Raw genomic sequence first — 115343 nt, 5'->3', positions numbered from 1 at the left:
GGCAAAGTTCTGCAAACCAGGCGGCAGTACCGCCGGAGCTTGATCACCGGCGCCAGCAGTCTTATCGGTCGAGCCCAGCAAGTCATCTAAACTGGGCGCAATCGAACTGCTCAACGGCACACCAGGTGAGCGAGGTGCCCCATTCTGTTTAGGAGTAGTTGCCTCGCCAGCTGAATCGCCAGTAGAGGCAGCCGCTGGTTGCGTATCTGACGGCTGTTCGGTGGGCAGCGCGTCGCTATCGGTACCACTAGCCGCTGGCTCTGCTACCTCCGAATTTCCCGCATCGGTGTTGGCCGCATTGGTGTTGGCCGCATCGGTGTTGGCCGCGGGAGTTATCGCCGGGACTCCATTGTCGAGCGCCCCTGGGGCTTGTGCGTCTGGTGACTGTGATTCTGGTGATTGTGTCTCTGCTGATTGGGGCACATTGTTGGTTGTGGGTTTACCGGGATCGATGACGGACGGTTTATTATCGGCCACCGTCTTGGTTGGCTTGCCAAACCAATTCAAGAAGGCGAACAGGATGCCCAGCGCTAGCAGGATGCTCAGCGAGCCGAGTCCCACGATCATCATGATTTGCTTGGACTTGCTGGCCGCCTCCAACCGTTTGCTGCGGACGTTATTGATACTGGCCGCGACTTCATCTGCATCAGGCGGTGCAGCTGGTTCCGGCATCCAAGCGCTGGGCGACAAGTTCTCGAACATGTTGTCGTCGACTGCAAAATCAGCAGCCAGTGGATCAGCAGCCAATGGAACATCTGGGCGATCTGCCTGGTCCGGTGGCGGTGGAGGCTGTGGAACAGGCCGATCAGGCGCATGGCTCTCGGGCAGCCCGGCAATGCGGAAAGCCGATTCGATGTCGGGACTGGCGCTGAGGGTGTCCGCGTCAGGTGGGGGCAGAGCTTCTCTGGTGACCGCCACCGAATCGGTTGGGTTGCCGGACTCAACCGTTATTTTTTGCGGGGCCGCGATGAGAATCATCGAGCCGCACTTGGGGCAGTTGGCAATCTGGCCAATCATGTTCGGGTTGCGAACGCGAATGCGGCTCTGACAACTCGTACACTGGACCGTAAAACTTTCCACAACTATCTCCGACCATCGCCTCACCCGTTCCATTGCAATCAAGCGGCTCCTTCCAGTTTACGCTCCCCAACTGGCTTGAGCGACGGGTTTTGCCAGAGAAACCAACCGAAAACAGGCCAACCGCGCAGCTTATGCACCGCTCCTTTGCCTATAACCCGCACTTCAACGGCCAGCGCCGCTCGGGGTCATGCCGCCAAAACTGCACCAGCTGAACACCTCTCTTTTGGCAAACGGCTTCGGCGGCATCGAGCGCTCCAGTAGAAGAAAGCGCACGGACCACTGGCTGCAAGCCTATGCCACACGCAGTTCCAGTGTCTATACTTTTGACCATTCCTTGCTTTTGGATATCACCTATGCCACATCAGTTCGTTTGGTCACCCCGTCAAGCTTGTTTCTTGTCTGCGGTCGCTCTGTTGGCGACCTCTTTTTTCACTGGGCCACTTCCCACTGGGACACGCAGTGCATTCGCTCAGGATGCCCAAAGTGACGAGTTCAAGATTCAAGGCGAATACGCGGGCAATGGTCTGGGGTTACAGGTCATCGCCGTGGGCGATGATGATTTTGAATTTGCTCTCTATGCGGGCGGCTTGCCGGGTGCTGGCTGGGATCGCTCGCCTCCGCAGCGGGCCGATGGCGATGGCCAAACTGTCCAACAACTGATCGATGCCCGCAAACTGAAACGTATCGCGCGGACCAGTCCGACGCTCGGCGCCAAACCACCGGCCAGCGCGACAGTGCTGTTTGATGGTTCCGCCGCATCGATGGACAACTGGCAACCTGGAGCCAAACGTAGCGACGATGGTTTATTGATGGCAGGCGCTACATCTCGTCCAACGTTTGGCGATTACTCGTTGCACATCGAGTTCCAAACTCCGTTCATGCCGCAGGCCAGGGGCCAAGGGCGAGGCAACAGTGGCGTTTATCATCAAGGACGTTATGAAACGCAAATCCTGGATTCGTTTGGTTTGGAAGGTAAGAACAACGAAGCCGGCGGGATTTACAGCGTGCGCGATCCCGATCTGAACATGTGCTTGCCACCGCTGAGCTGGCAAACGTATGACGTTGACTTCACCGCAGCCCGTTTTGATGGCGAGGGCAAGAAGATCGCCAACGCCATGTTGACCGTGCGGCTGAACGGAGTCGTCGTGCAAAGCGATGTAACGGTTCCAGGACCAACCACCGCCGCCCCGCTGGCCGAATCGAATCAGCCGGGACCCATTTACTTGCAAGATCATGGGAACCCCGTGCGCTTTCGCAATATCTGGATCCTGCCGCGCGATGCGCAGCGCGAAGCCCTTCGGCCGCACATTCCTGGCTTTGAACGTTTCTTTGCTCAAGGCGATGCGGGCAGCGATGTTAATGGTGGTCGACTGCTAATCGCCCAGCTGGGCTGTGCGGCTTGCCATACAACCCCAGATCCTGCGCTCCAGGCCAAGGCGGCTCCCATTCTCAGCAACGTGGGTGCGCGCATTCGACTCGATCACCTGGTTAGCTTCATCGGACAACCGCATGCAGCCAAACCCGGCACCACGATGCCCAACCTGCTGCATGCCATGAATGACCAACAGCAGGCCGATACCGTGTCGCAACTCGTTAGCTTCCTGGCTTCGACCGGCGAGCCGATCGATCGGCCCGGCGACTCAGCGGCACTGACGCGCGGCGAACAGTTGTATCAGTCCATCGGCTGCGTCGCCTGCCACAGCGGGCGACCACACGCGCCGTCGAGTGAATCAACCAGCGTGCCGCTACCTAATCTGCTCAGCAAGTATACGCTCGACAGCCTGACAAAATTCTTGGCCAATCCACACGCCGTTCGCACCAGTGGCCTGATGCCTAAACTGGCCAACAACCTGGTCGAAGCCCGCGATATCGCTTGTTATCTGCTGGGCGAATCGATCATTGTGCCCGGCGCGCACCAGTTCAATGCTGCGGTGTATCACGGCACGTGGGACAAGCTGCCCAACTTTGAATCTCTGGAACCGATCAAGCGCGGTACGACCACGGGGCTGGATCTAAGTTTGGCCGAGCGCAGCGATAACTTTGCGATGGTCTTCGAAGGCTTCTTGCAACTCGACGAAACGGCTGAGTACCGATTGTATCTAGGATCCGATGATGGCAGTCGCCTGCTGATCGATGGCGAAGAGATCATCCGTGTCGACGGCGTGCATCCATTCGAATTCAAACCCAAGAAACAGCAACTCACCGCCGGCATGCATCGCGTGCGTATCGAGTATTTCGAACTCGGAGGCGAAGAACGTTTGGAGGCGGAAATCGAAGGGCCGGGTCTCGGTCGCAGCCCGATCGCCTTGTTGGTCAGCGCTACTCAGGACGCGCAGCACAAACCGCTGGTCGCGAACAAATTTGCGCCGGCAGCTAGTCTAAGAACTGGCGGAAGTCAAATGTTCCAAAAACTAGGGTGCGCGGCTTGCCATACACTCAAAATTGATGGGCAAACTCTCGCGAGTACGCTCACTGCACCGCCCTTAAATTCGCTCAAATCCGATCGCGGTTGTTTGGCCGATCAACTCAGCGGCCAGGCGGTCCCAGACTTTGCACTCAGTCCCGCTCAGCGCCGCGCGATTCGAGCTGCCTTGGAAAAACCGGCGACGCCATTGAGTGAGGCTGATGAAGTTCATCAAACGCTAGCCAGCTTCAACTGTTACGCCTGCCACAGTCGCAATCAAGTTGGTGGTCCGGAACCCAGCCGCGATGCAGCCTTTGCTACAACTGTCAAGGAAATGGGCAACGAAGCTCGCATCCCTCCACCTCTGACCGGTGTAGGTGACAAACTGCGCGCACCGGTCATCGAGCGCATCATTGCCGAGGGCGCCAAGGACCGACCCTACATGCTGACGCGCATGCCAGCGTTCGCGCCCGCTACCGACCGGGCCATGTGGTCCGCGCTGCGTGGGCGTTTGGAAAAACTGGATGCGCATGCTCCACATCCCAATTCCATCGCCAGCGGTGAACAGGTCGAACCTGCCACGACTCATGAAGCCGCCTTGGTCGATGGACGCAAATTGGTGGGCAGTACTGGCCTGGCATGTATCAAGTGCCATACCTATGGCCAACGTGGCACGCCGGGTATTCAGGCCATCGATATGCTCACCATGTCCGAGCGCCTGCGCCCCGATTGGTTTCATCGCTATATGTTAGCGCCTGCCGAGTATCGACCTGGCACGCGCATGCCACTCAGCTTTCCTGAGGGCAAGTCTGTACTGACTGGTGTCCTCGATGGTGACGCGCAATCGCAAATCAAGGCGATGTGGTTGTACTTGAAAGAAGGCAGACAAGCCAAACCACCTTCGGGTCTGGAAGGCGAAGCGATCGTGTTGGTGCCTGAGCAACAACCGATTATCTATCGCAACTTTATCGAAGGCCTGGGCCCGCGCGGGATCGCTGTTGGTTATCCGCAACGAGTCAATCTGGCTTGGGATGCGGGGACCATGAACCTTGGCTTGATCTGGAAGAATGATTTCATCGATGCAGCCAAACACTGGGTGGGACGTGGACCCGGCAATCAAGGACCGGCCGGCGACTTTGTGATCAAGTTCGATGCCGCGGTGCCACTGGCTCAGTTGGATGGTCCCAATGAGCGCTGGCCCAGGTCACCCACACAAGCGCAATCCCAAAAGCTGGGCTATCGCTTCGGTGGTTATGACTTGGACGCCCACGGTCAGCCGACCTTTCACTATACGATTCACTCCGTGAATGTCTCTGATCAATATGAACCTGTAAACACCGATGAAGCGACTGGGCTGGATCGTCGGCTGAGTCTGCGAAGTGCTGGACCGTTACAGGGTTGGTACTATCGCGTAGCTCGCGGCCAGATCACCGGTTCGGGCGACAGCTATGTCCTCAACGATCAACTGAAACTGAGCGTTGACGGCGGCCGAGCATCCACAGTCGAAGTTGACGGCGCGCAGGAACTGCGCGTGGCGATTGAAGGCCAGGCAGCCGATGTAGTCGTGAAGATGCGCTGGTGATTCCCGATTGAAATCTAAAACTCAATTTCAAACTCAAACTCAAAACCCAAGTTCATATTCGAAATAACATGCTCACTCGTCTCTGCTTTGTCATATTCACGTTAGCGACCGGTGTCACTACAGCAGCGGATCCGTCTGAAGACGATTTCTATCGCCTCACCACGTTTGAAACTCCCGCCGGCAGCGTGTTGGAAGCTGGGGCTTTTAACATGATGAGCGACGGTCGTTTGGCAGTGGCCACGCGTCGCGGTGAGATCTGGATGATCGACAAACCTCTGGAGGGGCAAGTAACCGCTGATCGCTTTCAGCGTTTTGCACATGGTCTGCATGAACCCCTGGGATTGGTCGAGCGCGATGGTTGGCTGTACGTAACCCAACGCAGCGACGTTTCGCGGATTCGCGACACCAATGGCGATGGAGTCGCGGACAAATTCGAAGTCGTGGCCGATGGCTGGGGCATGAGCGGCGATTATCATGAATACGCCTTCGGTTCCAAGTTCGACAAAGATGGTCACATTTGGGTCGTGCTCTGTTTGACCGGTTCGTTCAGCAGCGAAGTGCCCTACCGCGGCTGGGCGATGCGCGTCACTGGCGATGGCGAGACCATTCCAACAACCTACGGGCTGCGCTCACCCGGCGGCATCGGCTTCAATGCCACGGGCGATATTTTCTACACGGACAATCAAGGACCCTGGAATGGTACTTGTGGCCTCAAGCAGCTCGTGCCTGGTAAATTCGTCGGTCATCCTGGCGGCAATCGCTGGGCAGAGAAAGCGGCCCCCTTTGCCGGCACTACCCCGGTTAATCCCAAGAACGATAGCCGCATGATGGCAGAAGCGGCAGTGAACAGCGATCTAATTCCAACAGCCGTTTTGTTTCCCTATAACAAGATGGGGCAGTCGGCCAGCGGCCTGGCCTGCGATACCACCGGCGGCAAGTTCGGTCCGTTTGAAAATCAATTGTTTGTCGGCGATCAAACGCATAGTACGATCATGCGCGTCGACCTGGAACAGGTGCAAGGACGTTATCAGGGCGCTTGCTTTCCCTTTCGCGCAGGTTTCGCGTCGGGCGTCGTAGGGGTGGAGATGGATGTCAGCGGTGCCCTGCTGGTCGGTGGCACCAACCGCGGTTGGGGCTCGCGGGGACCGAAGGACTTTGCCATCGAACGTTTGAACTGGACCGGTAAAGTGCCCTTTGAAATTCACACCATGCGGGCACGTCCCGATGGATTCACCCTGCGACTGACCAAGCCAGTCGACCCTGCTAGCGCGGCCAATCTGGACAGCTACACACTGGAAACCTTTACTTACGTCTATCGCGAACAATATGGCAGTCCAGAAGTGGACCAGACCAAGCCCACCCTAAAAGAGGCTCGGGTCAGTCCCGATGGGATGCAAGTTGACTTGATCGTCGAAGGCCTGCAAATCGGACACGTCCACGAGCTGCATGCCAAGGGCATTCGCGCGGCCAGCAATGAACCACTGCTGCATGATGCCGCGTATTACACGTTGAATTATATTCCTAACTAATGTCTCCTTTCGCTCCGCGAAAGGCCCATACTGTCTCCTAACGCATCACGAACGCAGATACTGGATAGCCAGCCTTTCGCGGAGCGAAAGCAGACACTCCCATAGGCATCAAACAATGAACAGCAAAAGCTATACACTTGCACCTCTCTATACACTTATCGTGTTGGTCTGCGTCTCGCATGTCCAGGCTCAAACACCCGCGACGCTCGGGGCTCCTTACGTTGTGGTCGATGGTTTAAGTCAGTTGCACTCGTTTCAAATCTTCAATGCTGAACCTGGACCGCTGCTGGACCAGGTGGATATAGCGGTTAAGCGTTTGAGCGGTCAATTGATTAAGGTCAATGTGGTAGCCGTCGACAATGTCTCCATCGAAGCTTTAACCAAAGAGATTCACGCGCGGTACGCAAGTTCTCTGCCCGTTATCACAGTCGCCGTGGGTAAACTCTCCGGCGGCGATGCGAAACTGGGCATCGATGTGATCATCGCGTTTAAGGCTTTGCCGAAAGAGGGTGTGCGTGTCGAAGATAACGAGTTTGGTCGCGTCCTGCATCCCAGCTCGCGACTCTACGTTTCGGGTCAAGCCGAACGTTCCGAGGCGGCCGCGTCAGCCGTGGCCAGTACGATGGTTCATTTGCGCGATACGCTGCTGTTCTTCGATCTCAGCTTGGATGATGTTGTGCAAATCCGCGCTTTCTTGACTCCTATTCGCGTTGAAAAGCGCGCTCGCGAGGACATCGAAAAAGTCATAGGCGATCGCAAGATTCCCATCATCTTCACCGAATGGAAATCGAGTTTTCCAGTTGAAATTGAACTCGTGGCTTCCTCGCCAGTCGTAGATCCGCAACCCATCGAGTACATCGCACCGTTGGGTATGTCCGCTTCGCCGGTTTACGCGCGCGTGACCAAGTTGAACGCGGCCAAGACGATCTATATTGGCGGACTCTACGGTACCAGTCCTGGAGAATTAAAACCGGATGTCGAAGTCAAAGAAGTCTTTGCCGGTCTGCAAGCCGCCTTGGATAAAACGGGCAGCGATATGGAGCACCTGGTCAAGGCCACCTACTTCTGCAGTTCCGAAGGCACCAGTACTCAGCTCAACGCCCTGCGCCCCAACTACTATAACCCTGTCCGACCGCCGGCTGCCTCCAAGGCAATCGTCCCCGGCGTTGGTATGCCTGGTCGCTTCTTCACCATGGACATGATCGCCGCCCCTAAACCGTAGGCGTTAGCCTCGGTTGCCTCACGTTTGACGATCGGCTTCCATCGTTTAACCCGTAGCCGCAGGCTAGGCGAACGAAGGAGTCGATGAGGCAGTGAGAGAACACTTCCTTAAGAACAAAGATCGTTAGGTAAACGCAGAGATTGGTTAGCAGGTGCACCTCGCCTGGCGGCTGCGGGTTAAACGATTGCTCAGGTAAACGCAGAGATTGGTTAGAGGGTGCACCTCGCCTGGCGGCTACGGGTTAAACGATCACGCTCCCCAGTGATTTCGACTATGATACGCAGAGTATCCCACCTGCAATATTTCTCGCTTAGGAGCCCTCGCCAATGCTCTCTCTTCGCACTCTGCTCCCCCTGCTCGGTTGTTGGTCATGGTTGTTAGTTGCACCATTGTCCGTTAGCGCGCAAGACAAGTCGCTCGATGCCAACCAGGTCGAACTGCAAAAGTCGTATCCGAAGCTAAGAGACTTGGACGAGCACTGCCCGTTTACTCCACCTACTTCGATGGATCAGTGGCAAGCCCGCAGCGCGGACGTCAAGCAACAATTGGCCGTGGCCCTTGGTGTGTGGCCCCTGCCCAAACTCGAGCCGATTCAACCCAAGGTGTATGGCAAGATCAAGCTCGATGGCTATACGATCGAGAAAGCCATCTTTGAAACGCTACCGGGTTTTTATGTCACTGGCAATCTCTATCGCCCCGATCCAATGCCCACAGGCCAAGTACCGGGTTTCCTTTGTCCGCATGGGCACTGGAACAACGCCCGCTTCTACGATGAATCGCCCGCCGAGATCGCCAAGGCACTGGCCACTGGCGCGGAACGTTTCGAGAACGCGGCTCGCAATCACTTGATGGCCAAGTGCGTCCAACTGGCGCGCATGGGCTGCGTGGTCTATCACTGGGATATGATCGGTTATTGCGATAGCGTACAGATCAACTTCGATCGCGCCCATCGCTTTGCGAACCAGCCCAAGGAAACCGAAGTGAATGCTGATGGCTGGCTCTTGTTCAGTCCACTGGCTGAATCGCATGCTCAATCGGTACCTGGACTGCAAACTCTAGCCGGGATGCGCGCAGTTGACTTTCTGCTCAGCTTGCCCGAGATCGATAGTTCGCGCATCGCGATCACCGGTGCCAGTGGTGGCGGAACGCAATCCTTCTTGACGGCCGCCTTGGATGATCGCATCTCTTTGGCCTTTCCCGCCGTGATGGTCAGCACCAGCATGCAAGGCGGTTGCACGTGCGAGAACTCCTGCTTGCTGCGCACCGGCACTAACAACTGCGAAATGGCCAGTCTGATCGCGCCGCGTCCACTGGGCATGACCACGGCCAACGACTGGACCAAGAACATGCCCACCGACGGTTTCCCGGAAATGCAGAAGCTCTACGAGCTTTATGGCGCGAAAGATAAAGTCGCTCTCTTTCCCGCCGCTCACTTCCCGCACAACTACAACCACGTTGCCCGCGTCGGCATGTATGGCTTTGTCAACAAGCATTTCAAACTAGGTATGCAGGAACCCGTGCTGGAACGCGATTTTCAGTGGAAGGGCAAAGAAGATCTGCGCGTTTGGGACGCAGAGCACCCTGAACCTGAAAGTGGTGAACTGTTCGAACGCAAACTCATGAAGCGATTTAGCGCGATGGTCGAAGATCACTACCAACAACTCGAAGCGGCCGGCAAAAAATCGGAACTGCGCAGTGTACTGACAGCCGGTTGGCGAGTATGCCTGGGGCTGACCGCCGCGCCGGTCGATGTGGTCAAAGCCGCCGGTAGTGATGCCAGCAAGGCGCTATCCTCCGCTAGCGATGGCAACTGGACCGTGCGCGAACTGGCTGGTGATAAACGCGACCAATCATCGCTGACGATTGCGGTTACCGATACCAAAGGTCAAGCGAAAGTTTACGGACTGGTCTTGGTTGGTCAGAAGTTGAACGATGCCGGAGAGTTAATCGAATTGAAGGCGCAGACGCTGGTGGGCAATCCACGTCTGGCCGCGGCCTATACGTATGGTTACAACCCAGCACTCATGGCCCGTCGCGCCCGACAATTGGGAGCGACGTTGCGATGGCTAGCAGAAAGCAATTCCGGAGCTAGCATTCAGGTCGAAGCGCGGGGCGACGATTCGGCCCTGGCGGCCGGTGGAGCTCTCATCGCCGAACAATTGAAAGTCGCTGGCCTGAAGCTGAAGCTCAAGCCCGACGGATTCCGCTTTGCCAAAGTCGATTCGATTCGCGATCCCAACTTCCTGCCCGGCTCGGCCCGCTATCGCGATCTGCCGGGCCTGGTCAGTTGTTTGTCCAGCCCCGCGGAAGTAATCGAGTAGCCACGCGCGTGAGGCTGGGATATCATGAAGCTGGTAGCGGAAGGCGTCAAGCCTTTCGAGCGAGGCTGCCGAAAGCCCTAACGAAAGCCTTGACGGCTTCCGCTACAACTTCAAAGATCGAAAGCCTTGACGGCTTCTGCTACTAAACGAGAAAGGCTCGGTAACCGATATGCTGACTCGACGCGATTGTTTGCGATCTATTGTAGCGGCGGGGGCTGCCACGGGTTTATCGACCGGCTGGGCTAGTCAACTGGGTGCCGCGATGCGTCAAGGCGGCCAGCAGCGACACTTGATTGTGTTGTGGATGCCGGGTGGCCCCTCGCAGATGGATACCTTTGATATGAAGCCCGGCCACGCCCACGGAGGTTCTTTCAAAGAGATTGAAACGGCGGTGCCGGGCATGCGTTTCAGCGAGCACTTGCCGCGTCTGGCCAAGCTGGCCAATCATTTGGCTCTGGTGCGATCGATGCAAACCAAAGAAGGCGACCACAGTCGCGGTACCTTTCTGGTACGCACCGGTCATCGCCCTGGCGCACCGGTCAAGGTTCCTTCACTGCCGGCTGCCCTCGCGCAAGAACTAACGGCCGCCAATCCCGAGGTTCCCGATTACGTTAGCATTCTTCCCAACTCGTTCATCAATCCGGCGGCCTTTAGCGCCGGTTTCTTGGGGGCTGGTCGCGAACCGCTGACAGTGGGTGGCTCCAGCAATTATGATCCGGCCAATCCACAAGTTGCACCTACCGGCGGCAGCAGCGACGAGCCGGCCGACCTGCGCGTCGATAACTTGTTACCACCTGATCAACTCAGCCAGGCTCGACTACAACGACGCAAAGCTTACTGGGAACTACTACAAACCAAATATGGCGCGGCTAGCCGGCCAGGTGCTGCTACCACGCACGACACAGTCTATCGCCGGGCAATGCAGTTGGCCGAAAGCCCGGTATCGAGTGCGTTTGATCTGTCGAAAGAAAAAGACGAAACCCGGCGTGGCTATGGCAACTCACCGTTCGGCCAAGGCTGTCTGATGGCCAGGCGGCTGATTGAACAAGGTGTACCGGTTGTCGAAGTCTCGCTCAGCGGGGCAAGTCCCTTGGGTTGGGATTCTCATCTCGACAACTTCAAGATCGTGCAAAGCTTGAGTGAGCAACTCGATCTGGGTTGGAGTCAACTGATGATCGAATTGGAAGAGCGTGGCTTGCTGGAATCAACCACTATCGCGTGGATGGGCGAGTTCGGTCGCACGCCGGAGATCAATGAGCGTGGTGGGCGCGATCACTTCCCTGATGCCTGGAGCACCGTCCTGGCCGGCGGTGGTGTTGCCGGTGGGGCCATCATTGGCAAGACCAGTCCCGATGGCAAAGAGGTCGTAGATCGTCCCGTGAGCGTGCCCGAATTACTGGCCACCATTACCAGTGCAGTCGGTATTGATCCTCATAAAGAAAACATATCCGACGAACGTCGTCCCATTAAGATTGCCGATGGCACCACGATCAAAGAACTAATCCGTGCATAGACCAGATCAAGGATGGAGTTTTGCAGCAGCCCGAGCAGCAAACGGACTGGCGCACGCGCGTGGCTCGTGCGTTGCATCGGATGCCGCTGGTGCCTGCCGCTGCGCTGGTAATGCTGGGCATCGGACTGGCGGATTGGTCAGGCATCCATAGCCTTTGGTTGACGCTGCTCCCTGCCAGCTTGCTAGCGCTGGCTGCGATGATCGCTTTAATGCGCCACGCACGCACTTCGGCGATGAGCCTGGCTGGGTTATCGTTGGTATGGATGGGTGCCACGTTGCATCTGTGGCAGCGACCACCTGAGAACGATGACTTGGGGCGCGTGGCGCAGCGCGATTATCAACCCTTGGTCTTTCGCGCCCAGATTTTGTCTGGTGCCATTTGGATGCCGAACAGTTTCTTTCGCGCGGGACAGGATGAAAACCAGCGCTGGAGCACACAGTGGAAAGTTCGGTGCACCGCAGTGCGCAATGCTGGTCAGTGGCAGCCAGTCTCCAGCTACTCCAGCCTCACGCTGCCGGGAAGAATTGAAAGCTACTTGCCCGGTGATCACGTCACCGTCTTTGGCAGCTTTGCCGCTGTCGGCCAACCGACCAACCCAGGTCAATCCGATCTCAGCGCGGCTCTCAAGCAAGAATATCAGTTCGTCTTTCTGCAAGCCGATTCGATCGATCAAGTTCAACTGGACAGTCGCTCATGGCGGCGGCCAGTCGCTCGGCTAACTGCCATAGCTGTGCGGACCATCGATCGCGCCATTCACCGTTATGTGCCACTGGGTCAAGGCCCGCTAGCGGCGGCCCTGGTCTTCGGTCAACGTCAACAAGTGGATTGGAATGCGCAGCAACAGTTACTTTCCACCGGCACCCTGCACATGCTGGCCATTAGCGGCATGCATATCGAGTTGGTGGCCGGTGCACTCTGGATATTGTGCTGGGTAGTTGGCCTCAGGCAGCGCCAATCGTTGCTGCTGGTCGCCATCTGCATCACGCTTTATGCCTTGATCGCAGGGGCCAATCCGCCGGTGCTACGCGCAGTCTTTGTAGTCCTGGCGGTTTGCGTAGCGAGGTGGCGTGGTCGCCGTGGTGGGTTGGCCAATCTACTGGCGTTTTCGGGACTGGCCGTGTTGGTCATGCGCAGTTCCTGGATCGGCAATGTTGGGGTGCAACTATCGTTTCTAGCGGTCGCTGTCATTGCGATCTTTGCCCGCGGCATCAATGGACGCGATGATCGCACGGATGCCTTGGCCGCAGTGATTGAGGAGAGTTGGACATGGCATGAACGTCTCTTGAGAAACATAGGCCGTTGGGTATGGCAAATGACCGTGCTCAGCTTTTGGGTGTGGTTGTTAACTGCGCCGCTGATCTGGATAAATTTTCATGTCGTATCGCTCGTGGCTATTCCGCTGAACATTCTCCTCTGGCCCTTGCTGGTGATTGGATTGTTGAGCGGATTAGTCTTGTCGATCTCGTGGTGGTTGCCACCCCTGGCGTGGCTAATGGGTCTGGCTTGCGGTGTGAGTCTGTGGCTGATTGGGTTGATCGTCTGGCTAGGCGACCTGTTACCCCTTGGCCATGTGTGGTTACCTCCACCATCGACGGGCTGGATCAGCATTTTTTATAGCCTGGCTGCGCTGGGAGTACTGACGATGGCGTATCGACCACGTCTGCGCCCGTGGCTGGGTGCCGTGTTGATGAGTTGGTTACTGATAGGCATGGCGCCCTGGATGTTCAGCAGTCGCGGACATGGCCCCGGTTGGCTGCGACACACCTCAACTGCGCTACAAGCTTACGTACCTGGTTGTCGCACGTTTGGTCAATGGCTGATCACGAAACCCGTGGACCAAGCGCAGGCTGATGAGCTACGGATAACTTTTATCGATGTCGGGCACGGCACGTGCGTCTTGATCGAGTTGCCCGGTGGTGAAGTTTGGTTGTATGACGCTGGGCATCTAGGTGGTGGCCAGCGCAGTCACCAAGAGATTGCGGAAGTATTGTGGAGTTTGCCAACGGCCCGTATTGATCGCTTGTTCATCTCGCATGCCGATGCAGATCATTACAATGCGATTCCTGGCTTGATCCAGCGCTTCAGTATTGGCGAGGTGCTTGCCTCGCCTCAATTCTGGCAACATTTGGAACCGGAGTTGGGAAACCTGCGACAGACTTTTACCCGTTGTGGGTTGACCATGACACGCCTGGTCGCTGGACAGCAGTTGAACTGCGAGCTCTCTGCCGCTCGCGCCGGTAAAGCTGTTCACGTAAGCGTGCTACATCCGCCTGGCAACTTTTTCGATTCACTAGACAACGCTAACAGTTTGACCCTGATGATTGAGTATGCCGGTAGGAGATGCTTGCTGCCTGGTGATATAGAGAAGCATGGCTTGCAAAGTCTCTTGAGTATGCCACCGCAAGCATGTGATTTGCTGATGGCACCGCATCATGGCAGCACGACACAAGATCCGCGAGCCGTATTTCAGTGGTGCAGGCCACTGTGGATTGTCATCAGTGGCGGACAGCGAGCCACACGACCCAAGGTTATCCAGCGCTATTCCATGGAAGATGCGCAAACACTGATTACGCATCGAGACGGAGCCATTCAGTGGCGCGTAGCCGGTGATGGCGCGATGAGCGTGTATCGCTGGGAAGGTGGCAGCTTTCGAACTACCACAATCGATTGAGTGCACTTCTGATCCACACCCTTGGCCGGCGCGCGATATTGCGTAGCAGTTGAGCCAATGGGTAGCTGGGTTCTCCAGGTGCCAGCAGCAAATCTTCGACACCGTGCGGCCAGTCTGATAAACGTGTGGCCAGGCGATCGATCCACTTGCGAGTGTGGGGCCAATCGCCCAAGTTGTCGTAAAGCTCCGCCGGCAGTTCGTTGACGCCTACGTGCGCCCCAATCAGGCCACCCACGGTCGCCGTCAGTGCGTCGTGGTGACCGCCGAGCAACAAGGCAGAGGTGACCGCGCGCTTGAAGCTGGTAGGAAAACGCAAGAAGCAGTAGATGGCCATCACGGTGGTCGGCAAGATGTGCTTGCTGATTCCATGGGACCAACCGAAGTGCTTAGCGACTTTGCGTGGGGTAGCGTTACGAGCCAAGAAGGGCTGTAACTGCTGCAGTGCCTCGCGCAGTTTTTCTTCTTTGCACGTTTTGATCAGCGTATCGAGGGCGGCTTCTTTGTTGACCTTGCCGCCGCTGGTTACCGCGGCGATTTGTCCAGCGGTGGCCAGGACCGAAGCGGCATCGCCCACTAGCGCATGACTATGCGTAATCGCCGCGCTATCGCGCGCCCAAACTTGATAACGATGTCCAGTGTTATGCAAAACCACGCCTAGCAACATACTGCGTGTGGTCGGCGAGTTTCCAACGCTCCACCGATTAGCACTCAGCCCCATCCAACTGAACCAGCACTTCAGGCCAGATAGAAATGTAGCCGGGCTCAAGCCTGGTGGAAAGCTCAGTACATACCAGCGCAAGCGACGTCGAAAGTACTTATGGTATTGATCCGACGTGCTGCGTGAATTCAGAATAGCTTGGCCCGCCATCAAGGCAAATTGCGTGTCATCACTATATAAGCCGCTACCGAGCAGCATGCGATAACGTAGCGGCTTGCCTTTAAGATGACGCAGTACAGCGCTGGGCGAAGGATATGCGTACGATTGAGAGAGCGCATCACCAATCGCCAAGCCCATCAACAGCCCGTGTATAGATTGATAACGTTGTTGAGATGTGAGCATTGCCGACAAGCTGCGAAACAATGGAATAATATCACTGAATCGCGCTCCCCCTCAGCCCGGCATTATGGGTCTTCTAAAACGAATTCCCCTCATGGCCCACTAACGGACTCGGCAGCGGAAAGTTATTACCCCACTATCCCCTGCCTCGAGCGGAAGGTCGGCCTCCCACCGCAATACCGTAGAACCTGCCTCATTCTCTGCAGTCGAGAATTTGACCGGATTCCCCTCTTTTTCGGGCGTCTTATTTGAAGCGAGACTCAACAGGCACTGTTGACTACCATCAATGTACTCCAGCCGTGTAACAAGACTATCGAGAATCACTAGATTTCCAATGGGCTTGTCCCCAACATTGTCAAAACGGATGGAGAAATGGATAATATCACCTGGGCTGGCCGCCGAGTGGGAAGCTGCCTTACAAATTCGCAAGGAACACTTGCCTGGCTCAATATCGTAAACCGTTATATCCTGTACTTCTTTGGCGTCCCGCGTCTGGGCAGCCATCACGCCATTCATAGCCACTGCAATACCTTCAGGGCTAACCCATGTACGTGCGTTCACCATATATTCGCCGAGAAGTGCAACTAGGTCTTCTCGACGTAGTGACGTTGTATGGTTTTGCAAACGATTCAATGCCATTTGATAACTGCTCAGATCATGAGCTGGCATGATCTTCTCAGCTGCGACGCCGCGAGTGCGTTCACGCAGACCATCGATCAGCTTGACCACGTCGCGATTTCGCGGACCCACTGGCGAAGTTACGTCACCGGCCGGTTCATGGGTTGATTTAATCGATGGGCCGAGTGGTTCGATCAGCGGCGTAGCTCCCACCGCGCGAGCGGCAATGGTGGGCGCCGTCATCTTTCGAATGGCCCCAAAACGTGGGGCATAGATCGGCACGCGATTGCTGGGCGAGATACACAGTTTGCCTTCGAGCGTCTCGTAGTGAGCCACGGTGTCTTGGCTATCAAGCCCGCGCACTTCCCACTCGTCGGTCAGTTCAACTTTGGGTTCGCGATCGCCACCGTCGTACAGATATTCTTGATCGTTCCAGTATTGAGGGACGGGTGGATACGCGGGCTCACAAGCACAGCCCTCCATGGCGCATGCGCCATCGCTGCCGTCACTGAAGCACTGCGTCGAATTCGGCGCGCAGCTTGGGTCGTAGTTCACGTCACCTGTCGACGGGTAGGTGGGCTCTTCGTGGTTGACTGGCATCACCGGCGAGCCGGGCATGGCTGGAGTGCGCACGGGTTTCGCAGTTCGGCCGACCGAGTTGCGGGCAACCGAGGTGGCTTGATGGGCCGACGGCTGGGTGCGAGCCACGGAACCGCTGGGTGAGCGAAGATTGGGTGAGCGAAGATTGCTCAACGGCGAGCTGGCACAGCCGCTCGCCGAAAGGAGCAAGCCAACCAGTAACCAGCGTTTGGTTTGTGAGCGGTGATGATGTTTCGTCAGTTTCGTGGCGAGTGCTGGTTTATTCATGGCTGGATCCCTGGGCTTGCGCGTCGGGCCGAGTTGGCTTGTGCGTTGGCTGATGCGATTAAATTTGGAAAGCACTGAGGTCGTGTTAGCGAACCAATTGAGCAGCAGGCACGCGAGGTTCCGCTGGGATAAATTCGCGACGCAGTTCTTTCGCAGGTTCGGCCGGTTCGATATCAGCCATCATGCCAGCATCGATCAGGCCTTGGCGCGTGGGGACTGGAGGCAGGGGCATCCATGGAGGCGAGTTGTATAAAAAGCCGCTCATGTCCGCTTGCAGATCAACTGGTACACGGGAACCGATGCGCAGGATAGCCACTGGCCTGCCCAGTTGGTCAGCTACTTTGAGTGCGTTGTCGTTGCCACCCACATCCGTGACGCGCTGGGCGCCGGGTTCTTGGACTTCTGGGGACGCGTTTTGTGAGTCTTCCAAGTAGATGACACGCGTAACCATACCTCCGTCCAGTGCCCGCCACAGGTCGTCTTTCTCCAGTACGACCGGGATCGGAAAGCGATGTTCGCGTCCGCGTGGCGCATAGAGTCGATCGATGACTTCGATGGTTGGATACAGTTCTTCTCCTGGCCGGAGTGGGATGTTGGTAACGCGCAGCCGATAGACCGCGCCGACTAACATGCCGACTTTGACCGGAGCAGACAAGGGTTCCAGAAATTGGCCACCTTGAGCCAGAGCCACTTCCAAGCTTTCGGGACCAGAGACTTCCAGTGGTTGATAGTAGCCACTTACTTGACCGCCGCGAATGAGTCGACCAGCGCTGACGGCGCCAGGCGGACTATCCGCGCTCTGCAAGTAATTCACTTGGGGCATTTGCCCGATGCGCTCAGCTTGGCCATGCGCTAATTTGTTGAAACCGATATGTGGTTCGCCAAATGTCATTAGGCTGGCAAATGCAAGCCATACGACCGAGCTAGTCCAGAGCAATCGCATGCGAACCTATCCTTCGAAGGAGGATTGAGAGAGCTTAAACGCTGGAAGGAAAAAACGGTCGGCCAGCTCTTGGTGGCTGAACCGACCGCTTCACTCTCGATCGTTGCCGAAGTCTTACTCCGGTGGGCAGTATTCAGCATCGCCACCGCCAACATTTTGGCTGCGACGATAGGCGGCAGGCATTCCGCTGGGATATCCAGGATGAATGTTCTGCTCGTGAATCCGTGCGCGACTGACCGGCTGTGGATAGCTTTGGCCAGGTGTTGAGCGGACGTGAATCTTAACCTTTTCAACTGGATCTGGAATGTTCATGTGAGTGTGATTGCGCATCACATGCTTCTGCAATCCGGCTGGAGTTCCCAGTGGAATGTGCGGTGGTCCAGGCAATCCGATAGGCGTGCCACTGTAGGTCATGCCGTATTCGGGAGCGGTGACACCAGCCACCATGCCAGGCAGTCCGGGAGGCATGCCACCAGGTCCGCAGCCCATCGGTCCACAACCCATCATCGGGCCCATGGCCATCGCAGCCGATGCATTGGCAGCACCGCTCATTTCGATGTCTTTGTTACCGATGCGCACGATCGCGAGAATCGAACCGCGACGGTCGGCTTCGACGATGGGATCTTCACCGGGATTGATGCGGTTGCTGACGACTTCTTCTACGCCGACCAGAGCATCACCTTGGAACTCAGGGTCCGGCAGGTAGATAACTTTGGTCACGAAGTTACCGGCCAGCACTTGTGGCAGGTCATCCGAGACGCTGAAGGTTACTGGAATTGCATTGTGTGCCAGGTATGCTGCTGTGCGTGGGCTGGCCCCGGCGATTTCGATTGTAGGATAGAGTTCTACGCCTACAAAGCGATCATCGCCTTGGATCTTAGTGAGCTTCAAGCGATAGATACCGCCTTGAGGAAACTCAACGCGACCTGGTACGCTCAGCGGTGCACTGGTAAAGGATCCATCACCGACCACATCGTAGAGCACTTCCATGCCTTCGGGTCGATTGAAGAGAATCTGTACCGTTGCCCCGGCACCAGGCATACCCATCATTGGGCCACCAGGACCACATGCTCCGCCACCCATGGCCATCTCGGCTGAGGCAGGCACAACTTGTGGAGCCAGAACACCAGGGCCGGGTCCGCCAACGCCTGGGCCTGGCTCGAGCAAACGCTGAGCTGGCGGCAGGTTATGCCGAACCGGCGTACAGCCGGCCACGTAGCTCATGGCTACAGCTGCCAGCGTCACCAAGAAAAATCGCATTTTCATGCTGTCACCCCCTAGGCTGAGCAACCGCGAGCCAACATCCGTGTGTGGCTCGTCGATTACTGTTGGTCAAAACGATCGTGAGTATCTGTGTAGGCCAGCTGTGAAGTTCAGCGGACCTCTGGTGCATAAGAAGTCGGCCAAACTCACCTGGACTCGCATGTCGGGTGCGGTCTACAATCCGCGCCGCAAGACGTCTGATGGCGCGCCCCGCTAACGGACTACTGCCACTATGGGTCTGTTTTCGGCGGGCTTTACCTGGATTCTTTGATAAATTCGGCACAACCGCATTAGGTAGAGAACTTTGCCCAATGCTCACCCCATTCGCTGTGCTAGCTAAACGTGCTCGAATCGCGATGACTTTTCTTCAAGATCCGCTTCAAAATCAACGGAATTCCTTGGTTATCGTCGTGCTTTTCGTTTGTGCGTTGCTAGCAACGCACCTTCAAGCCCAAGATCCGATTCCGCTGCCGCTTCGGCTTGATCAGGTTCTGCCTAATCGCCCGGCCAATTCATCGTTGCGGCATCTCAGTCAACAGGATCAAGCGGAAATCATTCTCAAGAATTCGCTGCTCAGCGGAGTGTGGGGGCCTTCGGCTCATTGCTTGATTCGCCATGAAATAGAAACGTTCAATCGCCAACTCCGCGGCACTGGCAAATACGCCCGCGGCAGTGTGGGGGAAATGAAGCTCGTACTAACTTTGGTGGCGGGAGATTTTCAGAATCGGTTGGAACAAATAAGCGATGGCCGCAGACTGCGGATGGTTCATCGCATGGATGGCAAAGAAGAAGGTTCGCATGTTGATTTAGTGCGAGTCAGCGAATACCTCGGACATTTTTCGATCGACAAGGACAAGCAAGATCCGTTGGTTGCCCTGCACTTGTCGATCGGCGGTCAAAACGAAAAACTGCGAGCGGTATGCCAGCAATACAAGTGGAACAGTGTTAAGGCTGGCAAGTATCAGCAACCGGGCCACGACGACGAAGTGGATGTCTGGTGGTTGGAGGGCCAGCGCCTGGCAGACTTGAGCCAGGCGTTTGTTCGCGGCACGGCCAAGATTGATGTGTTGCTAGCAGCGCCTGATGAAGTGCGTCTGATGCCCAACCGAGTCAAGCTAGCCATCGGCCGCAGCCAGCCCCTGCCCTATTGGCTCTATTCTGTCGAAGAGACGCGTTTGAGTTCGGATGAAAAACCGCGCGTGGAGATGGTCGTGCGGATCGACTACCACGACCCCACGCCTGCGGAAATGCCGGCCGGGATGTTCAATTCGGAGGACTTCGTCTCCAGTTCGGGGACAGACGTCGATGAGACCCCAAAATATCAGCCCATCCCGCGCAATCCCCCATAAACATCCCCTCTTGCTCAACCTGCCGCGTGCGCGTGCTCTGTCCCCGCCCTTGATCGGGGACACACACGCTGCCGCCCTTGATCGGGGACACACACGCTGCAACCGATGCTGACAAACAACAGAGCGTCAGCGGTTGGAGTGTCAATCTTCGGGGGGCTGGTGGTCTGTCCCTCTTCCCGAGCCGGCGAGCTGGCATTACTGCCCGCGGGGACAGAGCGCAATTGATGGTGGGAGGTGATCGCACGGTTTTGGGGTCAGACCAGAACGACCGTAGCTCGTGTGTCATTTTGATACCACGCAATCAATTTGACATACTTCTTTCCTGGCAGCCTTCTGGGAGAAAGAACTCTTTTATCAAGAAATAAGTTCAAGTTTCGTGACGCAGTGCGAGCTATTTCGTTCTGCAGTTGGATTTGGCACGCAAAATGATTCTCCGGTCTCTCAACAAATAGTTGAGCAGGGTTGACGTCACGTCGAGGCCAATGGCTGCTCCTATGGCAATCCTGTCCCAAGGGTGGGAAGATGAAAAACCTAGTTTTGTCAGCAGTGTTAGGGCTCGGTCTCGCTTTAGCCGGATTCGCTTTGCCACAAGCCAATGCTCAGTACGGTTACGGTCGCGGTCCTGCCAATTGCCATCCTGGCTATTCAGCCGGTTATCGCGGTGGTTATGTGCCTGTTCGACCCGCACCCGGTAGCTATGGTGCATTCTACGGAGGGTATTCGACTGGCTACCGCGGAGTGCCTCCAGTTGTGCTGGGCCAGATTCAAACGGGCTACCCAGCTTATCGCACCTTGCCCTACAGCAACAATTTCGGTGGCTTTTATAGCTCCGGATTCAACGGCATGGGCTACTCGAACTTCGGCACCGGCATGGGTTATGGCTATGGCCCCAGCATTTCGATTGGCATCGGTGGCTTTCGTCCCCGCTTCTAAGCTGTCCCTATCGTAACCGATATTGGACTACGCTCGCCCTTTCGAAAGCGCAGAATATAATCAACACTAGTGCTCGCTTGCTGGCACTTGCTACTAACCCGCCGCCCCACAACCATGGGTCGAGCGGGTTGGCTGCATTTAGCGACAGCGATCTTTTCCCTCAGCCATTCGTGCGCTTGCCAGAAATCGGTTTAAACAGCGTGACCACTTCGGAAGACGAACTGATTCGACAAGCGCTGGCCGGTCACAGCCACGCCTACGGTGAGTTGGTCCAGCGATATCAAGATCGCCTGTTCAGCGCCATGTTACATGTAGTCGGTTCGCATGACGAAGCCGAGGATGTGGTTCAAGATTCTTTTGTCCAAGCCTATGTCAAGCTCGATACCTTCCAAGGTAACAGCCGCTTCTTCACCTGGCTCTATCGAATCGCGTTCAACAACGCTCTCAGCCGACGACGTCGACGCCGAACCGATATGTCGATCGAGCAAAGCCGAGAAGTCTCAGGTGGCGAACCCGAGGATCGTCAAGAAGCGCCCGATGAACCTCTGCTGCGCAATGAACGCATCTCAATGGTCAAAGCTGCCATGCAGCGTTTGACCGAAGAACATCGCCACATCTTAGTCTTGCGCGAAATGCAAGACATGGCATATGAAGACATCGCCACCATTCTCAATATCAATATCGGAACCGTCCGCAGCCGCCTCTCTCGAGCTCGCAATCAACTGCACGACATCTTGAAGGAAATGATGGACTAAGGCACTGCAAAAGCACGTGGACGTGTCCACGTGCTGATTAGCATCCGTTACCGGGTTGGTGGATCGGCTTCACGGACAATCGCCCCATGTTTGGGATCGATCACGAGAATCGACAACCGGCTGGCAGTAGCCAGGTCACCAGTACTTAAGGTTGCATAGTCGAACTGGCCGCGCAGATCGGTGTAGCCATCTTTAAAGAATCGCACCGAACCGTCCTGATGGCGCGCGTAGACCTTCACATAGGCAGCCTCAACCGGCGCACGATCGGTCTGTCCACGTACTTGCACGCGACCATACGGTTCGACGACGGTAACTGCTAAAGTATTCGCAGTCAGGATCCCTACGCGCGAGATGCCTTTGGCAGTTACTTCCACCAGCACGTTACGATTGCGAACTTCTGCCGGCAGTTCAAGCTTGCGAGTCGCTCCCTGGCCGCCTGGCAATTTCAACGTTTCCGTCATGTTTGGTCGAATCGGTGGCAGCTTCTGGCCAGTCTGAGCCGCAAAGGGATTGCGACTGAACAACAGCTCAATGTCCATCAAATAGTAGTTGACTTGCAGCTCGTCTAGATTGCGATAGTTGACCTCAACTGCTCCATCGGCCACGCTCAAATCCAGGCTAGGTGCTTCAGCGGCTTGCCGATTCTGCTGAGCTTCGCGCCGATCGGTCAGCATACGATCGGCTCGCTCCAGGCCGCTATCGAGCGATGTAACCGAAGTCATCTCCTGTCCAGCCAGGAGTGCATCGCGCTGACGAATTTGATCTCCAATATCGCCGAACAAGTTGCGCCAACGTGGTACTGGATAAGTCGCGTAACGCCCGGCAACTTGCGAAGCATGTTCATAGTTGCCGCGGAAGAAGTCGAGATACGCGTCGAAGTAATCGTACTGCAAGCGCGTGGCCAGTTGGTCCGCTTCCACTTGTTCGAACCACTTCAAGGCTTCTTCAATGCGGTTCTGAATGAGCGTGTAGTAGCACAACTCCATGCGTTGGTCCTGGCTGATCTGGACCTGATGAGCCATCACATTGAGGAGCCGCGAGTATTGCGCGAATAACTTATCGTTCAGCACCAGGCGTTTGGAACCCAGCTGGTGAATACGCGCGACCACCAAAGGCTTGTACTCCAGATGCTCGTAGGTCATCTGCTCTTGTGGGTCGAGCGCAATCAAGCTCGAGACTAGCGCTGGACCAAGTTGATCGGTGAAGTCTCGACGATTCTGCAGGTACTGCGCAATATTGGCTGCGTCCCGGTGCACCAGCGCATAAGCCCACAACTCTGGATCAAACCGACCACTCTGGCTCAGCAGTGCCAGAACCTGAACATAAAACTCCTTGTCCTGCATGCGGAACGCGATGCGCGATAAATCCAGCCGCTGCAAGTTGGCTTTGGCCAGGTAGTTCAGCACAGCCTCGTTGGTACCCCAGTCGGCGATGTAACTCCAAGTCGATTCATCCACGCTCTCAGGTTCGGCCAGGACTTTCAACTTGTCTGATTCCGTGTGAACCAAGTGCTTGCCGTCGCTACTGACCTGGCTGCCGTAGTGATCGAACTGACCGGCGGCTGGGAAGTAAAACATGTATTGAACTTGAGCCGTACTGTAAGGATTGAGTTCAACAGGCGTCGACCGCGTCACGCGGCTGGCGGCCAGCGGTATGGCTCCGGCGGGCAATTGATTCAATACATGCACGCGTTTCTGCGTGCTAGTTGGATTGGTAACTACCACGCTGGCTCGGTACGGCACGTTGATGAGCAGCGGCTTAACTTGCAGAGGCCGATTGCTTTCTTCATCGGTATGCGGCTCGGCCAGATAGATGTCCTCGCCAACCAAAATCGAGGGGGCACCCTCTGCCGGCGCAGCCGGTTCGATGCTCTGCACATAAGCAACCGCAGGTTGCTTGCTAGTGATGACCAACAGATTATTCTCGACGTTCATCTCGCTCTGCTCGGATTGCCAAGGCAAATCGATCACAGCTAGCGCCAGGAGCGCTTCGTTGACGTTCGACACCGGCAGATCGAGACTCTGTGAGAGAAACTTATCGTCACCCGCGTGTTTGACAAACTCATGCCAGAAAGGTCCCGGCGGTACTAAGGCTGGGCTTTGGTTTTCCAAGCGAATGTGATGATACTGCGTCTCGGCCCACTCGCGAGTTTGATCGAGCGTCTGGAAGAATCGACCGCCACTTCGTCGCTTGAGCGATTTGCCCATCTCGGCCCCGCGCCCGCGGTTGTAGAAGTTTTCACTACGTCCAGCCTTGTCGCTCTCGGCTGATTTTTCCATAACCGCATCTTCTAGTGCATTCTGACCAAACCTACTCTCGGGCGCTCCGCCCATACCCATGGCACCGCCTGCGGCGCCTGGTGCCATGCCACCACCCATCATGCCGCCTTCGCCACCGCCAAAACCCATGGCCGCTGGCGCGTCGAAGTGCATATTCTGTTGCAATGATTCGGCCTCGGCCAACTGCAATCCAAGCATGATGGGTCCGCCATCTAATACTGACCCACGCAAGGCAGTTTCAAAACGCTGGCTGCGCATCACTGGATCGATGGGAAACGCGGCTACGAATTCATCCAGCCAGCGTTCTGTGCCTGGCTTGGCCTCTTCCAAACGTTGGGCCAACAGAATGCGCTCGAGTGTATTGAGGCGTTGCACGCGCCACAGTGCGCGATAGGCATCGATGGGCTTACCCAGCAACCACAAATCGACCAGTTGCTTGTCGAGCTTCTGCGCGACCAAGGGTGCAACCACCGCATCGAAGAACGCGCGATCTTTGCGGTAGAGAAAATAGTCCAGCTCGTGACAAGACATCTCGCTGTACTTGGCTCGCTTCTCGTCATCACTCATTTGATCCCAGCGAGTTAAAAAGCGGAACTTCTCCCACTCGGGGTTATTATTCAGTAGCGATGCATAGAGTTGGTACACATCGCTCAGCGTTGCATAGACTTGTACGCGACTGGTGCGTGCGTCGCCGATGGTCAGCTTTTCACCGGGCTTGAGTTCACGCACGGTTTGCGTTTCTGCGAGATGATTGTCGGCTGGAAACGCTGACTTTAGTCGCAAGTCGCGTTTCTTCAGTTCGCTATGCGGCAACACCACGTAACGTGCGTCCGTAGTGGTGGGATGTACGACTAAGACCGTAACACTCGTGAATCCGTCCAGCGGTGCGCGAGGCACGACAACTTCACCTTGTTCATTGACAGTCAAATTGGCAGCGACCAACGTCCCTTGTGCGAGAAAGTCGTAACTGACCGAACCGATCGCCGGGGCGATCATCCTGCTGGCTTCTGCGGGAGCAGGGGCTGCCGGGGCGGCAGACGGATCTGCCATGCGAGACATGGCATCGCCATCAGCCGCATCTTTCTTTTGATTATCAGTCAGCGATATTTCCCACGGATGTACCAGCAAACTGGGCTGCGCCAAAAGATTGCCGGGATAGTGCGTGGTTTGTTGACGCTGCAGGATGTAGCTGTACTCTTCATCCAGTTGTAGAGAGTCGATATAGAAACTAGTCGACCGACGACGTGGCTGCTGCATCAACGGCGGATAGGGCAAGCGAGCTTGAAGGGCTGGTGACAAATCGGGCCAGAGCGGATGCGCAATAATGTGCACGCGTGTATGTTTGTCCGCACCTTCAAGCTTGATGCGCAACTCCTTTTCGGCCACGTTGGTGCTCTTGACCACAACTGGTTGACGCTCCGAAGTTTCCAAACTGCGGGTGGAACCAATCAAGTAGTCGCCGGCATCCCCTAGGGCATCCACGACGGCAATTGAAACGACTTGCCCGCTACGATGATCGCGCAATTGATAGTTGCCAGCCGCCAGCGGTTGAACTTCCAGAGCGCCGTCGCTCAGCTGCAATGCATCTTTGAGGCTACGAAGAATTACTCCACGATTGATTTCAAGCAGACTCAAGGCATCGGCTTGAATATCCTGTTGGCCCAAAGGCAAAACCAATTTGTCTTTAGTTGATTGATGAACGATCGACGGCCAGGCATGGGTTGGCAGCTCTAATTGGAAAGCGCGAGGTTGAACGCCTTGGGCACTGGCATTGAGCGTGGTAACGCGCGGTAATTTGCCCAGATCAATCTCACCCTTGGCATCGGTAGCCAAGGTTAGATTCTCAGTCGAAGCCACATCCAACGTATTGATCGCTAGAGTTACAGGAAGCTTGGGCAGTGCCTCGCCATTGCGGCCCAACACCAACAGTCGATACCCTTGGTCGGTGGGCTGCAAGTAAATGCTACCGATCAACGTGGTGCGCAGATTTTCGTTGAGGGCCAACGTTTCACTAGCGGCAACTTCCTGCCGTTCGTCGCGACTATCGTTATAAACGCGTCCGCTCAAGCGAAAATCAATTGTGGCCAGACGTTGTGGGACCAAGAACTTATGCAGCAGTTCACCGCTATCGCTCAATTTCAGATTGCCAATAGTCTGTGTGGTTGGCAGACCGTCCAGGTCCACTGCGGTAATGGTCAGCTGGGGATTCTCTAGCAAGTCCAGGCTGACTGGCCGGCCGGTGCAAACCAATTGGGCGCGCATCAAGACGCTGGTGATCGTACCGGCTACTAGAGCCTGGCGATCCAAAATGAACTTGGCGCTGAGTGCATAACTTTCGTTCTGCAGCAGCAAGGTTTCCTGACTGGCGAAGTCGCCATCGACCAAAATGACGTTCTGCGTTTTTGTAGTCTCGACATACGGAATCAGAATGCGGCCTTCGGAATCGCTTTCGAAGGCGCGATCGCCGATCTCGGCGTGGGCCGACTTGACGAGTTGGCCGCGGTCGTCGAAGACCTGTAACTGATGCCCCAAATCCGTCAGCTTTTGAATACTGCTGAGCGTACCCTTCTGAATCAAGGCCCTCGAGCGTTGTCCACCGCCTAGCAAGTCGACGACCCACACGCCGCGACCTTCCAGCTCTGGCAGCGGAATCGTTTCACTGTGCCGCCGATCGGCCGGCTGCGAATACTCGATTTGTCGTTGACTGTTGGCGACCAGGCCATCCAGTTCCACGTCGGTTGAGATCGGCTGATTGTTTGAGCGGTAGTAGTTGCGCGGATTGACTTCGTAGATCTTGATCAACAGCTGTGAAACGTTCTTGATGTCGACCGATAGTTCGGCTTGATCGTCGGCTGCAAAGTGCGATTGATTGCGTGGCCCAAAGCGAACTTCGATGCGTTCGCGCAGCGCCTTCTGTTCAGCCGGGCTTAGTTTGGCATACCAGGTAGCCGCATCGCCATCTCCGTAAAGGATCTTAGTCTCCGCCAAGATACGCTCAAGGTAATCGCGATCGAGAAAGCGAGCAAAGTCGTCGAGCTTGCTTTCGGATTGAAAAAAGTGTTCCAGATAGCTACGTATGAGAGCCATGTCATTGCCTACCGGCGGTAGGATGACTTGTGGATTCATGGCATAGTTCAAGTCGGCCAAGGTTACTGGTCGATTGCGAAACTTCTCTACGGCGTAATAGGGTGCCTGACGAGGCAGAGCCAAGTACTCCAGGAACAGAGTGCGATCGTACTTACCTTCTTTCAGGTTTAGCCTGAGCAGATTGCCGATGACCATCGCTTTCAAACTGTTCTGCGATGGTGGCAGGGTGCGCACAAATTTGAGCATGCGTTCCAAGTACGCCCGTTGTTGCACTGCATCGTCCAGTGGCGTGTAGTCCGGTGGAGCCAGCCGAGCCAAATAAGTTCGCAAGAAGGGCTCATGCCCGTTGAGATTGGGTCGTGCTTTAAGCAGTTCGTCCAGTTGAATCAGGGTCAACATATTATGAACGGGTGCCCAACCGAAACCTGGCGAGTCCTGCAGTGCCAGTTCTTCGGCGATTCGCTTGACCAGTCCTGCGAAGTCGGCGCGATCGAGGCGTTGCAGCCAGGCTCGCAGTTGATCGGGTGCCATCTGCAGATCTACGAACTTGGGCAAGGTAGCGGTAGCGATTTGTCCGAAACTGCGATCGCGCTCGAGGGCCGCTGCGATGAGTTGATCTGGATCGAGCCGACCGGCTTCGATCGAACTGGACAGGGTTGCCGCTCGATCGCGACTTGGCGGAGCGTGATCCAGCTGGACACCCAACTTCTCGCGCAGAAAGACGATCGTAGCATCGGGATTCTGGTCATAGGCCAGAACCATTTGCCGAGCTTGCATACGGCTGACGCTAGCCGTTTCGCCGAACTTGGCTTTCCATTGATCCAAGACTGCTTGCGCCTGGGCTAACTGCTTTTCATTTTGAAAGTGCAGGCAGTGATAATAGTAGTAGTCTTCGGTTCCCGGGATCAGTTCCTTGAGTGCCGTTCTGCGATCGCTGGCGGTCGCAAATTTCTCAAGAAAGCCAACTTCCTGTTGCGCACGCATCTCAGCTCCTCCGCTGCTCAGTAAACTGAAACCGCCCAGAGCCAAGATTATCAGCTGCAACCGTCGCATAACGCACCACCTACCCAAAAGAGCTGAGTTTTGGATGAAAATTGTTAGGATCTGACCACTCAGTGGCTAGACGTGACCCAGCCTGAGCCAGTTCCCTAATCCCCAAGCATACTTCAGAATTAGAGTTCCGACTGCGGTGGCAGCGGCTTCCAGAGTGAGTCTTTCCGTTGTCAAATACCCGGCGTGATCCTAGATATAACTGAAGAAGAATAAATCGCATGCACGATTTCAAATCGATTCTACTCCTGCTTTGCCTGGCTAATGTTGGCTTTGCGCAGCCTAGTGGCAAATTGCCTTCGACTACGTGGCTCGAATCGAAAGATATCAACGAAAGCAGCGGACTGGCTCGATCGCGACTTACCGAGCGATTGCTCTGGACGCACAACGACTCAGGCGACAAACCGCGGCTATTTGCTTTTGATGCCGACGGTCGATTGCATGCGGAGGTCGAGGTCAAAAAGGCCGATGCGCTCGACTGGGAAGACATGTGCAGTTTTCAGCTCGGTGGCCAAGCCTGGTTGGCTGTGGCCGATGTGGGCGATAATGGGTTTGCTCGCAAGCATGTGGTCATCTACGGCTTGAAAGAGCCCAAGATCGATATGATTCCCGTCGGTGCGACGGGCAAAGATGCGAAACCTGCTAAAGAATCGACGAAGGTTGATTTTGAAGTTCACGTCGAGTATCCGGCTGGTGCCTTGAACTGTGAAGCGATTGCATTCGATCCATGGCGTCAGCAGTTCATTCTGGCTAGTAAAGAAGAGTTTCGTTCGCAGATTTTTGCGGTGGCGTTTAATCCTGAAGCCGGCAAGCAAGAGTCTCGAGCGGAGTGGTTGTTGACCGTTCACGCGATGTTGGTAACGGGCGCATCGATTTCGGATAATGGGCGGCTGCTGGCGCTAGGCACATATGGACCGACGTGCATCTTACGTCGCGACTCCGACCAACCGGCAGCTACTGCGAAGTGGCGCGCGGGTAAAGATGGTCAGCTGGAGTTATTGATGGCACCACCGCGCAAGCAAGGCGAAGCGATCTGCTTCGATAAGAGTGGCACTAAGTTTTTAATGACTAGCGAAGGTAACCCGATGCCGTTGATTGTTAGCGAAGCGGCGTTGAGTCCATGACCAATACGCGCTACTGGTTAACAGCTGGAGGATTCTGGTCCTTCTTGGCTTTCGGATTCATCGACAATCTCAAAGGTCCGCTACTGCCGGAGATCGTGCGGAGTGGATTCGATTATGCGCAAGCTGGCTCGTTAGTTCTGGCCAGCTACATCGGCTTTGTATTGGCCACTTTGACAACGGGAGTTATGGCCGATCGATGGAGCAATCGGTTGGTGGTGTGGTTGGCTGGCGTGTGTTTGGCTGTGGGTGGTGTTGGAATCTATAGCTCGAATGATTATGCGTGGTCGATTGCATGCTTGGGAGTGGCCGGGTATGGATTGGGCGCCGTTGAGCTAGGTGCCAATGCGCTGATGATTGAGTTGCACCGTGCGGCACCAGGACGTTATCTGAACTTGCTGTCGGTGTTTCATGGGTGTGGATCGTTGGTAGTACCGATTGTGGCTGCCAGCTTGATTACGCAGCACTGGGCGTGGCAGACGATCTATTCGATCAGCGGCATCTTCGCATTGCCGCTGCTGTTGGTATTTTGGCCCAGGCGATCAAGGCGGACCGGATTGGTGAATGGGGAATCTGCGGTTGAGGCTGGGAAGCGCGTCAGCGTATGGCAAGTTGGATTCACCCCGATCATGTTGGCCTACTACGTGCTAATTGCAGCGTATGTGGCAGTCGAGTTGAGTATTGGGACTTGGATGATGGAGCACTTGCAGGTCACGCATGGTTTTTCGATTGAGGTTAGCAGTCGCTATCTCTCGGCATTTTTCGCGTTGTTGATGTTGGGTAGGTTGGGCGGAGCCGCGATTGTAGATCGCTTCGATTACATGACCGTGGTGCTAGTGTGTTTGGCGCTAACGGGCGGATGTTTGGCGTTGGCCATTTACGGACCGCGATTAGCGGATGACCGGCGGCTCCTCTATTTGTTTCCGCTTTCTGGACTCTGCATGTCCGTGACCTTTCCCACGGTGACCGCCGCGGTATCGCAGTTGCATCGAGGCCAAGCCGCGACCGTGATGGGATTGTTGTTTGCGTGTGGCGGAGTTGGCGGTGCGCTTGGTCCCTGGTTAGTTGGGCTGAGCAGCCAACACATTGGCCTGACGCATGGCCTGGCGATTACGCTGGTCATAGACGTCATCGCCATCGTAGCTTGGCTAGTCGTCAAGGGGCTGAAAGCATAGCGGGCACTCTGCCCGCATGCCAGCAAATCACCCCGGGGTCTGTCCCCCACCAATCGCCCCGCATGGAACGCACCCGTGCTCTGTCCCCCGTCGCGCCCGGGGACAGAGCACGCGCATTGGTCCGCGTGGCAATGCCATCAAATCACCCCGGCTCTGTCCCCAATCGTAGAGCGGCTGTCCCAGCCGCTCAGAACCCGCTAACACAAGCCCGCCTCAAACCAGACGTCCGTCCGGATATACACCATGCTCACAAGTTTGCTAGCTAACAAACTAGGGCTGATTGAAGACGTCGCGGGCTCCACCTACGCTCTGTCCCCGTTCGCGCCCGGGGACAGACTGAGGTGGTACCGCTTTTCCGGACAGTCCAGTCTCTTAGAATGAGCAATCTAAGGAGACGGCATGAAGCCTCAAAAGAAGCTAAAGAATTCACGAAGAGTTTATCCGGAAGACCTGAAGCAAGAAGCTGTACAAATGCACCTTGATGGGCATTCAGCTTCGTCGATTTGTGAACGGCTTGGGATCCCCAGAAGGAACTTGCTGTACAAATGGAAGCAAGAATTGGTGACAGACGCAGGCCCAGTCGCTGACGCAATGGATGCCAAGCTAAAGCAGCTGCAAGCGGAGCTTCACCGCGTGGAGCGTGAGCGAGACATTTTAAAAAAAGCTTTGGGTATTTTAGGCCGGAACGAATAGCTGAGCTTTACGCAGTCGCTCAGGCCATTGAACAGACGGAAGTGGCACCGATCACCCAGATCTGTGAAGTGCTAGAGCTGACCCGTAGTGCGTACTACTCGTGGCTTAATTCTGACGACACACAGCGCGATGAGGAGGATCGTATTCTCTCGCCTAAGGTGCGCGAAGCTTTCAGGCATCATCGTCGTCGATATGGTAGCCGTCGAATTGCAACTGAGCTCACTGAGAAAGGCATGAAATGCGGTCGGCGCAAAGCCCGTCGGATAATGAAAATGCAGGGACTTCGTGCAATTCAACCCAAGTCATTTAAGCCTCGCAGTACTGAAAGTAAGCACCGCTTAGGATACAACCCAAATCTGCTTTTAAGTGAAAGCGCAAATGGCATCGGACAGGTGTGGGTAGGAGACATTACTTACATACCGTGTGCTGAATGTCACTACTGCTACTTAGCCGTTTTGATGGATGCATATTCGCGTCGAATTGTAGGTTGGCATCTAAGTGATGACATGACCGAGGAACTAGTGCTAACCGCACTGCGCAACGCGATCACCGCGAGACAGCCATCGCCTGGCTTGATCCATCATACCGACCGTGGTGGACAGTACGCAGGCAAAGAATATCGTCAAATCCTGAAACGAGCAGCCATGCGCCAAAGCATGTCTCGAGCAGATAACTGCTACGACAACGCAGCCATGGAATCTTGCTTTGGAACACTCAAGAGAGAGTTGGAGATAACCGAATACAGTACTACCAAGGAAGCATTCAAAGACATAGCTTCCTACATCGAATACTACAACGTCGAGAGAAGGCACTCTTCTCTTGGCTATCTCAGTCCAGTCCAGTTCGAATCAACCCAGTCCTGAAGCGCAAGAGACTGGACTGTCCAGAAAAGCGGTACCACCTCAGACACCGGATCATGCCCGTTCGGCGCGGGTGCCCGTTCGGCCCGGGGACATACAGGACATACACCGGATCATGGTGTCCCGTGTGAGCGCGGCGGTGCTCTGTCCCCACTCATGCTCGGCTTGCAAGCAAGCCGCCACTGGGGACATACACCATGCTCTTGCCTTTGCTAGCTCACAAACTAGGGCAGATTGAAGACGCGATTCTTGAGCCTCGAAAAATATTGCAGAATATTTTCGGGCAACCCAATCTTGAAAAACCCTGGTGTTTACAGGGTATGCACTCAGCCAGCGGGGCGGCGCGCCCTTGACGCATCACTATCTATATAGGGTGACGTTTCGTTGTTACCGGCTACCGGGCTACCGATGGCTACTGCTGTTTGCTAGCACAAGAAAAAGGAGTGCAAGATCATGGCTCGAAAACCTCGGAGAAGTTTGTTCAGTCCAGACGAAGTCGCCACCGTGCATATCTCCAATCGCTGTGTCCGCGGCCAGTACCTGATGGGACTGGACGAGACCACCGGCGAAGATCATTCCGAACGACGCGAGTGGTTTCAAACCTACATGCAGTTCTGTGCCGGGCACTTCGCCTTCGACGTGCTGGATCAAGCTATTATGGAAAATCACTTTCATGTTCTGGGCAGAGCCCGGCCCGATGTGGTCCTGTGCTGGAGCGATGCCGAGGTAGCTCGCCGCTGGCTGACCCTCTGCCCGCCCAGCTCTGGCAAACGCAAAGGCAAGAATAAAGACAGAGCTCCCCTGCCCACCGGACCTACCAAAGCTCAGATTCGAGCCCTGACCGGGCAGCCGGAGTTTATCGCCGAGCTGCGCAAACGCCTCAGCGACATCTCGTGGTTTATACGCAAGATCTGCCAACACGTGGCTCAGCGGGCCAACGCCCAAGCCAAAGCAGCCAATAAGCCCACTGGCAGCTTCTGGAACGGTCGCTTCCACGGCGTACGCCTGCTGGATGAAGAAGCCGTGTTGGCTTGCTCGATTTACATCAATCTCAATCCCATCCGCGCCGTCATGGCCTATACCTTCGAAGACAGCCAGTACACCTCGATCCAGCGGAGACTGCAAGATCTGTTGATGGTCATGCCAGCTGACGAGAACAAGGCCATACCTGAAGCCATCTCCGATCCTGGTACGGAGCCAGTATCCGGCTCAAGCGCAGCGCAGCCGCTGGCCAGCGACAGCCTGCTGGACGATCAACTGGGCAGCGATCACTTAGGCAGCGATCAAGTGGTTAGCGATACCAAGGTGCAGCCGCTGGAGGTGGCTGCCATCACTGGCAGGGAGGCCTCGCCGCCGCAGGACATCTTGGCGTCTAGCCTCTCCACCGATGCGGCCGCGCCCGACCGGCGGCGTTCGCTGCCTGAGACACTGGCCGATCAGATCCTTCGGTTTGGATCGGCGATGGCCTACGAGCCTGAGGAGGGTGAAGAGGAGTCGCCGGAGATGGCCGAGCTGCGCAAGTTGCCGCCTGTGCCCTGGCGGCCGGGCGGCTACCTGGCGCCGCTGGAGATCAACGAAGCACTGGATCCGATCGGACCACGGCTCAGTCGCAGTTGTCAGCGCTGTAGTGATCGTGGCTATTTGACGATGACCATTGGCAAGTACATCGAGTTGCTCGAATGGTGTGCGCGGCAGATTCGCCCTGGCAAACGCGGCGTGATGCCCAGCGACACCCCGCCGATCCTCGAGCGTTTGGGGATTCCCCCGGAGGTGTGGATGAAGCTGGTCACCAGCTTCAATGAGCTCTTCAGCACAGTGGCTGGCATGCCCGACAGCGTCGATGCGCATAGCACGTCGCGCAATGAGCGTTTCTACATGCCCAAAGCCACGCGTGAGATGTTGACCATCCAACCGCTCTCCCAGCAACCGACCGAACCAACTGCGCCGGAGCAAGCGGCAGACATGTCTAGTTCGTCGGCCTAGGGCCGACGGGCACACGACAAGCTCTGCTAGCTTAGCCGGACAGCTTCAAACCAGGCAATTTCGGCCATTCTAAAAACTCACCTACCGGGTGCGTCTCGCTACCGGTCTATCCCGGTCTCACCACAGCAGCCTCCCAGCACCGGCCAACGCCCTCAAAAATCGCCTCCCACACCCGCGCGCCACTCCCAAACAGCGTTTCCCCCGCGCTCCACCTGCGCGCATCCGAACTAAACCGCTCTCACCACCGCGCGCCCACCACCGCTTGAGCCTCAAAATGCCTGCGAATATGAACGGGGACAGACCCCGGGTATAGACCCCCGGGTATAAGAACAACTTTAATCGGGGGGTGCTCTGTCCCCGTTCATGTTGCGCGGGGGTGTCCCCGGTTGGGGTCGCAGGATCGTTAAAGTTGGCACGCGGTCGTCGGCTTGTGGGTAATTTGCCACTACCTTTGCCCGCCGAACTTTCTGCACTGGTGCCGTAATCTATGTAGATCTGGGGCAAATAAGATTTCACCCCAATAAATGAGTTGCCCGAAACTTTTTATTGAGGTCATTCGTGACTACATCCACCGTATCTATGGGGGCGGAGCAGCTAATTCCCATTAGCTTGGCGACGCTACCTCTAAAAACAGCGATCCAAGTCGACGTCTACCTGAGGCCGACTTCCGATCAGCCGGCGATCCTGTTCTGCGCCGCAGGCCAGACTGTTGACCGCCACAAACTTGAAAAAGCAAACGCTTGCGGCATTTCGCGATTGTTCATTCGCACTGACGATCGTGATCTCTACCAACAATCCCTGCGCGAACAATTGAACACGGTTCTGATCGACGAAGACCGACCGATCATCGAACGCGTGGCCATCATGAACGAAGTGATTCGTGATGTGCTAGCCGACGAGTTCGCCCATGGCTCTACCGATTCCATCGTCCAGACTTGCCAAAACTTGGGGACCGCATCGGCGCAACTGCTATCCGATCAACCTATCGTGCTCAATGCACTCTATCGCGTTTTGCATCACGACTACGGCACCTTCACGCACTCCGCCAATGTCTCAGCCTACGCTCAACTCCTGGCCAGAACACTAGGATTTGCTCAAGCTGACCTGAAACGCATCGCCGTGGGCGGCCTGCTGCACGACCTGGGAAAGCTCGATATCGACGATCGTATCCTCAACAAACCAGGCAAACTAGATGAAGCTGAACGCAAAATCATCGAGACCCATCCGACCCTAGGAATCAACCGGGTCGCCGATCGCAACGATCTGAGCGAAGGCGAGTTCATGATGATCTATCAGCATCACGAACGCTTCGATGGAACAGGTTATCCAGTCGGACTGGCCGGCGAAGATACACATCCCTGGGCTCAGATCTGTGCCGTGGTCGACGTATTCGAAGCCCTGACATCCAATCGACCCTATCGCCAAAAACTCTCGCACGCCACTGCCATGGCCGTCCTGGAAAAGAACGACTGCCGAGAATTCAACAAGGAGATGGTGTCGTGTTGGCGGCAACTCATGATGTTGGCATAGACTGCCCACTGGCTTCAGAAATCCCCGTGCTGGTCGAACTGCCAGCGCACATGGCAGACTTTCTGCTCGAAGAAGGGTATCTAGAACCTGTCTACGGCGAACAACGTAGCAACGCACGCTTGCGCGTCCGCTGCCAGGCTCTGCGCACCAGCGATTTCGTACCAGTGTTCGTTAAGAATCGCACTCAGCGCGCCAAAGTTCTCATGAAGGACATGTCACGCAGCGGTATCGGTATGCTCAGCCACGAGCAAATGTGGCCCAGCGAAACCATGTGGATCGAACTGATGCAGCGACAACTCTACGCCCGCGTAGTCCGCTGCCGCAAACTCGGCCCGAATTGCTTCGAAGTCGGTTGCATTGTCGAAAGTGTCAGCGGCGCAAATTGACGCTCCAATACCACAACTCTATTCGCTACATCCGGCGCAGCTTGTAAGCTCGATCGCCAAATCAGGCACCCAATGACACATTTGCCGTGGCGACCATGGCACATAACCTAGTGTTTGCCAGGTGATAAACGTACCCTGTTTGCCCACAGCCCCACTTTGAGCGTCACTGCCCCGTGAAAACTCAAGCCCCTGCGGCCGAGGATCTGCTGCCTATCAGCCTGGCCAGTCTGCCACTGTCCGGACCCGTCGGAGTCGACGTCTTCCTGCGCACACGCCCAGGCGATCCCGCTCTGCTGTTTTGCGCTGCGCATCAACCGATTACGCGAGCACACCACACAGAACTGTCGCGCACGGCAACACGCAAACTGTTCATCCAGCCGCGCGATCGTACCACCCTACACACTGCTCTGCGCCAACGTTTGCCCGACTTGATCCTCAATATCCAACTGCCAATCCTCGATCGACTAAGCCTGGTCCTGGATTTGACGCGCGAGGTTGTGCACGATGCGTTAGTGTCCAACGATACGCCCGCCATTGTTGAAAACGCCAAATACTTTGGCACTATGGTGGCCACAACACTCGGCCACGAACAAGTGGACTTCGAACCATTATGGGCCGCTCTGCAGCACGATGCCAGCCATTGCACTCACGCCACCAACGTATGCATGTTTGCCACGCTATTGGCCCGACAACTCGGTTGGTCAGGTCGTGACCTGGCCCGCATCGCCATCGGCGGTTTATTGCACGATCTCGGTAAACTCGAAATCGATACAGTTATTCTCAATAAGCCCGGTCGCTTGGACGATTCAGAACGCAGAATGGTTCGTCAGCACCCGGCGCTCGGCCTCCAGCGCCTGATCGAACGAACCGATCTTTGTGAAGGCGTCATGATGATGATCTATCAACATCATGAACGCGCTAACGGCTCGGGCTATCCCGTGGCCCTCCAAGAATGTGAGATCCACCCCTGGGGTCGCATTTGTGCTATCGCTGATGTTTATGAAGCCCTCACCAGCGAACGGCCCTATCGACCTGCCTTCAGCTCAGCTACTGCCCTGGCTGTGCTGGAACGTGCAAGCGGCACCGAATTCGATGCGGAGATGATCGCATGTTGGCTGCAAATAGTTCGCACATAACCCCTGTCCCAGTGGTTCCCGGCCGCTACAGCCTGGACGTAACCACCGACCCGGCAGCCGACGGCCTGCCACTGCTGGTCGAGTTGCCACCGCAACTCTCCAACTTCTTTATCGAGTCAGGTTACCTGGAAACCGTCTACGGTGAACAACGTTGCCAAAACCGTCTGCGCGTCCGCTGCGAAGCCACCCTCGTCAGCGATTTCATTCCGCCGTTCGCCAATCGACCAGCTCGCCGCGCTCGCGTTCTGATCAAAGACATGTCGCGCTCCGGCCTGGGCATCCTCAGCCACGAACAACTCTGGCCCGGTGAAGTCTTCCGCATCGAACTGCACGATCGCTGCTTGCGCGTCCGCGTCGTTCGCTGCCGCCGACTAGGCCACAAATGCTACGAAGTCGGCGGCCTGGTAGTCGGGATTGAGTAACACCGTCCCGAAGACTTTTCGGCTCGCACCCAACGTCTGTCCCCGATCTTGAGCGCGTAAGTGCGGGGACACGCCACTGGTCTTTTTGCTAGCGTGACCCATACGCGCGGGGACAGACCCGAGGCTCGCCAGGTGTCTGTCCCCCAGCCGATCCGCCCCGCTAACTCAAGTCTCTCACACCCGACGTCTGTCCCCGATCCTGAGCGCGGGGACACACCACTGGTCTTTTTGCTAGCGTCACCCATACGCGGGGACAGACCGGACAGACCACTCCGTCCCCATGAACGACGGGCACCGACGCCAGGTGTGAGGCAACTTGGGTTAGAGGGTGCTGAGCGGCTGGGGACAGCCGCTCTACTACATCTCGACTTTGTCGTAGAAGGGCACCACGCGGTCGCCGCGCGTGCGGACGTCTTCCAACAACACGCGATTGTCACCCTTGAACGTGTGGTTGACTTTGCGCGATGAGCCTTTGGCTTGGAGCGCAACCGTCTGACCAAAGGGGATCAAACCCGGACGCAGCCAGACCCAAGCTGATTTGGACGGGTACTTGTTCAGCAGGATCGATGTACCAGCAGGCTGAATCTTGACCTCGATCTTGTACTTACGATTCATGTCGAACTGAAAGGGCGACACAATCTTGTCGGCATCCAACTCCGGCATTTCAAACCAGTAAAAGAAATTGTCACCCGCCCGAGCAGCTTCGACATTGATTTCGCGCGGATTGGGCTCGCGACGATGATTGGTCATCTCCATCCAATCAATGATCCGCGGTGTCTCTTCCAAGAAGTGATCGCGCGGTCGACCTTTGTATTCAACCGCTAGCGCATCAAAGGTGGGCTTCTTCAGATAGTCATCGACCGTGCGACCAAGATTGTTATACAAGCTCGAGCGATCGAATTGACCCCAGACCGTATAAGTCGGCACATACAACGCATTGCCGCCATACATCAGGATATACTTCTCCGACGCAGGCGAGAGCAGCACGGCACCAGCCCACAAATCCGGGTGACTCAGCGCGATATCCCAGGCCGCAGCTCCACCATCGAAGTGCCCCGAGATAAAAACTCGATTGGTATCAATACTCAGCCGACGATACGCGTCGCGCAGCGAGCGCAACACGCGATTGTGCTCCAAGCTCGTGTAGTTGTACTCCAGCTGACCATCGGCGGCCCACTTCGGAGCAATCACGATGTAACCGTGCCGAGCGGCAATACCCACGCGCTCTTGACGGGTCGGATGAACCGCACCGCACCACCAATTAATTGCCATATCGCGAGGCGTGCCCAAACCGGGCAAAGCCACGATGCACGGGTAGCGACGATAGGGATTGTACTCCGGCGGCAATTGCACGCTGTACTCAACTCCTTCGCTATGTTCATTGGCAGGCAATTCAAGGCGATAGAGGCCGGGTGGATCGTTCTCCGCATGTGCCGGCAAATCGAGGACTGGCTTCATCGCACCGATGATACGACCCACCAACTCCGGCCGGCCAGCTTCTTCACGCGCCAAATTCTCCAGTATCTCTTCCCGCCGCGTAGCTGAAGCCGAGGTCAGATACTCACGCACCAAGGCCTCCACCTTAATCGCCGACTTCGCAACTTCGAAATTGTTAACGCCTGCCCCAGAGCCCATTAGCCAACCGCCGATTGCGAAAGCCAGCTTCTGATCGGCAGTGAGATTGTTTTGAGTGGAAAAACGCGCATAGTCGCTCAAGCGTCCCTGCGACTCGATACCCAGTTCTTTCTCGATCTGACTAATCACCGGCGCCACCAGCTCAGCATCCCCCGGCTGTAACTCCGCCAAGTTAGCCTTCATCGATTGCACTAGTTCGGCTAACTGCGCCACTGTGCTCTTGAGCAAGTCCAACTGATCCTGGACCTTCAACTGAGTCTCATTGATTTGTTGGCTGGCCAACTCTTCGGCAAAGCCTTTTAGCAGCCCGGCCACATACTCATGCTGGCCACTTCGTCGACGTACTTCGATCTCACGAAACATCTGATCGGCCAACGCCTGCTCAAGCGTCACCAGCAAACCACGCTGCTCGGTCAACTGATCAGGAAACTTCTGCAGCGCAGCCAGTAACTCTTCGCGGGCTTCGATGTAGCGTTCGGCTTGCAGATAAAAACGCACGATCCGCATACGCTCAATAGGACTATTCATGTCCAACTCGTGATGCAGGATCTCCTTCAGCTTGGCCGGAGGGATAGAACTCGTTGCGATCCGCTGATCCCAGGGACGCAGCTTGACACCAGGTTCCTTCAACGTCTGCACTCGAGCATACAACGGCGTAAGGTGCGTGATGCCTTGCAAAAGATCTTCGCGCCCCGTGGAGCCCATAAAACTATAGAACCGTCGGCCATGCCGGTTGAACTCTGTTACTCCCACGATGTTGCGTACGACGAACTCGGCCGCACCGGTTTGCACTTCATTGGCCAAAGGCAACACGATCTCTTCGGGTACCAAAGTCGATGGAACGGCCGATGCTACCCGAGCTTGATGGAAGTAGGTCACGCGCAAATCGTCATCGATCGACTTAATCGACAACGACGCAGTCTCGCTCTGCCCGCGTTGCATGTTGTTGGTACTAATCGTGGTGTGTTCGGCAATGATGCCCGGGCCAATACGCGTACCATCTTTGAGCGTTATGAGCGACTTCTGCGCTACCGCGATCGACGGCAACATCACCAGAGCTAGGAACAGAGTGCTTCCGACACAGGTGCGCAAGCGCATAGAGTGTTCCCTTGTGCTAAATCAAATTGCAAACCTCAGCGTTGAGAACTGAGATTTGAAACTTGAGACTATCGGCCGCCGAAGAATTTTCTGAGCGTCTCGCTGGCTGCATCCTTGGAAGTACCGGTGACCGGTTTGGCCTCGCGCGGCGGTAACTTCATGGGCTTCTTGGACGGTCGCTGTGGATCGGCCGGCTGTGCGGGTTGCTCAGGTTGATTGGTCGTAGTTTCATTATCAGCCTGAGCGTCCATCACGGTTGAGTCCGTCGACAAGTCTAGCTTGGCCGAATCTGCCAGGTTGAATTGTCGGGTCACCGGTTCATTACGATCGCGTTTGATTTGATCGGCTTCTTCCAACCAAGAACTCACGTCGACTTCTTCGTAGCGGCTGTCGCCAGTATTGTCGGCTGTGCGCATCGCCGCTTCTTTGACGTCTTTAACTTCCGGCTTCTTCTTGCTAGCAATGGCCGTTTGAATAACGACTTCAAACTCCAACTTGCCCACAGTGATTTTGTCACCATGCTTGAGCACTTTGGCTTTAGCAGGATCAAGTTTCTTCTCGTTGACGATCGTGCCGTTACGGCTCTTCAAATCAATCAGCAGTAGGCGCTCGTCCTTTTGCACCAAAGCACAGTGCCGACGGCTGATCGAATCGCTCTTGGGACGTAACTGACACTCGTCACTTCTACCGATAAGAAACTTTTCTTGGGTGACGGGAATGAGTTTACCTTCACTGCTGCCGGACAAGACCTTCAATTGAATATGCACGTCACGTCTCCACTGATGAGATCAACGTTGAATCAGAGCAATACGTTGATGTTCGGCCGCCACATTCGCCAGGCACTCCTCGCCTTAACGAAATGCGCGCTCTGATATGTACTCATCGATTTTAGCAAAAAATTTTTCTGAATGTGAAAAAACCGACATCTTCCCCGCCTAACTACGTAAAAATCCCGCCCCTTCTGGGCCCACAAGGTCGCTTCTCATCACGCAGAACCGCCGTTACTTAAGCTCTCGTTCGCCACGTTGAGCGAGCGTGACCCTAAAGTGCGTTGTGACTTACGACATTGCGAAACCTCGAATCCAGCGCCGACTCAATCCACCATAACACGGTCTGTCCTAAACTCTCCATATCGGTCTGAGAAGATGGCAATTTACCGCCATTCTCGTTGGGAAGGTCATACAAACCGGGCAACTCCGGAGCAAACTGACTGGTGGCCAGCAAGATACTGCCGTGTTGCATTACGCTCTTGCCCAATCGGCGTTGGGCACTACCAACTACTTTCCTCCCATCCACAACGATATCACCGCAACTGCGACGCAAGAAACATAGGAATGGTTCCTTTGCCTTAGTCGCTCGTGCTCCGCTTGAGCAACCCGCCAGCGCACTGGCCGAGCCCTCGATAGGCGAGGGTGCGCTATCGCAGGTGGGCTTGGCCCACTTGCTGGCCTGCCAACCCAGCTCTCGAAGGCCATCGACCAAGGCATCGTGAATCAGATCATACAGTTCGGTAGCCGCACCGATCTTGTTTCTGCCGACCGGCATCGCGACCGCATAGGTCCATTCGTGGTGATGAACAATCGCTCCACCACCACTGGCGCGCAAGACTGTAACAAGATCTCGACTAGGCAGATGCTGGCTGCGATCCTCATCCGCTTGAAAGTGACCCAAGGATAAGGTCGGTTCTGACCAGCGATACACACGTACGTAAGTTGAACCAGTTCGTTCGGCATCCTCGAGAAGCCGACGATCGATCGCCATATTTTCTTGACCAGTCCTGGCCTGATCTACGTAGGCGACGGAGTCCATCGAACGATTGGTTTCCTGGCTGCTGATACTTCGTCAGGGCGACTGATGGCGGTCGAATGCGGCGCTGCATGCACATGTTCAGCAGCTTCATGCATGATCGATTCGATCGCACTCACAAATGCATCCATGGTCTCTTTGCTTTCCGTTTCCGTGGGCTCGATCATCACGGCCTCTGGTACGGTTAGCGGAAAGTAGACAGTCGGTGCGTGAAAGCCGTAGTCGAGCAAACGCTTGGCCAGATCCATCGCCGATAATCCACGTAGCTTCTTCAGCGGCGCTGCCGAAGCAACGAACTCGTGCATGCATGGCCCGGCATGTGGCACTGGCAACAGTGGATGGATGCGACTGCGCAAGTAGTTGGCATTCAGCACAGCTTGCTCACTAGCGGCACGCAAGCCACTACCGCCCAGCGAACGAATGTAACAGTATGCTCGCACCAGCACGCCGACATTACCAAAGAAACTGCGTACGCGACCAATCGATAGCGGATGATTCGAATTGAGAATAAAGCGGTCGCCCGACTTCTCTACGCGAGGCACAGGCAAGAAGGGCTCCAGGAAATCTCGCACACAAATCGGACCAGCGCCTGGGCCACCACCACCGTGAGGACCACTGAAGGTCTTGTGCGGATTGTAGTGCATCATGTCAGCACCAAAATCACCCGGTCGAGCGATGCCTAAGATGGCATTCATGTTGGCGCCGTCCAAATAAATCAGACCGCCCGCCGTATGCACCATCTCTGCGATGGTTTTGATTTGCTTTTCGAACAAGCCCAGCGTACTGGGATTGGTAATCATGAACACGGCCGTGCGCTCATTGACCTTGGATTTCAAATCTTCCAAATCGACCGATCCATCGTCGCGCGATTTGACGGTGATGGTCTCCAGGCCAATGACTTTGGCGCTAGCCGGATTAGTACCGTGCGAACTATCGGGCACGAGCACCACCCTTCGGTTTTCACCTTTATGCTTGAAATAAGCCACGGCCGACATGAGCGCAGTCAGCTCGCCGTGCGCGCCGGCCGCCGGTTGCAATGAAACCGCTGGCAGACCAGAAATCTCGGCAAAGTACTTCTGCAATTCGAACAACAACTCCAGCATCCCTTGGATCGTGCTCTCGCCTTGCAGCGGATGCAAATCGGCGATCCCTGCCAGGCCCGCCAGTCGCTCGTTGCGCTTGGGGTTGTACTTCATCGTGCACGAACCAAGCGGATAGAAGTGCGTATCGACCGACATGTTCAGCGTCGATAGATTTGTAAAGTGACGCACCACATCGCCTTCAGCTACTTCGGGCAAGCGCGGCTTTTGCGAGCGAAGCGCTGTCTTGGGATACAGCTGAGCCATATCGCTAGTAGGCACATCGCTGGGTGGCAGCAAATGCGCGCGGCGGCCCGGCTTGGATAGTTCGAAGATCAGTTGAGTCGACTGGACATTACGCATGAGCTGGCTCCATTAGACTTGGCGTGTTGACCAGCACATCCACGAGCTTGTCAATCTCACAACGTGTTCGTTTCTCAGTAACAGCCACTAGCAAACAATCGCTGAGTTCTGGATACCAACGTCCCAGCGGCAATCCGGCTAGCAGTCCATGATGGCGTGCATGCTCGACCACCAGGTCCACTTCGTTGGCTCGATCGCGCAGCACAACTTCGCGCCAACTGCCGGGCGCAAAGGCGACTTCCCAGCGTTCGTTACCGGCCAGGGCATCGCGCAGATAAGCGGTCTTCCAAGCGCACTGCTCAGCCGTCTCACGCAAACCTTCTGGTCCGAGCAAACTCAGATAGATCGTGGCCCGCAAGGCCAGCAAACCTTGATTGGTGCAAATGTTACTGGTGGCCTTGTCGCGCCGAATGTGTTGCTCGCGCGTTTGCAGGGTCAGTACCCAACAGCGCGAGCCACTGCGATCGGTCGTTTGACCAGCGATGCGGCCCGGCATGCGTCTGACCAGCGATTCTCGACAAGCCATGATGCCCAGGTAAGGACCACCGTATTGCAATGGCACGCCCAGCGGTTGCCCTTCAGCCACGACGACATCCGCACCCCATGCGCCGGGAGTTTCGAAGATGCCCAGGCTGAGCATGTCGGCCACAGCCACAACGACCGCGCCCGCATCATGAACTTGTTGGGCAATCGGCGCCAGGTCTTCGACCACACCGAAGAAGTTCGGTTGACTAACCACCACACACGCAGTGTGCTCATCCAGCGCGGCTGACAGAGCGGCCTTGTCCCACGCGCCGCCTGGCGACGGGATCGTCACCAGCTGAGCATTGAGAAAGCTCAAATAGGTGGCCAGCGCCTGACGATACTCTGGATGCAAACTGTCGCACACAATCACCCGTCGTCGCGAATCGGAGATCGCCAACGACAGCAGCACGGCTTCTACGCAGGCGCTTGCGCCGTCATAGAGACTGGCATTGGAAACATCCATGCCGGTCAGTTCGCAGACCATGGTTTCATATTCAAACATCACCTGCAGGTTGCCTTGGCTGACCTCAGGTTGATAGGGCGTATAGGAAGTGAAGAACTCGCCACGACTGGCGATCGCGTCCACCGCAGCCGGCACGAAGTGATCGTATGCCCCGCCGCCCATGAAGCAGACCAATTGCCCGGTACCTTGATTGCGACCAGCCAGGCTGGTTATATGCCGCGTGAGTTCAATCTCCGACAGCGGTGCAGGAATCGCCAACGGTCGCGCCAGGCGACACTCTTTGGGAACTCCAGCAAATAAGTCTTCGATCGAAGCTGCGCCGATGGCCCGCAACATCTCTTGTTGATCTTCGGGCGTATTAAACAGATAAGCCATTACTCTGCACACTGCTTTTGGTATTGATCAAACGTTAATAAACCGTCGAGGCTGGCGTCACCGGCAAGTTTCACTTTAATGATCCAACCTTCGCCGTAGGGATCAGCTGACAACGTTTCCAGTCGATCGACCAGTTCGCTGTGAACTGCTACCACTTCACCCGAGACCGGGCTGTACAGGGGACTAACTGCCTTGACCGATTCAACTTCACCGAATTCTTGACCAGCCGTAACTTTTTGTCCGACTTTGGGCAGCGCCATGTAGACCAGGTCCGTCAACTGCTCCAGAGCGAAGGCTGTGATTCCGACTGTGCCGACTTTCGCATCGCCCTCACTCGTCAGACCGACCCATTCATGAGATGGGTTGTACTTCAGTTCTTCTGGTTTCATCGGATCTTCATTCCTTGGAGATACAGTTACGAGGTTAGTTGGATCGGGTGTAAAACGGGAGTTTGGTGATGCGGCCTGAAACGCGCGAACCGCGAATGTCGACATCCACGTTCGTGCCTGGCACGGCCATTGAGGGTGCCACATACGCCATGGCAATCGGCTTTTCAAAAGTCGGTGAGAACGTGCCGCTGGTCACCTGACCTACGCGCCGCGAATCGGTATCGAACAGCTCGGCGCCCTCGCGAGCCACGCGGCGTCCATCCAGCATCAGTCCCACGCGAGTTGCCAGCTGCGTACCTTCGCTCTTGCGCGCCAGTACTTCACTGCCGATGAACGTCCGGCCTTCCAGATTGACGGCAAAATCCAAACCAGCTTGAAATGGATCGAGCTCTTCGCTCAGCTCATGACCGTATAGTGGCATGCCCGCTTCTAGTCGGAGCGTATCGCGAGCGCCCAAACCCACCGCGGCCACTCCCAGGTCACGGCCGGCCAGCATCAGATTTTCCCAAACGCGATTGGCATCTTCGGCGCGGACGATCAATTCGTAACCATCTTCGCCCGTGTACCCAGTGCGCGACACGATACACGCTTTACCAAACTGCTCGGTCACCAGTGCCCGATAGTATTTCAAATCCAAAATGCGTTTAGGCAACAGCTTGGCCGCGATCTCTCTAGCGCGTGGACCTTGCACCGCGATCATAGCCGTATCGGGAGTGGCATCATGAAAAAGGACGTCTGGGAAATCGGCCACGTGCGGCTGAATCCACTTGAGAATCTTTTGGTGATTTCCGGCGTTGACCACCAACAAGAAATACTCTCGACCGCTGGGGCTTTCCAAACACGAGACCAGCACATCGTCCAGAATGCCGCCCTCTGCGTTGCACATCAAAGAGTAACGCACCATACCGATTTTCATATCGGTCACGCGGCGCGTGAGTAGATGATCCAACAATTGATCGGCTCGGGGACCTTCAAAACGCAGCCGGCCCATATGCGAGATATCGAACAGTCCAGCGGCCGTTCGAGTGGCGGTGTGCTCGGAGACGATCGAGGTATATTGAATTGGCATCTGGTACTGAGCAAATTCCGCCATGCGCGCACCGGCTTTTTGATGCCAGTCGAATAGCGGTGTTGTGCGCATGGGATCGTTCATACAGACCTGTACTAATGCTAACACCTCGCCACAACCGGTTCAGAAAGCCATCTACGTGCGATAGCCTGCCACTAAGGTGCAGTCAAGGGTTATTAACCCAGAGCCAAATTGCCAACGAGCAAATCGTCGCTAAAACGCAAGGTTTTTGCGACTCAGTTGATTGTAACTGGATTGAATTTTCTGGCAACGGCGCTTTTTGGGAGTACGGAAGCGTTAGCTTCCGCTTTGATAGTAGAGCGGCTGTCCCCAGCCGCTCAGCACCCTCTAACCCAAGCATCTGCAAAGTGCGGTACGGTTGGGTTTACTAAGCCGTAGGCGTTAGCCTCGGTTGCAGCGCGTTTGAGTAGAAACCGGGGCTAACGCCCTCGGCTTAGTTGTAGACTGTGGTGGCTAACGCCACAGCACTCCAAAGGGCTACTGCGGGTCGCTTTGTAGATTGGGGCGGCGACCGATTTCAACTTGTAGCTTGATGTTCTGGCCGTCGCGAATGACTTCGATCGGTACCATCGTACCCACGTCGGCTTGGGCCACCATGGCGGTTAAGACGCGATAGGTTGGCACTTCGCGGTCGTCGAACTTGACGATCAAGTCACCGGGCATGATCCCGGCTTGCTTGGCTGGTGAATCGTCGTTGGCCCACTTGTCGACTAAGGCTCCACGCGGCGTGTTACCGAATTCATCTTCGACACTCTTGAAGGACAAGCCTAACCAACCGCGCGGCACTTGTCCGCCTTTGATCAGCCCGTCAGCCACTCGACGCGCAACGTTGCTCGGTATGGCAAAGCTAATGCCGATATAGGTCTCGCCCACGATGGCGGTGTTGATGCCGATGATTTGGCCAGAGGAGTTGACCAGCGGTCCACCACTATTGCCGGGATTGACCGCCACGTCGCTCTGCATCAGATCGGAGTACATTGTCTCTCGATCGTCGCGGCTGTCCCAGCGACGAGTGCCTTTTAAGTCGATGCGATGTTTTCCACTCAAGATGCCAAAGGTCACTGTGCGTTCCAGGCCAAACGGACTGCCGACCGCCCACACCGGCGAGCCCACATCCATGCGGTTGCTGTCACCCCACTCAGCCGGCATCAGTCCATCGGCATCAACTTTGATGACCGCCAAATCGGTAAAGGGATCGCGGCCCAATTCTCGAGCCAACACGCGTCGACCATCGCTCAACGAGACTTCGATGCGGCCCGCGTCTTCAATCACATGATGATTGGTCAGAATGTGACCAGCTCGATCCAGAATGACACCACTACCCTGCCCCATCATCTCGATGCGTTCGTTGTTACCGAAGAGCCACTTCTTGGACGCGCTCCGTACTTCGAGCAAATTGATATGCACGACGCTTGGCCCAACACGTTGGCTGACTAGCTCGGAGGCTTCGCTGAGTGAGTTGAGCGAGACATTCTGCAGTTGTTGGCCGCTGAGTTCATATTCCGCCCGCAGCTGACCTCGATACCAAGAGTATCGCAAACTCTCGACCAAGGGCGGAACCGTGAAACGAATGGTGATGATCAAGATCAACACGACCAACAGACTTAGGAAAGTCGAATAGGCCAACTGCTGTGGGTGTGGCTCGTGCGCCGCTTCGTTCCGTAAGCTGCCTCTAGGTTTCAAGGCTTCAGGCATTAGCGATTCGGAAACCAAGGCTTCGGGCACCAGAGCAACCACGGGCTGAGGCGGCTCGTCCTCAGTCGGCAGATGGGCGGCATGCACTGGGGAGGCATGCAGAGTCGATGTGTAGACTTCGTCCTCAGCAATCAACTGGTCTTGATCGGTCGCCAGCGGCTCAGTCTCGAATTGCTCATCGTCGAGCTTTTCAACCTCAAATTGCTCGGGCTTGGTTTGCTCGGGCAGCACACCATCGCTGGGCAACGACTCGTCGTTGGGTTGCATGCTGCGCCTCGCAGTTGAAGGAATAGTCTTTTCGCAGGTCCCGGTTCCGAGAAGATTGCCTACATCTCTTTATTGTATCACTCCAACCGGGCAAAAAGCAAAATTTGGTAAGATATGCCTCGCCGAAATCTATGGACACAGGCTGGAAGCCTACACCCCGCTTCACGCTAGCAATTCCTCAAGCCCCGCAAAGTGCTTCATGTCCACGCAACTGGAACAACGCTTGTTTTCGCAGCTCGACCAACTCGTTTTGATCGATCCCCACACGCACATTAACCCGCATAAACCGGCCAGCGAAACGCTAGCCGATATCCTGGGTTACCACTACTACACGGAACTTGCCCACTCGGCAGGTATGCCGCGCCAGCACATTGAGCAGCCTGGAATATCGGCGAAGGAAAAGGTGGGCCGCCTGGTAGAAGGGCTGGGACACATCGACAACACGGCCCAGTTGGCTTGGCTGGTTGACTTGTCGCGCGACCTGTTCGGATTCGACGGCGACCGCATCGACACTTCCAATTGGGAGTCGCTGTACGAGCTGGCGCTTAGCAAAATGAGTCAGCCAGACTGGGAAGACCAGGTGTTGAAACTCAGCGGTCTGGAGGCGGTGTTCTTGACCAATGACTTTGATGACCCGCTAGCAGGCTTCGATACCACACGCTACATCCCGTGCTTGCGGACCGATGACCTGGTATTTCATTTTGCTAAAGCGACTGTGCGGGAGCGACTGACCAAGTGTACCGGCCTGGGGCTTGGCTCACTGAAAGAATTGCGGTCCGCCATTGCCAAGTTGTTCGAACACTTTACGGCCAATGGCGCGCGAGCCTGCGCGATCAGCCTGCCACCCTACTTCACGCCCTGCGAAATCTCCGACGGCAGTGCCAGCACGGCCCTGGCCAACATCCTGAGCATCGGCGAACAAGCCGCCATCGAACAACGTCAAACGTTAGGCTACTGGATCTTCTGGGAATTGGCTCGCAATTGTGCCCAGTTCCACTTGCCCTTCGACCTGATGATCGGCGTCAATCGCGCGGTCTATCCCGCCGGCGTGTATCAAGGTCAAGACCTTTACGATTCACGCGTCTCACTGATCCAGTATCGCGAGCTGCTAAACGCGTTTCCACAAGTGATCTTTCCAATCTCGGTGCTGGCCAGCGTTACCAATCAAGAACTGGTCAGCTATGCCTGGATCTTTCCTAACGTAGTAACCAATGGTCACTGGTGGTACAGCAACACACCCAGCTTCATCACCCGCGATCTGCATGGGCGCCTGGAAGCGATTCCGCGCAACAAACAGATCGGTTATTACAGCGACATGTACAAGCTGGAATTCGCCAAGCCGAAATTCAAAATGTTCAAGCGCTGTCTGGCCCGCGTCTTAGCCCACCACTTCGTCATCGACAACAACTGGAGTGAACAGCGAGCCATCGACCTCGGCCTGCAAATCCTCCGCGGCAATGTGGAAAACGTGTTCAACATGTCAGCGCCTACATCCTAAGGAGAATGTACAGCTTTTAACTATCGAAATATAAAGGCCTTAGGGTGGCACTGGCTATGCGCAGTATTGCCAGTGCTTGAAACGAAGTGGCGCGGTTGGCGAGCGTGCTTGAGCAGCCAATGTAAGCGGAGTTCCCGCTGTCAGACCCGACAAGCTGCGATTGGCATGCCGACGATGCTGTCCAACTGCACAATACGACTGTGCTCATCAACACCTGTAGTTGAGAAAAGACCTGGTGATGGGCGGACTAGATCGCATATCTCACGCAAAGGCGCGAAGGCGCAAAGATGCTTGCGTTAACTTCTTTGCGCCTTAGCGCCTTTGCGTGAGGCTGTCTTTTATCTTTGAAAGTCGGGGCATCGTTTCGGCCATTGGCAACAAGCATACATGTCCGCAGGAAATCGGTAGTCGCCAAAACTTAGTTGCGGCTTCGATTGCATACCGGCTATACTCCAAACTCATTTGCCGGGTGCCGAAAACAGCGGGAACCAGGCATTACACCGGAGCCGCCGGTCATCTCCAACTTACTAAACAATCAATCGCGGCGGCCGCGGTGATTGCGACCGTTGTGCTCGCACCTTTTGGGGAGACGTTACGGTGACCGGTTTGGCCGTTCGGGAATAAACCACCGGTGGGTGCTCACAAGTTCAGCAACCGAGGCTAACGCCTACGGCTTAGACAACCCATGACAAACGCCAAACCCGACAGGAGCGTATCGACTAACTCATGGGGAACAGCCAATCTGCCGGCCCATGGCTGAGCAAAATATTCCCAGCCACACACAACGTGCACTAACCAACTAGCGATGCCAACCACCATGGATGCAATAGCCGCGCGCGCCGGCAACTGTGGCCAGTAGATTCCCGCCACAAACGGTACGAACATACCGACTAGCGACATCGCATACGCATCTTCGACCAGTTCAAACGCCGAGCGACCACTGGTAGCCAGGGCTACAGATGCGGCGGTGATGGCGACCACCGCCGCGCGTTGCAATCGCAATGCCCGGCGCTGACGCAGCGGACTTGGGCCTTCACCTGGATCGCCTTGACCCAGCACCCAGGGTTCGAGCAGATTGTGAGCCAACACGGCTGCCGGGGCCATGATGGCACTAACCATCGTCGACAAGACGGCTGACACGATGGCCAGCAGGAACACGATCCCCAGCCCAGGCGAAAGCAAGCGACTGGCGATCATCGTCAGCACACCTTCGTCGGGCAACTTGGGTAGTAACAAGCCTGCAGCCAGTCCTGCCAAAATCGGCAACAGCCCCATCGCCAAGTAGCCTGCTGCAGCCAGGTAACACGCTGCGCAGGCAACGCGCGGGCTCTTGGCTGAAAAAACGCGTTGCATCAAGTCTTGCACTGGTACATTTCCCAGCGACGCAATCACCAGGATCGAGCAGGCCTTCAAGATGTCGGCTGAAAACGTAGGAGCATCGGCCAAGCGCCAGAACTGCGGCGGCGTATCGCTGGCCAGTCGTGACAGACCAACACCCACCATCCCCTGCCCCAGGGTCGCCAGGATCTCATAACCCAGCGCGACCAAACCCACGATGATCAAGACTAGTTGCAGCGTATCGGTTAGCGTTATGGACCACATGCCGCCCATCAGCGAATAGCCACTACCAATCACGGCGACGATCACGATCCACTGGCCAAGCGAACCGCCATACAGCTGTGAAAAAATTGTAGCCAAGGCTACAAACTGCGCCGCGATCCAACCGAAGTAACTCGGCACCAGGATAAGCGCGCACAGAATTTCAGCTGCCTGGCCGTAACGCAGCCGAAAGAAATCAGGAATCGTCAGCACATTCATGCGCCACATCGGCGAGGCGATAAACAATCCCGTAATCACCAGGCACAGCGAGATCCCGATTGGATCCAGCAGCGCGCCGCGCCAGCCTGCCTGGGCAACTTCGTCGGTCGTCGTCATCAGCGACTCGGCTCCAAACCAAGTCGCCACCATGGTGATCGTGGTCAAACTGAGTGGCAAACTCCGTCCGGCCAAGACGTAATCATCCACATCGGTAACGCGTCGACTGGCCAGGTATCCGATCAGATACATGACCAGCATGTAGGCTACGACAGCGCCAGTGAACATTGGGGCTACATATACATGTTGATGATATTCTCGAGCATCTCTTGGCGACCGCTTTGATTGGGCGCGGCTTCGCCTTTGCCGAGCATATAGGTCTCCAGTTCCGCCAGGCTCGATTTGCCCGATTCAACTTTCTTACCCATGTCGCTGTCCCACGAGCTGTAACGCTCTTTGACGAACTTGTCGAGCACGCCGTCGGCGCGAATCTCGGCAGCAATCTTCAGGCCGCGTGCAAAGGCGTCCATACCTCCGACGTGAGCATGAAATAGATCGATCGGCTCAAAGCTTTCGCGGCGCACCTTGGCATCGAAGTTCACTCCGCCGCTACCCAAGCCACCATGCTTGAGAATCATCAACATGCACTGCGCCGTCAGGTAGTAATCGGTGGGGAACTGATCGGTATCCCAACCCAACAGCAAGTCGCCCGTATTGGCATCGATCGAACCGAGCGCGCCTTGCTGGCCTGCGTAATCCAACTCATGCATCATCGTGTGACCAGCCAAGGTAGCATGGTTGGTTTCCAGATTGAGTTTGAAGTAAGGCAGCAGATCATAGGCCCGCAAGAAGTTCAAACAGGCCGCGGCATCGGAGTCGTATTGATGTTTGGTCGGTTCCTTAGGCTTAGGTTCGATCAAGAACTGCCCGGTGAATCCGATCTGCTTGGCGTAGTCGACCGCCATATGGAAGAAGCGGGCCAGGTGATCCAGCTCGCGTTTCATGTCCGTGTTATACAAGTTCTGATAACCTTCGCGGCCGCCCCAAAAAACGTAGTTCACTCCGCCCAGTTCTTTAGTGACTTCCAAACATTTCTTGACCTGGGCAGCGGCATACGCAAACACATCCAAATTGCAACTGGTTGCCGCTCCATGCATGAAGCGAGGATTGCTGAACAAGTTCGCGGTGCCCCACAGCAGTTTGATGCCCGTGCGATCTTGCTGCTCTTTGAGCGCCTTGGCAATGCGTTCAAAGTTGGCATGGCTTTCCTTCAGCGTCGCGCCTTCGGGAGCCACATCGCGGTCATGAAATGCATAAAACGGTGCGGTAATTTTTTCGCAGAACTCAAAGGCCACTTCGACACGCTTGAGCGCATTGTCGACGCTGTTGGAACCATCGTCCCATGGTCGAATGGCTGTTCCTGGACCAAACGGGTCGCCACCGGTCCCACGCATCGTATGCCAGTAAACGACGCTGAATCGCATATGATCGCGCATCGATTTACCTTCGATGACCTCGTCGGCGTTGTACCAACGAAATGCCAGAGGATTGCGCGATTTCGGACCTTCATATTCAATACGGCCGACTTCCGGGAAATAGCTCATGAGTTTTCGATCTTGAAAAGTTGTTGTCAGAGTTTGGGGTTGAAACTGCGTAGTATAGGGTGAGTGAAGTGTGAAGTGTGTAGGGTGAAGTTTGAAAATGAACTTTCAGAATTGAATTTTCAAGCTTGGGTCAACTCATCTTCCGTAAAACCTTCTCTCCCAGCGTCGGGCTGATACCCATCAGTGCGATCAGTATCCGAGCTTTCCAGGGACGCACAAGCTCCAGTTTGCGCTGCGCAGCAGCTTTCAAGATATCGCTAGCCAGCCGCTCGGGATCGAGACCTTTCAGTTTCGCGCCGCCGCCACTCTTGAGCGCTGCCGGTGGCAGGTCGCTGGCAGTTGACAGGTGGTCATAACGCGTGTCAGCGTCGGCGCGCTTGATGGGGCCAGGGCAAACCAACATCACATGAATGTTTTGTTCGGCCAACTCCAAACGCAACTGTTGCGTCAGCCCACGCAGGCCATGTTTGACGATCGAATAACCACCCAAGTATCGCGGCGCCAAATAGGAGGCCAGCGAACCAATATTGACGATCACGCTGGCCGATGGCATGTAAGGCACAATGGCTTGCGTCGCTCGCAAGGGGCCGTAGATGTTGGCTCGGAGCAGTTCCTCCAGGCGCTCGATAGTCAACTTGAGCATCAGTCCGCGATCGCTCAAACCAACTGCGTTGATCAGCAGATCCACGCGCCATCCCAAGGCATCCAACTTGTCAGCCACCAAAGCCGCACCGGTATCCAAGCTGATATCGGCGGCACAAGCTTCGATGCGCACATGCGGATTGAGTCCCCTTAGTTCTTCGACCATGCAATTCAAACGCTGGCTATCGCGAGCGATGACCAAAATCGCAGCTACATTGCTTTGCGCAAGTTTCTCCGCCAGTGATCGACCTAGACCGGCAGATCCGCCAACGATAACCGCATGTTTACCCGACCAATGTTCCAAGGTACTAACCAATCGTTACCAAAGCCTGATGGAGTGCGGCGGCCTCGGGCCCCGCTTTTGCTGTAATCACCAATCGTAACCCAAGCCGAAATCAATAGGGCTGACTGCAGCAGCTTCATCTCCTATCTGAGGGCTACTGCACTCCAAAGGAAGTGCTGCGGGTGTACACTATTTAACGCTCCAATTGTAACGCACCTATTTCATGAAAGCCGGCCATGTCTAAAGTACGACCTAGTCTAAGCGAAGCTCGAACCAAGATTGTGGCCACGATGGGTCCAGCCTGTGACGACGATGCGATACTGGTCGAGATGGTCAATCATGGCGTTGATATCTTTCGGATCAACGCGGCCCACGGTACGCGCCCCGATTTTGAAAAGAAAGTCGAAGCAATCAAACGCGTGCGTGAAATCACCGGTTTTCCGGTGGCTATCTTGTTGGACCTGGCTGGGCCAAAAATCCGTCTGGGTCAATTGTTACAAGACCCCTTGGAGGTCGAGCCCGGCCGCGAGTTGGTCTTTGTGCGTGGCGAAGAAGTATCGGCTCCCGAACAATTGTGCAGCAACTATGCACGCCTGCTGGATGAAATTTCCATTGGTGACAAGATCATGCTGGCCGATGGCACGATCACCTTGCAGGTCGTGGAACGAACCAGAGATACCGCTCGCTGCCAGGTGTTGACCGCCGGCACCATTCGCTCCCGGCAAGGCATCAACTTGCCTGGCGTGTCGCTGAGCGTCTCAGCAATGCGTCCGGAAGATGTGGAAAATGCGATTTGGGCCGCGCGCAATGAAATTGACTTTATCAGCCTTAGTTTTGTCCGCTCGGCGCAAGACGTGGCCTCGCTGAAAAACTTGCTCTCGAGCCTGGAAAGCCAGGCGATGGTGATCGCCAAGATCGAAAAACGCGAAGCCTTAGCCGACTTGGAAAGAATCGTAGAAGCGGCCGACGGCGTTATGGTGGCCCGCGGTGATTTGGGTGTGGAGATCGATGTGGCCGAAACGCCGGTCGCCCAGAAACGCATCATTGCGGTCTGTCGCGAGAAACTCAAGCCGGTCATCGTGGCCACGCAGATGCTCGAAAGCATGCATACCAATCGCCGGCCCACACGCGCCGAAGCATCCGACGTAGCCAATGCGATCCTCGATGGCGCCGACGCGTGTATGCTCAGCGGTGAAACGGCAATCGGTATGTACCCAGTGCTGGCCGTCGATACCATGAACCGCATCATGGTCCGCACCGAAGAGATGTACCGCGATAATCCGACCCATGGCCCTTCACGCGTGTTCGATCGCGTTCATCCGGTGACCTCGGCCGTCACCAACGCAGCGGCATGTATCGCCGATGATATTCAAGCCAAATTGGTCGTCGTGGTCTCGCGGACCGGCGGCACTGCCTGGGTTAAATCCAAACAGCGCAATTTCATTCCTTCGCTGGGCGTGAGTAATTCGATGGCTACGCTGCGCCGCATGGGAATCTTCTGGGGCATCATGCCCGCATTCGTGCAAGGACTCGACAATCCTCAAGAGCTGTTTGAAGAAGTCTGCCGCTGGGGCAAAGATCGCGGCCTACTGAACTCCGGCGACCGAGTCGTTTTCGTCACCGGCACCGGCGTCATGGACAACACCCACAACTTGCTGGTCATCCATCGCGTCTCCTAACGCCGAGACCGTTAGCACCGGTTCCTTGGAGTGCTACGGCGTTAGCCGTAGCTTTGATGTAATAAACCAACGGTACCGAAGCCTGCACGAACCAGGTACTTCAGACTTTCAGAGCGACTCAGGCTGCGGCAAGGGACTTCACTTACATCAAAGCGGTGCCAGATGGCACCGCACTCCAAGGTCGCAGCTTACGAGTCGTAACCGAGGTTCGGCGCTAACCAGCGTTCGGCTTCTAGTAGCGACATGCCTTTGCGCTGGGCGTAGGCTTGGACCTGGTCTTTGGTCACGCGATCGACTGCGAAGTAGCGCGATTCGGGATGCCCAAAGTAATAGCCGCTGACACTGGCCGCTGGCCACATCGCACACGATTCGGTCAGTTTGACGCCCGTGTTGGCTTCGGCATCCAAGATCTTGAACAGCGTGCGCTTCTCGGTGTGATCAGGGCAAGCCGAATAGCCAGGGGCTGGTCGAATGCCGCGGTACTTCTCTTCGATCAAATCGTCGTTGCTCAGTTGCTCTTCGATGCCGTAGCCCCAATCCATGCGAGCGCGCAAGTGCAGGCACTCCGCAAAGGCCTCGGCCAAACGATCGGCCAAGGCTTTGACCATGATCGAGTTGTAGTCATCGAGATTCTTGGCGAACTCGGCGGCATACTCGTCGGCACCATGTCCGGTCGTGACCACAAACCCGCCCAAGTAATCTTGGCGGCCGCTGTCCAGCGGCGCGACATAGTCGGCCAACGATCGAAACTCAGTTTGACTTTGACGTTCCCACTGCTGACGCAAGAAGTGCAAACGCGTCAACTCTGTGCTGCGCGTATCGTCGGTATACAGAATCACATCATCGCCCTGGCTGGCCGCGGGCCAAAAGCCATACACGGCATTTGCCTGAAGCTTGTTGGTGGCAATCATGTCCAGCAGCAACGCATGAGCGTTTTCGAACAGTTCTTTGGCTTGCTGGCCAACATGCGCATCGTCGAAAATCTTTGGATACTTGCCCTTCAATTCCCAAGCCATAAAGAAGGGAGACCAATCGATGTAACTGAGCAAATCGTTCAGCGGAAAGTTCTTCAATACTTGCACGCCCAGTTTTCTGGGCTTGTCGATACGCACCGTGCTCCAGTCGGTCTTGAACGGCTTGGCACAAGCATCGGCATAAGGCACCAGCTTGACTTGTCGGGCTTGATAACTCGAGAGCAGTTCGCTCTGCAGAACCTTGTTGGACTGGAGCAACTTGGGCTTGGACTCTGGATTGCACAGTTGTTCGACAACTCCGACGCTGCGCGAGGCATCGAGCACATGCACAACGCCCGGCGCATAGCTGGGTGCAATCTTAACGGCCGTGTGCTTGGCGCTGGTCGTGGCCCCACCGATCAGTAGCGGCAGGTTCATGCCTTGACGCTGCATCTCTTTGGCCACGTGCACCATTTCATCCAGGCTGGGTGTAATCAAGCCCGATAGACCGATGACGTCTACGCCATGCTTCTTGGCCTCCTCGAGGATCTTCTCGCACGAGACCATCACGCCCAAGTCAATGACTTCGAAGTTGTTGCAACCGAGCACCACACCCACGATGTTTTTGCCAATATCGTGCACATCACCCTTGACCGTAGCCATCAACACTTTGCCACGTGACTGTGAAGCAGCGGTGCCAGCCAGGCGCTTTTCTTCTTCCATAAACGGCGTCAGATAGTTGACCGCTTTTTTCATGACTCGCGCCGACTTGACGACTTGTGGCAAGAACATCTTGCCTACTCCGAACAAGTCACCCACGACTTGCATGCCGGCCATCATCGGACCTTCGATCACATCCAAGCAGCGCGTGCATTGCTGACGAGCCTCTTCGGTATCGATTTCGATAAACTTGTCGATGCCGTTTACTAGTGCGTGCTTGAGGCGTTCATTGACTGGTGCCTCGCGCCACGCCAGGTTCTCGGTGGCGGCTTTTTTGCCAGGACCTTTAACAGACTCGGCAAACACCAACATGCGGTCGGTGGCATCGGGACGACGATTCCACAATACATCTTCAACATGTTCCAGCAAGTCTTTGGGAATGTCTTCGTAGACCACCAGCTGCCCAGCGTTGACGATGCCCATATCCATGCCAGCGGCTACCGCTTTGTACAGGAACGCGCTGTGCATGGCTTCGCGAACCACGTCGTTGCCGCGGAACGAAAAACTAATATTGCTGACACCGCCCGAAACGTGGCAACCGGGACAAGTGCGTTTGATCTCGCGCGTGGCTTCGACGAAGTTGAGCGCGTAGTTATTGTGCTCTTCAATTCCAGTGCCAACGGTCAGAATGTTGGGGTCGAAGATAATGTCTTCGGGCGCAAAGCCAACTTTCTCGGTCAGCAGTTTGAAGGCTCGCTGACAAACACGTACTTTATGATCGCTCTCGACGGCCTGGCCGGTTTCATCAAAAGCCATCACGACCGCGGCAGCGCCGTAGCGACGAACCAGGCTGGCCTTGCGCAGAAAATCTTCTTCGCCTTCTTTCATACTGATCGAATTGACGATCGCTTTGCCTTGCACGTTTTGCAGACCGGCTTCGATCACTTCCCAGCGACTGCTGTCGATCATTACAGGCACGCTGGCTGCGACGGTATCCCCTGCCACTAAGCGCAAGAAACGCGTCATGGCTTCGGGGCCATCCAACAGCGCATCGTCCATGTTGATATCGATAATGACCGCGCCGTTTTCGACTTGTTGCCGCGCTACTTCGACGGCCGGTTCGAATTTTTCGTCGCGAATCAGTTTGGCGAAAGCCCGCGAACCGGTGACGTTGGTACGTTCACCGACCATCGTAAAGGGCACTTCCGGTCGCAAGGTCAAGGGCAATTGACCACTCAGTCGAGTCCAGTGAAAACTGTCATGACTTTGACGCGGTTTAATCCTGGCGATGCGATCGGCGATGGCGGCAATGTGGGCTGGTGTTGTCCCGCAACAGCCACCCACAATGTTCAACCATCCATTCTCCGCAAACTCAGCAATCATGGCCGCCATTTCCGTGGGACCAAGATCGTACTGTCCCATTTCGTTGGGCAAGCCGGCATTGGGATGGCAACTAATCGGTACCGAAGCGATCTTGGCGAGTTCTTCCAAGTGCGGCCGCATGATCTGCGGACCCAGCGCGCAGTTCATGCCGACGGTCAACATGGGAAAGTGATTGATCGCAGTCCAGAAGGCTTCCACACTTTGACCGGACACAAACGTGCGGCCACCATCGCTAAAGGTAGCGCTGACCATCACCGGCACGCGGCGGCCAGATTTTTCGAAGTAATCGGAAATTGCAAACAGACACGCTTTGAGGTTCAGGGTGTCGATGGCCGTTTCGGGCAAGAGCAGATCGACTCCAGCTTCGACCAGCTGTTGGACCTGGGTGCGATAGCTATCGACCATCTCCATATAATTGACGTCGCGATGAGCGGCATCTTCTACCTGGGTGCTAATCGCCGTCTGTTTAGCAGTTGGTCCAATCGAACCGGCCACGAAACGTGGCCGCTCTGGGGTACGCTCGTTGAATTCGTCGACTGCGCGGCGGGCGCAAGCTACGGCGGCAAAGTTGATTTCGCGAATGACATCGTCGCCTAAGTCATATTCAATTGCGCCGATTGGGCTGCTATTAAAAGAATTGGTCTCGACAATATCTGCCCCTGCCTGCAAATATGCCCGGTGAATATCCGTGATGGCCGCCGGCATGGTCAGACACAGAATATCGGAGAATCGCGATAGATCTTTGGCGTGCGCCAAAAATCGTTCGCCGCGAACTTGTGCGTCGGTCAGCGTCAGTTTTTGAATCATCGAACCCATGGCGCCGTCCAGCACCAGGATACGTTCTCTCATCAATTCGGGCAGCACCTCAGCAGATGTCTCGCGCTTCAACATGAAATCACTTTTTCCAAAGAACAGTCATACCCATCTGCGCACTCAGGCGCAGAGCCTTGCGTCGCCAGGCACAGACTGAAAGCCTATGCCATAAATAGCCACACAGGCTGGAAGCCTATGCCACCTATTCACAGGCTGGAAGCCTATGCCACATTTCCACACAGGCTGGAAGCCTATGCCACATAGCTAAAGGCTAGAAGCCAATGCCACTACTGGACCAATCATTTTAACCCGTTTCCCAAAAATGTCTCAGCCTCCCGCCAAACTACCTAGCAGGAAAAGTCTACCCAGGCGGCAAAAGACTCAAGCGCCTCAAGCTTTACTCCGATAATTCAAGAGAACCGAATGAGTATCTGGGCTGGGTGCTCCCCTGTTGGGAGGTTAGCGTCCCACAAGCCAGTTCGCCAAAGGAATTACGCCGATGTCAGGAATTAGTGCTCGCGAAAACACGCGCTCTGCCAAACGCTCGCGACCTTCGGATAGTCAACCTCGTATGGCTCCTCCAGTGCTTTTCCGCTTGCCGTCGGTTGGCACGCCGCTAGGCGAGATGTCCGATGGCACCTCGGCAATTAATGCTAGCACAATGAACGCTAGCGCCATGGCAATGGCCATGTCGCCCCCAGTAGCCTCAAATGCAACTGCTGCGATGCCCGCTCCCATGGCTCGACCAGCGGCACCATCAGTAGCAGCTTCGGGCGCTTCATCCGCGGAACAGCTGGCGGCCAATCGCGTCGCTGCGGCTGCGATTGCTGATGAAAAAGCGGCCGGACAACGACTCCTGAACGTCTTGATCGTGCTGCTACTGTTGGCAGCTCTAGTGATCATCACTTGGGTCAGCATCAAGGCTCCGCCGACTTCAAACGGGCTAGCAAACAACGATTCCACCGCAGCGGCATTGGAACAATTGGGCGACTTGAAAGTCCCCGAAGTTCAAACCGGGCAACTAACCTCTGCGAGCGATATTGCCAATAAAGCTTCGGAAAATTTATCAGCCGGTGATCTGACCAGCGGCTTGGTTCTGGGCCCCGATCAATCGCTGCAACCAGCTGTCAATCCTCAACCAGAGAGCTCAATCGCTGGTCTGGATTCCGACATTCCAGATCCTCCCGCGTTAGACACTCCCAAATCGCCCACGCCTTCCGCTCAAGTGCAACTGCGCCCACCGGTTCCCATGAACACCAGCAGCTTCGGCAATGGCAGCTCAAGTAATGGCAACTCAGCCACCGATTCGTTGGCTCAACAACTGGTTCCCAGTGATGATCGCGCTAGCGGCGAAACCAAACAACTGGAGCTGAACCTATCGGCACCAGGATCAACGCGGGCCGAAACAGTCAGCACACCCAAGAACAGCGCGATTCTATCCTCGGGTAGTCTCGAGCTGACCGATCCCAGCAGTTCAGCCGCCACACCAGCGGAATCCGCCACGGTTGATAAGCCACGTACGGCTACCAACAGCGGTGCTAGCCCATCGCTATGGGACGGCGCCCAAAATGCAAACTTGCAAAGCCAGCTGAGCAACAGCTCTACTAGCAACGACGCAGCCTCGACTCCTGCACGCACCACTGGGCTATTGATTTCTGATCCTTTGTCAGCCCAGGTTGCCGTGCCTCAATCTCAGCCCCATTCAACTGCCAATCCAACTGTTGATCACAGCGCTACCTCAGGTGCAGCACCAAGTACAGCAGCTTCGCATGAGCAAGCGGTCACGGTTGGTGGCGGTGCCAGCGGAAACTACAACCTGGCTTCGACGCGCACTACTTCAACGCCGGACTTTGACTCGGTCAGTACGATTCAGCAATACCAAAGTTACGCTCAGCAACAACGCCTCTCGGGCGCAAGCGCCAGCCAACAGGCACCGACCACGACCAGCCCTGAAACAGCGGTCGCTCCCAAGCAACCCAGCAACCAGTTTGCCATCGGTGCCGGCACGGCGATTCCAGGTACCAAGAGCACTCAGAATCCCTACGTCAAAGGCGCTCCGATCAACTCGTATATCGCCAATGGCCAAGTACCAAGTAGTGTCACGGGTCCATCGGCCGGTGCTTATGTACCTAGCCAAACGCCAGCTACTGCTCCTAGCGGTCAAGGTCAGATGCCAGGTCAGATGCCAGGCTACCCTGGACAAATGGTCAATGGTCCTGGCTTCGCACCGACCACATTGCCAGGCTATCAAATGCCTGCTCAGGGCGCAGTGCCCAACGCTGGATACTCTTTGCCACCTCGCGCTCCAGCAGTTCCGACCAATAACGGATTTGGTCAACCTGGCGCGGGCTATCCCAATACCAGCTATCCAACTCCAAATTACAACACTCCAAATTACAACGTGCCACCAACTGGTGCGGCCGTGCCGATGCCTGGTGGCATGAACCCGAATGCCTTTAACAATCTTCCTCCGGCTGGATACATGCCTCCGGGAGTTCAAGGCTCGGCCAGCTACCCGGTCAGCAATCCCAATCCTGGCCTGCAAGTACCGCCAAGCCTGATGGGACCGACGGGCTTTGCAACTCAACCATCCGGTGACTTTACGCCATCTCGGCCGGTAATGGGCACTGGCGGATCCAACGTTTCGTACCCCAATGGTATTTATTAACCCGATACCTACTTGCCAGTCGCGATTAGCAATCTCGCAAGGCAACCTCAGGTGTCAGGCCAACAAAGAAACCGAGAAATCGACCTTTAATCATCTCCGTAGCTTTAGTACAAGCAGATGTTTACAAAATCGAAACGGACCCTTTGATTGATAGGGTAACTTCGATGACGAGCCCTGGTGCTCCTCATCGACGCAGCGCAAGGAAGCAGACATGGCCAGCAATCTCAATAAAGCCTTCATGCGGGCTTATGCCAAGGATCGCCAAGCACAAGACGCCGCCAATGCACATGCGGCCACTCCTGCCGCAGCGCCCGTCGTTCCAACCCATCAGTCGGTTGCGACACCACCAGTTCCACAACCTGAGCTGGTCATCCAGCCTGTGGTCAAACCCGTAGTCAACCAGCCTACGGCTAACCACTCACCGGTCCCTACACCGGCCATGGACCGCTTGTCGCGACCCGCTACACAGCGTTCACCCTTGGTCGCTGCCAAAAGCGAACCACAAGTTGCCAGGCAACCTCAGCAACCATCGCCGGTTATGCAACCGACCGTTTTCGCTTCACGCCTCAATTCACAATCCACTCCGCAACCTCAACCAAGTCACGCAGGGCCAGCTAGCGGACTGCCCACCCAAGCACACGCCACGCCAGCCCCACCCAGTGCTCAAGCTCGATCGACACAATCCAGACCAGTACTAACTCAACCCTTGCAAGCGCCGGTGGTTCAGACTCGACCTGCGCAAACTCAGACTCCTCAGGCTCAGACTCCTCAGGCTCAGCCGATTCAGGCTAACTCCAGGCCCGCGACTCGACCGCCAGCCAATTCAGCAGCGGTGGAAGCCAGCGACGTGTGGCGGCGTATCGACTCGGCCCATACTCAACCCATGCGTCATCCGGGCAATGTCAATCCACGCGAATCGGTCACCGCTGACGCCAATCAGACGACGCGTCGCCTGCAAGCCGCAGCCGCAGCCCCTGCTCCGGTTGCCCCGCCGCGCCCACAGCCCGTCCTTCCACCAGTTCCTGCGGCGGAACCAGCGTTGCCGCTCGTTGGCGATCCTACTACAGCAGATGTTTCTCCAGCAGATGCAAAAACAGCGGATGCTCGTCGGCGCACGGTAGCTGACTTTCTCTACTCGGCTGGACAATATGCACCCGGACGCGTTCTGGCCAACGCCGATGCGCGCAATTCTTCAGTCGAAGCCACTCCCCCTCCTCGTTATGGTTCAGCACAACTGAGCGCTCATAGCGAAGTCAGTGAGCACCGCGACGAAACGCTCGCGCCGACCTCGCTGCCGGCCGCTGCTAGTCATTCGCAGACCATGATTGATACGGCGCTCGAAGAAGTCATGCCGGCTCACTCGCTGGCGCATCCCTTGCCAACGATGCCAGCCACTCAAGGGACAGTTAGCCGAGAGCCGCTCCCGCGGCGCATGGGTCAAATTCTCCGCGTCGATGTACCTCGCACACCACCGGCTGCGGCCGCGACGACTTCCAAAACTGTGGCTCCTCCCGTGGCTATGCCCGCGGAATCGGTAACCGAGTCGTTCGAGGAAGAAGAAACTTCATCACCCGCTGTTGCACACTACGCGGCTGAACCAGCCACACCAGTGGCGACGCGTACGACCAGCACTTATACAGCTCCCGCCTCGAGCCCAACTATGTTGGATGCGTCGACGGCCAAGTATGTCATTGAGCAGCGTCGTCTCGATCGCGCTCATAAACTCAACGAAGCTGAAGAAAAATTGCGCAGCAACGCCCACAAGATTTTCAATCCTGTCTGGGAAGTCGACAACCTGCAGTGGCCAGCTGTAGTAGATAAGTTGATGGAGCAGCGAGCCGACAGCATGGCGCATGTGGCCGCGCATCTGAAGTCAGCTTGCCAAGATGGCCTGAGCGTCTTGGGTGTCACCAGCGCTGGAGCATCCGAAGGTCGCACCACGGTCGCCTGTTGCCTGGCCAGGCTGGCGGCCATGCATGGTATCAACGTCGCGCTGGTCGATTTGGATCTGGATCGTCCGACGCTGTGCCTGCAAACGAATATGGAAATCGAACAAGACTGGCGCGATTGTTTGGGCGCAGACATCAAACTGGAGGAGGTCTCGGTGCATTCGCTGGAAGACCAGCTGACCATGTTACCGCTCAAGCCACGTGGCACTCGGCCTGGACTGCTGGCCAGCGATGGTCGACTGGCCGAGATGCTCAGCGAACTGGCCGACAGTTTTGAATTGGTGATCGTCGATTGTTCGCGCGCCAATTCCTCGGGCAATGTGATTACCGGACTGGCTCACACGCAGATCTTCGATGCAGCCATTGTGGTCGTCGATCGACGCGATACCAATCAAAGTCGCGTTGAAGATGCTGTACGCCTGGTTCAGCAGACCGGTATCGAATCGATTGGCATCGTCGATAACTTCTCCATATAACACGTTGGACCGTAACCCCTAAACTGGGCTGAGCATGTATACGCAGCACTGGAAGCTAAGTTGTCGTCCCTTCGAAAATCGTTGCGACGTCGCGTTCTACTATCCAGCCGAACTACATCAGGCAGCGGTGCTGAAGCTCCATTACACCATTGAAAATCGTCGAGCTGCCGCCCTGGTCTGCGGGCCAACCGGTGTGGGCAAAACATTTCTGATTCAATCGCTGCGGAAACAGTTGGGAACAGAGTTTCGTGAAGTGACCAACCTGGTATTTCCGGCGCTCGAACCGTCGCAGTGGTTGTGTTACTTCGTCGATGCTATCGATGCCGCCCGCAGCGGCAGCAGTTCGACCACCGCCGCTGCGCTGCTGCGTTTCGAGAAGTACTTGCTCGGTACGCTCGATTCGAAGAGCCATCCGACCGTCGTGATCGACGAGGCCCATTTGCTGGAGCAGTATCACCTGCTGGAGCCTTTGCGATTGCTACTGAACGTCGCTGCCGATCGCGCGCCAGGTGAATCCGCTTGGACACTCGTGTTGTCCGGACAGGATATGGCGATGGCACAAGTGGAACGATATCAATCTCTCGATGAACGCCTGGCTGTCAAATGCCTGGTTGGGCGTCTGAAGCCCGATGAAACACTCAGCTATATACAGCATCGCCTGCGCGTCGCTCAAGGTGATGCCTCCCAGATCTTCCATCCCACGGCACTGGAAGCCATCGAGTGTCTCTCCCAAGGTTTGCCCAGACGCATCAATCGATTGTGCGATTTGGCCTTGATGATCGGTTACGCCGAAGAGTTGCCGCGCATCACTTCGGAAGTTATCGATAGTGTGCATGCTGATCTAGCTGCCCCTCTGTAAATCTCAAGCATCGCAATCTCAAGCATCCAGTTCCTCGCTAGCCCGCATTAGTTCGCCCACCAGCTCTGGTGGCGAGAGTCGAATATCTGCGCGTCGCTCGGGTGCGATGAAGACGTGCACACGTTTGACATAGTTATCAAACTGGTCCGTAGCCAGCGCATGCACCACCGGCGATAGCGCCGATAGCGGTTGGTACTCTCCTTCGCTCAGCTTTACCGACAGCTTGAATTGCACTTCCAACTTCACCGGTGGGGCATCGATCAACAGATCGGTGGCCTGCAGTGGCTTGACGGTGTGCCGACTCAAACGCTCGGCTAGCTTTGTAGCACAGGCCACCAGGTCGGCATAAGACCGACGGGCCAGAGCGCGATGCGCCTCCGGGTTCTCCGTGAAATTGAACTCCATCAATCGTTTGTACAACTGGCGAGTCCTACCAAACAATCCCTCGGCCAATGGCTCAAGAGCCGTAGCCTGCACCGCTGCGCTTTGTAGGTGCTGCTGCATTTGCAGATCGCCCATGGCGAGCCAGGAGGCCGAATCGGTCTGTGTACCCAGTTCGAATACCAAGCGCTGCAACATGGCTGTCGCGCTGCGCACGGCATGATGCCAGTAGACTTCACTGAACATCACGTAACGCGAAAAGACCATCATCTCGGCGGCGGTCTTGCCTTTGATTGTTATGCCTATATCGCGCCCAGTAGGACCAATGCACAAACTGCTCAGCAAGCGGCGTTGATCGAAGTTGCGACCATATGGCACGCCCGCATGCAAGCTGTCGCGCTGCAAATAATCCAGCTTGTCAATATCGATCGGTCCACTCAGAATCCCGCGTACGAGTGCCAATCCTTGACCGAAGCTGGCATCGATGACGGGCGTCGTCTGCTCTGTTACAGCCGGGGGCGATGGGCAAAGCAGTTCCGCTACTTCACTAGGGTCGACCTCCCAGTCCCTGTGGATGATCTCGGCGATTGAACCACCTGTTATCAACTGCCGCGCGACCGCCTCATGCCGGACCACGCCCGGCAAACGCATGTCTTCGATTGGGTGGCAATATGGCCAATGCCCGATGTCATGCAGCAGCGCAGCCAACACGAGCAGTTTGGCTTGATGCTCGCTGACGCTATCGACAAACTGCGCATCGCCGGCCAGTTGTTCCAGGGCCACCAGAGCCAGGCGATAGACACCCAGGCTATGTTCAAAACGCGTATGCCGAGCGCCCGGATAGACGCGGGTTACCAAACCCAACTGGGCCACTTCGCCCAGTCGTTGAAAGGCAGCCGTATCGACCAAGCGCAGTACCCGGCGCGTGACCGGTACATCCATTTCCGGCGGTATCCGCACCAATCGGCCCGCTCGCCGCGAACTGGTTAATTCTTCAAGATCCAAATAGGACATAAATATCTCTAGCGCTAGCCCTCGAGGCTGTCGTCGCCCTCCAAAGTAATCTCGCTCCAAAATCGAAACTCTTGACGAGTTCCGCTACCTAGTTCCGCTACCCTTTGGTCCGCAGGCTAGAAGCTTATGCGTCCTTGCCGTAGAATCCAGTGTTTCGATTCTGAAGACTTGGCTGTGAAATTGTAGCTGTATGGTGCTGTTGGCTGCCGCGAGTATAAGCAAGACTTTCGGGGACAAAACGGTTCTGGACGCGGTTGACCTAGAAATTCGCCGCGGCGATCACCTGGCCCTGGTCGGCCCCAACGGCGCCGGCAAAACCACCCTGCTGCGGATTCTAACCGGCCAGCAACCGGCCGATGGCGGGCGAATTACAACGAGTGGTTCGACAACGGTTGGTTATTTGGAACAGCATCCAAGCTTTGCGGCCGAGGCCACGCTGTGGAGCGTCGCCGCGGAAGCAGTAGGCGATATCGTCGCCCTGGCTGGCGAAGCTGAAGAGGTGGCCGCCGAGCTTAGCCAGTGCCAGGATTCGCGCGCACATGAACGCTTGCTCGAGCGACTGGACTATCTGCAAGCTCGACTGCAACACAGCGATGCTTACTCGTGGGAGAACCGCGTCGAGCGCACGCTGCAAGGCCTGGGCTTTACCAAGGCCTGGTTCAACCGGCCTGCCAACTCACTCAGCGGTGGTCAGCAAAACCGACTCATGTTGGCCTATCTGCTGCTGCAAGAACCCGAGCTCATGATTCTGGACGAACCCAATAACCACTTGGATATCGAATCGACCGAGTGGCTCGAGACGACGCTCTCCAGTTGGCCGGGCGCGTTCCTGCTAGTCAGCCACGATCGCTTCTTTCTCGATCAAGTCACCAGCGAAGTGTGGGAACTGGTCGATGGCAAGATCGATCACTTTCGAGGCAACTACTCTGCCTATGTACGACAGAAAGCGGAACGCTTGGAGGTCCAGCGACGGACTTTTGAAAAGCAGCGTGAAGAGATCGAAAAGCTCGAAGACTTTATCCGCAAACATCACGCAGGCCAGAAGAGCACTCAAGCTGAAGATCGTCGCAAGAAGCTCGAACGCATCGAAGAGGTCGAACAGCCTCGCGAAATTCATACACCCAAGTTCCGCTTTCCCCCCGCCTCGCGCACAGGCGATATTGTGCTGCGTGCCAAGGATCTGAAAAAGGGTTACGACCGCGTGCTCTTTGATCGCTTGTCGTTTCAAATCGAGCGCGGTCAGCGTTTTGCGATTCTCGGTTCCAATGGTTCAGGCAAATCGACGCTGCTGAAATGTTTGCTGGGCGATGTCCAACCCGACAACGGAACCGTGTCGCTAGGCGCGCATGTGCGAGTAGGATACTTCGATCAGTTACTGAAACAACTCGATCTGGAGATGCAACCGCTTGAGGCGGTCCGCGTCCCCAATCGCGATTATGTCGATAAAGAGCGCCGCGATATTCTGGCCGCCTTCGGCCTCGCCGGTGAAGTAGTTACCAAGCCCCTGCGCATGCTCAGCGGTGGAGAGCGCAACCGCGTGATGCTGGCTCGCCTGAGCGCCTTGGAAGCCAACTTCTTAATCCTCGACGAACCAACCAACCATCTCGATCTGTGGTCGCGACAAGCGCTGGAAGCTGCCGTCCAAAGTTTCGATGGCACGGTCTTGCTGGTAACGCACGATCGTTACCTGGTGAACGCCATCGCCGATCATGTCCTGGTGTTGCGCGATGGCAAGGCCAGTCTGATCGATGGCAACTATGACAACTATCGACATTGGCTCAAACAAGGACTGGCCGTGGCCGATCGGGGCCAGGTCAGTGTCAGCGATGCAAAGGCCGCTGCGGCCAAGGCCGCCAGCACGGCACCTTCCAATAGCTACGCGGGAGCCAACACCAAAGTCAAACGCAAACGCAAGTTTCCCTATCGCAAGGTGGCGGAGCTGGAATCCGACATCATGCGCGTCGAAGGCGAGATCGAACAGTTGCAACTACGTATGCTCGATCCCCAAGTCTTGCGCGACGGCCGCCAGGTCAAAGAAGTCCAACAGCAACTGGTCGACCACGAAACAAAGCTGGCTACACTATATGAGCACTACGAAGAAGCCGTCGAACTGAACTAACCTTACACCTTACACCTTACTCCTTACTCCTTACACCTTACACCTCACCTATGGCATTCTGGAATCGCAAAAAAACTGAACCTGAGCCAGCTTCTCCGGTTGCCAAACCACCTGCAGCGCCAGAGAAAGCCAGCAGTGGCTGGTTGGCAGGTCTGAAGAAGACTGCCCAGTGGCTGAACACGGACATTCGCGATCTATGGAAGAGCGATGGCGAACTGGTCGATGACGACTTTCTGCAGAAGCTGTTTGCGATTCTGGTCAAGAGCGACATGGGCGGAGACATGGCTCGCACGATTCGCGATCGCGTCGGTCGCGATTATCGAGCTCGCAAAGTTCAGTTCGAAGAAATTTTAAGCGTGATCTCCGAAGAGATTCGTGGATCGCTGGAACAGACGGGCACCGCCATCAAGATGGCCGAGTCTGGGCCAACGGTTATTCTCGTCGTCGGCGTCAACGGCTCGGGCAAGACAACTTCGATCGCCAAGCTGGCACACCGTTTTCATGCGCAAGGCAAGCGAGTCTTGCTAGGAGCAGGTGATACGTTTCGCGCCGCGGCCGTCGAACAGTTGAAAGTCTGGTCAGAACGCATCGGCTGCGAAATTGTGACTGCCGCCTCGGGTGCAGATCCGGCGTCGGTGGTCTTTCAAGCGGTGGCCAAAGCTGTGGCTGAGCAATATGACGTGTGCATTCTCGATACGGCCGGACGTTTGCAGACTCAGGGCCACCTGATGCAGCAACTGGAAAAGATTCGCCGCGTGATCACCAAGCATATCGCCGACGCGCCGCATGAAGTGTTGCTGGTACTGGATGCCACGGCTGGCCAAAATGCCATCAGTCAAGCCAAAGGATTCTCGGAGGCGGCTGGGTGCACCGGCATTGTGTTATCGAAGCTGGATGGTTCGGCCAAAGGCGGTGTGATTGTCCCGATTCGCCAACAATTCAATCTGCCCGTAAAACTCGTCGGCTTGGGTGAAAAGCTGGGCGATATGGATGTATTCGATCCCGATCTGTTCACCAAAGGACTATTCGGACAAGAATGAATCGATCGCTGTTTGAGTTTGCTAAGTTGAGAGCACAGTTTCCTGCGCTCATGCGAAGTAACGATCCATCGTCGTCGGCTGCGGGACAGCAACCGGCAATTTATCTGGATGGGCCGGCGGGCAGCCAGGTACCGCAGAGTGTGATTGATGCCATCAGTGATTATTACTTGCATCACAATGCTAATCGGGCGGGCCAGTTTGCCACCAGCCACGAAACTGATCAACTGATGCAAGAGGCGCATCGCGCGGCAGCCGATTGGTTTGGGACTACCGATCCAAGCGAAACTGTCTTTGGTGCCAATATGACGACGCTCACCTTTCAGTTTTCGCGAGCTATCGCCCGTCAGTGGAAACCAGGTGATACGGTCGTCGTTACTCAACTGGATCACGATGCCAATGTTTCGCCGTGGCGCATGGCGGCCGAGGACCGCGGAGTGCAAGTGCGCAGCGTGGGCATTAACAGTGTGGATGCTACGCTCGATCTAGACGATTTCCAACGTTCACTCGAATTGCGTCCGAAACTAGTTGCCGTCACGGCTGCTTCCAATAGCGTGGGCACGCGGACACCGATCAAGCAATTGACTGCGATGGCCCATCGAGTTGGGGCTGAGGTTTATGTAGACGCCGTGCATTACGCGCCGCATGCGCTCATCGATGTCATCGACTGGGATGCCGACTTTGTCGTCTGCTCGGCTTACAAATTTTTTGGTCCGCACGTAGGACTACTGTGGGCTCGCAGTCAGCGATTGGCAGAACTCGAGGCTTACAAGGTCACACCTGCTCCTGACACCGCGCCCGGTAAGTGGATGACCGGCACGCAGAATCATGCGGCCATTTGCGGCGTGACTGCAGCCATCAACTATCTCAGTGATGTTGGTCGCTCGGTGGCGGTCCAGCCGGATCTTTCACGACGTCATGCGCTGATCGCTGGCATGTACGCTATCGAAGAGCATGAACGACAGCTATTCGTGCCTCTGATGCACGGTCTGTTGCAAATTCCACGCGTGAAGGTCTTTGGCATTACAGATGGCAACCGCTTTGATCATCGCGTGCCCACGGTGGCTTTTGCGATCGATGGTTGGCCATCGATCGAAGTAGCTCGGAGATTGGGTCAGCAAGGCATCTATTGTTGGCATGGGCACTACTATGCCATCGCTATTTGCGCAGCTCTCGGTCAGAGTCCACAAGGCATGGTGCGCCTGGGTTTGATGCACATCAATACAGCCGAAGAAGTGGAGAGAACCTTGGCCGTATTGCGATCTGTGATTTGATTCTTACAGCTGCAGAGCCAAGATGCTCTGCGTGATATCCGCATAGGGCGGCTCTTGCGGGATCAGACTTATACCTTGAGGCGGTGGCTGGACCATCGTGGCCATGCGTTGTTGGCGCCAGTGATTAAAGCAGCGTACCAACATGGCGTCCCACTGCTTACCACTTCCCTGCTGAATAATATCGAAGGCTTGCACTAGCGGCATGGCATGCCGATACGGTCTGGAACTGGTCATGGCATCGAAACTGTCGGCCACCGCGATGATGCGCGCCATCAGTGGAATATCATCGCCCGATAGAGCTTGTGGATAACCTCGACCGTCCCAGCGTTCGTGGTGGTACAGCACACCAGGCAGGGTGAAATGCAGTTTACCCAACTGCTCGACGATGCGATAACCGATCTCTGGATGTTGTTTGATGATGTCGTATTCTTCATCTGACAATGCGCCCGCTTTCAGCAGCACACGATCCGGGATGCCGATCTTGCCTACGTCGTGCAGGATGCCAGCCACATAGATTTCCTGGCAAGCTGTTTCTTCCAGTCCTAAAATTTCCGCTAGTTCAAACGACAATCGCGCAACGCGTTCGCTATGACCGCGCGTGTAAGGATCTCGGGCGTCGATCGCCCGGCTCATGGCTTGCAAGGTACCCAGGGCCAGGTGTTGACTGTCCAGTATCAAGCGAATGTTGTGCGTCTGCGTGCTGAGCAAAACGCTGGCCTCTTCCATCAGAGCTACTTCGACGCTGCCAAATTGATCACGTGCATCGTCGGCCAATACTCTGTGAGTCGGTTGTCGATTGACAGCCACGATATAGCCTAGAGGCCGATCGTAGGACAAGATCGGAACGGCCGCCAGGCACCGGATGCGCCCGTCCAACAGCTGCTGGTTGTTCAAAACGATTGGACCAGTGGGTTTGTTTTGCACCAGCTCAGGCATGAATGCCGCCATCTCAGCCAGGGTGATCTGGCGACGGCCGTAGTCGCTGCTGGTTAGACCGGAACGCGACAGTTCATCGTCGCGCACCAGCAAGAACAACTCTTCGGCTCGCAGCAAGTCCACTAGCGGCCTGAGCATGCCCAGGGCGACCATGTTCGCATTGGCAGTCTCTGGCGAGATCGACATGTTGCGAGCCAGATCGCGCAGCCAACATTGCTCTTCGAAACTTTGGGCTATCTTTTCTTCTGAGGCTGCCAGTTGTCGTTGCAAACGCGACGCTTGCAGTTCGAGCAAAGTCGCTTCCAAAGCCGTGGTAACTAGTGCGCATGCGACGTCCGGAGCCGATGGAATGACTGAGCCCAGTCGGAGCCGTGCTCCTGCTTCGGTGCGCAAACCGCAAAAGACGGCCGTTATATTCGTGTGCAGTGCAATGGTGACGGGGCGGCCCTCAAAGTTCAGCCCTTTGACCGCTTCGATACAAACTTTCAATAGCTCAGTCGACGCGGCGGTGCCGGTAGGGCCCAGGCAATCTGTAACGATCGACTGCGATAGTTCCGCTTCGGTAGTTCCTGCCAGTTCGGCAACCGGGCGGCCTAAGCGCGCGGAGAGCCGAACGACCTCATCGGCTTTTGCCGACCGGTTGGTTCCTACTCTCCAGTCATTGGTGTCGATCGCGCCCATCTTTAATTGAGACCTCACATTTCCTTTAACGGCCAAAGGGCCATTATTTCTGGCGTCGTTTTTGCGCCAGGCGGACGTGGATCTCAAAGGAAGTCTGAATTTTTCGTTTGTGTGGCATCGTAGGACGGGTCTCCAGGCCCGTCCGTCTCTCCAGGCCCGTCCGTGTCGTTCAGTTCGCCTAAGCCGTGGACGTTAGTCCCGGTTTCTGCGCTGCGAACCGAGTAGGACGGGTCTCCAGGCCCGTCCGGTCCTACATTCCTACACAGGCTGGAAGCCTATGCCACACTAGGGCCACAACCGGCTGTTACTGAAAGAGCTGCTGCTTCAGGAAGATATAGGCCAGGGTCTGCATGGTAGCAGCTTGTTTATTGTTGGCTGCGCCACCGTGACCGCCTTCGATATTCTCCCAGTAGAAGACGTTGTGACCATATTCCTCCATCCGAGCCATCATCTTGCGGGCGTGGCCTGGGTGAACTCGGTCATCGCGCGTCGACGTGGTGAAGAGCACCGTCGGATACTTTCCGTCCTTCTTGACGTTTTGATAGGGCGAGTAGGTCTTGATGAACTCCCACTCTTCCGGCTTGTCCGGGTTACCGTATTCGGCCATCCAAGATGCCCCAGCGAGTAGTTTGTTGTAACGCTTCATATCCAACAGCGGCACTTGGCACACGGCGGCGTGGAACAGTTCGGGATACAGCGTGACCATGTTGCCGACCAGCAGACCGCCATTGGAGCCACCTTGGATTCCCAGGCGACGGGTGGATGTAACTTTGCGCTCGATCAGGTCCTTGGCCACGGCAGCGAAGTCCTCGTAGGCGCGCAGTCGATTGGCTTTGAGAGCAGCCTGGTGCCAACGCGGACCGTATTCACCGCCGCCGCGAATGTTGGCCACCACGTAGACTCCACCTTGGCTGGTCCAGGCGCGGCCGACGCTACCACTGTAACTGGGCTGGAGCGAGATTTCGAAACCGCCATAGCCATATAGCAAGGTTGGATTCTCGCCATCCAGTTTCACACCTTTCTTAGCCACCATGAAATAGGGAATGCGAGTACCATCGGCGCTCTTGGTGAAATGCTGCGTGATCTCCAAGCCGGTGGAATCGAAGAAGGCCGGCATGCTCTTGAGCTTCTCTGGCTGTTGACCAACAATCCCGTAGGAGAGTGTGGTGGGAGTCAGATAGTCGGTGGTGGTCATGAAGTATTCGTTGGACTCATCCGGGTCGACGGCGCTGACGTTCACTGTGCCGAAAGCTGGCGCACCGACCAATGGTTCCCGTTTCCAACTCGAGTCTGTTTTCGACAGAACGTATAGGCGATTCTTGACGTCTTCCAGTACGTTCAAGATCACATAGTCTTTGGTGAAGGAAAAACTAGTCAGGGCTGTATTGTCGGATGGTTCGAAAGCCACATCGAAATTGCGCTGGCCGCTCATGAACTTGTCGAAGTTGGTGATCAGCAATGAACCAGCTTTGTACTTTTGACCTTCGACTTCCCAATCTTCTCGCAGCTCGAGTGCCAGGTAGTCATGGAAGACCGCTTTGCTGGCCGAGTTGGGCACTTCGACTTTGCGCAAGCTGCCTTGATCTTTGAGTTGATAAAGTTCGTCGTTGTAGAAAGCGATCGCGCGGCGGACGAAGTCACGTTCGAAGCCCGGTGAATCATCATGACCGGCGCTGATCGACATGTCCTTCATTTCACCTTCGTACACGGTCTTGGCCTGCGACATCGGTGTGCCGCGTTTCCACAGTTTGGCAATGCGTGGATAGCCTGACTCGGTCATGCTTTCATCGCCAAAGTTGGTATAGATGAAGACGCTATCGCGATCGATCCAGCCCATGCCGCCCTTGGCTTCTTCGCGGGCGAAACCATCTTTGACGAATTCGCGTTTCTCGATATCGAACTCGCGCGTGACATCGGCATCGGCACCACCGCGCGAGAGCGAAATCAAGCAGCGGCTGTAATCGGGGCGCAGCAGATCGACACCATGCCATACCCAATTCTCTTTTTCCTCAGCGGCTAACTTGTCCAGGTCGAGAATCACATCCCATTTGGGATTAGGCTGCTTGTATTCTTCGAGCGTAGTGCGGCGCCACAGACCTTTTTCGTTTTGCTTGTCGCGCCAGAAGTTGTATAGATAGTCCCCATGCTTGGAGACCGTGGGAATGCGCGCGTCGGAATCGAGGATCGCGAGAATATCATCGTAGAGCTTTTGGTACGCCGGATCGCCTTGCAGCAGACTCTCGGTCTTCGCATTTCGAGCGCGAACCCATTCAAGCGCCTTGTCGCCGGTTACATCTTCGAGCCAAACATTTGGATCCTTCGCATCATCGGACACTGTGGCCAACCCTTTATCTGCGCGGACTACTCCGTAAAACGCCAGCGACCAGCCGAGAATCAAAAAACCGGCTGCAACAGGCCATTTCATGGCATGTACCTCTCAATGAATGACATCTGCACCAAAATATCGATGTGAGTATTGTAGTCCCACCCTGCCCGACCCATCCAGCCTACGTCGAGAGACCCTAGAGCGGCTGTCCCCCGCCGCTCAGATCCGTTTTTGATACGCAGAGTGCGGAGAGTCCGCGGACAATAAGATGCCGGATGAGACTTTCTGGCTAACACCTATTGTGGAAGGCTTTTGTCTTCTCTGCGGTCTAATGAGCTCTGCGTTTTTGAACATCAAAGCAGTGCTCGCCGGTACGGTCCACCACAGGCAACACAGGCAACACAGGCTAGAAGCCTATGCCACACCACCCACCGCACTCCGTTGGCGCTTAGATCAATTGAGCCAGGACGCGATCGGTCATTTCGACGGTACCGATAGCGGGTCCACCTTGAGCGATGTCTTTGGTGCGAGCGCCACTGGCGAGCACTTTCTTGACAGCCGTTTCAATCGCGGTAGCTTCTTGTTCCAGGCCTAAAGAGTGACGCAGCAACATAGCCACGGCGAGAATGGTGGCCAAAGGATTGGCAATGCCTTTGCCCGCGATGTCAGGCGCCGAGCCGTGAATCGGTTCGTATAGTCCTGGTCCGCTACTGCCAATTGATGCGCTGGGCAACATGCCCAGCGAACCGGGCAACATTGACGCTTCGTCGGTCAAAATATCACCGAAGATATTGTTGGTCACTACCACATCGAAGTCGCGTGGGCGACTAATCAAGTGCATGGCCATGGCGTCCACCAGCACCACATCGTAACGCACGTCGGGAAACTCTTCCTGCATGACGCGAGCCGCCACTTGCCGCCACAGGCGACTGGGTTCGAGCACGTTGGCTTTATCGACGCTGGTCACATGCTGGCGGCGACCGCGCGCGGCTTGGGCGGCCAGGCGAACAATGCGTTCGACTTCTGGTACAGAATACAGTTCAGTCGCGTAAGCTTGTTCCACACCGTCGATTGTTTCGCGACCCGATGGTCCGAAGTAGATGCCTCCGGTTAGTTCGCGGAAAAAGAGAATATCGGTGCCTTCGACGATTTCGCGTTTCAGAGGCGAAGCATCGACCAGTTCGGAAAAGGTTTGTATCGGGCGCAGGTTAGCAAACAGCTGCATCTCTTTGCGAATGCGCAGCAGGCCCGCTTCGGGCCGAGTTTTAGCGCTCGGATCATCCCACTTGGGACCACCCACTGCCCCCAAAAGCACCGCGGCGCTAGACTTGCAAGCGGCGATCGTATCCGGCGGCAGCGGATCGCCAGTTTGATCGATGGCGATTCCACCGATGAGATGTTCGGGCATTTGAAATTGATGCCCAAAAGAGCTAGCCACTTGGGACAGCACGCGTGCGGCTTGACTGACAATTTCGGGGCCAATGCCGTCGCCTGGCAACAATACGATCGTAGCTTGCACGATTACAAAACTCTCAATCCCGGGGGGTCTATTTCGAGCCAACTGCTCGGCCGCCGCTATCGTAGAGTTCAACCCCCAGAAGCGAAAGGGGATGCGTCTGTCCCCGTGCGTAGAGCGGCTGTCCCCAGCCGCTTCGCACCCTCTAACCCAAGCCGCTTCAAACCAGACGTCTGTCCCCCGGCGCGACCGGGGACACAGCACGCGCACGCCTCCCCCAAAAGCCCAATGCCAGCAAACCAGACCAGGGTCTGTCCCCAATCCAGATCGCGCGCGCCGGGGGACAGACCCCGGGCCGGTAGCACGTCTGTCCCCGACCGGTCGGCACCCGCTAGCTAACTTGGCATAGCGTCAGTTTCCTACTCGTACTCCTATGCCTACTCGGAACCTTTTCGAGTACGAGTACGAACCATCCCGGGGTCTGTCCCCGATCGTAAAGCGTCTGTCCCCAGCCGCTCAGCACCCTCAAACCCAAGGCGCTTCAAACCGGACATCTGTCCCCCGGCGCGACCGGGGACACAGCACGCGCACGCCTCCCCCAAAAGCCCAATGCCAGCAAACCACACCGGGGTCTGTCCCCAATCCAGATCGTCCGCGCCGGGGGACAGACCCCGGGCTGGTAGCACGTCTGTCCCGGTCGGCACTCGCTAGTTAACTTGGTATAACGTCAGTTTCCTACTCGTACTCCTACTCCTACTCGGAACCTTTTCGAGTACGAGTACGAGCAAACGCCTGCATCTTCAAACCATTGTCTGTCCGGTCTGTCCCCGATTAATTAACGCGGGGACAGACGCCTGGTTTGAAGACGCATACTCAGCAGGCGCCGAGCGGCTGGGGACAGCCGCTCTACTGGTGGGACAGACCAGAGTGGTTGACTAGAGAGGTTCTATGGGCAGCGGCTGGCCGCCTTTGGCTTCGTAGACGTCGTACGCCTGGATGCCAATGTCCGTCATGGCCAACTGAAGCCATGGGATGACCACCAGAAAGCCAACGAAGCACGTCAAGATGCCGACCACCTGACCAAGTAGACTCAACAACATCACATACAGCAGACACAGCAGCATCGTGGGCCACATGAACTTGGCCGTCTCTATGGCCCAAGGGAAATTAAATCCTTCGGCGAAGTTGTTGGTCACGCCCCCGCGCATACACAACGGGATGATCGTCAGGAACGCCAGGCACACGAGCACCAAAGCAACCATTAACACCGGGATGATATAGATGGCCGCCGCGGCGCCTTCCGGTTCACCGAACACGGCAGTGAATACCAATGTCCACCCGCCGATACTCACCAAGCCCAGGATGGCGAACAGCAAACCAAAGACAAAATTCAAGGCAAATGGAATCAGCCCACGCACAAAGTACGCACCGAGCTTGTCGAAGTTGAAATCTGCTTGCCCCTCGCTTTGTCCGCGAATACGGTTTTGAAAGATCTCCAGTTGGTAGCCAATAAACAGTATGTGGCCAATCAAAAAGACTCCCAGCAGACCGCAGATGAAAACCCAAAAGAAATTGGCTAGCCAATTGGGACTGCTAAACATCCATTTGCATGCGCGACCGAAATCGATCGATGGTTGCGTGGTTGAATACGAAGCGGTACTCATGCGATTTGATCCCTTTGAAAATTAAAGCATGCAATTGGTTTGGCTACGCTCTATTCGCCAGTCGGCGACGATTATCAGCTATTTCCCGCCTCGGTTCTTCGAGTTCGACTCTCAAATCTCAGATTTCCTCGTGCTAACCTGCTCCGCAGCGTCGTGAGTATTTCACCCACAGTAAGGCCCTAGCTGGCGCATGCCAGGATTCTCAAGCTGGAGCTGCCGGTTCATAATTGGCCTCTTCGATTTCCCGCCGGCTTCTTGAGACCTGAACATGCTCAGCTTGCAATCCAACTCTTCTACTCGTTGGCTCAACCAAGTCGATCGCCACCTGCCGGACATCCTAATCGACCACGCGCACTGCGAACACAAGGCCGCGGCGACGGCCATGAGCCTGCTGGGCGCCTACATCGAGAACCAAGCTCTATGTGAAGAAATGACGCGGATCATCCAAGAAGAGCTAGAGCATTTCCACATGGTTCAAGCCTTGCTCAAGCGGCGCAATATCGCGTTTCGCAAACTCCCACCAGGCAACTATGGCCGTGACCTGAACAAACTGGTGCGCGGTAACGAACCGGGCCGAGCCGTCGACCGACTGCTGATCGCGGGCCTGATCGAGGCCCGAAGTTGCGAGCGTTTCAGCTTGTTAGCCAAACACGTCCAGGATAGCGAACTGGTCGATTTCTACTCGTCACTCTTTGAGTCCGAAGCTCGGCATCATACGACTTATGTAAAATTGGCCCGCGATTTCGCCAAGGAGTCAGTCGTGAAAGAGCGACTGACCGAGCTGGCCGCAGCCGAAGCCGCCATCATCGACCGCGGCTGCATCCTGCCACGAATGCACAGTTAGCCAATTGGCAGTGCGGTCCTCAGCGCTGTCCCCTCAGCCCCTCTACGCTCTTCCAGTACCACCGTATTCCACTATCATAAAGGGGCGGTTACTACGCTTTACCCATTGTTTCCTGCGGCTATCACTGCTCTATGCGTTTTTGTTTAGCTAGCACACAAGCCGATTGGGGTGGAGGCGAGAAACTCTTGTGGTCGATCCGAACCGCGCTCTTGGAGCAGGGGCATGCGGTCAGCTGGATTTTGCGCCGCGATCAACCCCTGCACTCCTTGGCCGTGAAAGCTAGCGACCAGGTATTGGCCACGCTCCAGCGGCGAGGCGTTAATCCGCGCGAGTGGTGGACCGTAGTGCGTCGGCTCCGACACATCAAACCCGAAGTTCTGTTGCTGAACGATTCGCACGCCATCATGTTAGGTGGTTCAGCCGCTTTGGCCGCTGGACCTCGCCGACCTTATCGCCTGGCCTTTCGACACGTGATCTTTCCGATTCGCAGTCCGCTAAAACTGCGATTGATGTCCGATAGTATTTTGTGCGTATCGCAAGCGGCTCGCCAAGTAGTACTCGACGCCGGCATCGCGCCCCAACGCACGGTGGTCATCTACGGTGGTTGCGAACCGGCGGAATATGACCCTGGGGCCCGCGACTGGGCCAACGTCCAATTGAAACTTGATCCAACTACTCCGCTGCTGGTATGTGTCGGGAACTTACTCGAATGTAAAGGTCATATGCCGATGATCGAGGCGATGGCCCTGGTGCACCAACTGCACCCCGATGTTCATTTGGCCGTGGCCGGTGAAGGTGGACTGCGGGAGCAGATGGCAAAGCGCATTGAACAACTGGGATTGCACCAGCGCGTGCACTTGCTGGGCTTTCGCCAAGATGCCGACCGCTGGCTTTCCGCGGCCAGCGTGGTTCTGCATCCGTCGCTTCAAGAAGGATTGTCGCTCGTCTTGATTCAAGCGCAACTGCTTCGCAAACTGATTGTCTCTACCGGCGTGGGTGGTTCGGCCGAAGTACTAGGGCTGGACGAAGAGCGTCCCTGTCCAGTCTGGCAAGCTCGTCCCGATGATCCGCAGAGCCTGGCGGAACAGATTGGCTTGGCGATGGCTGTGTGGCGCGCTCAGCCCGCTGATCTGCCAGCCCAGCTCGAACATGCCGCCGAGCGGGCCAGGTCCAAATTCGATATTTCGCGCAACGTCTCGCAGTTGGTCGAGCACGTTCGCTCTCACTTAAAGCACTAATGGCTTGTAGTTTAATGTCTATCAATCCTGAACACTATTTCAATCGCGAACTGAGCTGGTTGGAATTCAATCAACGCGTACTCGATCAGGCCACCAGTGCCCGCGTCCCACTGCTGGAACGCTTGAAGTTCCTGAGCATCACCGCTAGTAACCTCGACGAATTTTTCATGGTCCGTGTGGGTGGACTGAAACTGCAGCACTTGCGCGGCGTCGGCTCGACCGATACAGCCGGCATGAGCATCAGCGCTCAACTGAACGCCATCACCGAGCGCACGCGACAGATGGTCGCCGCTCAATATGCCTGCTTCAACACCGAGATCGAACCGAGCCTGTCCGAAGCCGGTATCACGCGCATCAAGATGAGCGAAGCCAGCGTTAAACATCGCGAAGCAGCCACGCGCATCTTTGAAGAAGAAATTTATCCAGTGCTCTCACCGATGGCGGTCGATCTGGAGCGCGAGTTTCCGCTGCTAGTAAATCTGATGTTGCATGTGTGCGTCGAACTGGCTGCGCCCAAACAAGATCCGCCGCGACGTTTTGCGGTCATTCCATTGGGCCGAGTCTTACCGCGCATCCTGACGTTACCTGCCGACCGTGGCTTCTCCTACGCTCTGCTAGAAGACGTCGTAGCCTGGCTAGCCGAACGCTTCTTCCCCAAAGAGCAGCTAATATCTTCAATGCCTTTCCGCATCACGCGCAATGGCGATGTCAGCTTGCAAGAGGATCAAGCGGCGGACTTGATGCGCGACATGGAAGAAGTCTTGGTTCAGCGGCGCACGGCGGAGTGTGTGCGTCTGGAGCTGGGAGCTGATGCTCCGGCCGAAATGCGCGACTTCTTGTGTGCGGCTCTACGTCTGTCGGCTGAAGATGTGGTACACACGCCAGGACCGCTCGACCTGTCGACCTTCATGCAATTGCAATCTCTGGAAGGCTTTGACACGCTGCGCGATCCGATCTGGGTACCACAGCGCAGTCCCCAAGTCGATCCGACGCAGAGCATGTTTACCACGCTCACTGAAGGCGATCTGCTGCTGTGCCATCCGTACGAAAGCTTCGAACCAGTCGTGCGTTTGATCGAAGAAGCCGCGTCGGATCCCGACGTGCTGGCGATCAAGCAAACGCTGTATCGCACCAGTCGCAAAAGTCCCATCGTGGCCGCGCTGTGCCGCGCAGCTGAGCGCGGTAAATATGTAACGGCCATCGTGGAACTAAAAGCCCGCTTTGACGAAGCTCGCAACATTGAGTGGGCGCGCGAACTGGAAGAAGCTGGCGTGCAAGTTATCTATGGCGTCAAGAAATTGAAAACTCACGCCAAGGTTTGTATCATCGTGCGCCGCGAACCACGGGGCATTGTGCGCTATGTACACTTCGGCACCGGCAACTATAACGAAGCCACCTCGCGCTTGTACAGCGATGTGAGCTATATGACTTGCAACGATGAACTAGGCAGCGATGCCAGCGCTTTCCTGAACGCCGTCACCGGCTTCAGCCAACCGCAGTCTTATCGCTTGATCGACGCCGCCCCAATCGGACTGCGCAAGAAATTGCTAACTTTGATCAACGGCGAGACGCAGCGCAAGAAGCAGGGCGGTCGCGCGATGATCGTGATCAAACTCAACTCACTCGTTGATCCTGCTCTGATCGAAGCCCTCTACACGGCGTCGCAAGCCGGAGTCACCGTGCGTTTGAATATCCGTGGCATCTGCTGTTTGCGTCCCGGCGTACCGGGCCTGAGTGAAAACATCACCGTCGTCAGCGTCGTCGATCGCTTTCTGGAACATGCCCGCGTGCTTTACTTCTATCACGGTGGCGACGAAATGGTTTTCATCAGCAGCGCCGACTGGATGCCGCGCAACCTCGATCGCCGCGTCGAATTGCTGGTACCGATCGAAGACGCGCCCAGTCGTCGCCGACTGATCAGCGTTTTAGAAGGCTTCTTCCGCGATAATCAAAATGCTTGGGAACTTCAAAGCGACGGTTCCTATCGCCGCCGCCTCCCCGACGACGGCCACGCCCCTTACCGCTGCCAAGAATCCATGCACCGCCTGGCCGTCGAAACCTTAAAGCAATCCGAACAAAGCCGCCGCACGATCTTCCAAACCCACCAACCCGCCAGCAAACGCGAGTAAGTGTGGCATAGGCTTCCAGCCTGTGTCTGAATGTGGCATAGGCTTCCAGCCTGTGTATTAACTCTCCATGTCCCGTCCCACTTTGCACTCAGTTCTCCCAAAGAACTGTTTCATCCACTCCACCTGGAATTGCCTCCCCGAACTTAACACCCAAACGGGCGCGAACGAAAGCCGACGACCAGGGATAGTGTTCAGGACTTTGCGTCAACTCCGCCTTAACGGGATTGTCCTCGATGTAGTTGATGATTCTGCTGAGTTCGTCTTCATCGCGGGCGTAATGATCGAAGGTTTCGACTTGCCAGAATTGGCCTTCTTGTCCGAGAATTCTATTGCATTGATTGGCAGTAAAACTTTGAATGCTATGCGTAATAGATTCGCGTGGCGTAGTTTTTTGTTTATGATCTCGCTGATTCAATTCAAGCTGTTGGACCCATTCCGCTCGCGGCCTAAACATCCAGTGGTGATGGCTGGGCATAACAACAAACGCCAACAAGTGGTATCTAATCTCGGCGAAATGCAAGAAGGCATTGGCAACGACCTTAGCCAAGCGTCGATCCGCTTGATGCTTTACTGGAGAATCGCCGTCGAGCAATCGATCAACAAAAGCAAATAAAACTTTTTGCTTCTGAGCGTTCCACTCGAATTCACTTATATCTTCCGGCTTTTGGCGCTGGTCGAGTTCCTCACGATAGTCCCTAATCTTCTTCAAACCAATTGCGGACAGGCTGCCATGGAGGCAGGCCGTAATGAACGAAGGCTTGCCTTCGACATCGATATGAGGAAGGTTTCGTCTACGAACTTGGCCAAATTCCACGATTGAATTACCTCGGGCAATGGTAACGTGGCATAGGCGTCCGGCCTGTGTCTGAATGTGGCATAGGCTTCCAGCCTGTGGCACCACTTGTTTCGCTTCAGTTTCCCGGTTCAAAAACCGGGAAAAAGTCCATTATTGGATCTGGTTAGTTTTCATACACAGGCTAGAAGCCTATGCCACATCTACACAGGCTGGAAGCCTATGCCACACCTACGCAAACAACTCTTGGACAGCTTGGCCTTTGCCGTCTTCGGTGACGTAGAATGGTCGGTTCTCGATGTCGAAGCGGGTCTTTGGACTGATGCCCATGGCGGTCATGATGGTGGCATGCAAGTCTGTGATGGAGACTGGATCTTTGATGGCCACCAGCGGTCGTTCCGGGGCTGTTTCACCGTACAGAAAACCTTTCTTCATACCACCACCCCACATCACCACGCTGGTACCGCCGGTGAAGTGACGATGCAAACCGTAGTGCTTCATTTCGCTGACCACATCGACTTTGAAGGTCGCCTGGTCCGATGCGTTGGAGCCTGGCTTGCCTTCGACAATCGCGTCGCGACTGAACTCACTAGCCAAGACGATCAGAGTTCGATCGAGTAGTCCGCGCTCTTCTAGATCTTTCACCAGTTGAGCAATAGGCATGTCGATTTCTTTGTGCAGTCCGGCTACCGTTTCATGGCCGTTGGCATGGGTATCCCAGTAAAAGAACGGTACATACTCAGTAGTGACTTCGACGAACCGCGCGCCGGCTTCGATCAAACGACGCGCCAGCAAGCAACCGCGTCCGAAGCGACCCGTATCGTATTTGGCGCGCACTTCAGCTGGTTCCAGCGAGATATCGAAGGCGTCGCGCTCTTGACTGCTGAGCAATCGATAGGCGTTATCCAGACTTCGCAGCATCGACTCGCGCTGATAGTCGCTCAAGATCTCGCGATTGGGTGAGGCATCGACGAGCTGCTTGAATAATCGATCACGATTGGCAAATCGCTGTGCATCCATGCCCTTAGGTGGCTTGACCGATTGCGCGGCGTCCTCGGGAAAAGGCAAGTTCATGGGACCAAATTCACTGCCAAAAAATCCGGCCGTTGTAAACGCTTTGATCTCTTCGGTCTCGCCAAAGCCTTCCATGCGCTGACCGATGTTGATAAACGCGGGGATGACCGGATTGCGCGGCCCGAGAACTTTGGCCATCCACGATCCGATGTGCGGGCAAGCCACCGTTTGTGGCGGTACATAACCGGTGTGCCAATGATATTGATGCCGCGAGTGCAAGATGCTGCCCAGATCGGGCTGGACCGCGCTGCGAATCAAGGTGGCTCGATCCATGACCGCAGCGATGTTCTCCAGCCCCTGACAAATCTTGATGTTATCAACCGCAGTATCGATCGCCGGGAACGTACTGAGCATCGACTTGATTTCCAGTCCTTCCTTGTACGGCGAATAAGCTTTGGGATCGAACGTATCAGGGGCTGCCATGCCACCGCCCATCCACAGCACAATGCACGCGTCCGCGGTAGCTCGTGGAGCTTCCGCTTCATCGCCAGCTCTCACGAACTGTGGTTGACCAGTCATCAACGCCGCCGAACCAGCCATCGCCAGCTTCTTCAAGAATTCGCGTCGGATTTCGGATTCGTTCTGCATCATGAACCTCAAATGTTGTCTGGTGCGCCGTTTGGGGATACGGGCTCGAATTAATTTGATCTGCGGGTTGTGGGAACCGGGGCTAACGCCCTCGGTTTAGGGTGTTACCTGACCAATTGATACTCGGGCAGCATGACTACTGCCCACAATAAATCTTCGATACCTCGTTGGCTCATCTCTGTGGGGCCAACTAGTTCCAAGGCGACTGTGCGTTCTTCTTGGCTTGGTGTCCGCGATAGGGCTTGCTGATAAACCCAATCTACTAACTCGGCGGAGGAACTCCATTTACGTTTGAGCAAGTGGCTGGCTCCCTCGCCGAGGATGCTGGCGATCTGGCCACCGTTGGCCAAGTCGATGGCTTCTAGAGTCGATAGGTCATTGGGACGCATCGAAACGATTTGATCGCGATTGGGACGACCAAGCGTGCGCATCAGCGGATCGGCCTTCAGCAAAGCGGCCCGCATCATCCGCTCAGGTACGTAAGTCGCCCGAGCCAGAGCGTTGACCTGTTCGCCACGAATACTTTGCCAAGTGTTCTGATTGGCAAGTGGCACAGCGGCTTGCCAATCCGTGGGCTCTTTGGTGAACTGGCCATTGTCTTTGGGTACCTCGGCGGACCATTGCCACGAAGGATCCGACACCACCTTTATCGCTGCCTCGCCTTCACCCAGGCGAGCTTCGAAGAACAATCCGGCAGGATTAGGCGAATCACCAAGATTTTCAGCCAAGACCAACAGTTCATGTTGGCCCATGGCGAGCGAACTGAACGTTACCGAAGTAGGTGCTCCCCAGTTGTCGCTACTGGCTAGCTTTTTGCCGTCTAGATAGAGTGTGAATTTATTGTCGCAAACAATCACCGCGCCGCCTCGAGCAATTGGCGACCGGAGTTCGAAGCGCTTGCGGAGCGAAATCTTTTGACCGGCTGGAGCGGGAGGCTCGCCAGCAGTTGACCAAATCCATTGGCCTGCTAGCTTCAGCGATTCGACCAAGGCCGGGTCGAGCTTGCCGCGAAAGAACTTGGCATCCATCTTAGTCGGCGCGGCGCTAGTTACTTGCCACAGCGTGTCGATGAACTGTTCAGCCGTCATGCGTTTGGCGCGTGGACCAGCAAAATGATATTTTCCGTTCTCTTCACCGCTCATAATCTCGCAACTGCTTTGATAGGCTTTCGAGTTGGCGATGGTGCGCAGCGTGTGCTTCAAGTCGTAACCATGCGCTGCAAAATCGCTGGCCAACCAGTCGAGCAGATCGGCGCTCCACGGTTCTGTTTGCATCGAGTCGGTTGGATGCACGACCCCGCGGCCCAACAGGCGATGCCACAAGCGATTGGTAATCGTGCGCGTCAAGCGACCGTTTTCTGGGTGCACAAGCAGTTCGGCCAGTTGCCTGAGTCGTTCGGCGGGTGGCGCTTCAGGATCGACCTGCCCCAGTTCCGCGAACAACCAAGCAGGTTTAGCGGTCTTGCCAACAGGTTTATCGCAGCGATGAATCTCCAGCGGTTTGTCCGCATAAATGGCGGCCAGTCCATAGGCTTCTTCCAACTTCCAGCGATCAATAAAACTGTCGTGGCACGAAGCACACTTCATATTGATGCCCAGCAGCGATTGCGACAGGCTCTGGGAAAATTGAATCTCGACTGTTTGCCCCGCGCTGACTTCACCGCGCCATTTGATGCCATCGATGAAGCCGCGACTCTCATCGGACGGCGGAGCGATCAGTTCACGCACAAATTGGTTGTACGGTTTATTGGTGATCAACGCTTCATACAACCAACTACTGATTTGTCGGCGACCACCAGTTATAAAACCGGTGCCATCGTAGTCGTTGCGCAGCAAATCATTCCAGAACGTCAACCAATGCTCTGCATAGGCCATGTCATCGCTCAGCAGATCATCGATGTATCGCGCGCGTTTGTCCGGACGCTGGTCTGCCAAGAAAGTTTTCAGGCGTTCAGGCTCAGGCAATAGTCCAATCAGATCCAGCGACACGCGACGCGCGAACACGGCATCACTAATGGCACTCGGTCGAGCTTGATTGTGCTGTGCCAAGTAATGATCCACGATGCGATCGATCGGCTGCTGTCGATCCCCTTGGGCCGGTGGCAGCTCAGGCATGCGCGGCTTGAGCGGTGGTTCGTACGCCGGCGCTTTGAATGCAAATCCGTCTTCCCACGGAGTGCCTTCGTTGATCCAACGCTTAAGAAGTTCCACTTCGATATCGCTAAGCTTCTCGCCTTCGGGCGGCATCCGCTCGTCTGCGTCGCTGGATACGATTACATGAATAAGTCGGCTGTCGGCGGCCTGGCCGTTTTCGATCACCGGGCCATTCTCGCTGCCCTCGAGCAGCTCGCCGCGCGTATTAAATGAGAAGCCACCTTTTTTACTATCGCCGGCATGACACTTAACGCAGTGCTTCTTCAGCAATGGCACGATATCGTGCGCGAAATCTACCGGTTTCGCATCAGCCGCGGCGGCTAACCTAACTGTGGCAAACGTAGGTAGAGATAAAGCAGCCAAGGCCAAGCCCAGGCCACGCAGGAGGCGTTGTTCAAACATAGGCGGGATGTCGTTGTAGGAGGGAAAAACAGATCAACCTCCATTATAGTCTCCTTTCGCTCCGCGAAAGGAGACCGCCAGTAGCAGAACTCTGTGCCAGAACTCTGTGCCAGAACTCTGTGCCAGAACTCTGTGCCAGAACTCTGTGCCAGAACTCGGTAGCCGTGAACTCGCCGGAGTTTGGATCTGGCCGTTCCGTTTGTTGCAACCATCCAAACTCTGGCGAGTTCGGCTACGAGAGCCTTTCGCGGAGCGAAAGGAGACACTAGCGAAATTGCACGCTGTCGGGCAGTTTCTGAGTGGGCAAACCGATGCCGGCCAGGCCACCTTCTAGCGGAGTCTCAAACGCATTGCTGGGTAGCGGCGTCGGCAACGGTAGCGGCATAGGGACCGCGGCCGGTGGCATTTGTGGAGGCGGATTCGATTTGCCATCAGCCCGGCGGGGACGCTGCGGCTCGCACGAGGATTCTGCCGGGGACTGAGCCACCGCTTGATTGGGTCGGAACATGTTCATGCCAGGCTTGGCTGGTTTGGCCGGCTGCTCTTCGACTTTTGCGTCTGCTTGAGTGTCTGCTACCGGTGCAGACAACGCAGGTACGGATACTGGCAACGCCGGCTGTGGGACTGGCGGTAGGACTGGCTGTGGGGCCGGCTGTGGTGGCTCAACTGCGACGGGTGCGACGACCTTCTCGATCACTTTCTTGACAGCTGCTGCGCGATCGACCAAGCGAGGCTTGGTCGGTTTCTTGGTGGGCTTGATCGGGACTTGAGTCGCTTCCACAGTCGAGCCCAGAGAAGGAATGCTCTCGGAAAGTTCCGACAACTGCGACGCCAGCGTCTCAATGTTCGCGATCGGTGCAAAGGTCTCCGGAATGCTCGGCGCTGGTTCAACCTTCGCAACTTCAACGCTCGCCAGTTCGACGTCGGCAACTTGATACATATCGCCAGCGACAGTCTCACTCTTGGGCTTGTCAGCAGCAATGATCGGTAGTGCTTCAAGTGAAGCTGCTGGAAGCGCAGGTAATACGGCGGCCACTTCCGGTACCAGATGCTCGATGGTATCGACTGCTGGCGGTGCTACGAAAGGAGTTTCAGCGGCAATGGCTGGAAGCGCATCTTCTGCCGCGGGTTTTACCGCCATCGGTTCACGAGCTACTTGTTCAGCGTCTACTTGTTCAGGCGCGGCCTGTGCCAACTCGATAGGTTTGGCCGGAACAACTGCCGATAGTTCAGACAGTAGCATGGCATCCAGACGATTGGCGATCGCGGGATCTTCCGATTGAACTACAGGTGCAGCCGCAATGGGCTTTGTCGCGACGTGCGTGTTGGCTGTGCTGGCTTGATCGCTTTGACGGCGGCCAAACCAACCGCTGTTGGTGGTGCCGGGCGCGGCGGCGGTGGCCCGGTTGCCTTGACGTCGCTCGGTATCGGTTCGACGGCGACGTGGTCCGCCTCCGGGAGCTTGATCGGCCAGCCATGGAAAGCGATCGGAGATGCGCCGCCCAAGTCGTTCATTCCATCGTTCTTCCGAAGGTGTTGAACCATCCAGCGGTGTCAACAGGAACACGATGCCCAGACCCAAGAACAACCCGGCTACCGTCATCCCGCCCAAAATCGTGGTGCGTCCCGGCCCTACTGGACGTTCGCCCAATACCGGTTCATCGATGCGGGTTAGCAAGCTAGTCGTCAGAGCGGCATCGCGTGCGGCTCGAGTATCGGCCAGTTGGCGTTCAGCGTCTTGCAGAATCTTGGTGCGCGATCGAACCTCTTGATTGAGGTTCTCGTGACTGGCGCGAATCTGCGCTAAACGCGTCAAGCGATCTTCGAGTTGTGTCTGTTGACGCTTGAGTGTCTCGATCCGATGCTGGCTGTTTTCAACTTCCTTTTTGGCGGCGGCCATGGCCAATGCCAATTCGGACTGCAGTTCATTCTTGATCTGCTGTTCAGCCGACAGAGCCACGAAGACTAGCGGATGAGTATCTGCGTAGCGGCCGCGAAGTTGCGAGGAGCTCAGCTGCGCATCAGCCAGGCCTTCGCGCAATTTTTTGAGTCCTGGATGCAAGGAGAGAATACTAGCCGGCGCGCTGAGTATGCTTTCGGGATCCGTTTGCGTTTCTCGCAGCAGTGCCAGGTCGGTCGTTAGATTGACGTGTTGATTTTCGATCTGGCGCAGTTCTGTCTTAACCGCTTCCAATTGAGTGCGTGAAGTGCTGCTGGAGCCGTTGTTTTCCGATAACCCCCGCAAGTCGGAGAGGTCTGCACCGGCTTCGCGCTCGATGGCTTGGAGTTGAGTGGTCGCCTTTTGCAGTTCATCGGTGGCCATACTGCTGGCGCGCACCAATTCGTTGATCACCCCGTCGGCTCGCGCCACGCGAACTTGACGAAGACGATTATCGAGAGCCTGGCATACGGCTCGATTGAGGGCGATAGCCCGCTGACGCGATGATTGTTTGATGTCCAAGTAGATGACTTCGGTGGTACCGAACTCGGCACCTTGGGGAGCGCGCACGCCGATGGATTGGTCGGCTAGTTCCGAAACTTCGCGCTGGGAGGGCCAGGACTCGGTCATTTTGGCTGCGCCCAGCCAGTGCTTCTCTGGACCGACTTCCAGCAAGGCTTCGCGCAGCACTAGTGTATTGCGGGCCATCTCTAGAATGGTCTCCTGGGCCGCTTTCATCTCGGTTTGGCTTTGGAACCTGCCCAAGCGCATCACCGCCCCGTTGGCTTCGTCGCGCACGATCAGGCCTTGAGAAGCGGTCCATTGGTCGGATTTCAAGCACAATACATAGAACAGACCAAAACCGCCAAAGGCGAGCGTGGTCGCAATCCACAAGCGACGCCAGGCCCAATAAGTCCTGACCATCTCGACAAGTTTGGTATTGGTAATCTGAGGCGTGGGGTTATTCACAGTGGAGCTCGCCTATGTGGCCAGTGCGCAGACTTTCGAACTCTCTACCCTACCCCACGCTGTCGCGCACGAATTCAACGGCTGGCACCGGCTGAAAAGAAGCCTGAAAATTGTTGACTTCAGCTAACCGTCAACATGGATTGCGATCAAAAAGCCATGCCGCAGAAAATCATTAAAGTGTAGGGTCGCAGTCCGCAGCCGCACAAACCTCGCGGCGATCGGCCTCCCCCGAGCACGCCCAGGATTACTCGTTTTTATTTGCCAAGCTGTACTGCTAGGCACTATCATCAATACAGTTCAACTTGGTCCCCGTTATTGGTTTCGTCCATGTTTACCTCTTCCCGACGCGCTTGGTGCAGCCGCTATTGTGCAATCAGTTTCATAACACTGCTGACACTGCCGGCTTTTGCGCAACCCTCAAAACCTACCTGGAAGGAAGCGGTCAAGCTGATCGATTCCAAGTCGTCGGCCGATGTCTTGGCTGCGACCAATATGCTCACTCAACCTACTCAGGGTGACCAGGCCTTGCCGCCTCCTGGCATGCTCACGCTGGCTCTTCATCAGCTTCGTCAACCCGATGTGGTTGCAGCAATGCAGACGTTGAAGACGTTCGATCAGCAAACCACCCTGGATCCGACTAGTCTGTTAAGCGGGCTACGTTGGCGTCTCAAGCTCTATGCGGCCTTGGCCAGCGAAGACGAACCGGCTGCGGAAGCGGCGTTCAAAGATTTGGTGCGACACGTCGTGCGCGCACAGGGTGATCCATTAGATATGCGGGCCGCTGCGCACACAGTGGGAGCCACGGTGGCCATGTTGGAACTGGAGCAGGCTCACTCGCCTTTGGTCAAACGCGTCTTGGAGATCGGCACTACATGTATGACGACTTCGAAGCTGCGCGGCGTAGGCTTTGCCTACGAGATGGCCTATGCCCAAGCACATGAACGGGCTGAAGCTATCGCCAAGAATCTAGCGCTGATTGAATCCGCCGGCTTGGAGTATTTGCAAGCCGACTATACCAAGCGACTGGAATCACTGAAGAAGCGTCAAGCGGAACTAGCGGAACAAAAAGAACTCAACAGTGAAGTGGCCCGCAACTCGCGTGAGCAGATCGATCAGAACACCCTCGACTTGCGGCAACTGAACCGCGAACTCTCCAAGATCAATAACGATTTGCGCAGACCAACTCCCGGATATCCGGGTCCCAAGCAACCGGCGCCGCCGGCTCCACCACCGCGCTCATCCATTCGTGTACCCGAATACGAGACGCGTACCGAATACGAGTACGTTACTCAAAACGGCCAGCAGGTTCGCGTCCCTATCACTCGACAAGAGCGCCGGCCGCAATCGGACATCGATCGCGACCGCGACCGCGAGTACAGCTTTATTGTCGGTCGATACAACGAAGTGATGCGCGAGTATCGAGCTTACGAGACTCGATACGACGAAGACATCCGCACATGGACCGCCAACGACCAACTCCGTCGCGAAGATCTGAGCAAACGCAAGGCCGAAGCGGAAGCGCAGCGTGAGGAGTTGGTGCGCGCTAACAAGGACATTAACGAAGAGAAACGCGACTACGCTAAAGAGCTCCGATTGAAACGCACCGCTGAAGAACAAGAAGAGTTTGATTTGCAGATGATTCAAATCGCGTTGGAAGCGACTGCCGCCCAGAAGCCCGAATCCGCCTTTCGCCCGGTTAACTTTGAACTGCTAAACTTGAGCCAAGAAAAACTGTTATTGCAGAAGTAATCGCCCTGTAGAGCGCCGTAGAGCGGCTGTCCCCAGCCGCTCAGCACCCGGCAAGTCGCCTGGCTAGCAGTCAAACCAGATGCCTGGCAGCGGAAGAGAATTTCGGGCGGAAGAGAATTTGGTTAGAGGGTTCTGAGCGGCTGGGGACAGCCGCTCTACGCTTACAAACAAAATACTATGCACACCACCAATCTACTGGCTCTCGGCATCGCGCTCATCACTTCCACTTTTTGCCTGGCCCAGGCGGATGTCGATGCGATCGACGCGGATCGCGCCCAGCGTTATGCCGAGCAATTGCATTCGCTAGAAGAACTGCGCGTCGCACTGCGCGATCGAGCTAGTTCGTTGATGGCCAATAATCCAAATATTGAACGCGAACTGGGCAACGCGTTGCAAAATGAAATGGCTGCCGCTGGGGCCCTGCGCAACACGCCTGGATTCGTAGGCATACCAACTCTGCTACAAACCTATCGAACCTATCGAGGTCAGTCGGGTGAACTGATTCTGCAGCCTGAGTTGTTGTTGTGGTATACCTTTCAAGACAACACGTTTTTGCGCCAACAATTGATGTTCTCGGTCTTGAATGCTCAACAAAACGCCGCCCGCAGTTATGCCGCTCTGGAAGGTAGTCGCGTTGCATTGGAACAAATTGCACAAAACTCGGACGAAAACTTCTTGAAGTTCCGGCAACTTGCTGACTTCATGGGTCGTCGCTCAAGTGCAGAGTTGAATGCCGGCGAAGCAATGACGGATGCTTGGACCAAAGCGGATCCGTTTCACGCAGGTGCTACCTTGGTTCGCGCCTACGCGCTCAGAGGCGCAGGCCGCGGTGATGACTGCAAGACCTTGCTCACGACGCTCGATGACAACTTTCCCGTCATGGAATCGATTTCCAATGCCGTCGCTGCTCAACTAGCTTACGTTGGCGATGACCTCAAAGAAGCTCGACGTCTGCTGGACCTGGCTGTCTCTCAAGCGCGACAATCGGGCACTACCGAAGCCTACCTGGTGTCCGGCTGGATCTCGATGGCTGAGAAGAAGTATGACGAGGCCAAAGGCTACGCGGCTAAGGCGCGGCAATTACAATCCAGTCCCACCAGCAAAGCTGATATCGAAGTCTCGCTGCTCGAAGCGCTGGCGACCGCTTACGAAAAACCCAGTCGCGGCCGCGATGCTCTGCAACTGTTACGGCGCGCCCAATTGAGCGTCTCCGATGATGATTGGCACTATCACGAAGCATTAGCTCTGATTCACTTGATGGCCAAAGATAAACAGTTCGCCAAACGCGAGATCGAAGCCGCGCTGAGATTTGCGCCGAGCTTCGTTCGAACCGAATTAGAAGCCGAACGCGCCGCAATCGATGCCGGCAATCTACCGTCAATCGACTGGAAAGCCCGCGTGAAGATGCTCTGGCAGCGCTAGTTCTGTAGCCGATCTCGCCAGAGATTGGACAACGTAAATCCAAAATGTGGCGACTTCGGCTACGAAATCGCTCCAAAGTCTGGCGACTTCGGCTACAGAAGAGGTTCCAAAGTCTGGCGACTTCGGCTACAGGTAATTACTGGCCATCGGGGATTTTCTCGATTAACTCCTTGGTGCCGCTCTTGGCATCGTCGAGCAATTTACCGGAGGCGTCGCTGGCCTTCTTGCTTGCCCGCGCGGCAGCATCGACAGCGTCTTTTGTGCCTTCGGCCGCTTTGTCGATGGTTTTATCATCGCAGCCTGATATCAGCAGTGCAGCCAGTGCCAAGCTGCCAAAGACTTGTCGAACGATCATGATTTGGTATCTCCTAGTTCACGTATGTACGCAAACGTCGGGCCATATCTGGGCAACAGACGGTGCCTTAGGCTAGCACCTCAGTTACCACCCGCGCTGGACGCTTAGCAGTGATGACTTGTTCTTGGGTGTTATGGGGATAGGTCATCTTTTCGTGTTCGATACCGAACAGATGCATGATGGTGGCTTGGAAGTCATTGGGCGTAACCACGTTTTCGACGGCTTTGTGGCCGAACTCGTCGGTCTTGCCGAAAGCCATGCCGCCGCGCACGCCGCCTCCGGCTAGCCAGATACTGAAGCCTTGGCCGTTGTGATCGCGGCCAGCTTTTTCGGGCGAGCCATGCTCTTGAGTCACTGGCAATCGGCCAATCTCGCCACCCCAGTGCACTAGAGTTGAATCGAGCATGCCGCGCTGCTTCAGATCAAACACCAGCGCCGCGGCGGGTTGATCTGTCTTGCGACAGATGCTCGACAGGCCAGATGTTAGGGAACTATGGTTATCCCAAGGCTGACCAGCGTGAAACAGTTGCACAAAGCGCACGCCACGTTCGACCAGGCGACGCGCGATCAGGCAACGCGTGCCGTACTCGCGAGTTTCCTCGCGATCGATGCCGTAGAGCGCATGCGTCGCAGCGGTCTCTTGGGATATATCCAGCGCTTCGGCGGCGGCAGTTTGCATGCGCGCCGCCAGTTCGTAACTGGCGATTCGGGCTTCCAGTTCGGCTTCGCCAGGATGAGCCGCCAGGTAATCGGCGTTCATTTGTTGCAGCAATTCCAGATTCTGCCTTTGAAACTTGCCGACCAGGTGAGCAGGTGGTTGCAAGTTCAGAATACGTGGCTCGCGCGGCCGCAGGACGGTGCCTTGAAACATGGCTGGCATAAAACCATTGGACCAGTTGGTCACACCATCGACAGGCAATCCACCGGGATCGGTCAACACCATGTAAGCCGGCAAGTCTTGTGATTGACAACCCAGCGCATACACCAACCACGAACCCAGTGTCGGTCGACCAAGTACGCCTGGAATCCCGCCATGAAAGTAGCGTATCGATACTTCATGACCATTGGCTCCGGTATGCATCGATCGAATGAGGCACAGGTCATCGACGACTTTGGATGTGTGAGGCAACAGCTCCGATAGTTCCGTTCCACAGGCTCCACGCGGAGCAAACTTGAATGGACTGCCGAAAAGTTTCTTGCTGGCTTCGTTAACAAAGCTGAAATGAATGTCGCCCGAGTAATCGGTGCCGCTGTACTTAGTGAGCTCGGGTTTCGGATCGGTCAAGTCCATATGCGATGGCCCGCCGTGTTGAAATAGCGAGATCATCGCCTTGGCCTTAGGCTCGAACTGCGGCGCACGTGGCTTGAGATCATTGAACGGCTTGGCCGTTACGGACTTAGGCTTGGCATGCGCGGCTTCTTGTTGCATCAGCCAGGCTAGGGCAACCGAGCCAATACCCATCGCTTGATGAGCCAGGAATTGTCGGCGTGTATGCATAAATCTTATCCTCTGACCAGCAGTTCGTCTTAGCCGCCTACGTTTGCAAACAGCTAGTAATAGGTCGCTGCTAGCTCAAATTAATCTACGTACAGAAACTCGTTGGAATTCAATAGCATCTGGCACAGGTTGACCAGCACTTGTCTTTCGGGCGTGCTCCCGGCAGGTACGCCTTGTCCATCGCGGCGCAGTTCGGTCAACTGCGCGACCGCAAACCGGAGTGCGGCTTGCTGCTCATCGCTTTTGGGCACGCGAGCCAGCGCGAGTTGCCAGGCTCGATCGGCTTGAACCAGCCACTGCTGGGCAGTCAGAGCCGGTCCGTGGTAATCCGCTACCGAATCTGCATGACGCGGCTGGCCGGTCGCATCGGTCCACTGCATTTTTACGGGCCACAAAAATGAATCAGACGTTTCGTGTGCCTGGCATTCAATGACAAAGTCCAACGTCTCACCGGCTTGTACCTTGATCTCGCCCGTCGTTGTGTCGGTTTTATTGTTGAACGCTTGCCAGGTGCCCAACTGACCACCGATTGACGAGACGATGCGCCCGCGCACACCATCACCGTTGGAACTCGAATGCTCCAGCGTGCCTTTTAAAACAAGTGTCAGTGCTTGAGGCGCGGTCCAGCGACGGACGATCGAATACTGCGGATTGCCAGGATGTCCGCCTTGCGCATGCCAGGATGCGTAGCCCGACTGGCCACCTGGCAACTCAGGACCACCTTGCCAGCGACCGGCCAAGAAATGCGTTAGCTCCGTAAACTCTTGAGTGCGCTGACTGGCCTCGTCGTATTTGCCAGTACCGTAGGTCCACTGACCAACCTCCGGCATCGGCCACTGAATTGTGGTTAGCTGACTATTGAGCGATGGATTGCTTGAGGCATCGTGGCCACCAGTTGGGTTGGCTGCGGTTTCGCGGAGAATGCGATCGGCCAGGTGGCCGGCTTGTTCAATGGTAAACTCACCGTTGAGCAGCATGAGCGACTGCGTGGCGACGGTGGATACGGGTCGAAATTCGCAGTTGGTCTCCATCACCGGCGCATCAAAGGTCTGCAGCATGGCCACCGGCTGCGTACGCCGTTGTTTGATATACAAGCTGCGACGTGTCTGCGAACCATCAACAATCGTCTGACCAGCATCATCTTCTTTGATGGCCACTGGCGCGCCATACAAGGTTGCATCCAACCGCCCTACAACTGTTAACATGCGATCGCGAATGATCTCGGCATCCAGTCGCTGCAAGTTCTTGCGCCAGTAGTAATAGTTATCCGGATCGATCGACTGTCGCACAGGATCGCGATAGCTGCTTTGTCGCCAGGCCGTCGACTGCATGATCACTCGATGCAGTTGTTTGAGGCTCCAACCTTTTTTGACAAACTCTGAGGCTAACCAATCAAGCAACTCAGGATGCGTAGGCATGCTGCCCAATCGACCAAAGTCACCCGGCGTCGCCACCAGTCCTTGACCGAAGTGATGCATCCATACGCGATTGACGATAACGCGCGGCAGCAGCGGGTTACTGGGTTGCGTTAGCCATTTGGCGAAAGCCAGTCGTCGCCCGGTGGTGGGCAAGTTTGGATCATCGGCCGCAAATTCGATATGCTGGCCCTCGGGCACCGCGACCGCTGGAGGAGCCGGGGCGACTTCTTGCTGAGGCTGTTGATGATCGCCACGATGAAACAGTCGGGCCAAGGGAGCGCGATTGGCTGGTTCGGTCAGCACGCGGACAAATTCTTCGACTGGCTTCTCTGCTCGTTTGGCCGCAATTTCGGCATCGAGCTTTTTCAGCTCTTCGTCAGCTTTGGGCAAATACTGATAGAGCACACCTGGCGAAATATTGACGCTGGGATACTTATCCAACAGAGCTTTGTGCTCGGCAGAGCGATCTTTGTCGGGTGTTTCGTAGGCAGTTCGCAGTTGCCCGCGCAGGGGTTCTTCGTACTTCTCCAGCTCTTTATTGAGAGCTTCTTTCATATACTCGTCGCGCTTGGCATTGCGGGCTGCTTCCATGCCTTGAGCGGCTGCTTCGATCTCGGCCGACTTCTGGCGATTGTCGGCTGTGTACAAAGATACTAAGCGACCTCCTGGTGGCTGCCACTGTTGCCAGTCGAGGGCCGGTTCAAAGACCGAACGAATAGCGTGATAGTCCAAGTGCGATATCGGATCGTAGCGGTGATCATGACACTGAGCGCAGTGCAAACTGGTGCCCAACAGTGAACTACCGACGATCTTCAGCGTATCGGCAATAACTTTGTTGCGGGCTTCTGGACTATCGTCGCCGCTACCTGTGCCATCGGCTGCTGTGCGCAGAAAGCCGGTGGCAGTCAGCAGTTCAATTTGCTCAGCGGTCAAATCTCCTTGCGCGGGACCCGCCAATTCATCGCCGGCCAATTGTTCAGTCACAAAGCGATCAAACGGTTTGTCGCTGTTGAGCGCTCGCATTACATAGTCGCGATACTTCCACGCCCACGGTCGTTCGGCATCGGCCAGCGTGTAACCATCGGAGTCTGCATATCCGGCTACATCGAGCCAGTGGCGCGCCCAACGTTCACCGTAGTGCGGTGAATCCAGCAAGTGATCCAAGAGAGCTGCGTACCACGTGTCCGATGAATCGTTCAGCCAACGATCGAGTTCCGCACTCGACGGAGGCAGACCGATCAGATCAAAGTAGGCGCGCACAATCAGTTGCCGTTTGGGCGCATCAGGCGAGAGTGTCAGACCATCGGGCATGGCCGCTTGCAACCAATGATCGATGGGCGAGCGTAAGCGGCTCTGATCGATATCCGGTTTCAGCGCTGGTAATTCAGGCTGCGCCAAAGGGCGATAGGCCCAGTACTGCCGATCTTCTTCGCTCAGCGGCACACCGGGACCGATCGTCTCCGGTTCCGGACGCGCGGTCGGTGCGCCCGCTGCCAACCAGCGGCGAATCAGTTCGACTTGTTCGGGTGGTACACGCGCTTCGCCCGGTGGCATGTCGCCACTGGCAACCATCTGCAGCAGTGGCGATTGTTCGATCGACTCGCGATCGATGGCCGGGCCAGAGTCTCCGCCCTTGTCGATGAAACGCACCAGCCGCAAGTCGAGATTCGCCTCGACTTTGGTTTGTGCGCCATGGCAATCCAGACAATGCTCGCGCAGGATTGGACGTATATGTTGTTCGAATAAGACTGACTCAGTCGCAGATTCGTCGGTGGATTGGGCATCCGCTGTGACCATCAGGCCTGCCAACAGGCACAGCATCTGACAGATCTTGAAAGACCATCGCATCAGGCAGGACTCGTAACTGGGGTGGGATAGGAAAGGCAGGACCAGCGGCCCACTGGCTACCTTTATTATAGTCACTTTTCGCCCCCAAAGCGTAGAGCGGCTGCAATCGGCGGCCGCTCAATCGTTTAACCCGTAGCCGGCAGGCGAGGTAAACGCAGGAGTTAGTTTTCCACGCGCAAGTCGCTGGATTGAGCACGCAAATGCTCAGGTAAACGCAGACTTCGGTTAGAGGGTGCGCCTCGCCGTGATCGTTTAACCCGTAGCCGTCAGGCGAGGCAATCGAAGGAGTTAGTTCTCCATGTGCATGTCTCTGGATTGAGCACGCAAATGCTCAGGTAAACGCAGCTTGGGTTAGAGGGTGCACCTCGCTGTGGTCGTTTAACCCGTAGCCGTCAGGCGAGGCAATCGAAGGAGTTAGTTCTCCACGCGCATGTCTCTGGATTGAGCACACAAATGCTCAGGTAAACGCAGGCTTGGGTTAGAGGGTGCGCCTCGCCGTGATCGTTTAACCCGTAGCCGTCAGGCGAGGCTATCGAAGGAGTTAGTTTTCCACGCGCAAGTCTCTGGATTGAGCACACAAATGCTCAGGTAAACGCAGGCTTGGGTTAGAGGGTGCGCCTCGCCGTGATCGTTTAACCCGTAGCCGTCAGGCGAGGCAATCGAAGGAGTTAATTCTCCACGTGCATGTCTCTGGATTGAGCACGCAAATGCTCAGGTAAACGCAGGCTTGGGTTAGAGGGTGCGCCTAGCCTGGCGGCTACGGGTTAAACGAAATGCTCAGGTAAACGCGGGCTTGGGTTAGAGGGTGCGCCTCGCCTGACGGCTACGGGTTAAACGAGATGCTCAGGTAAACGCGGGCTTGGGTTAGAGGGTGCGCCTCGCCTGGCGGCTACGGGTTAAACGACGTGCCCTACAGGTTGACCACGAACACCTGATTCCAGGGGCCTACGCGGCGAACGTAGGCTATGCTCTGACCGTCGGGAGAAAACACGCAGGCCTCCACACGAGGTGTGTTTTCAGTTGTGCTCGGTTCGGTCAACGCGCGCGTGGAGCGACCATCGATCGAGCTAACGCAAACACGCTGATCGCTTATGTACGTAACCCATTGGCCATTGGCAGAGAGGCTGAAGGTCGATGCGATGCCGCTCTGGGAACGAGTAATCTGCTGCGGATCGCCGCCGCCGGGACTGATGCGAAACAACTGAGCCACACCAGCTGCGTCGCGCATCAAGAACAAGATCCATTGGCCATCGGCTGTGCTGCGCGGCCAATGCCGTGGTGATGAGATGCCAGGATGCGGATAATCTTCTGTATAGGTCAAACGTCGTTGGATCACGCCCTGTGGCGGCTTGGGTCGCGTGGTGGCTGTGCCTTCCAGCGGTCCATGCGGACCAGGCTGAGTCAGATCGTCGGGTAGTACCAGCACAAAGAGTTCGGTCAGCCTGGCACCATGTTTGCCAACGATGTCACCCAGGAACGCTAACCCCCTGCCCTCCGCGCCCAGCCAGGCATCTTCGTACGCCCGATCGATCTGCTCGGTACCGCTTTGTGGATAATCGACGGTGTGCGTAACCAACGTGCTGAAGTGCGAACCACTATGGTTGCGCGGATGCGAACTGCTGACTACGACGGGACGATCTGGTGAACTGATGCCAATGTTACGTTGATTGCGCTCGGCTGGTCCATGGCTGGCCGGATCAATCGTGGCCAATACATGATCTTCGTAGGTATAGGCTACGCGTTTGCCTTGAGGATCAAAGGTATGCACATGCGAACCACCACGCAGGGCCCCAGGCACAAACGGCGGTTCGTAACACATCGCATCCAAGGATATCAGATCGTCTTGCGAAACAACCTTTCCTGAAACGAACTGCGACGTATCGAAGATAACACCGCGACGGTGATACGGCGCGTATTGCCACTGGGGCGTGGGCGATTCAGGACCCAGGATAAAGACGATGCGCTCGGTGCGTGGGCAACATGTCACCACGCCACAATAGGCGCCGCGCTGGCTTTCCACCAAGCGCTCGACGCGGCCGCTCGGAACGTGCACGCGCTCGATCCAGCGACCATCAAATTGACTGCCCGCTGCATCGCTCCGCGTATCGTAGTAGATCCACTGACCATCTGGCGACCAACAACTGATGTTGGTCAGGATGTGACCGTAGGGCGAGTTGGTTAACTGTCGATCTGAGTTGGGCATTTGGTTCTTACACAAACAACGCCCCGGCGTAGCCGACAACGCGCGAACGATCGCCACCTGCATCGGCGCTAGTAGCGTACGACAGCTCTTGAACTTTGAAGTTATGTCCTAACTTGTGCAGAGTAGCCATCACCAGAGCTGCGGGGACTACGCCGCACATGCTAATTTGATGTTCGTTACAAGTATCGAGTAACTTCTGCGGATCGCCCGTTACCAAAGCATCCAGCGCTAACCGATCGAGTCGTCGATTCTCTGCGTCGTCGGCAAAGTGATTCATGTCGCTGGAGATGACCAGTAGCGGCTGGGTGGGCAAGGTCCGCAGGGCTTCGGCCAAACCTTCAGCTGCGGTTTCAATCTCCGACCAGATACCGCCATGAATTGCCAGACCGACAATTTTCGTTTGAGGCGCCACGCGCTCCAGGATCGGTAGTTGAACTTCGATGCCATGTTCTTTTTCATGTGCTGCCACGTCCATTTGCAAGCCCGGCATCTTCTCCACCAGCAACTTGGCTAGCTCGGGATCACTTGCAAAACCCACGCTGCCGCTCAGCTTCCAACGTTCAAACGGACACACGGCCCAGTTCACGCCGGCATTAGTATGCTTAGGGGAAATGATGATGACCGTTTCCGGAATCTCAACGCTACGCCAGGCATCAGCGGCGACAGTGCCACTAAACTTCAAACCGGCATGCGGGACCATGACCGCTAGCGCCTTTTGCTTGGGGCGGGCATCGTGGCGACAGAGACCTTCGACCATCGATCGGCGAGCCGCATCTTCGGCGGGATAGAACAGACCTCCGACGGCTGGATCGCGCGTGCCCGTGCCGCGCATGGGTACTGGGAGTGTCGTAGCCAGAACTTCTTGCAGCGTCGAAATGAACTGCATGCTATGCAGCACTCCATACTTGCTGCCGAGGGGCAAACGACTGCGCAGTTGCTCCAGTAATTCTTCGGCCGTTTTGCCAGGTGCAAAGCCGACCGCGCAGTGGCGTGGGTCATTGATCACGAACCCTCGCACGCTGGTATCCACGCCTTCGATATGTAAATGTTCGGTCTGACCATGCAAGGCGGGATCGTAACCGATCGTCAGTCCCACTTGAAATTGACCAGCGTAGCGCTGGCGTACCAGGATCTGGGCTACGCTCTGGCACATTTGAAAGAGAGTCGATTGCAATGGCACGCCTGGCCGAACGGACACGTGGATGGCGTTGCCTTGCCGCAGGTCGCCTTCGGCTCCCCACTGCATGGAAAGGATGATGGCGTTGACGGGCATATCCGGCAAGTCAGGCACATAGTAGCTGGGCGTGGCACCTTGAGCGATCAAGGTAATGTTGTTAGCCGCCAGTTGCACGTATTGGTTTAGCTGTTCCAGAGTCAGTGGCGCTGGCATGTCTAGGGCAGTATCACCCAGCACCGCAACTTCGAACGGTCCGCTCACAGCCTGGCCTTCGAAGGTCATGACACGCGCGGTTGAGTGTTTCCAGGCGTCGGTAGGCAAACCCGCTTTGCGACAGACAGCTTGCAAGAATTGCAAGGCGTTCCAATGTCGTTCGGTGGCCACGCTGGGCAACAGTAACCCGCTAGTTTCGCCTTGCTGGATCACCAGCCCGTGTTTGCCGATTTCGATCGCCGCTGCGCGATCGGCCCCTTCAGCATTAATGGGTTCCATGGGACCGAGCAGCGTAACATCGACGTCCAAGTACTTAAGTTCGCTGGGCGAAACTGGAGCCAGGCGCTGATCTTCCAGCACGGTGCGCGAGGCGGCTTGTTGGGTCGCTGCGCCCAGATGCATGGCTTTGCCCAGTACGCCACAACATCCACGCAGGTGTTCGCCGCGCTTGAGCGTAACGAAGGCTCCATGCACCACCATTTCCGAGAGATTGCCCAAGGCCTCGCTGGACTGCGTCGTCGGTTGACGCAAAGCAGTTTGAGCGACCCATTGGCAAGCCGCTTTGTGAAGCGCGGTGCGTTGTTCGGGCAACAACTTGGGAAGCGAATGTGGGCGCGAGGCAGCGGTTCGGCCGCCAGCAACCGGACCTGGGCTGGTACTCATCGATGAATCCTTCACAGCAAACTGCTCTATCTGCACCGGTTGACGCCGGGCACCCCATGTGCCTGGAGAATCGAGAAAGCGTCCCGGTATCAGTGTCTGACAAGCTCGACAGCGATCGCGCTCGAGCGCGTAAACTCCCAGTTGATACCAATCTCGCTCGATGAGCAACTGGCGACAATTAGAACAATAGGTACTTTGTCTCTCTACATCGTGCACATTACCCACATATCCATACTTCAGCCCGGTTTGCCGAGCGATCTCGTAGGCTTCGACCAGTTTCTCGGGTGGCGTGCGGCCGCGATCCTGCATACGGAAATCGGGGTGGAAGGCCGTGAAATGGATCGGCACATCGTCACCCAAGTGTTCCAGCAGATAATCGCACATGCGTTTCAGTTCGTCCGCTCCATCGTTAGCACCGGGGATAATGAGGTTGGTGATTTCAAACCACACATCGGTTTCATGTTTGAGGTACACCAAGGTATCGAGTACGGGTTGCAGGTGCGAGTAAGTAACTTTGTGATAGAACTCTTCGGTGAACGCTTTCAAGTCGACGTTGGCTGCGTCCATGTACTGGAAGAATTCGCCGCGGGCTGCCGGTGTGATGTAGCCCGCTGTAACGGCGACGGTTTTCACGCCGACGTCGCGACATGCTTTGGCTGAATCGATGGCGTACTCGGCCCAGACGACTGGATCGTTGTAGGTGAACGCGACGCTATGGCAGCCAAGTTGTTGAGCTGCGCGGGCGATCGTGTCCGGCTCAGCCCGGGCGCTCAGCCGCTGCACTTCACGCGATTTGGAGATGTCCCAGTTTTGACAGAACTTGCAACCTAGATTGCAGCCGGCCGTACCAAAGGACAGCACGGCTGTGCCTGGCAGGAAGTGATTAAGCGGTTTCTTTTCGATGGGGTCAATGCAGAAGCCGGTGCTTTTGCCGTAGGTGCTCAGCACCATCTCACCATCGCGATTCTCTCGCACAAAACAAAAACCGCGATCGCCTGGTTTGAGACTACACTGCCTGGGGCATAAAAAACAATCGATGCGATCTTCTTTGTCACTGGGTGACCACCACGCTCCCGGCATTGAACCGTCGGCCAGCCGCGTGTGTGAGATCGCCTTGTAGTCCATGATTTGCTCCTGACACCAATTGTATCAGTGAGTAGTAAATCGTTTAACCCGTAGCCGCCAGGCTAGGTGAACCCGCTAACCACAGCCGGCGTTTACCTGAGCATATGTTGGCTTGCGATCGTTTAACCCGTAGCCGCCAGGCGAGGTGAACCTGCTAACCACAGCCTGCGTTTGCCTGAGCATATGCGTGCTTCATCCAGATTGCCTGGCCATCCACAGGCTGGAAGCCTATGCCACAGGGGCGTGGTATAACAGGGGCTCTTGGTGTCGATCAACTTAAAACTTTTCGAAGACTCCGCGACTTGCAGCTGACTATGAACATTCAAATACCGGTAGCCGGAATTCAGATGGACATTCACTTGGGCAACAACTCTGGCAATGTGGCGCGAATGATCGAGTACCTGGATGATCCGCAGGTAGCCAGTGCCAAGTTAGTTGTCTTTCCGGAATGCGCGGTGAGCGGATATTGCTTTGACAGTCGCGAAGAGGCCTGGCCGCATGCTGAGCCGATAACGGGAGCGTCGGTTTCAGCGCTGTTAGCGGCTGCCCAGGTTCGCGGCAAACATTTGGTCTTCGGTATGTTGGAGCGTAACGGCGAGCGGCTGCATAACAGTTGTGTGTTGCTCGGACCCGAAGGCATTGTGGGTGTGTACCGCAAGATACACTTGCCGTTTTTGGGCGTGGACCGATTTGTCGATGCGGGCACCGAGCCGCTGCGCGTGTACGATCTGGGCACGATGCGGGTGGGCATGCATATATGCTACGACGGTTCGTTTCCGGAAACGGTGCGAGTGCTCGCGCTGCAAGGAGCGGACTTGATCGTCTTGCCGACGAACTGGCCACCCGGAGCCGATACCTTTGCCGAGTATTTGCCGAATGCTCGAGCCTTGGAGAATCATGTGTATTACATGGCGGTCAATCGCGTGGGCGTCGAGCGTGGTTTCGAGTTCATCGGCACCAGCAAATTTTGTTTGCCGACTGGTCGTTCACCCGCGATTGGCTCGCGGACGGATCCTTCGATCATTACCGGCAGCGTCATGCCGCACATTGCGCGCAATAAGTTGCTCGTGCGTGTCCCCGGCAAACACCTCATCGACCGCCTGGCCGACCGCCGCCCCGAATTCTACGGTCTGCTGACCGAGCCCCATGGTCTGGTCCGCGACGAATCGAAGTAGACGTCTGTCCCCAGCCGCTCGGCACCTGCTAGCATGGCTTCTTCAAACCACTGGTCTGTCCGTCTGTCCCCCGCGCATACGTCGGTGACGCTCGCAAAACGACCCGTGGTCTGTCCCCCGTGCCATCGCCCGAGATCGGGGGACAGACGTGTGGTGTGACGATGAATGCTCAGCGGGTGCTACGCGCCCGGGTCTGTCCCCCGCGCTTACGTCGGTGACGCTAGCAAAACGACCCGTGGTCTGTCCCCCGTGCCATCGCCCGAGATCGGGGCGCCAAGATCGGGGGACAGACGTGTGGTGTGAAGAGGCATGCTCAGCGGGTGCTGAGCGGCTGGGGACAGCCGCTCTACCCTGGCTACCCCTTACGATGGATCAAAGGCGCCACTGCCTACGCCTGGTCCTTTGGGCATGTATTTGCATAAAGCTATGCCTAAGAAATATAAAATCGTCAGCGGCACAAACATGCCCACCATGCTGTACGCATCAGCCGGCGTTAGCACCATCGACAAGAATGCGATCGCCAGCACCGCGATACGCCACTTGCTGATATACATCTCTACGCTGACGATGCCAAAGCGATTCAAAGCCAGCATCACCATCGGCAATTGAAACGCGATACCAAAGCCCAGCGGCAAGAAGAGCGCAAACGATATGTAGTCCTTCAGTCGCGGCGCAAAATCGATGTCCATGCCTTCGTTGTAAGTTAACAAGAACTCGATCACCAATTCAAAGATCACAAAGAAGGCCAAACATATGCCCGACACAAACAAGATGATGCTCAGCGGCATATAGATGTACACATACCGTCGCTCGTGCGGATACAACCCCGCGGCCAAGAATTGCCACAAGTGATAAAAAATACCCGGCGAACCAATAATCGCACCGACCAACAAGCCAGCCTTCAGCCAGATTAGGAACCCCTCAAGAGCATCCAACGTACTCAAGCGATTGGGTATTGGACGCATCAACAATAACGGCTGCAACTGTGCAATCGCGTTGGCACCCAGATTCCACACAGCGTTGTAATTCGGTGGCTCGGCTTTCTCGGGCACGGCGTCATCACCAGCTTTCGCGGTATCCACTGGCTTCGTTTCGGCCTTGGTTTCAGCCGGCGGCGTAGTGGGCTCGGCAGCTGAGCCCGTGGTAGGTTCATAAAACGCTTTGAGCTGATCGCGAGGAACGAAGACTCGCTCAGGCATAACACCATTAACTTTCATAAAAGTTAACAGCTCAGGTGAGGCATCATAGCCATTGATACGTTTAAATTTGTCTGCCGACTGCTTGACGTAGAAGTCGTCCATCTTCTTGCGCAACGGTTGCGATATGAAGTTAACGACCGAATTGGCGAATAACAGTCCTACACAGGTGCCGACGGCTAGCCAAAGGAGGGCTTTCCCCAAGCAGCGCCGGAGTTCCTCCAGATGCTCGCCAAAAGACATCGAGCTCTTTTCGAATAGGTCGTCGGTCAGGTTGGGTTGTTTCAGCATATGGCTCTACTTACTCGACGGCCCGCCGGGCTCATCATAAATTATGGCATCGTTCTACTTTTCGATGATAACCGGCACCATGCACCGCCACAATGAGCTTTCGATATGCCAGCTGAGTGTTACCCCCTGCGTCTGCAACCCGCGTTTCGCAACTATATTTGGGGAGGACGTAAACTCTCTACAGTCCTCGGTAAAAATTTACCCGACGATGGCAAGTGGGCAGAAAGTTGGGAAGTCGTCGATCATCCGGAACACGAAAGCGTGGTCATCAACGGCCCGCTGACCGGTCAAACGCTCGGCGCCTTGATGAAAAGTGATCCAGCCTGGTTGGTAGGGAATGCTCCCGCCGTAGCCGGACGATTTCCATTGCTGCTCAAGTACTTGGACTGCGCCCGAGTGCTAAGCGTCCAAGTGCATCCCGATGACGATTATGGCCTGCGCATGACGCCACCCGACCTTGGCAAGACCGAAGCCTGGTACATCATGCACGCCGAACCCGATGCACTGTTATACGCCGGCTTGAAACCTGGAATTGATCGCGCGGATCTGAAAGCTGCGATTGCCGCGGGCAAAACAGCCGAATGCTTGCACGTCATCAGGCCCATGGCCGGCGATTGCGTCTTCATCCCTGCCGGCACCGTACACGCCTTGGGTGCTGGTCTGCTGGTGGCCGAAATTCAACAATCGTCCAATACCACTTTTCGACTCTACGACTGGGATCGAGTCGATGACAAGGGTCAGTCGCGTCCGCTGCACATCGAACAGTCGCTGGATACGATCGATTTTCAAGCTGGTCCACGCTTGGTTCAAAATCCTCAACCCACCCGAACACCGGGTCGCGAAAGCTTGGTCGATTGCGACAAATTTCGCTTCGATCGCATCGCGGGCATCTCACACTGTTCAATAGGCGGCGATGGCCGGTTCCACATTTTGACAGTCCCTCATGGCCAAGTCCGCCTCAAATGGAATGGTGGCCAAGAAGATCTTCAGCGGGGACAGACCATCCTGCTGCCAGCCAACTGCCCGGCCTGCCAAATCCAACTAGCTCCCGATACCACTCTGCTAGTCGCTGAACCGTCGTCGAGCGACTGGGGACAGCCGCTTTGAATGTTTGCTGCGGGAGGGAGCAGGCCTTCGCCCTCCCGGTCACGCGGTCGGTCGAGGATTGGGTTAGCGGGTGCTGAGCGGCTGGGGACAGCCGCTCTACGTCTTGCCCCCGAGACTATGTCCGTACTGCATGGCGGTGTTGGGCTCAGGAGGACCTTCGCCCTCCCGGACCTGAGGTCGGTCGAGAATTTGGTTTGAGGGTGCTGAGCGGCTGAGGACAGCCGCTCTACGCGTTCGCCCTCCCGGCTCGGGCTAAACGGTATAGACGCACTGCCAGGAGTTGGCGTGTTTTTACGTGTTAGCATTTACCGATGCAATGCTAGCAGCTGCGCGTCGAGGGATTCACCGGAAGGATTGCTCTGGGCGGCTGGCTCACCAATCGGCTAGGATTGCCGACCAGGAAAGGAATTCCGTTATGACTCGAGCAGTGTTGCTGATGCTGGTGGTCCTTAGTTCGGGGTGTGCGAACCGTCCGCGTTGGGGCCTGCCGACCGGCGAAGGTACGGTCGATCGCCAAAACGCTCGAGCCGCCGTTCATGATCCGTATCCCTTAAACGATATAGGTCCCGAAGTTGTCGGGGGCCGGCCTCGTGGGTTTATGAATCCGTTGCCGGAAGCCAAGCGCAATCAAATCACCGGTCCCACCAATAGCGTCCCGGTCGATCAATTTCCCCCCGGATTCGGTTTTCCGCGGTAAGCGTCAGGATGGGTAATTGGAGCTATTCTGTGTTGACCAGGGCAGTTATGATGACTGGGTAAGCTCGCCAACTCTCGCTCTCCCGGAAACTCCATGCCTCGCAAATCCAAGTCGCCTTCACCGGCCACTCCACGCCCGCTCTCTGGCCCACAGCGACTGAACAAGATCTTAGCCGCCGCGGGTTTAGGCAGCCGTCGCCAAGTCGAACAGTACATCTTGGATGGCCGTATCGAAGTAGATGACCAGCCCGTCACCGACTTGGCCACCAAAATCGATCCGGAAACCGCCAAGGTGACCTTCGACGGCTCGGCCATCAAAGTATTTCGCCCAGTTTATTTCGCACTCAATAAACCCATCGGCGTCGTATCGACCAACAGCGATCCTGCTGGACGCATGCGGATCATCGATTTAGTTAATGTCAAAGAACGCATCTTCTCTGCCGGCCGCTTGGATCGATCAAGCGAAGGCCTGATGCTGCTGACAAACGATGGTGAATTGGTGCAGCGACTGTGCCATCCTCGTTATGGCATCCAGAAACTCTACCTGGCTACGGTCCAAGGCGAAGTCACGCAGGCTGATCTCGAGAAACTCATTCGCGGTGTGCGATTGTCTGAAGGATACGCCAAAGTCGACGCGGTCAAGCTGCGCAAACAGCGCAGTGGGGCCGCTGATTTAGAGATTGCGCTCTCCGAAGGCAAGAACCGCGAGATCCGCCGCATCCTGGCTCGACTGGGTCACAAAGTTGTCGCGCTCAAACGCCTGGCTATCGGACCACTGCGACTTGGACCCTTACCCACCGGCGGCTGGCGACCACTCACGCGGCACGAAGTCGAAGCGTTATATACAGCGACATTGGCAAGTCGCCGCAAGCGTCGCGGCACTGGCAAGCCGCTGCGCAGCAAGAAGGATGATTCATCCACCTCCAGCGACAAAACTCCTGGTTCCTTGGCGGCGGGTCGCTTTGATGATTTCTTCGATGACGAAGATGATGATGACTTCATGCCCTCGCTATTGGATCAATCCGACGGTGAGGATGATGCCCTGGGCGATGACATCGTGCCTATCATGGTCGGAGATCATTCGATCATCGGTACCGTCTTGGGTTATGAAGAAGACGAAGCGACCGACGACGAGGATTCAGCGCCGCGACGCAGCAAGCGACCAGCCCAACGCGCACCGCGCTCGTCCAGTCCTCGCACTGGCGGTCCACGCGCCAAAGTAGGTGGTGGTGGAAAACGACCGCCACCACGTGGTCGATCCAGTTCGCCCAATGATCTGCGCAATCGTCGCTCCTCCAGTGACGCTGGCTCGGGTGAGTATCGTCAAGAGGGCGATCGATCTGCGACGCGTGGACCTCGCGTCAAAAGCGCACCCAAACGCGGTTTCAAAAGTGCGCCCAAGCGTGGCGCTAAAGCCGGACCAAAAAGCGGACCCAAGTCAGCCACTAAAGCTGGCTTCAAAGCGGCACCGCGGCGCGGTGGGCCCAAGAAACGCGGCAAGCGATAACTTCTGTACGTGCCGTTCCGGCCGGTCCTGCTTTACCCCTGAACCAGCGATCACCATACGATGTCGTTGGCGTTGAAGATCGGTCCTTCGACGCACGTACGCTTGTAGTCCCAGTCTTGGCTGGTACCAATCTTGGCTACACACGTAAAGCAGATGCCGATACCGCAAGCCATCGGTGTTTCTAACGAGACTTCGCAAGGCACTTTATGTTTCTGGGCAACGCGGCTGACCGCTTCCATCATCGGTTCTGGCCCACAGACGGCGATACGCGTTCGCTGCCCAGCTTCGCTGTACAACAGATTCTCCAGTGGACCTGTCACACGCTGCGGCGCGCCGATTGAGCCATCTTCGGTCGCGATATGCACCGTGACACCTGCTTGCTCAAACAGTTCAATGGCTGCCAGGTAATCCGCGGTACGTACGCCGTAACAGAAACTAACGTTACGAGCATAACCACTGGTGCGGGCTGGCTGACCAAACGTTTGTTGGCCTAAAGCTTCTCGTGCCAATGCCAGAAAGGGCGTCTGACCGATGCCGCCAGCAACCATGATCAAGTGGTCTATAGGTTGGTTCGAAAAACCATTGCCTAGTGGACCTGTTACTTCGACCAATGCGCCTGGTTGCATCTGCACCAGGCGACGCGTGAATTTGCCTTTGACCAGGTACACCAGTTCCAACCCGCCTTGGGTGCCAAATAGTGCCAAGGCTCGGCCAATTAGCGGATCGTTGCAATCGGCCACACGCAACATAAAGAATTGCCCTGGCACTGCCCGGGCTGCCAATTGTTCCGCATCCAGTCGAATACGATAGGTATCTTTGGCCAACTGGTCATTAGCCAGTATTTTCACGCGCAACTGTTGAGCTTGATCGGCAAAGTTCGTCATAGGTTGCGTTAGTCCTGGTTCTAAGCCGTGGGCGTTAGCCCCGGTTCTCCCGCTCTAGCGTGCCACAGGCTGGAAGCCTATGCCACAGCCTACCGGTTCTCCCTCCGTGCACCTGTGCGGACCTATTGTCCCAGCACATACGCGAAAATCAGCGGAGCCACGATGGTGGCATCGCTTTGAATCATATACTTCGGACAATCTCGGCTAAGCTTGGTCCAGGTGATCTTCTCATTGGGCACCGCGCCGGAGTATCCGCCGTAGCTGGTAACGGCGTCGCTGATCTGTGCGAAGTAAGCCCACAGCGGTATGTCTTCTTCCAAGTCTTGAATCAACATCGGCACTACGCAAATCGAAAAGTCACCCGCTATGCCACCGCCAATTTGGAAGAAGCCAATGGGTGCCTGTGCACTGGTAGCTCGATACCACTTGGCCAGTTCGGCTAGTTGTTCGGTGCCACTGCGCAGAGCGGCATGACTCTTGACGGTGCCATCCATGACGCGAGCGGTAAACATGTTGCCGAGCGTGCTGTCTTCGGTACCGGGCGAGTAGATGGGAATGTTCTTTTCCTTGGCCGCCATCACCCAGCTATCTTTGATCGGAATTTGATAGTGCTGTTTGAGGTCCGCTTCATCCAGCAGTTTGTAGAAGTACTCGTATGCAAACAGCCCCTGCCCTATTTCGGCTTGATGCTTCCAGTACTTGGTCAGTCGCTGCTGCATGTGCTTCATGACCGTCTCTGGAATACAAGTGTCGGTCACGCGATTGAAGCCTGCATCCCACAGCGCTACTTCGTCTTCCACGCTCAGGGCTCGCCAGTTTTCAATGACGCGATACTCATTATGCGCAAAGAGATTAAAGAGATCCTCTTCTAGATTAGCAGCGGTACAGCTGATCGCGTGAACTTTGTCTTGCCGGATCATCTCGGCCAAGGTCAAGCCTAACTCCGCTGTGCTCATCGCTCCTGCCAGCGACATGAACATCTTGCCGCCATCAGCCAGAAACTTCTTGTAGCCCTTAGCTGCGGCTAATGTCTCGCGGGCGTTGAAGTGACGGAAATTGTGTTCCATGAACTGGCTGATTTGCATTCGCGGGGGGACCTTTCGAAGTTATTGAGTTGTCTGCGTAGATTGGGTTCTCACTGGGCGGTTATTTATCGTTCTAGTGCCATGGGCATCACGACGTAGGCGTATCCATCTTCGGTAGTGAACAGTGCCGATTCGGTGCTCGACGATATATCGGCAGTGCAAGTTGCATCCGGCTCTAGCACGCGCAGAAAATCACTGACGTAGCGAAAGTCCAACTTCATGCGAATCGGGTCGCCTGCGTACGCGATCGGGAACTCGATACGGCTTGCTCCCAGGTTGGCGGTCTTGGCGGTCAGCACCAGCGAACCTTGGCCGAACTCGAAATCCAGTCCTCGCGTTTCGGTGTCGGCCACAATCGAGGCTTGACGAATGGCATTGAAGAACGGTCCAACGACAAAGTCTACTCTCACCGATGTGTCGCGTTTAGGAATCACTTGTCGCCAGTTGGGATAGCGTCCCTCCACCAGTCGCGAATAGACCGTGCAGCGGCTAGTACGCAGCAGCACATCGTTGCTGCGCGAAGCTATGTGTACGTTCTCTTCTTTGTCACCGATCGATCGCTCCATCAACGAGAGTGACTTGGTAGGGATGATCGTCGTGTTGCCGCTGGTCTGATGACCACCGACACTCTTGCCTGTACCTAACATGCGAGCCAATCGCCGCCCGTCGGTGCCCACTGCCAGCACTTCGTCGCCGGTCATCTCCATCAACACGCCGCCCAAGGCATACCGCGAACTGTCCGGGTCGGTGGCAAAGCTCGTGCGTTTGACCATCTCCTTGAACAGCCTGGCTGGTAGTTCGTGATACGCTTCTTCTTCGAAGCCTACGACGTTGGGATACTCGTCCGGATTGGCGCTGGGCAGATTGAACTTGGCATTCAAGCCTTCTACCACGGTCTCGGTGCCAGCTGTCTCAAAGCTCAGTTGTTGATCGCTGCTTTCCCTCAAGATCAAACCCACGCGAGATACTGGCAATAGAGCTCGACCGGGACTTTGGACGTCGACGCCTTCTACGTCGATACGAATGCCGGTCTCCATGTCGGTAGCCATCAAGGTCACCCGATCTTCGGCCGCTTCGATCTTGACGTTCTGCAGAATCTCTTTGGGGCTACGCGCATTGGCTACGGTAGCCGCGATTTGGAACGCACTGGCCAACTTTTCTCGATCGCAAGTGATTTTCATAGCTTGAGTCGACTCAGGGATTTGTGGCTGAAGCCGTTTTTGCACGCCGGCGTGCAAATAGATTTTGTGTCTTTGGAAACGAGTTGTTTTACCGTGAAACGTCCTCGCGGGGAAGTGAGTGGACAGTGGGCTTGCATCCGGCGATTCCACTGCCGTTAACGAAGGCGGGTCTTCCTCTGCTTATAGTTTTAAATTAGTAGTATTAAGAATGGCGGCCGAAATTGGACGTTTTCGACAGTCACGCCGAGCAGCAACACCAGACACGGGCAGGAGTTAGAGGGCCTCGCCTACCGGGCTAAACCGGTGGATAGTTCGTTAGTATGGCGTAGAAACCAGTCGACCAGTTGTAGAAGAAACAGTCGAACACTTCGCCAGCGGTCAGGGCAGTGTCAGCAACCCCAACTTTGTCGAACAACGCTCAACAGCAAATGACAACATGTACACAGTAGCGGCGGCCGGCCAGAGAGAGTCGTAGCGGAAGCCGTCAAGGCTTTCGAAATCCAAAGCAGCCGTCCGAAATGCTTGACGCATTCCGCTACGGCGCTAACGTAGTTAACTCGTGCTGCAGTTCCAAGAGGGCGAGTGAGAGTTCGGGGTCGCCGGGTAAACTCTCTTCGAGCTTGCGATAGGCATGCAGGATAGTCGAGTGATCGCGGCCACCAAAATACTCGCCGATCGCTTGCAGGCTGGCCGACGTCAACCGGCGACATAGCAAGATCACCAAACCGCGAGCGCGCACCACGCGAGCCATTCGCGTCTGACCGCGCAGCTCGGGTAGCTTCATCTGAAAGCGGCGAGCCACGGCTTTGGCAATCGTGTTGATGTCCAGCGGCTGTCGTTTGTAGCTGGAAAGAGCTTGCTCGCGCAATTGAACCAGATCGATAGCCCCATATAACTTGCGCTGTTGACTGGCGATGATGATCAGCGAATGCAATTGCTGGGCAGTTAGCGGTTCATTCAGCTTAGTAAACAACGATACCAAATCATCGATCGGCAACATTGGATCAATGATGGAAGCCAACATGGCCACGATCTTGGCTCGCGTCAGTGCAGCCGGCAGCGATAATTCCAGCGAGTAACCAGCAGTTAATCGGCTAGTCAGCGCACTGCGCATGCCACGTATGCCAGCCGGTAATCGCGACGAAGTAAAGATGACAGGTCGTTCACTCTCTTGCATGGCATCCAAATTGGCAGCCAGTTCATCTTGAGCTGCCGGCTTGGTAGCCAAGACGTCCAGGTTGTCGATTACCAGCAAGCGACAACGACGATGACGCCGGCGGAAATGATCGATATCGTCCGCATCGATGGCTTCCAGATAATCGCTAGCGTAGTTGTTACCCGTGGTGAAGATGAGCGGCCGTTCATCGGTGTGCCGCGCCCATAACGTCGCCAGAGTGATGGCCAGCGTAGTCTTGCCACTACCGGGCGGTCCAAACAACACGATGGGGCTCAAGCTGGCCAGCTTGACGATCTGCCGCTTGTTGAACAGAAAGTTCAACTGTGCATTCTCGTTGCCCACGATATACGCCGGCAACGGCCATTGCCCTTCGGTCGACGAAGCATCATGTCGCCGAAGCGAAGCAGGTTGCTCCAGCGGAATCGAAGTTATCTTCCTACTAGTCAATTGCGTAGACAC

At 56.0% G+C, this 115343-nt stretch carries 73 protein-coding genes (1 of these 73 running past the window's edge); 36 read left to right on the top strand and 37 right to left on the bottom strand.

Going from position 1 to position 115343, the window contains the following annotated elements:
* Positions 1-1080: the 5' end (the start) of a hypothetical protein gene (locus tag SH573x_RS00365; RefSeq protein WP_479352302.1), read on the bottom strand. The gene continues 1161 nt to the left of window position 1, outside the view; 1080 of the gene's 2241 nt are visible here — the first part of the coding sequence; its start codon is at positions 1078-1080; the stop codon falls past the left edge of the window.
* A 353-nt stretch (positions 1081-1433) separates the two neighbouring features.
* Between SH573x_RS00365 and SH573x_RS00360 the strand changes: the two genes are divergently transcribed.
* The 6 genes from SH573x_RS00360 (at position 1434) to SH573x_RS00335 (ending at position 14323) form a co-directional block, all read left to right on the top strand.
* The gene (locus SH573x_RS00360) at positions 1434-5066 is read left to right on the top strand and encodes a 3-keto-alpha-glucoside-1,2-lyase-like domain-containing protein (RefSeq protein ID WP_479352301.1); all 3633 of its coding nucleotides are present in this window, start codon (positions 1434-1436) and stop codon (positions 5064-5066) included.
* 68 nt (positions 5067-5134) lie between these two features.
* Positions 5135-6595, top strand: a complete 1461-nt coding sequence (locus SH573x_RS00355; RefSeq protein ID WP_479352300.1) for a PQQ-dependent sugar dehydrogenase — start codon at positions 5135-5137, stop codon at positions 6593-6595.
* A 115-nt stretch (positions 6596-6710) separates the two neighbouring features.
* Positions 6711-7817: a Rid family hydrolase gene (locus tag SH573x_RS00350; protein ID WP_479352299.1), complete on the top strand. Its 1107-nt coding sequence runs from the start codon at positions 6711-6713 to the stop codon at positions 7815-7817.
* A 326-nt stretch (positions 7818-8143) separates the two neighbouring features.
* Positions 8144-10138 (top strand): alpha/beta hydrolase family protein, encoded by a 1995-nt coding sequence (locus SH573x_RS00345; RefSeq protein ID WP_479352298.1) that lies wholly within the window; start codon positions 8144-8146, stop codon positions 10136-10138.
* Between the two features lie 169 nt (positions 10139-10307).
* The gene (locus SH573x_RS00340; protein ID WP_479352297.1) at positions 10308-11651 is read left to right on the top strand and encodes a DUF1501 domain-containing protein; all 1344 of its coding nucleotides are present in this window, start codon (positions 10308-10310) and stop codon (positions 11649-11651) included.
* Between the two features lie 20 nt (positions 11652-11671).
* A complete protein-coding gene (locus tag SH573x_RS00335) occupies positions 11672-14323 on the top strand; it encodes a ComEC/Rec2 family competence protein (RefSeq protein ID WP_479352296.1) in 2652 nt (883 codons plus the stop codon).
* Here SH573x_RS00335 and SH573x_RS00330 read toward each other — a convergent pair.
* The 4 genes from SH573x_RS00330 to SH573x_RS00315 form a co-directional block, all read right to left on the bottom strand.
* Entirely contained in the window at positions 14307-15383 is a 1077-nt protein-coding gene (locus tag SH573x_RS00330) for an ADP-ribosylglycohydrolase family protein (RefSeq protein WP_479352295.1), read from the bottom strand. The genes SH573x_RS00335 and SH573x_RS00330 overlap by 17 nt on opposite strands.
* A 99-nt stretch (positions 15384-15482) precedes the next feature.
* Positions 15483-16865, bottom strand: a complete 1383-nt coding sequence (locus SH573x_RS00325) for a hypothetical protein (protein ID WP_479352294.1) — start codon at positions 16863-16865, stop codon at positions 15483-15485.
* 85 nt (positions 16866-16950) lie between these two features.
* Positions 16951-17808 (bottom strand): hypothetical protein, encoded by an 858-nt coding sequence (locus SH573x_RS00320; RefSeq protein WP_479352293.1) that lies wholly within the window; start codon positions 17806-17808, stop codon positions 16951-16953.
* Between the two features lie 114 nt (positions 17809-17922).
* Positions 17923-19074 (bottom strand): hypothetical protein, encoded by a 1152-nt coding sequence (locus SH573x_RS00315; protein WP_479352292.1) that lies wholly within the window; start codon positions 19072-19074, stop codon positions 17923-17925.
* On the opposite strand from SH573x_RS00315, the gene SH573x_RS00310 reads away from it, so the two are divergent.
* The 4 genes from SH573x_RS00310 (at position 19073) to SH573x_RS00295 (ending at position 22108) form a co-directional block, all read left to right on the top strand.
* Entirely contained in the window at positions 19073-19288 is a 216-nt protein-coding gene (locus tag SH573x_RS00310) for a hypothetical protein (RefSeq protein WP_479352291.1), read from the top strand. The genes SH573x_RS00315 and SH573x_RS00310 overlap by 2 nt on opposite strands.
* Positions 19289-19427: 139 nt before the next feature.
* Entirely contained in the window at positions 19428-20420 is a 993-nt protein-coding gene (locus SH573x_RS00305) for a hypothetical protein (protein ID WP_479352290.1), read from the top strand.
* 522 nt (positions 20421-20942) lie between these two features.
* Positions 20943-21353 carry a hypothetical protein gene (locus SH573x_RS00300; protein ID WP_479352289.1) on the top strand — a complete coding sequence of 137 codons (411 nt, stop codon included), beginning with the start codon at positions 20943-20945 and terminating at the stop codon, positions 21351-21353.
* 200 nt (positions 21354-21553) lie between these two features.
* Positions 21554-22108 carry an RNA polymerase sigma factor gene (locus SH573x_RS00295; RefSeq protein WP_479352288.1) on the top strand — a complete coding sequence of 185 codons (555 nt, stop codon included), beginning with the start codon at positions 21554-21556 and terminating at the stop codon, positions 22106-22108.
* Positions 22109-22155: 47 nt separating this feature from the next.
* On the opposite strand, the gene SH573x_RS00290 is transcribed toward SH573x_RS00295, so the two are convergent.
* A complete protein-coding gene (locus SH573x_RS00290; protein ID WP_479352287.1) occupies positions 22156-28458 on the bottom strand; it encodes a hypothetical protein in 6303 nt (2100 codons plus the stop codon).
* A gap of 287 nt (positions 28459-28745) precedes the next feature.
* Between SH573x_RS00290 and SH573x_RS00285 the strand changes: the two genes are divergently transcribed.
* From SH573x_RS00285 to SH573x_RS00245, 9 genes are all read left to right on the top strand, one after another.
* Positions 28746-29648: a hypothetical protein gene (locus tag SH573x_RS00285; RefSeq protein ID WP_479352286.1), complete on the top strand. Its 903-nt coding sequence runs from the start codon at positions 28746-28748 to the stop codon at positions 29646-29648.
* Positions 29645-30820 carry an MFS transporter gene (locus SH573x_RS00280; RefSeq protein WP_479352285.1) on the top strand — a complete coding sequence of 392 codons (1176 nt, stop codon included), beginning with the start codon at positions 29645-29647 and terminating at the stop codon, positions 30818-30820. Before SH573x_RS00285 ends, SH573x_RS00280 begins: the two co-directional genes overlap by 4 nt.
* Positions 30821-31219: 399 nt before the next feature.
* The gene (locus SH573x_RS00275; RefSeq protein WP_479352284.1) at positions 31220-31513 is read left to right on the top strand and encodes a transposase; all 294 of its coding nucleotides are present in this window, start codon (positions 31220-31222) and stop codon (positions 31511-31513) included.
* Positions 31510-32376, top strand: a complete 867-nt coding sequence (locus SH573x_RS00270; protein WP_479356837.1) for an IS3 family transposase — start codon at positions 31510-31512, stop codon at positions 32374-32376. Before SH573x_RS00275 ends, SH573x_RS00270 begins: the two co-directional genes overlap by 4 nt.
* A gap of 450 nt (positions 32377-32826) precedes the next feature.
* A complete protein-coding gene (locus tag SH573x_RS00265; protein ID WP_479352283.1) occupies positions 32827-34356 on the top strand; it encodes a transposase in 1530 nt (509 codons plus the stop codon).
* A 558-nt stretch (positions 34357-34914) separates the two neighbouring features.
* On the top strand, positions 34915-35886 hold the full coding sequence (locus SH573x_RS00260) for an HD-GYP domain-containing protein (RefSeq protein WP_479352282.1): 972 nt from the start codon (positions 34915-34917) through the stop codon (positions 35884-35886).
* Positions 35856-36272: a hypothetical protein gene (locus SH573x_RS00255; RefSeq protein WP_479352281.1), complete on the top strand. Its 417-nt coding sequence runs from the start codon at positions 35856-35858 to the stop codon at positions 36270-36272. Before SH573x_RS00260 ends, SH573x_RS00255 begins: the two co-directional genes overlap by 31 nt.
* A gap of 173 nt (positions 36273-36445) precedes the next feature.
* Positions 36446-37408 (top strand): HD-GYP domain-containing protein, encoded by a 963-nt coding sequence (locus SH573x_RS00250; protein ID WP_479352280.1) that lies wholly within the window; start codon positions 36446-36448, stop codon positions 37406-37408.
* Positions 37381-37830, top strand: coding sequence for a hypothetical protein (locus SH573x_RS00245; RefSeq protein WP_479352279.1), 450 nt, complete (start codon positions 37381-37383; stop codon positions 37828-37830). Before SH573x_RS00250 ends, SH573x_RS00245 begins: the two co-directional genes overlap by 28 nt.
* Before the next feature lie 357 nt (positions 37831-38187).
* On the opposite strand, the gene SH573x_RS00240 is transcribed toward SH573x_RS00245, so the two are convergent.
* From SH573x_RS00240 to SH573x_RS00205, 8 genes are all read right to left on the bottom strand, one after another.
* The gene (locus SH573x_RS00240; protein WP_479352278.1) at positions 38188-40563 is read right to left on the bottom strand and encodes an alpha/beta hydrolase-fold protein; all 2376 of its coding nucleotides are present in this window, start codon (positions 40561-40563) and stop codon (positions 38188-38190) included.
* Between the two features lie 68 nt (positions 40564-40631).
* Entirely contained in the window at positions 40632-41330 is a 699-nt protein-coding gene (locus SH573x_RS00235) for an FHA domain-containing protein (RefSeq protein ID WP_479352277.1), read from the bottom strand.
* 274 nt (positions 41331-41604) lie between these two features.
* Positions 41605-42372 (bottom strand): lipoate--protein ligase family protein, encoded by a 768-nt coding sequence (locus SH573x_RS00230; RefSeq protein WP_479352276.1) that lies wholly within the window; start codon positions 42370-42372, stop codon positions 41605-41607.
* A complete protein-coding gene (gcvPB, locus tag SH573x_RS00225; protein ID WP_479352275.1) occupies positions 42351-43811 on the bottom strand; it encodes an aminomethyl-transferring glycine dehydrogenase subunit GcvPB in 1461 nt (486 codons plus the stop codon). Before gcvPB ends, SH573x_RS00230 begins: the two co-directional genes overlap by 22 nt.
* A complete protein-coding gene (gene gcvPA / locus SH573x_RS00220) occupies positions 43804-45174 on the bottom strand; it encodes an aminomethyl-transferring glycine dehydrogenase subunit GcvPA (RefSeq protein WP_479352274.1) in 1371 nt (456 codons plus the stop codon). Before gcvPA ends, gcvPB begins: the two co-directional genes overlap by 8 nt.
* Positions 45174-45563 carry a glycine cleavage system protein GcvH gene (gene gcvH, locus SH573x_RS00215; protein ID WP_479352273.1) on the bottom strand — a complete coding sequence of 130 codons (390 nt, stop codon included), beginning with the start codon at positions 45561-45563 and terminating at the stop codon, positions 45174-45176. The genes gcvPA and gcvH overlap by 1 nt, the downstream gene beginning before the upstream one ends.
* 34 nt (positions 45564-45597) lie before the next feature.
* Entirely contained in the window at positions 45598-46716 is a 1119-nt protein-coding gene (gene gcvT / locus SH573x_RS00210) for a glycine cleavage system aminomethyltransferase GcvT (protein ID WP_479352272.1), read from the bottom strand.
* A gap of 414 nt (positions 46717-47130) precedes the next feature.
* The gene (locus SH573x_RS00205) at positions 47131-48615 is read right to left on the bottom strand and encodes a S1C family serine protease (RefSeq protein WP_479352271.1); all 1485 of its coding nucleotides are present in this window, start codon (positions 48613-48615) and stop codon (positions 47131-47133) included.
* A 199-nt stretch (positions 48616-48814) separates the two neighbouring features.
* Here SH573x_RS00205 and SH573x_RS00200 point away from each other — a divergent pair, with 199 nt between their 5' ends.
* Complete coding sequence (locus SH573x_RS00200) at positions 48815-50113, top strand: glucuronate isomerase (RefSeq protein WP_479352270.1); 1299 nt, start codon at positions 48815-48817, stop codon at positions 50111-50113.
* Positions 50114-50773: 660 nt separating this feature from the next.
* Here SH573x_RS00200 and SH573x_RS00195 read toward each other — a convergent pair.
* The 3 genes from SH573x_RS00195 to SH573x_RS00185 form a co-directional block, all read right to left on the bottom strand.
* Positions 50774-52216 (bottom strand): high affinity choline transporter 1, encoded by a 1443-nt coding sequence (locus SH573x_RS00195; protein WP_479352269.1) that lies wholly within the window; start codon positions 52214-52216, stop codon positions 50774-50776.
* A 5-nt stretch (positions 52217-52221) separates the two neighbouring features.
* On the bottom strand, positions 52222-53532 hold the full coding sequence (gene xylA, locus SH573x_RS00190) for a xylose isomerase (protein WP_479352268.1): 1311 nt from the start codon (positions 53530-53532) through the stop codon (positions 52222-52224).
* A 130-nt stretch (positions 53533-53662) separates the two neighbouring features.
* The gene (locus tag SH573x_RS00185; protein WP_479352267.1) at positions 53663-54478 is read right to left on the bottom strand and encodes an SDR family NAD(P)-dependent oxidoreductase; all 816 of its coding nucleotides are present in this window, start codon (positions 54476-54478) and stop codon (positions 53663-53665) included.
* A gap of 215 nt (positions 54479-54693) precedes the next feature.
* Here SH573x_RS00185 and pyk point away from each other — a divergent pair, with 215 nt between their 5' ends.
* Positions 54694-56136 carry a pyruvate kinase gene (pyk, locus tag SH573x_RS00180; RefSeq protein ID WP_479352266.1) on the top strand — a complete coding sequence of 481 codons (1443 nt, stop codon included), beginning with the start codon at positions 54694-54696 and terminating at the stop codon, positions 56134-56136.
* Positions 56137-56324: 188 nt separating this feature from the next.
* On the opposite strand, the gene metH is transcribed toward pyk, so the two are convergent.
* On the bottom strand, positions 56325-60023 hold the full coding sequence (metH, locus tag SH573x_RS00175) for a methionine synthase (protein ID WP_479352265.1): 3699 nt from the start codon (positions 60021-60023) through the stop codon (positions 56325-56327).
* 421 nt (positions 60024-60444) lie between these two features.
* Between metH and SH573x_RS00170 the strand changes: the two genes are divergently transcribed.
* The 3 genes from SH573x_RS00170 to SH573x_RS00160 all read left to right on the top strand — a co-directional run bounded on the left by SH573x_RS00170 (position 60445) and on the right by SH573x_RS00160 (position 65897).
* Positions 60445-62613, top strand: a complete 2169-nt coding sequence (locus tag SH573x_RS00170) for a hypothetical protein (RefSeq protein WP_479352264.1) — start codon at positions 60445-60447, stop codon at positions 62611-62613.
* Between the two features lie 211 nt (positions 62614-62824).
* Positions 62825-65038 (top strand): tyrosine-protein kinase family protein, encoded by a 2214-nt coding sequence (locus SH573x_RS00165; protein WP_479352263.1) that lies wholly within the window; start codon positions 62825-62827, stop codon positions 65036-65038.
* A gap of 34 nt (positions 65039-65072) precedes the next feature.
* Positions 65073-65897, top strand: coding sequence for an ExeA family protein (locus SH573x_RS00160; protein WP_479352262.1), 825 nt, complete (start codon positions 65073-65075; stop codon positions 65895-65897).
* Positions 65898-65915: 18 nt separating this feature from the next.
* On the opposite strand, the gene SH573x_RS00155 is transcribed toward SH573x_RS00160, so the two are convergent.
* Positions 65916-67292, bottom strand: a complete 1377-nt coding sequence (locus tag SH573x_RS00155; protein WP_479352261.1) for an HD domain-containing protein — start codon at positions 67290-67292, stop codon at positions 65916-65918.
* Between the two features lie 190 nt (positions 67293-67482).
* Between SH573x_RS00155 and SH573x_RS00150 the strand changes: the two genes are divergently transcribed.
* From SH573x_RS00150 to SH573x_RS00140, 3 genes are read left to right on the top strand one after another with little or no spacing between them, the layout of a single operon-like run.
* Positions 67483-69411, top strand: coding sequence for an ABC-F family ATP-binding cassette domain-containing protein (locus SH573x_RS00150; RefSeq protein WP_479352260.1), 1929 nt, complete (start codon positions 67483-67485; stop codon positions 69409-69411).
* A 50-nt stretch (positions 69412-69461) separates the two neighbouring features.
* Positions 69462-70451 (top strand): signal recognition particle-docking protein FtsY, encoded by a 990-nt coding sequence (gene ftsY / locus SH573x_RS00145; protein WP_479352259.1) that lies wholly within the window; start codon positions 69462-69464, stop codon positions 70449-70451.
* Positions 70448-71722 carry a cysteine desulfurase-like protein gene (locus SH573x_RS00140; protein ID WP_479352258.1) on the top strand — a complete coding sequence of 425 codons (1275 nt, stop codon included), beginning with the start codon at positions 70448-70450 and terminating at the stop codon, positions 71720-71722. Before ftsY ends, SH573x_RS00140 begins: the two co-directional genes overlap by 4 nt.
* Before the next feature lie 3 nt (positions 71723-71725).
* Here the strand turns inward: SH573x_RS00140 and SH573x_RS00135 are convergent, their stop codons facing one another.
* From SH573x_RS00135 to SH573x_RS00120, 4 genes are all read right to left on the bottom strand, one after another.
* Entirely contained in the window at positions 71726-73357 is a 1632-nt protein-coding gene (locus SH573x_RS00135) for an HD-GYP domain-containing protein (RefSeq protein WP_479352257.1), read from the bottom strand.
* A 286-nt stretch (positions 73358-73643) separates the two neighbouring features.
* Complete coding sequence (locus SH573x_RS00130; RefSeq protein WP_479352256.1) at positions 73644-75764, bottom strand: prolyl oligopeptidase family serine peptidase; 2121 nt, start codon at positions 75762-75764, stop codon at positions 73644-73646.
* Positions 75765-76113: 349 nt separating this feature from the next.
* Entirely contained in the window at positions 76114-77184 is a 1071-nt protein-coding gene (leuB, locus tag SH573x_RS00125) for a 3-isopropylmalate dehydrogenase (RefSeq protein WP_479352255.1), read from the bottom strand.
* Between the two features lie 872 nt (positions 77185-78056).
* Positions 78057-78785, bottom strand: a complete 729-nt coding sequence (locus SH573x_RS00120) for a DUF4013 domain-containing protein (RefSeq protein WP_479352254.1) — start codon at positions 78783-78785, stop codon at positions 78057-78059.
* A gap of 268 nt (positions 78786-79053) precedes the next feature.
* Here SH573x_RS00120 and SH573x_RS00115 point away from each other — a divergent pair, with 268 nt between their 5' ends.
* The 3 genes from SH573x_RS00115 to ppk1 all read left to right on the top strand — a co-directional run bounded on the left by SH573x_RS00115 (position 79054) and on the right by ppk1 (position 82996).
* Positions 79054-79629 (top strand): MiaE family protein, encoded by a 576-nt coding sequence (locus SH573x_RS00115; protein WP_479352253.1) that lies wholly within the window; start codon positions 79054-79056, stop codon positions 79627-79629.
* Between the two features lie 131 nt (positions 79630-79760).
* Entirely contained in the window at positions 79761-80867 is a 1107-nt protein-coding gene (locus SH573x_RS00110; RefSeq protein WP_479352252.1) for a glycosyltransferase family 4 protein, read from the top strand.
* A 14-nt stretch (positions 80868-80881) separates the two neighbouring features.
* The gene (gene ppk1 / locus SH573x_RS00105) at positions 80882-82996 is read left to right on the top strand and encodes a polyphosphate kinase 1 (protein ID WP_479352251.1); all 2115 of its coding nucleotides are present in this window, start codon (positions 80882-80884) and stop codon (positions 82994-82996) included.
* Positions 82997-83084: 88 nt separating this feature from the next.
* On the opposite strand, the gene SH573x_RS00100 is transcribed toward ppk1, so the two are convergent.
* From SH573x_RS00100 to SH573x_RS00085, 4 genes are all read right to left on the bottom strand, one after another.
* Entirely contained in the window at positions 83085-83810 is a 726-nt protein-coding gene (locus SH573x_RS00100) for a transposase (RefSeq protein WP_479352250.1), read from the bottom strand.
* A gap of 210 nt (positions 83811-84020) precedes the next feature.
* The gene (locus SH573x_RS00095; protein WP_479352249.1) at positions 84021-85454 is read right to left on the bottom strand and encodes a DUF1501 domain-containing protein; all 1434 of its coding nucleotides are present in this window, start codon (positions 85452-85454) and stop codon (positions 84021-84023) included.
* A 101-nt stretch (positions 85455-85555) separates the two neighbouring features.
* A complete protein-coding gene (locus SH573x_RS00090) occupies positions 85556-88006 on the bottom strand; it encodes a DUF1549 domain-containing protein (protein ID WP_479352248.1) in 2451 nt (816 codons plus the stop codon).
* Between the two features lie 265 nt (positions 88007-88271).
* Positions 88272-90914, bottom strand: coding sequence for a GumC family protein (locus tag SH573x_RS00085; RefSeq protein ID WP_479352247.1), 2643 nt, complete (start codon positions 90912-90914; stop codon positions 88272-88274).
* Positions 90915-91241: 327 nt separating this feature from the next.
* Here SH573x_RS00085 and SH573x_RS00080 point away from each other — a divergent pair, with 327 nt between their 5' ends.
* Positions 91242-92663: a hypothetical protein gene (locus SH573x_RS00080; RefSeq protein ID WP_479352246.1), complete on the top strand. Its 1422-nt coding sequence runs from the start codon at positions 91242-91244 to the stop codon at positions 92661-92663.
* 177 nt (positions 92664-92840) lie between these two features.
* Positions 92841-94085: a tetratricopeptide repeat protein gene (locus SH573x_RS00075; RefSeq protein ID WP_479352245.1), complete on the top strand. Its 1245-nt coding sequence runs from the start codon at positions 92841-92843 to the stop codon at positions 94083-94085.
* 136 nt (positions 94086-94221) lie between these two features.
* On the opposite strand, the gene SH573x_RS00070 is transcribed toward SH573x_RS00075, so the two are convergent.
* The 5 genes from SH573x_RS00070 to amrS form a co-directional block, all read right to left on the bottom strand.
* A complete protein-coding gene (locus SH573x_RS00070) occupies positions 94222-94440 on the bottom strand; it encodes a hypothetical protein (protein WP_479352244.1) in 219 nt (72 codons plus the stop codon).
* 67 nt (positions 94441-94507) lie between these two features.
* Positions 94508-95938, bottom strand: a complete 1431-nt coding sequence (locus tag SH573x_RS00065; RefSeq protein ID WP_479352243.1) for a DUF1501 domain-containing protein — start codon at positions 95936-95938, stop codon at positions 94508-94510.
* A gap of 80 nt (positions 95939-96018) precedes the next feature.
* Complete coding sequence (locus tag SH573x_RS00060; RefSeq protein WP_479352242.1) at positions 96019-99204, bottom strand: PSD1 and planctomycete cytochrome C domain-containing protein; 3186 nt, start codon at positions 99202-99204, stop codon at positions 96019-96021.
* Positions 99205-100114: 910 nt separating this feature from the next.
* Positions 100115-101407, bottom strand: coding sequence for a DUF3748 domain-containing protein (locus tag SH573x_RS00055; RefSeq protein WP_479352241.1), 1293 nt, complete (start codon positions 101405-101407; stop codon positions 100115-100117).
* A 7-nt stretch (positions 101408-101414) separates the two neighbouring features.
* Positions 101415-104585 carry an AmmeMemoRadiSam system radical SAM enzyme gene (gene amrS, locus SH573x_RS00050; protein ID WP_479352240.1) on the bottom strand — a complete coding sequence of 1057 codons (3171 nt, stop codon included), beginning with the start codon at positions 104583-104585 and terminating at the stop codon, positions 101415-101417.
* 314 nt (positions 104586-104899) lie between these two features.
* Here amrS and SH573x_RS00045 point away from each other — a divergent pair, with 314 nt between their 5' ends.
* Entirely contained in the window at positions 104900-105760 is an 861-nt protein-coding gene (locus SH573x_RS00045) for a carbon-nitrogen hydrolase family protein (RefSeq protein ID WP_479352239.1), read from the top strand.
* Between the two features lie 362 nt (positions 105761-106122).
* Here SH573x_RS00045 and tatC read toward each other — a convergent pair whose 3' ends face one another.
* Complete coding sequence (gene tatC / locus SH573x_RS00040; protein ID WP_479352238.1) at positions 106123-107247, bottom strand: twin-arginine translocase subunit TatC; 1125 nt, start codon at positions 107245-107247, stop codon at positions 106123-106125.
* Positions 107248-107352: 105 nt separating this feature from the next.
* Here tatC and SH573x_RS00035 point away from each other — a divergent pair, with 105 nt between their 5' ends.
* The 3 genes from SH573x_RS00035 to SH573x_RS00025 all read left to right on the top strand — a co-directional run bounded on the left by SH573x_RS00035 (position 107353) and on the right by SH573x_RS00025 (position 110557).
* Positions 107353-108354, top strand: coding sequence for a type I phosphomannose isomerase catalytic subunit (locus SH573x_RS00035; RefSeq protein WP_479352237.1), 1002 nt, complete (start codon positions 107353-107355; stop codon positions 108352-108354).
* 415 nt (positions 108355-108769) lie between these two features.
* Positions 108770-109051, top strand: a complete 282-nt coding sequence (locus SH573x_RS00030) for a membrane or secreted protein (protein WP_479352236.1) — start codon at positions 108770-108772, stop codon at positions 109049-109051.
* Between the two features lie 93 nt (positions 109052-109144).
* The gene (locus SH573x_RS00025) at positions 109145-110557 is read left to right on the top strand and encodes a pseudouridine synthase (protein WP_479352235.1); all 1413 of its coding nucleotides are present in this window, start codon (positions 109145-109147) and stop codon (positions 110555-110557) included.
* Positions 110558-110607: 50 nt separating this feature from the next.
* On the opposite strand, the gene SH573x_RS00020 is transcribed toward SH573x_RS00025, so the two are convergent.
* The 4 genes from SH573x_RS00020 to SH573x_RS00005 all read right to left on the bottom strand — a co-directional run bounded on the left by SH573x_RS00020 (position 110608) and on the right by SH573x_RS00005 (position 115343).
* A complete protein-coding gene (locus SH573x_RS00020; protein WP_479352234.1) occupies positions 110608-111441 on the bottom strand; it encodes a dihydroorotate dehydrogenase electron transfer subunit in 834 nt (277 codons plus the stop codon).
* 122 nt (positions 111442-111563) lie between these two features.
* On the bottom strand, positions 111564-112526 hold the full coding sequence (locus SH573x_RS00015) for a deoxyhypusine synthase family protein (RefSeq protein WP_479352233.1): 963 nt from the start codon (positions 112524-112526) through the stop codon (positions 111564-111566).
* Positions 112527-112591: 65 nt separating this feature from the next.
* A complete protein-coding gene (gene dnaN, locus SH573x_RS00010) occupies positions 112592-113707 on the bottom strand; it encodes a DNA polymerase III subunit beta (RefSeq protein ID WP_479352232.1) in 1116 nt (371 codons plus the stop codon).
* Between the two features lie 535 nt (positions 113708-114242).
* A complete protein-coding gene (locus tag SH573x_RS00005; RefSeq protein ID WP_479352231.1) occupies positions 114243-115343 on the bottom strand; it encodes a helix-turn-helix domain-containing protein in 1101 nt (366 codons plus the stop codon).

The organism is Rania fehmarnensis, assembly GCF_056494185.1.
This window is presented reverse-complemented; position numbering and strand designations above follow the sequence as displayed.

What these genes read in the sequence shown, in the direction of transcription:
- SH573x_RS00360 (WP_479352301.1), top strand. Translation starts at nt 1,434, where the DNA reads ATGCCACATCAGTTCGTTTGGTCACCCCGTCAAGCTTGTTTCTTGTCT.
- SH573x_RS00355 (WP_479352300.1), top strand. Translation starts at nt 5,135, where the DNA reads ATGCTCACTCGTCTCTGCTTTGTCATATTCACGTTAGCGACCGGTGTC.
- SH573x_RS00350 (WP_479352299.1), top strand. Translation starts at nt 6,711, where the DNA reads ATGAACAGCAAAAGCTATACACTTGCACCTCTCTATACACTTATCGTG.
- SH573x_RS00345 (WP_479352298.1), top strand. Translation starts at nt 8,144, where the DNA reads ATGCTCTCTCTTCGCACTCTGCTCCCCCTGCTCGGTTGTTGGTCATGG.
- SH573x_RS00340 (WP_479352297.1), top strand. Translation starts at nt 10,308, where the DNA reads ATGCTGACTCGACGCGATTGTTTGCGATCTATTGTAGCGGCGGGGGCT.
- SH573x_RS00330 (WP_479352295.1), bottom strand. Translation starts at nt 15,383, where the DNA reads ATGCTCACATCTCAACAACGTTATCAATCTATACACGGGCTGTTGATG.
- SH573x_RS00325 (WP_479352294.1), bottom strand. Translation starts at nt 16,865, where the DNA reads ATGAATAAACCAGCACTCGCCACGAAACTGACGAAACATCATCACCGC.
- SH573x_RS00320 (WP_479352293.1), bottom strand. Translation starts at nt 17,808, where the DNA reads ATGCGATTGCTCTGGACTAGCTCGGTCGTATGGCTTGCATTTGCCAGC.
- SH573x_RS00310 (WP_479352291.1), top strand. Translation starts at nt 19,073, where the DNA reads ATGCTGTCACCCCCTAGGCTGAGCAACCGCGAGCCAACATCCGTGTGT.
- SH573x_RS00315 (WP_479352292.1), bottom strand. Translation starts at nt 19,074, where the DNA reads ATGAAAATGCGATTTTTCTTGGTGACGCTGGCAGCTGTAGCCATGAGC.
- SH573x_RS00305 (WP_479352290.1), top strand. Translation starts at nt 19,428, where the DNA reads ATGACTTTTCTTCAAGATCCGCTTCAAAATCAACGGAATTCCTTGGTT.
- SH573x_RS00300 (WP_479352289.1), top strand. Translation starts at nt 20,943, where the DNA reads ATGAAAAACCTAGTTTTGTCAGCAGTGTTAGGGCTCGGTCTCGCTTTA.
- SH573x_RS00290 (WP_479352287.1), bottom strand. Translation starts at nt 28,458, where the DNA reads ATGCGTGCGCAACAGGAAGTTGGCTTTCTTGAGAAATTTGCGACCGCC.
- SH573x_RS00285 (WP_479352286.1), top strand. Translation starts at nt 28,746, where the DNA reads ATGCACGATTTCAAATCGATTCTACTCCTGCTTTGCCTGGCTAATGTT.
- SH573x_RS00280 (WP_479352285.1), top strand. Translation starts at nt 29,645, where the DNA reads ATGACCAATACGCGCTACTGGTTAACAGCTGGAGGATTCTGGTCCTTC.
- SH573x_RS00275 (WP_479352284.1), top strand. Translation starts at nt 31,220, where the DNA reads ATGAAGCCTCAAAAGAAGCTAAAGAATTCACGAAGAGTTTATCCGGAA.
- SH573x_RS00265 (WP_479352283.1), top strand. Translation starts at nt 32,827, where the DNA reads ATGGCTCGAAAACCTCGGAGAAGTTTGTTCAGTCCAGACGAAGTCGCC.
- SH573x_RS00245 (WP_479352279.1), top strand. Translation starts at nt 37,381, where the DNA reads ATGTTGGCTGCAAATAGTTCGCACATAACCCCTGTCCCAGTGGTTCCC.
- SH573x_RS00240 (WP_479352278.1), bottom strand. Translation starts at nt 40,563, where the DNA reads ATGCGCTTGCGCACCTGTGTCGGAAGCACTCTGTTCCTAGCTCTGGTG.
- SH573x_RS00230 (WP_479352276.1), bottom strand. Translation starts at nt 42,372, where the DNA reads ATGGACTCCGTCGCCTACGTAGATCAGGCCAGGACTGGTCAAGAAAAT.
- gcvPB (WP_479352275.1), bottom strand. Translation starts at nt 43,811, where the DNA reads ATGCGTAATGTCCAGTCGACTCAACTGATCTTCGAACTATCCAAGCCG.
- gcvPA (WP_479352274.1), bottom strand. Translation starts at nt 45,174, where the DNA reads ATGGCTTATCTGTTTAATACGCCCGAAGATCAACAAGAGATGTTGCGG.
- gcvH (WP_479352273.1), bottom strand. Translation starts at nt 45,563, where the DNA reads ATGAAACCAGAAGAACTGAAGTACAACCCATCTCATGAATGGGTCGGT.
- gcvT (WP_479352272.1), bottom strand. Translation starts at nt 46,716, where the DNA reads ATGAACGATCCCATGCGCACAACACCGCTATTCGACTGGCATCAAAAA.
- SH573x_RS00205 (WP_479352271.1), bottom strand. Translation starts at nt 48,615, where the DNA reads ATGCAACCCAACGACGAGTCGTTGCCCAGCGATGGTGTGCTGCCCGAG.
- SH573x_RS00200 (WP_479352270.1), top strand. Translation starts at nt 48,815, where the DNA reads ATGTCCACGCAACTGGAACAACGCTTGTTTTCGCAGCTCGACCAACTC.
- SH573x_RS00195 (WP_479352269.1), bottom strand. Translation starts at nt 52,216, where the DNA reads ATGTTCACTGGCGCTGTCGTAGCCTACATGCTGGTCATGTATCTGATC.
- xylA (WP_479352268.1), bottom strand. Translation starts at nt 53,532, where the DNA reads ATGAGCTATTTCCCGGAAGTCGGCCGTATTGAATATGAAGGTCCGAAA.
- pyk (WP_479352266.1), top strand. Translation starts at nt 54,694, where the DNA reads ATGTCTAAAGTACGACCTAGTCTAAGCGAAGCTCGAACCAAGATTGTG.
- metH (WP_479352265.1), bottom strand. Translation starts at nt 60,023, where the DNA reads ATGTTGAAGCGCGAGACATCTGCTGAGGTGCTGCCCGAATTGATGAGA.
- SH573x_RS00170 (WP_479352264.1), top strand. Translation starts at nt 60,445, where the DNA reads ATGTCAGGAATTAGTGCTCGCGAAAACACGCGCTCTGCCAAACGCTCG.
- SH573x_RS00165 (WP_479352263.1), top strand. Translation starts at nt 62,825, where the DNA reads ATGGCCAGCAATCTCAATAAAGCCTTCATGCGGGCTTATGCCAAGGAT.
- SH573x_RS00160 (WP_479352262.1), top strand. Translation starts at nt 65,073, where the DNA reads ATGTATACGCAGCACTGGAAGCTAAGTTGTCGTCCCTTCGAAAATCGT.
- SH573x_RS00155 (WP_479352261.1), bottom strand. Translation starts at nt 67,292, where the DNA reads ATGTCCTATTTGGATCTTGAAGAATTAACCAGTTCGCGGCGAGCGGGC.
- SH573x_RS00150 (WP_479352260.1), top strand. Translation starts at nt 67,483, where the DNA reads ATGGTGCTGTTGGCTGCCGCGAGTATAAGCAAGACTTTCGGGGACAAA.
- ftsY (WP_479352259.1), top strand. Translation starts at nt 69,462, where the DNA reads ATGGCATTCTGGAATCGCAAAAAAACTGAACCTGAGCCAGCTTCTCCG.
- SH573x_RS00140 (WP_479352258.1), top strand. Translation starts at nt 70,448, where the DNA reads ATGAATCGATCGCTGTTTGAGTTTGCTAAGTTGAGAGCACAGTTTCCT.
- SH573x_RS00130 (WP_479352256.1), bottom strand. Translation starts at nt 75,764, where the DNA reads ATGAAATGGCCTGTTGCAGCCGGTTTTTTGATTCTCGGCTGGTCGCTG.
- SH573x_RS00120 (WP_479352254.1), bottom strand. Translation starts at nt 78,785, where the DNA reads ATGAGTACCGCTTCGTATTCAACCACGCAACCATCGATCGATTTCGGT.
- SH573x_RS00115 (WP_479352253.1), top strand. Translation starts at nt 79,054, where the DNA reads ATGCTCAGCTTGCAATCCAACTCTTCTACTCGTTGGCTCAACCAAGTC.
- SH573x_RS00110 (WP_479352252.1), top strand. Translation starts at nt 79,761, where the DNA reads ATGCGTTTTTGTTTAGCTAGCACACAAGCCGATTGGGGTGGAGGCGAG.
- ppk1 (WP_479352251.1), top strand. Translation starts at nt 80,882, where the DNA reads ATGTCTATCAATCCTGAACACTATTTCAATCGCGAACTGAGCTGGTTG.
- SH573x_RS00095 (WP_479352249.1), bottom strand. Translation starts at nt 85,454, where the DNA reads ATGATGCAGAACGAATCCGAAATCCGACGCGAATTCTTGAAGAAGCTG.
- SH573x_RS00090 (WP_479352248.1), bottom strand. Translation starts at nt 88,006, where the DNA reads ATGTTTGAACAACGCCTCCTGCGTGGCCTGGGCTTGGCCTTGGCTGCT.
- SH573x_RS00080 (WP_479352246.1), top strand. Translation starts at nt 91,242, where the DNA reads ATGTTTACCTCTTCCCGACGCGCTTGGTGCAGCCGCTATTGTGCAATC.
- SH573x_RS00075 (WP_479352245.1), top strand. Translation starts at nt 92,841, where the DNA reads ATGCACACCACCAATCTACTGGCTCTCGGCATCGCGCTCATCACTTCC.
- SH573x_RS00070 (WP_479352244.1), bottom strand. Translation starts at nt 94,440, where the DNA reads ATGATCGTTCGACAAGTCTTTGGCAGCTTGGCACTGGCTGCACTGCTG.
- SH573x_RS00065 (WP_479352243.1), bottom strand. Translation starts at nt 95,938, where the DNA reads ATGCATACACGCCGACAATTCCTGGCTCATCAAGCGATGGGTATTGGC.
- SH573x_RS00060 (WP_479352242.1), bottom strand. Translation starts at nt 99,204, where the DNA reads ATGCGATGGTCTTTCAAGATCTGTCAGATGCTGTGCCTGTTGGCAGGC.
- SH573x_RS00055 (WP_479352241.1), bottom strand. Translation starts at nt 101,407, where the DNA reads ATGCCCAACTCAGATCGACAGTTAACCAACTCGCCCTACGGTCACATC.
- amrS (WP_479352240.1), bottom strand. Translation starts at nt 104,585, where the DNA reads ATGGACTACAAGGCGATCTCACACACGCGGCTGGCCGACGGTTCAATG.
- SH573x_RS00045 (WP_479352239.1), top strand. Translation starts at nt 104,900, where the DNA reads ATGAACATTCAAATACCGGTAGCCGGAATTCAGATGGACATTCACTTG.
- tatC (WP_479352238.1), bottom strand. Translation starts at nt 107,247, where the DNA reads ATGCTGAAACAACCCAACCTGACCGACGACCTATTCGAAAAGAGCTCG.
- SH573x_RS00035 (WP_479352237.1), top strand. Translation starts at nt 107,353, where the DNA reads ATGCCAGCTGAGTGTTACCCCCTGCGTCTGCAACCCGCGTTTCGCAAC.
- SH573x_RS00030 (WP_479352236.1), top strand. Translation starts at nt 108,770, where the DNA reads ATGACTCGAGCAGTGTTGCTGATGCTGGTGGTCCTTAGTTCGGGGTGT.
- SH573x_RS00025 (WP_479352235.1), top strand. Translation starts at nt 109,145, where the DNA reads ATGCCTCGCAAATCCAAGTCGCCTTCACCGGCCACTCCACGCCCGCTC.
- SH573x_RS00020 (WP_479352234.1), bottom strand. Translation starts at nt 111,441, where the DNA reads ATGACGAACTTTGCCGATCAAGCTCAACAGTTGCGCGTGAAAATACTG.
- SH573x_RS00015 (WP_479352233.1), bottom strand. Translation starts at nt 112,526, where the DNA reads ATGCAAATCAGCCAGTTCATGGAACACAATTTCCGTCACTTCAACGCC.
- dnaN (WP_479352232.1), bottom strand. Translation starts at nt 113,707, where the DNA reads ATGAAAATCACTTGCGATCGAGAAAAGTTGGCCAGTGCGTTCCAAATC.